Annotated in this window: 107 protein-coding genes and 3 riboswitches (2 of these 110 cut by a window edge); of the genes, 62 read left to right on the forward strand and 45 right to left on the reverse strand. The window is 62.6% G+C overall.

Annotated features, from left to right (window positions below; all coding sequences use genetic code 11):
- From pgi to AC3WLM_RS15815, 3 genes are all read left to right on the forward strand, one after another.
- A protein-coding gene (gene pgi / locus AC3WLM_RS15805; protein ID WP_492477924.1) for a glucose-6-phosphate isomerase crosses the window boundary here: on the forward strand, positions 1-771 show its 3' portion. The gene continues 753 nt to the left of window position 1, outside the view; the window shows 771 of its 1,524 coding nt (coding positions 754-1,524); the start codon falls outside the window, past its left edge; the stop codon is at positions 769-771.
- Positions 772-858: 87 nt separating this feature from the next.
- Positions 859-2,229: a glutathione-disulfide reductase gene (gene gorA, locus AC3WLM_RS15810; protein WP_492477926.1), complete on the forward strand. Its 1,371-nt coding sequence runs from the start codon at positions 859-861 to the stop codon at positions 2,227-2,229.
- A 174-nt stretch (positions 2,230-2,403) separates the two neighbouring features.
- A complete protein-coding gene (locus AC3WLM_RS15815) occupies positions 2,404-3,420 on the forward strand; it encodes an NAD-dependent epimerase/dehydratase family protein (RefSeq protein ID WP_492477927.1) in 1,017 nt (338 codons plus the stop codon).
- Here the strand turns inward: AC3WLM_RS15815 and AC3WLM_RS15820 are convergent.
- The 6 genes from AC3WLM_RS15820 to crtY all read right to left on the reverse strand — a co-directional run bounded on the left by AC3WLM_RS15820 (position 3,417) and on the right by crtY (position 9,352).
- Positions 3,417-4,166 (reverse strand): molybdopterin-binding protein, encoded by a 750-nt coding sequence (locus tag AC3WLM_RS15820; protein WP_492477928.1) that lies wholly within the window; start codon positions 4,164-4,166, stop codon positions 3,417-3,419. The two genes, AC3WLM_RS15815 and AC3WLM_RS15820, sit on opposite strands and share 4 nt — an antisense overlap.
- The gene (locus tag AC3WLM_RS15825) at positions 4,163-5,011 is read right to left on the reverse strand and encodes a cytochrome b/b6 domain-containing protein (RefSeq protein WP_492477930.1); all 849 of its coding nucleotides are present in this window, start codon (positions 5,009-5,011) and stop codon (positions 4,163-4,165) included. The genes AC3WLM_RS15820 and AC3WLM_RS15825 overlap by 4 nt, the downstream gene beginning before the upstream one ends.
- A gap of 104 nt (positions 5,012-5,115) precedes the next feature.
- Entirely contained in the window at positions 5,116-6,081 is a 966-nt protein-coding gene (locus AC3WLM_RS15830) for a phytoene/squalene synthase family protein (RefSeq protein ID WP_492477932.1), read from the reverse strand.
- Between the two features lie 3 nt (positions 6,082-6,084).
- Positions 6,085-6,666 (reverse strand): LOG family protein, encoded by a 582-nt coding sequence (locus tag AC3WLM_RS15835; protein WP_492478140.1) that lies wholly within the window; start codon positions 6,664-6,666, stop codon positions 6,085-6,087.
- A gap of 14 nt (positions 6,667-6,680) precedes the next feature.
- Positions 6,681-8,159 (reverse strand): phytoene desaturase, encoded by a 1,479-nt coding sequence (locus tag AC3WLM_RS15840; protein ID WP_039332053.1) that lies wholly within the window; start codon positions 8,157-8,159, stop codon positions 6,681-6,683.
- Positions 8,156-9,352 (reverse strand): lycopene beta-cyclase CrtY, encoded by a 1,197-nt coding sequence (gene crtY, locus AC3WLM_RS15845; RefSeq protein WP_492477935.1) that lies wholly within the window; start codon positions 9,350-9,352, stop codon positions 8,156-8,158. The genes AC3WLM_RS15840 and crtY overlap by 4 nt, the downstream gene beginning before the upstream one ends.
- A 101-nt stretch (positions 9,353-9,453) precedes the next feature.
- Here crtY and AC3WLM_RS15850 point away from each other — a divergent pair, with 101 nt between their 5' ends.
- Positions 9,454-10,047 carry a DUF2585 domain-containing protein gene (locus AC3WLM_RS15850; protein ID WP_039332055.1) on the forward strand — a complete coding sequence of 198 codons (594 nt, stop codon included), beginning with the start codon at positions 9,454-9,456 and terminating at the stop codon, positions 10,045-10,047.
- A gap of 141 nt (positions 10,048-10,188) precedes the next feature.
- The gene (locus tag AC3WLM_RS15855) at positions 10,189-11,709 is read left to right on the forward strand and encodes a flavin-containing monooxygenase (protein WP_492477936.1); all 1,521 of its coding nucleotides are present in this window, start codon (positions 10,189-10,191) and stop codon (positions 11,707-11,709) included.
- Positions 11,710-11,743: 34 nt separating this feature from the next.
- Here AC3WLM_RS15855 and AC3WLM_RS15860 read toward each other — a convergent pair whose 3' ends face one another.
- The 3 genes from AC3WLM_RS15860 to AC3WLM_RS15870 form a co-directional block, all read right to left on the reverse strand.
- Entirely contained in the window at positions 11,744-13,162 is a 1,419-nt protein-coding gene (locus tag AC3WLM_RS15860) for a flavin-containing monooxygenase (protein ID WP_492477938.1), read from the reverse strand.
- Positions 13,163-13,253: 91 nt separating this feature from the next.
- The gene (locus tag AC3WLM_RS15865; RefSeq protein WP_492477939.1) at positions 13,254-14,537 is read right to left on the reverse strand and encodes a PepSY-associated TM helix domain-containing protein; all 1,284 of its coding nucleotides are present in this window, start codon (positions 14,535-14,537) and stop codon (positions 13,254-13,256) included.
- The gene (locus tag AC3WLM_RS15870; protein WP_492477940.1) at positions 14,537-16,627 is read right to left on the reverse strand and encodes a TonB-dependent siderophore receptor; all 2,091 of its coding nucleotides are present in this window, start codon (positions 16,625-16,627) and stop codon (positions 14,537-14,539) included. Before AC3WLM_RS15870 ends, AC3WLM_RS15865 begins: the two co-directional genes overlap by 1 nt.
- 142 nt (positions 16,628-16,769) lie before the next feature.
- A riboswitch (TPP riboswitch) is annotated at positions 16,770-16,877 on the forward strand.
- A 48-nt stretch (positions 16,878-16,925) separates the two neighbouring features.
- On the opposite strand from AC3WLM_RS15870, the gene thiC reads away from it, so the two are divergent.
- Positions 16,926-18,809 carry a phosphomethylpyrimidine synthase ThiC gene (gene thiC / locus AC3WLM_RS15875; protein WP_039332058.1) on the forward strand — a complete coding sequence of 628 codons (1,884 nt, stop codon included), beginning with the start codon at positions 16,926-16,928 and terminating at the stop codon, positions 18,807-18,809.
- Between the two features lie 71 nt (positions 18,810-18,880).
- Here the strand turns inward: thiC and AC3WLM_RS15880 are convergent, their stop codons facing one another.
- Complete coding sequence (locus tag AC3WLM_RS15880) at positions 18,881-19,645, reverse strand: DUF2726 domain-containing protein (RefSeq protein WP_082013271.1); 765 nt, start codon at positions 19,643-19,645, stop codon at positions 18,881-18,883.
- On the opposite strand from AC3WLM_RS15880, the gene AC3WLM_RS15885 reads away from it, so the two are divergent.
- Positions 19,644-20,120, forward strand: a complete 477-nt coding sequence (locus AC3WLM_RS15885; protein WP_039332062.1) for a surface antigen — start codon at positions 19,644-19,646, stop codon at positions 20,118-20,120. The two genes, AC3WLM_RS15880 and AC3WLM_RS15885, sit on opposite strands and share 2 nt — an antisense overlap.
- Positions 20,121-20,163: 43 nt before the next feature.
- On the opposite strand, the gene AC3WLM_RS15890 is transcribed toward AC3WLM_RS15885, so the two are convergent.
- On the reverse strand, positions 20,164-20,298 hold the full coding sequence (locus tag AC3WLM_RS15890; RefSeq protein ID WP_255355085.1) for a hypothetical protein: 135 nt from the start codon (positions 20,296-20,298) through the stop codon (positions 20,164-20,166).
- A gap of 66 nt (positions 20,299-20,364) precedes the next feature.
- Positions 20,365-20,832 (reverse strand): YaiI/YqxD family protein, encoded by a 468-nt coding sequence (locus AC3WLM_RS15895; protein WP_039332376.1) that lies wholly within the window; start codon positions 20,830-20,832, stop codon positions 20,365-20,367.
- 245 nt (positions 20,833-21,077) lie between these two features.
- On the opposite strand from AC3WLM_RS15895, the gene AC3WLM_RS15900 reads away from it, so the two are divergent.
- Both AC3WLM_RS15900 and AC3WLM_RS15905 read left to right on the forward strand, forming a co-directional pair.
- The gene (locus AC3WLM_RS15900) at positions 21,078-21,284 is read left to right on the forward strand and encodes a cold-shock protein (protein WP_039332064.1); all 207 of its coding nucleotides are present in this window, start codon (positions 21,078-21,080) and stop codon (positions 21,282-21,284) included.
- Positions 21,285-21,354: 70 nt separating this feature from the next.
- Entirely contained in the window at positions 21,355-21,750 is a 396-nt protein-coding gene (locus AC3WLM_RS15905) for a YybH family protein (protein ID WP_039332066.1), read from the forward strand.
- Positions 21,751-21,764: 14 nt separating this feature from the next.
- Here the strand turns inward: AC3WLM_RS15905 and AC3WLM_RS15910 are convergent, their stop codons facing one another.
- From AC3WLM_RS15910 to AC3WLM_RS15920, 3 genes are all read right to left on the reverse strand, one after another.
- On the reverse strand, positions 21,765-22,163 hold the full coding sequence (locus AC3WLM_RS15910; protein ID WP_492477941.1) for a hypothetical protein: 399 nt from the start codon (positions 22,161-22,163) through the stop codon (positions 21,765-21,767).
- Between the two features lie 341 nt (positions 22,164-22,504).
- Entirely contained in the window at positions 22,505-22,795 is a 291-nt protein-coding gene (locus tag AC3WLM_RS15915; protein WP_039332377.1) for a hypothetical protein, read from the reverse strand.
- Between the two features lie 287 nt (positions 22,796-23,082).
- Entirely contained in the window at positions 23,083-23,388 is a 306-nt protein-coding gene (locus AC3WLM_RS15920; protein ID WP_492477942.1) for an alkylphosphonate utilization protein, read from the reverse strand.
- Positions 23,389-23,467: 79 nt separating this feature from the next.
- Between AC3WLM_RS15920 and AC3WLM_RS15925 the strand changes: the two genes are divergently transcribed.
- Positions 23,468-24,070, forward strand: coding sequence for a GNAT family N-acetyltransferase (locus AC3WLM_RS15925; protein WP_492477944.1), 603 nt, complete (start codon positions 23,468-23,470; stop codon positions 24,068-24,070).
- Here the strand turns inward: AC3WLM_RS15925 and AC3WLM_RS15930 are convergent.
- The 7 genes from AC3WLM_RS15930 to AC3WLM_RS15960 all read right to left on the reverse strand — a co-directional run bounded on the left by AC3WLM_RS15930 (position 24,063) and on the right by AC3WLM_RS15960 (position 27,901).
- Positions 24,063-24,815: a sulfite exporter TauE/SafE family protein gene (locus AC3WLM_RS15930; RefSeq protein ID WP_492477945.1), complete on the reverse strand. Its 753-nt coding sequence runs from the start codon at positions 24,813-24,815 to the stop codon at positions 24,063-24,065. The two genes, AC3WLM_RS15925 and AC3WLM_RS15930, sit on opposite strands and share 8 nt — an antisense overlap.
- 4 nt (positions 24,816-24,819) lie before the next feature.
- Positions 24,820-25,224 (reverse strand): DoxX family protein, encoded by a 405-nt coding sequence (locus AC3WLM_RS15935; RefSeq protein WP_193826685.1) that lies wholly within the window; start codon positions 25,222-25,224, stop codon positions 24,820-24,822.
- Complete coding sequence (locus AC3WLM_RS15940; protein WP_492477946.1) at positions 25,221-25,652, reverse strand: cupin domain-containing protein; 432 nt, start codon at positions 25,650-25,652, stop codon at positions 25,221-25,223. Before AC3WLM_RS15940 ends, AC3WLM_RS15935 begins: the two co-directional genes overlap by 4 nt.
- Before the next feature lie 35 nt (positions 25,653-25,687).
- Positions 25,688-26,041, reverse strand: coding sequence for a hypothetical protein (locus AC3WLM_RS15945; RefSeq protein ID WP_492477948.1), 354 nt, complete (start codon positions 26,039-26,041; stop codon positions 25,688-25,690).
- Positions 26,042-26,059: 18 nt separating this feature from the next.
- Entirely contained in the window at positions 26,060-26,218 is a 159-nt protein-coding gene (locus AC3WLM_RS15950) for a hypothetical protein (protein WP_169745699.1), read from the reverse strand.
- Positions 26,219-26,328: 110 nt separating this feature from the next.
- Entirely contained in the window at positions 26,329-27,165 is an 837-nt protein-coding gene (dapD, locus tag AC3WLM_RS15955) for a 2,3,4,5-tetrahydropyridine-2,6-dicarboxylate N-succinyltransferase (RefSeq protein WP_062346734.1), read from the reverse strand.
- Between the two features lie 46 nt (positions 27,166-27,211).
- A complete protein-coding gene (locus tag AC3WLM_RS15960; protein ID WP_492478141.1) occupies positions 27,212-27,901 on the reverse strand; it encodes a pyrimidine 5'-nucleotidase in 690 nt (229 codons plus the stop codon).
- A 95-nt stretch (positions 27,902-27,996) separates the two neighbouring features.
- Between AC3WLM_RS15960 and AC3WLM_RS15965 the strand changes: the two genes are divergently transcribed.
- Together AC3WLM_RS15965 and AC3WLM_RS15970 are read left to right on the forward strand one after the other, a co-directional pair.
- The gene (locus AC3WLM_RS15965) at positions 27,997-30,309 is read left to right on the forward strand and encodes a S8 family peptidase (protein WP_492477949.1); all 2,313 of its coding nucleotides are present in this window, start codon (positions 27,997-27,999) and stop codon (positions 30,307-30,309) included.
- Between the two features lie 86 nt (positions 30,310-30,395).
- Positions 30,396-30,860 (forward strand): HEAT repeat domain-containing protein, encoded by a 465-nt coding sequence (locus AC3WLM_RS15970; protein WP_193826681.1) that lies wholly within the window; start codon positions 30,396-30,398, stop codon positions 30,858-30,860.
- Positions 30,861-30,939: 79 nt separating this feature from the next.
- Here AC3WLM_RS15970 and AC3WLM_RS15975 read toward each other — a convergent pair whose 3' ends face one another.
- Complete coding sequence (locus tag AC3WLM_RS15975; protein WP_492477950.1) at positions 30,940-32,073, reverse strand: PQQ-dependent sugar dehydrogenase; 1,134 nt, start codon at positions 32,071-32,073, stop codon at positions 30,940-30,942.
- Positions 32,074-32,122: 49 nt separating this feature from the next.
- Here AC3WLM_RS15975 and rnhB point away from each other — a divergent pair, with 49 nt between their 5' ends.
- From rnhB to folP, 3 genes are all read left to right on the forward strand, one after another.
- Complete coding sequence (gene rnhB / locus AC3WLM_RS15980) at positions 32,123-32,713, forward strand: ribonuclease HII (RefSeq protein WP_062346739.1); 591 nt, start codon at positions 32,123-32,125, stop codon at positions 32,711-32,713.
- A gap of 207 nt (positions 32,714-32,920) precedes the next feature.
- Positions 32,921-34,063, forward strand: coding sequence for a site-specific DNA-methyltransferase (locus tag AC3WLM_RS15985; RefSeq protein ID WP_492477951.1), 1,143 nt, complete (start codon positions 32,921-32,923; stop codon positions 34,061-34,063).
- On the forward strand, positions 34,063-35,169 hold the full coding sequence (gene folP / locus AC3WLM_RS15990; RefSeq protein ID WP_492477952.1) for a dihydropteroate synthase: 1,107 nt from the start codon (positions 34,063-34,065) through the stop codon (positions 35,167-35,169). The genes AC3WLM_RS15985 and folP overlap by 1 nt, the downstream gene beginning before the upstream one ends.
- Here folP and AC3WLM_RS15995 read toward each other — a convergent pair.
- Positions 35,166-35,933: an SDR family NAD(P)-dependent oxidoreductase gene (locus AC3WLM_RS15995; protein ID WP_492477953.1), complete on the reverse strand. Its 768-nt coding sequence runs from the start codon at positions 35,931-35,933 to the stop codon at positions 35,166-35,168. The two genes, folP and AC3WLM_RS15995, sit on opposite strands and share 4 nt — an antisense overlap.
- A gap of 19 nt (positions 35,934-35,952) precedes the next feature.
- Entirely contained in the window at positions 35,953-37,371 is a 1,419-nt protein-coding gene (locus tag AC3WLM_RS16000; RefSeq protein WP_492477954.1) for a sigma-54-dependent transcriptional regulator, read from the reverse strand.
- A gap of 168 nt (positions 37,372-37,539) precedes the next feature.
- Between AC3WLM_RS16000 and AC3WLM_RS16005 the strand changes: the two genes are divergently transcribed.
- The 12 genes from AC3WLM_RS16005 (at position 37,540) to gcvPB (ending at position 48,220) form a co-directional block, all read left to right on the forward strand.
- On the forward strand, positions 37,540-37,662 hold the full coding sequence (locus tag AC3WLM_RS16005; RefSeq protein ID WP_082013273.1) for an aa3-type cytochrome c oxidase subunit IV: 123 nt from the start codon (positions 37,540-37,542) through the stop codon (positions 37,660-37,662).
- 19 nt (positions 37,663-37,681) lie between these two features.
- A complete protein-coding gene (locus AC3WLM_RS16010; protein WP_492478142.1) occupies positions 37,682-38,797 on the forward strand; it encodes an NAD(P) transhydrogenase subunit alpha in 1,116 nt (371 codons plus the stop codon).
- A gap of 11 nt (positions 38,798-38,808) precedes the next feature.
- Complete coding sequence (locus AC3WLM_RS16015; protein WP_011445494.1) at positions 38,809-39,093, forward strand: NAD(P) transhydrogenase subunit alpha part 2; 285 nt, start codon at positions 38,809-38,811, stop codon at positions 39,091-39,093.
- Positions 39,093-40,505 (forward strand): NAD(P)(+) transhydrogenase (Re/Si-specific) subunit beta, encoded by a 1,413-nt coding sequence (locus AC3WLM_RS16020; RefSeq protein WP_492477956.1) that lies wholly within the window; start codon positions 39,093-39,095, stop codon positions 40,503-40,505. Before AC3WLM_RS16015 ends, AC3WLM_RS16020 begins: the two co-directional genes overlap by 1 nt.
- Positions 40,505-40,825 carry a hypothetical protein gene (locus tag AC3WLM_RS16025; protein ID WP_039332091.1) on the forward strand — a complete coding sequence of 107 codons (321 nt, stop codon included), beginning with the start codon at positions 40,505-40,507 and terminating at the stop codon, positions 40,823-40,825. The genes AC3WLM_RS16020 and AC3WLM_RS16025 overlap by 1 nt, the downstream gene beginning before the upstream one ends.
- Positions 40,826-40,931: 106 nt before the next feature.
- Positions 40,932-41,594, forward strand: coding sequence for an aspartate/glutamate racemase family protein (locus AC3WLM_RS16030; RefSeq protein WP_492477958.1), 663 nt, complete (start codon positions 40,932-40,934; stop codon positions 41,592-41,594).
- Positions 41,575-42,774, forward strand: coding sequence for a deoxyguanosinetriphosphate triphosphohydrolase (locus tag AC3WLM_RS16035; protein ID WP_230487627.1), 1,200 nt, complete (start codon positions 41,575-41,577; stop codon positions 42,772-42,774). Before AC3WLM_RS16030 ends, AC3WLM_RS16035 begins: the two co-directional genes overlap by 20 nt.
- Positions 42,767-43,444 (forward strand): NAD(P)H-binding protein, encoded by a 678-nt coding sequence (locus AC3WLM_RS16040; protein ID WP_039332094.1) that lies wholly within the window; start codon positions 42,767-42,769, stop codon positions 43,442-43,444. The genes AC3WLM_RS16035 and AC3WLM_RS16040 overlap by 8 nt, the downstream gene beginning before the upstream one ends.
- Positions 43,445-43,497: 53 nt before the next feature.
- Positions 43,498-43,598, forward strand: a riboswitch (glycine riboswitch).
- Positions 43,599-43,724, forward strand: a riboswitch (glycine riboswitch).
- A 75-nt stretch (positions 43,725-43,799) separates the two neighbouring features.
- Positions 43,800-44,936, forward strand: coding sequence for a glycine cleavage system aminomethyltransferase GcvT (gcvT, locus tag AC3WLM_RS16045; RefSeq protein ID WP_492478143.1), 1,137 nt, complete (start codon positions 43,800-43,802; stop codon positions 44,934-44,936).
- The gene (gcvH, locus tag AC3WLM_RS16050; RefSeq protein ID WP_039332096.1) at positions 44,936-45,307 is read left to right on the forward strand and encodes a glycine cleavage system protein GcvH; all 372 of its coding nucleotides are present in this window, start codon (positions 44,936-44,938) and stop codon (positions 45,305-45,307) included. Before gcvT ends, gcvH begins: the two co-directional genes overlap by 1 nt.
- Positions 45,308-45,311: 4 nt before the next feature.
- Entirely contained in the window at positions 45,312-46,670 is a 1,359-nt protein-coding gene (gene gcvPA / locus AC3WLM_RS16055) for an aminomethyl-transferring glycine dehydrogenase subunit GcvPA (protein ID WP_492477960.1), read from the forward strand.
- Positions 46,667-48,220 carry an aminomethyl-transferring glycine dehydrogenase subunit GcvPB gene (gcvPB, locus tag AC3WLM_RS16060; protein WP_492477961.1) on the forward strand — a complete coding sequence of 518 codons (1,554 nt, stop codon included), beginning with the start codon at positions 46,667-46,669 and terminating at the stop codon, positions 48,218-48,220. Before gcvPA ends, gcvPB begins: the two co-directional genes overlap by 4 nt.
- A gap of 61 nt (positions 48,221-48,281) precedes the next feature.
- On the opposite strand, the gene AC3WLM_RS16065 is transcribed toward gcvPB, so the two are convergent.
- Complete coding sequence (locus AC3WLM_RS16065) at positions 48,282-48,413, reverse strand: hypothetical protein (RefSeq protein ID WP_255355086.1); 132 nt, start codon at positions 48,411-48,413, stop codon at positions 48,282-48,284.
- A gap of 88 nt (positions 48,414-48,501) precedes the next feature.
- The gene (locus AC3WLM_RS16070) at positions 48,502-49,416 is read right to left on the reverse strand and encodes a DMT family transporter (RefSeq protein WP_492477962.1); all 915 of its coding nucleotides are present in this window, start codon (positions 49,414-49,416) and stop codon (positions 48,502-48,504) included.
- A gap of 60 nt (positions 49,417-49,476) precedes the next feature.
- Here AC3WLM_RS16070 and AC3WLM_RS16075 point away from each other — a divergent pair, with 60 nt between their 5' ends.
- Positions 49,477-49,695 (forward strand): hypothetical protein, encoded by a 219-nt coding sequence (locus AC3WLM_RS16075; RefSeq protein ID WP_052242026.1) that lies wholly within the window; start codon positions 49,477-49,479, stop codon positions 49,693-49,695.
- A 7-nt stretch (positions 49,696-49,702) separates the two neighbouring features.
- On the opposite strand, the gene AC3WLM_RS16080 is transcribed toward AC3WLM_RS16075, so the two are convergent.
- The 6 genes from AC3WLM_RS16080 to AC3WLM_RS16105 all read right to left on the reverse strand — a co-directional run bounded on the left by AC3WLM_RS16080 (position 49,703) and on the right by AC3WLM_RS16105 (position 56,924).
- Complete coding sequence (locus AC3WLM_RS16080; RefSeq protein WP_052242028.1) at positions 49,703-51,247, reverse strand: TadA family conjugal transfer-associated ATPase; 1,545 nt, start codon at positions 51,245-51,247, stop codon at positions 49,703-49,705.
- A gap of 111 nt (positions 51,248-51,358) precedes the next feature.
- Positions 51,359-52,192, reverse strand: coding sequence for a class I SAM-dependent methyltransferase (locus AC3WLM_RS16085; RefSeq protein ID WP_492477965.1), 834 nt, complete (start codon positions 52,190-52,192; stop codon positions 51,359-51,361).
- Entirely contained in the window at positions 52,189-53,118 is a 930-nt protein-coding gene (locus tag AC3WLM_RS16090; RefSeq protein WP_492477966.1) for a glycosyltransferase, read from the reverse strand. The genes AC3WLM_RS16085 and AC3WLM_RS16090 overlap by 4 nt, the downstream gene beginning before the upstream one ends.
- A gap of 203 nt (positions 53,119-53,321) precedes the next feature.
- A complete protein-coding gene (locus AC3WLM_RS16095; protein WP_492477967.1) occupies positions 53,322-54,233 on the reverse strand; it encodes a hypothetical protein in 912 nt (303 codons plus the stop codon).
- A gap of 4 nt (positions 54,234-54,237) precedes the next feature.
- Entirely contained in the window at positions 54,238-55,911 is a 1,674-nt protein-coding gene (locus AC3WLM_RS16100) for an ArnT family glycosyltransferase (RefSeq protein ID WP_492477968.1), read from the reverse strand.
- A complete protein-coding gene (locus AC3WLM_RS16105) occupies positions 55,908-56,924 on the reverse strand; it encodes a glycosyltransferase family 2 protein (protein ID WP_492477970.1) in 1,017 nt (338 codons plus the stop codon). Before AC3WLM_RS16105 ends, AC3WLM_RS16100 begins: the two co-directional genes overlap by 4 nt.
- A gap of 202 nt (positions 56,925-57,126) precedes the next feature.
- On the opposite strand from AC3WLM_RS16105, the gene AC3WLM_RS16110 reads away from it, so the two are divergent.
- Together AC3WLM_RS16110 and AC3WLM_RS16115 are read left to right on the forward strand one after the other, a co-directional pair.
- Positions 57,127-58,005 carry a DMT family transporter gene (locus AC3WLM_RS16110; RefSeq protein WP_492477971.1) on the forward strand — a complete coding sequence of 293 codons (879 nt, stop codon included), beginning with the start codon at positions 57,127-57,129 and terminating at the stop codon, positions 58,003-58,005.
- Entirely contained in the window at positions 58,005-58,286 is a 282-nt protein-coding gene (locus AC3WLM_RS16115; RefSeq protein WP_039332112.1) for an HNH endonuclease family protein, read from the forward strand. The genes AC3WLM_RS16110 and AC3WLM_RS16115 overlap by 1 nt, the downstream gene beginning before the upstream one ends.
- On the opposite strand, the gene AC3WLM_RS16120 is transcribed toward AC3WLM_RS16115, so the two are convergent.
- Genes AC3WLM_RS16120 through AC3WLM_RS16140 form a run of 5 tightly spaced genes read right to left on the reverse strand, consistent with a single transcriptional unit; the run spans position 58,283 to position 63,598 of the window.
- A complete protein-coding gene (locus tag AC3WLM_RS16120) occupies positions 58,283-59,125 on the reverse strand; it encodes an HAD-IIA family hydrolase (protein WP_492477973.1) in 843 nt (280 codons plus the stop codon). The two genes, AC3WLM_RS16115 and AC3WLM_RS16120, sit on opposite strands and share 4 nt — an antisense overlap.
- Positions 59,122-60,594 (reverse strand): hydroxymethylglutaryl-CoA lyase-like TIM-barrel protein, encoded by a 1,473-nt coding sequence (locus AC3WLM_RS16125; RefSeq protein WP_193826665.1) that lies wholly within the window; start codon positions 60,592-60,594, stop codon positions 59,122-59,124. The genes AC3WLM_RS16120 and AC3WLM_RS16125 overlap by 4 nt, the downstream gene beginning before the upstream one ends.
- Positions 60,591-61,925: an acetyl-CoA carboxylase biotin carboxylase subunit gene (locus AC3WLM_RS16130; RefSeq protein ID WP_492477975.1), complete on the reverse strand. Its 1,335-nt coding sequence runs from the start codon at positions 61,923-61,925 to the stop codon at positions 60,591-60,593. Before AC3WLM_RS16130 ends, AC3WLM_RS16125 begins: the two co-directional genes overlap by 4 nt.
- A gap of 1 nt (position 61,926) precedes the next feature.
- The gene (locus tag AC3WLM_RS16135) at positions 61,927-62,376 is read right to left on the reverse strand and encodes an acetyl-CoA carboxylase biotin carboxyl carrier protein (protein ID WP_492477977.1); all 450 of its coding nucleotides are present in this window, start codon (positions 62,374-62,376) and stop codon (positions 61,927-61,929) included.
- A 4-nt stretch (positions 62,377-62,380) separates the two neighbouring features.
- On the reverse strand, positions 62,381-63,598 hold the full coding sequence (locus AC3WLM_RS16140; protein ID WP_492477978.1) for a Tm-1-like ATP-binding domain-containing protein: 1,218 nt from the start codon (positions 63,596-63,598) through the stop codon (positions 62,381-62,383).
- A gap of 139 nt (positions 63,599-63,737) precedes the next feature.
- On the opposite strand from AC3WLM_RS16140, the gene AC3WLM_RS16145 reads away from it, so the two are divergent.
- The 12 genes from AC3WLM_RS16145 (at position 63,738) to AC3WLM_RS16200 (ending at position 75,782) form a co-directional block, all read left to right on the forward strand.
- On the forward strand, positions 63,738-64,514 hold the full coding sequence (locus AC3WLM_RS16145) for an IclR family transcriptional regulator domain-containing protein (protein WP_230487620.1): 777 nt from the start codon (positions 63,738-63,740) through the stop codon (positions 64,512-64,514).
- A 79-nt stretch (positions 64,515-64,593) separates the two neighbouring features.
- Positions 64,594-65,613: a zinc-dependent alcohol dehydrogenase family protein gene (locus AC3WLM_RS16150; protein ID WP_244885323.1), complete on the forward strand. Its 1,020-nt coding sequence runs from the start codon at positions 64,594-64,596 to the stop codon at positions 65,611-65,613.
- 54 nt (positions 65,614-65,667) lie between these two features.
- On the forward strand, positions 65,668-66,213 hold the full coding sequence (locus AC3WLM_RS16155; protein WP_062346772.1) for a VOC family protein: 546 nt from the start codon (positions 65,668-65,670) through the stop codon (positions 66,211-66,213).
- 34 nt (positions 66,214-66,247) lie between these two features.
- Positions 66,248-67,489, forward strand: a complete 1,242-nt coding sequence (locus AC3WLM_RS16160; protein ID WP_492477980.1) for an MFS transporter — start codon at positions 66,248-66,250, stop codon at positions 67,487-67,489.
- Positions 67,490-67,506: 17 nt separating this feature from the next.
- Complete coding sequence (locus tag AC3WLM_RS16165) at positions 67,507-68,448, forward strand: helix-turn-helix domain-containing protein (protein WP_193826661.1); 942 nt, start codon at positions 67,507-67,509, stop codon at positions 68,446-68,448.
- 150 nt (positions 68,449-68,598) lie between these two features.
- Positions 68,599-71,103, forward strand: coding sequence for a TonB-dependent receptor (locus AC3WLM_RS16170; RefSeq protein ID WP_492477982.1), 2,505 nt, complete (start codon positions 68,599-68,601; stop codon positions 71,101-71,103).
- A gap of 74 nt (positions 71,104-71,177) precedes the next feature.
- Positions 71,178-71,711: a 2,4'-dihydroxyacetophenone dioxygenase family protein gene (locus AC3WLM_RS16175; RefSeq protein WP_039332130.1), complete on the forward strand. Its 534-nt coding sequence runs from the start codon at positions 71,178-71,180 to the stop codon at positions 71,709-71,711.
- Between the two features lie 13 nt (positions 71,712-71,724).
- A complete protein-coding gene (locus tag AC3WLM_RS16180; RefSeq protein WP_039332131.1) occupies positions 71,725-72,270 on the forward strand; it encodes a 2,4'-dihydroxyacetophenone dioxygenase family protein in 546 nt (181 codons plus the stop codon).
- Positions 72,271-72,277: 7 nt separating this feature from the next.
- On the forward strand, positions 72,278-72,811 hold the full coding sequence (locus AC3WLM_RS16185) for a 2,4'-dihydroxyacetophenone dioxygenase family protein (RefSeq protein ID WP_039332133.1): 534 nt from the start codon (positions 72,278-72,280) through the stop codon (positions 72,809-72,811).
- A gap of 10 nt (positions 72,812-72,821) precedes the next feature.
- Entirely contained in the window at positions 72,822-73,898 is a 1,077-nt protein-coding gene (locus AC3WLM_RS16190) for a Rieske 2Fe-2S domain-containing protein (protein WP_492477984.1), read from the forward strand.
- Between the two features lie 26 nt (positions 73,899-73,924).
- Positions 73,925-74,764, forward strand: coding sequence for an SDR family NAD(P)-dependent oxidoreductase (locus tag AC3WLM_RS16195; RefSeq protein WP_039332135.1), 840 nt, complete (start codon positions 73,925-73,927; stop codon positions 74,762-74,764).
- A gap of 10 nt (positions 74,765-74,774) precedes the next feature.
- The gene (locus tag AC3WLM_RS16200; RefSeq protein WP_039332137.1) at positions 74,775-75,782 is read left to right on the forward strand and encodes a zinc-binding dehydrogenase; all 1,008 of its coding nucleotides are present in this window, start codon (positions 74,775-74,777) and stop codon (positions 75,780-75,782) included.
- A gap of 70 nt (positions 75,783-75,852) precedes the next feature.
- Here AC3WLM_RS16200 and AC3WLM_RS16205 read toward each other — a convergent pair whose 3' ends face one another.
- Positions 75,853-76,788 carry an intradiol ring-cleavage dioxygenase gene (locus tag AC3WLM_RS16205; RefSeq protein WP_492477987.1) on the reverse strand — a complete coding sequence of 312 codons (936 nt, stop codon included), beginning with the start codon at positions 76,786-76,788 and terminating at the stop codon, positions 75,853-75,855.
- A gap of 320 nt (positions 76,789-77,108) precedes the next feature.
- Between AC3WLM_RS16205 and AC3WLM_RS16210 the strand changes: the two genes are divergently transcribed.
- Genes AC3WLM_RS16210 through AC3WLM_RS16220 form a run of 3 tightly spaced genes read left to right on the forward strand, consistent with a single transcriptional unit; the run spans position 77,109 to position 81,686 of the window.
- On the forward strand, positions 77,109-78,431 hold the full coding sequence (locus tag AC3WLM_RS16210) for an MFS transporter (protein ID WP_492477988.1): 1,323 nt from the start codon (positions 77,109-77,111) through the stop codon (positions 78,429-78,431).
- The gene (locus AC3WLM_RS16215; RefSeq protein ID WP_492478144.1) at positions 78,431-80,530 is read left to right on the forward strand and encodes an alpha-galactosidase; all 2,100 of its coding nucleotides are present in this window, start codon (positions 78,431-78,433) and stop codon (positions 80,528-80,530) included. Before AC3WLM_RS16210 ends, AC3WLM_RS16215 begins: the two co-directional genes overlap by 1 nt.
- Positions 80,531-80,552: 22 nt before the next feature.
- Entirely contained in the window at positions 80,553-81,686 is a 1,134-nt protein-coding gene (locus AC3WLM_RS16220; RefSeq protein ID WP_492478145.1) for a glycoside hydrolase family 68 protein, read from the forward strand.
- 6 nt (positions 81,687-81,692) lie between these two features.
- Here AC3WLM_RS16220 and AC3WLM_RS16225 read toward each other — a convergent pair whose 3' ends face one another.
- On the reverse strand, positions 81,693-82,712 hold the full coding sequence (locus tag AC3WLM_RS16225) for a LacI family DNA-binding transcriptional regulator (protein ID WP_052242042.1): 1,020 nt from the start codon (positions 82,710-82,712) through the stop codon (positions 81,693-81,695).
- A gap of 266 nt (positions 82,713-82,978) precedes the next feature.
- Between AC3WLM_RS16225 and AC3WLM_RS16230 the strand changes: the two genes are divergently transcribed.
- The 4 genes from AC3WLM_RS16230 (at position 82,979) to AC3WLM_RS16245 (ending at position 89,866) form a co-directional block, all read left to right on the forward strand.
- Positions 82,979-85,489 carry a TonB-dependent receptor domain-containing protein gene (locus tag AC3WLM_RS16230; protein ID WP_062346798.1) on the forward strand — a complete coding sequence of 837 codons (2,511 nt, stop codon included), beginning with the start codon at positions 82,979-82,981 and terminating at the stop codon, positions 85,487-85,489.
- Positions 85,490-85,648: 159 nt separating this feature from the next.
- Positions 85,649-87,151 carry a tryptophan halogenase family protein gene (locus tag AC3WLM_RS16235; RefSeq protein WP_492477989.1) on the forward strand — a complete coding sequence of 501 codons (1,503 nt, stop codon included), beginning with the start codon at positions 85,649-85,651 and terminating at the stop codon, positions 87,149-87,151.
- Positions 87,148-88,542 (forward strand): 2OG-Fe(II) oxygenase family protein, encoded by a 1,395-nt coding sequence (locus AC3WLM_RS16240; RefSeq protein WP_492477990.1) that lies wholly within the window; start codon positions 87,148-87,150, stop codon positions 88,540-88,542. The genes AC3WLM_RS16235 and AC3WLM_RS16240 overlap by 4 nt, the downstream gene beginning before the upstream one ends.
- Before the next feature lies 1 nt (position 88,543).
- Positions 88,544-89,866, forward strand: a complete 1,323-nt coding sequence (locus tag AC3WLM_RS16245; RefSeq protein WP_492477991.1) for a glycoside hydrolase family 32 protein — start codon at positions 88,544-88,546, stop codon at positions 89,864-89,866.
- Here AC3WLM_RS16245 and AC3WLM_RS16250 read toward each other — a convergent pair.
- The 3 genes from AC3WLM_RS16250 to AC3WLM_RS16260 form a co-directional block, all read right to left on the reverse strand.
- Positions 89,845-90,744 (reverse strand): ROK family protein, encoded by a 900-nt coding sequence (locus AC3WLM_RS16250; RefSeq protein ID WP_492477992.1) that lies wholly within the window; start codon positions 90,742-90,744, stop codon positions 89,845-89,847. The genes AC3WLM_RS16245 and AC3WLM_RS16250 overlap by 22 nt on opposite strands.
- Entirely contained in the window at positions 90,741-92,246 is a 1,506-nt protein-coding gene (locus tag AC3WLM_RS16255; RefSeq protein WP_492477993.1) for an MFS transporter, read from the reverse strand. The genes AC3WLM_RS16250 and AC3WLM_RS16255 overlap by 4 nt, the downstream gene beginning before the upstream one ends.
- 139 nt (positions 92,247-92,385) lie before the next feature.
- On the reverse strand, positions 92,386-93,420 hold the full coding sequence (locus tag AC3WLM_RS16260) for a LacI family DNA-binding transcriptional regulator (RefSeq protein ID WP_492477994.1): 1,035 nt from the start codon (positions 93,418-93,420) through the stop codon (positions 92,386-92,388).
- A 350-nt stretch (positions 93,421-93,770) separates the two neighbouring features.
- Between AC3WLM_RS16260 and AC3WLM_RS16265 the strand changes: the two genes are divergently transcribed.
- The 11 genes from AC3WLM_RS16265 to AC3WLM_RS16315 all read left to right on the forward strand — a co-directional run bounded on the left by AC3WLM_RS16265 (position 93,771) and on the right by AC3WLM_RS16315 (position 110,143).
- The gene (locus tag AC3WLM_RS16265; protein WP_492477995.1) at positions 93,771-96,491 is read left to right on the forward strand and encodes a TonB-dependent receptor; all 2,721 of its coding nucleotides are present in this window, start codon (positions 93,771-93,773) and stop codon (positions 96,489-96,491) included.
- 114 nt (positions 96,492-96,605) lie between these two features.
- Positions 96,606-98,132, forward strand: coding sequence for a tryptophan halogenase family protein (locus AC3WLM_RS16270; protein WP_492477996.1), 1,527 nt, complete (start codon positions 96,606-96,608; stop codon positions 98,130-98,132).
- A complete protein-coding gene (locus tag AC3WLM_RS16275) occupies positions 98,125-99,948 on the forward strand; it encodes an alpha-amylase family glycosyl hydrolase (protein WP_492477997.1) in 1,824 nt (607 codons plus the stop codon). Before AC3WLM_RS16270 ends, AC3WLM_RS16275 begins: the two co-directional genes overlap by 8 nt.
- Positions 99,945-101,579 carry an alpha-amylase family glycosyl hydrolase gene (locus AC3WLM_RS16280; protein ID WP_492477998.1) on the forward strand — a complete coding sequence of 545 codons (1,635 nt, stop codon included), beginning with the start codon at positions 99,945-99,947 and terminating at the stop codon, positions 101,577-101,579. The genes AC3WLM_RS16275 and AC3WLM_RS16280 overlap by 4 nt, the downstream gene beginning before the upstream one ends.
- Positions 101,579-103,627 (forward strand): glycoside hydrolase family 97 protein, encoded by a 2,049-nt coding sequence (locus AC3WLM_RS16285; protein ID WP_492477999.1) that lies wholly within the window; start codon positions 101,579-101,581, stop codon positions 103,625-103,627. The genes AC3WLM_RS16280 and AC3WLM_RS16285 overlap by 1 nt, the downstream gene beginning before the upstream one ends.
- Positions 103,628-103,818: 191 nt before the next feature.
- A complete protein-coding gene (gene zwf / locus AC3WLM_RS16290) occupies positions 103,819-105,267 on the forward strand; it encodes a glucose-6-phosphate dehydrogenase (protein ID WP_492478000.1) in 1,449 nt (482 codons plus the stop codon).
- Positions 105,260-105,886, forward strand: a complete 627-nt coding sequence (locus AC3WLM_RS16295; protein ID WP_492478001.1) for a 6-phosphogluconolactonase — start codon at positions 105,260-105,262, stop codon at positions 105,884-105,886. Before zwf ends, AC3WLM_RS16295 begins: the two co-directional genes overlap by 8 nt.
- Complete coding sequence (gene edd / locus AC3WLM_RS16300) at positions 105,886-107,706, forward strand: phosphogluconate dehydratase (protein WP_492478002.1); 1,821 nt, start codon at positions 105,886-105,888, stop codon at positions 107,704-107,706. The genes AC3WLM_RS16295 and edd overlap by 1 nt, the downstream gene beginning before the upstream one ends.
- Positions 107,707-107,734: 28 nt before the next feature.
- The gene (locus AC3WLM_RS16305) at positions 107,735-108,703 is read left to right on the forward strand and encodes a glucokinase (RefSeq protein ID WP_492478003.1); all 969 of its coding nucleotides are present in this window, start codon (positions 107,735-107,737) and stop codon (positions 108,701-108,703) included.
- Between the two features lie 166 nt (positions 108,704-108,869).
- Complete coding sequence (locus tag AC3WLM_RS16310) at positions 108,870-109,652, forward strand: enoyl-CoA hydratase-related protein (protein WP_039332424.1); 783 nt, start codon at positions 108,870-108,872, stop codon at positions 109,650-109,652.
- A gap of 38 nt (positions 109,653-109,690) precedes the next feature.
- Complete coding sequence (locus AC3WLM_RS16315; protein ID WP_492478004.1) at positions 109,691-110,143, forward strand: DUF488 domain-containing protein; 453 nt, start codon at positions 109,691-109,693, stop codon at positions 110,141-110,143.
- Here AC3WLM_RS16315 and aroB read toward each other — a convergent pair.
- Together aroB and AC3WLM_RS16325 are read right to left on the reverse strand one after the other, a co-directional pair.
- A complete protein-coding gene (aroB, locus tag AC3WLM_RS16320; protein WP_492478005.1) occupies positions 110,140-111,246 on the reverse strand; it encodes a 3-dehydroquinate synthase in 1,107 nt (368 codons plus the stop codon). The genes AC3WLM_RS16315 and aroB overlap by 4 nt on opposite strands.
- Positions 111,237-111,818, reverse strand: coding sequence for a shikimate kinase (locus tag AC3WLM_RS16325; protein ID WP_039332172.1), 582 nt, complete (start codon positions 111,816-111,818; stop codon positions 111,237-111,239). Before AC3WLM_RS16325 ends, aroB begins: the two co-directional genes overlap by 10 nt.
- A gap of 97 nt (positions 111,819-111,915) precedes the next feature.
- On the opposite strand from AC3WLM_RS16325, the gene AC3WLM_RS16330 reads away from it, so the two are divergent.
- Together AC3WLM_RS16330 and AC3WLM_RS16335 are read left to right on the forward strand one after the other, a co-directional pair.
- Entirely contained in the window at positions 111,916-112,059 is a 144-nt protein-coding gene (locus AC3WLM_RS16330; protein WP_156135713.1) for a hypothetical protein, read from the forward strand.
- Positions 112,060-112,286: 227 nt separating this feature from the next.
- Positions 112,287-112,322 carry the 5' end (the start) of a hypothetical protein gene (locus AC3WLM_RS16335; protein ID WP_492478006.1) on the forward strand. The gene runs 1,644 nt beyond the window's last position, so 36 of the gene's 1,680 nt are visible here — the first part of the coding sequence; it begins with the start codon at positions 112,287-112,289; its stop codon lies off the right edge, out of view.

A 112,322-nucleotide genomic window follows, 5' to 3' on the forward strand; every position in this document is an offset into this window, starting at 1 on the left:
CGCTATTCGCTGTGGTCATCGATCGGTTTCCCGGTGGCCATGGCACTGGGCTGGGAAGGCTTTGCCGAGTTCCTCGATGGCGCTGCAGCGATCGACCGGCACTTCATCGACGCCGACCTTGCCGAGAACATCGTGGTGCGCGCGGCCTTCGCCGACCTTTATTACACGCAGGTTCGAGGCTGCCAGACGCGCGCGGTATTCGCCTATGACGAGCGGCTGAAGCTGCTGCCCGACTATCTCCAGCAACTCGAAATGGAATCGAACGGCAAGAGCGTGCTCGCCGATGGCTCCCCTCTGACCCGCGCCAGCGCGCCGGTAACGTGGGGCGGCGTCGGCACCGATGCGCAGCATGCGGTGTTTCAGCTGCTCCATCAGGGCACGCACTTGATCCCGGTGGACTTCCTTGCCGTGAAAACGCCTGGTCACGATCTTGACCCGGCCCACCATGAGATTCTCCTGTCGAACTGCTTTGCGCAAGGGGCGGCGCTGATGGCGGGCAAGGCGTCTGACGACGGTGCCCGTGCCTATCCCGGCGACCGGCCTTCGGCGACGATCCTGTGCGATGACCTGAACCCTGCCACGCTGGGCGCGCTGATCGCGTTCCACGAGCACCGCACGTTCGTTTCGGCCGCAATGCTGGGAATCAACCCGTTCGACCAGTTCGGCGTCGAGCTGGGCAAGGCGATTGCGAAGCAGATCGAGGCTGGCGGCGGTGCTGGCTTCGATCCGTCGACGGAAGCACTTCTCTCCGCTGCAGGAATTGGCGGCTGATAGTTTGCAAGGCTAACAATATCGCCTAAATGCCTCTGGTCTTGGCCAAGACCAGAGGCCATATGCGCTTCACCAACAGGAGTGCATATGGCTGAGCAGGTTTCCGGGCAGGACTTCGACTACGATCTCTTCGTGATTGGTGCAGGATCGGGCGGTGTGCGCGCCAGCCGCATTGCCGCGAGCCATGGCGCGCGGGTGGCGGTGGCTGAGGAATACCGCGTCGGCGGCACCTGCGTGATCCGCGGCTGCGTGCCCAAGAAGCTGCTGGTCTATGGATCGCATTTCGCCGAGGAACTGCAGGACGCGGCCAACTACGGCTGGACAGTCGAGAAGATGACGTTCGACTGGCCGACGTTACGTGACGCTGTGCTCCGGGATGTCGACCGGCTCAACACGGCCTACACCAACACGCTGGAGACCAACAAGGTCGAACGTTTCCTTGAGCGCGCAGAGGTGGCGGGGCCGCACAGCGTGCGGCTGGCGTCGGGCAAGGAGATCACCGCGAAGTATATCCTGATCGCAACCGGCGCCTGGCCGGTGATGCCCGAATTTCCGGGTAGCGAGCACTGCATCACCTCGAACGAGGTGTTCCATCTCGAGCAGTTACCCAAGCGCGTCGTAATCTCTGGCGCTGGCTATATCGCGATGGAATTTGCCGGGATTTTCAATGCGCTGGGCTGTCACGTAACGGTGGTCAATCGCAGCGAGACGATCCTGCGCGGGTACGATGAATCCCTCCGGGACCGCCTGCTCCAGATAACCATGGCCCGCGGGATCGAATACAAGTTCAATTGTCCGTTCGATCGTGTGGAGAAGCGGGACGATGGATCGTTCGACGTCTATGTCGGCAAGCAACCCGATCCGATCCACGCCGACGTGGTGCTGGTGGCGACCGGCCGTCGGCCCAAGACCGATGGCCTTGGCCTGGAAAACGCCGGAATTACATTGGGTTCGACGGGCGAGATTCCGGTCGACGATCATGGCAGGACTGCGTGCGACAGCATCTATGCCGTGGGTGACGTAACGAACCGCGTGCAGCTTACGCCTATCGCGATCCGCGAGGGCCAGGCCTTTGCCGACCACGTGTTCGGCGGGAAGGACACTGCGGTGAGCTATGATGCCATCCCCAGCGCGGTGTTTTCGCAGCCGCCGCTGGCGGGCGTGGGCCTGACAGAAAGCCAGGCGCGTCAAGCATTTGGCAGCAATATCAAGGTCTACTCGTCCGACTTCCGCCCGATGAAGAACATCTTCGGGCATCGGCCTGAGCGCGGGCTTTACAAGATGATCGTCGATGCCTCGACCGAGAAGGTGCTGGGCATTCACATGATCGGGCCGGACAGCCCGGAGATCCTTCAGGCGGCGGCGATTGCGGTGAAGGCGGGGCTGACCAAGGCTGACTTTGATGCGACGGTGGCTTTGCACCCGTCAATGGCGGAAGAGCTTGTTCTGATGCGATAATCCGGAGAATTGCCCGTTTTCCAACTCTCGCAGGCAAACGGGCAACTCCCCCCTGACTCTCCCGCAACGCTGCCGAACGCAGGGCCTTCTGCCGCAGGCTGAACCGTAGCGATTTGCAACCGGACGCCCCCGCGCTATCCTCTCCTCAAATCGATCGATGGGGAGAGCGGAAAAATGGCGGGCACGGTCCTCGTATCGGGTGGCAGCGGCTACATCGCCGGGTTCCTCATCCGCCAGCTTCTGGCCGAGGGGTGGACAGTCCACGCCACGGTCCGTTCCCTGTCACGCGATGCGCAATTGCGGCCGCTCCTTGGCGGGACCGCCGAGACGTTGCGGTTCTTCGCCGCGGACCTCTCGGCCGATGCCGGGTGGGCCGAGGCGATGGCCGGGTGCAGCCACGTGGCGCATGTCGCCTCACCGTTCCGGGCCGATGCGCCACGACATGAGGACGAGCTGATCATCCCGGCGCGCGAGGGGGTGTTGCGTGCGTTACGTTACGCACGGGACGCCGGGGTGACGCGGTTCGTGCAGACCTCGTCCGTAGCCGCGATTGCCTATGGCCATGGCAAGGGGGTGTTCGAGTTCACCGAGCGGGACTGGACCAACCTGGATGGGGCGGATGTCTACGCGTACGTGAAGTCCAAGACCATTGCTGAACGCGCGGCGCGGGACTGGGTGGCCTTGGAAGGCGGGGGAATGGAGTTCGTCTCGGTCAATCCGGCGGCCGTGCTGGGGCCGGTGTGGTCCGGCGACTTCTCGCCATCGATCGAGGTCGTGCGGCGACTGCTTTCGGGCGCCCTGCCGGGGTGCCCGGACTTGGGGTTCGGGATTGTCGACGTGCGAGACGTTGCGGACTTGCATGTGCGAGCGTTGACCGCGCCCGGCATTGCGGGTGAGCGTTTCATTGCCTCGGGTCCGTTCCTGAAGATTGTCGACGTGGCCACGGTGCTCAAGGCGAACCTGGGGCCACAGGCGCGCAAGGTGCCGACGCGCAAGCTGCCCGACTGGCTGGTGCGGACGGTTGCGCTGTTCAACCCGGTGATCCGTCAAGTAACGGGCGAGCTTGGCAATGTGCGTGGCGCAAGTTCGAACCATGCCCGGTCGCGGCTGGGCTGGACCATGCGGCCGGTGGAAGAATCCATTCTCGATTGCGCCCGCAGCTTGATCGAGCGGGGTGTGGTGAAGGTCTAGATCCCGGCGAACCACTGGTAGCCGGAATGGTCCTCCCAGTAGCCGCCTCCGCCACCGTGGATGCCGGCAAGAGTTTCGACCGCTTCGATCCGCATGACGTACTTGGCGTGCTTGTAGCCGAGCGCACGTTCGACGCGCAGGCGGATCGGGGCGCCGTGGCCGACCGGAAGGGGCTGGCGGTTCATCGTGTGGGCGAGGATCGTCTGCGGGTGCATGGCGTCGATCAGGTCGATGCTCTCATAGTAGGGAATTCCTGAGAAATCATCTGCACAATGGAAGACAATGTATTGAGCAGTTGAGGAAATCTGCGCGTGACGCAGCAGCAGGCCGAGCGGCACGCCAGTCCATTCGCCGATCGCGCTCCATCCCTCGACGCAATCGTGCCGGGTGATCTGGGTACGCTGCGGTGCGGCTTTCAATTGGGCGAGAGTGAGGCTGAACGGGCGGGCGACCTTGCCGCCGATTTCCAGCTTCCAGTCGGCGAAGTTGCTGGCCATGTGGGCCTGATATTCCGCTGAAGCGGGCAAGCGATTGCCGTTCATGCGGAACCTGGGCGAGAGATCGGCGCGGGTGAATTGCGGCGCGAGGGCATTGCGATCCGTCACCAGACGCTGGCCGGACAGCGTGGCTTTCTCACCTAATGTCAGGACCTTGCGGACAGTCGGGGACGCGGTGATCTTCTCGCATCCGGCCAGAAGCAGACCGCTGGCACCGACGATGGCGTTGCGCCGCGTGACGAGGGTCATGGACGTTCCTTTCGCGGTGCGGGGAGCCGATACCATCCGGTGACGATCGAGCGAAGTTCGTTGAATGGACCGGCCAGCAAAACCATGAGAAGATGGATGAGGATGAACGCCAAAAAGCCTGTCGCACAAAGGAAATGTATCGATCGCGCCGACTGCCTGCCGCCGAAGATATCGAGCAACCACGGGAAGGCAGCATTCAGCGTGGGCGACATGGTCATTCCAGTGAGCACGAGCAGTGGGATCAGCACGAAGATGACGCCAAGGTAAGCGATCTTCTGCAAGGGGTTGTAGGCTTTGGCCGCTTCGCCTGTGGGAAAGCGCAGGCGGGCATGCTCCTTGATGTCGTGCCACAGATGCGCGAGCTTGCGCTCTTCAGGTTTCAGGGCAAGATCGCGCGACAAGTGTTTTGAAAACAATGCATAAATAACGAAGAGGGTAAGAGATATTACCAGCACCCATGCGAAGAAGAAGTGCCATTGGCGACCTTCGGCCAAGCTGTAGTAATTGGGGATCGTGACGAGAGGCGGAAAAGCCCGGGTCGAGTGTTCCGTCCATCCCAGGAAGCCGGTCGTATCGAACTGGAGGCTGCCGAGGCGCAGGAAGCCTTGCTGGCCTTGTCGCCCGATCTCCAGCCATGGCGTTTCGAAGGTGGCGCCGTACTTGCCCCAGTAGAGGCGGGGGTGGGCGTTGAAGATCGTCGCCCCGCTCATCAGCATGGCGAAGATCGTGACCGCGTTGGTCCAGTGCCAGATCCTGACCGGCAACCGCGTGCGATAAACCAGAGGCTGCGACTGCGCCGCGGGGCTTGGGTCCTGTGACGTAACGATTGCTGGCGCGGCATCCACGGCGGGGTTCCTGCTCCTGTCCTGTGGTCAGAGTGCCACATTCAGCAGCGCGGAAAAAGCCTCTGGAACGACGCGCGTGGAAACGCAGCGGCAAGGGCCTGGCCCTAGGCCGGATGGCGCGCCGCCAGCGCGATCAGATCAGCGCGGCTGAAGCGGCGCTGGCTGGCGCGGGCAATGCAGGAACGCGGGACGGGGCGCAGCGCGGACCATGCGGCCTTGCCGATGAAACCGAGCTTGCGAGCGTTAGTAACGACAGTGCGATGGTCCCAGGCATGGTCGCCGCGTTTGGCGACTTCGCGTGCGATCTCGCCATAGATGCCGGCGGCGGCGAGGATGGCCCAGCGCTGGCGGCCCTTGAGGCGGGCGGCGCCAATACGCGCCGAGCATTCGTGAATTTCCGCCGTCTCGCACATCCGCGCGACGAGCCGGGTGAGCGCGGGGCGGTAGTGCGGCTTCATCTGTTCGCCGGGCGGGATATCGAGCTCGGAAAGCCAGTCTAGCGGGATGTAGCAGCGGTCGGCGGCGTCATCCTCCTCGATGTCGCGCGCGATGTTGGCTAGCTGGAAGGCAAGGCCGAGATCGCAGGCGCGGTCGAGCGTGTCTTCGTCATCCGGCGAGACGCCCATGACCACGGCCATCATCACGCCGACGGCTCCCGCTACGTGCCAGCAGTAGCGCATCAGGTCAGCCTCTGTATGGGGCTGCCATTCCGCAGCATCGAGTGCGAAGCCATCGATCACGGCGCGGGCCATCTCGATCGTCAGGCCGGTTTCCCGGGCGACCAGGCCGAGGGCGTCGAAAGCAGGATCGCCGGTTTCGCGGCCGGCGAAGGCGAGCGCGGTCTTCTCGCGAACCAGCGCAAGACGCTCGGCTGCGCCTTCCTGAAGACCGAGTGCGCCGCCATGGTCCTGCGCATCGACGATATCGTCGCAGCGACGACACCAGGCGTAGAGCAGCCAGACGCGCTCGCGCGTCTCGCGATCGAACAGGTGACTGGCGGCAGCGAAGCTTTTCGAGCCCTTCAGGATCGACTTGCGGGCGTTACTAACGAGAGACTTGCGATCCTGCATCACTCAGAGGTCTTCGGCCTTCATCGCGAAGATCGGCCTGTGCGGAACGTGGGCTTCCATGCGGGCCAGCAGGAGATCGAGGTCAGGCTCTGCGATGATGATTCCGGCGTGGGCTTCGCGGATGAAGCCGACTTCGATCATGTGGCGGTTGAAGGCGAGCAGGTGGTCGTAGAAGCCATAGGCGTTGAGCAGGCCGACCGGCTTTGCGTGGTAGCCCAGCTGCGCCCAGCTGACCGCTTCCCACAGCTCATCCATCGTGCCGACGCCGCCGGGAATGGTGAGAAAGCCGTCCGACAGGTCGGTGAAGGCCTTCTTGCGTTCATGCATGCCGGGGACGACGTGCAGTTCTGTACAGTCGTGATTGGCGACTTCGCCCCCGACGAGAGCTTCCGGAATCACGCCGATCACTTCGCCGCCGGCGTCAAGCGCGCCGTAAGCCACTGCGCCCATCAGGCCGAGCTTGCCGCCGCCATAGACGACGCCGATGCCGCGCCGGGCGAGTTCGGCGCCGATCTGGCGGGCGAGTGTTACGTAACGAGTGTCGGCAGGTGAGGCAGAGCCGCAATAGACGGCGAGACGTTTGATCGAAGTGCGGCCGGTCAAGCAAGATCCTCCAGCATCAGTTTCGCGGTGGCCTTGGCCGAGCCCACCACTCCGGGAATCCCAGCGCCCGGATGGGTTCCCGCGCCAACCAGATACATGTTGGAAATGGCATCGTCACGGTTGTGGGCGCGGAACCAGGCGCTCTGGGTGAGCAGCGGTTCGAGACTGAACGCGCTACCGAGATGGGCCGACAGGTCGGTCTTGAAGTCCGACGGCGCGTAGTGGAACTTCGTTACGATACGCGAATGGATGTCCGGGATGAGGCGGCGGCCGACTTCATCGAGGATTCGCTTTTCGAGGATCGGGCCGATCTCGTCCCAATCGACCGGAAGCTTGCCCATGTTGGCCACGGGAACGAGCGCGTAGAAGGTACTCATCCCTTCAGGTGCGACCGAGGGGTCGGTCACGGTCGGGTGGTGGAGGTAGATCGAGAAATCCTCAGGCAGGACGCCGTGCTTGTAGATGTCGTCAAGCAGGCCCTTGTAGCGCGGGCCGAACAGGATCATGTGGTGCGGAATGCCGGGCCAGGTCCCTTCGACACCGAAGTGAACTACGAACAAGCTTGGCGAGAATTTCTTTTTGGTCAAAGCCTTTGCGCGACGTTGTGCATGTGGATTGTCAGGCATCAAATCGCGGTAGGAATGGACGATGTCGCCGTTGGAGGCGACGGCATCGAACTTTGCCGACCAGCCGCTCTTTGTGGTGACGCCAGTGACTCGCGTGCCCAGCGTCTCGATGTGGGTGACCGGATCGCTCATGCGCACTTCGCCGCCAAGGCGCTGGAAGTGGGTGAGCATGCCCTGGATCAGCTTGTTGGTGCCGCCCTTGGCCCACCACACGCCGCCGTCCTTCTCCAGCTTGTGGATCAGGGCATAGATCGAACTGGTGTTCATCGGGTTGCCGCCGACGAGCAGGGTGTGGAAGCTGAACGCCTCGCGCAGGCGTTCGTCCTTCACGTAGGACGACACCATCGAATAGACCGAGCGCCAGGCCTGATAGCGGGCAAGCGCGGGCGCGGCCTTGAGCATGGACGCAAAATCAAGGAACGGGACCGAGCCCAGTTTCACGTAGCCTTCCTCGAACACGCCTGCGGAGTATTGCAGGAACTCGTCGTATCCGGCGACGTCGGCCGGATTGAGCTTGGCGATCTCGGCGCGGAGGTGGGTCTCGTCGTTCGAGTAATCGAAGTTGGTGCCGTCGGGCCAGTTGAGGCGATAGAACGGCATCACCGGCATGAGCTCGACGTCATCGGCCATGCGGTGGCCCTTCAGGGCCCAGAGTTCTTGCAGGCAGGCAGGATCGGTGACGACAGTGGGGCCGGCGTCGAAGGTGAAGCCGTCCTTCTCCCAGTGGTAGGCGCGGCCGCCGGGCTTGTCGCGCGCTTCGATCACGGTCGTCTGGATGCCGCCGGACTGGAGGCGAATGGCGAGGGCAAGGCCCCCGAAGCCGGAGCCGATTACGCAAGCGCGCTTCATCGTGGGGTTCCTGCAAGGGTAAGAGGCTTGGGCCGCGCGCCGAGGCCGGTGAGCACGCCCAGGGCGCGGGTTATCGGCAGCGGCGGCTTGCCCGCGAGGATGCGGGCCTTGTCGAAGACGGTGGTCTTGCCGGCGTAGAAGCGCTCGATCAGCCCGTGGCGCAGGCTGTAGAAGCGTTCGAGTACGCGGTAGCGCTTGTCAGGCTCGGCGCCTGCAAAGAGCAGCGCGGAGAGCTGGCGCAGGTAGGCGGACTGGGCCCAGTGTTCGCGCGCCCAATATTCGCTGAACTGGGCGAGAGCTTCGCCGGACAGGTCCTGCTGGCGGGCGAGGGCCAAGGCGTACTTCACGGCATCGGGAAGCGAATAGCTGGTGACGGCCTGGAACAGCCCGGCGCGGACTCCGGCGCGGGCGACAGGGCCGCCGCTGGCGCGCCAGAAGGCGTCGAAATTGCCACCGGCGACAACAGGCAGCACGCCCTGCTCCTCTTCCAGCACTTCGGCGACATGCCAGCCCTTGGCGGCAACGTAAGCGTCGATGCGGGCGCGAATGGCGTCGGCATCGAGGGCGGGGCCGTCGGAGTAGTAGGTGTCCTCGACGAAGATTTCGTCTGCGGTGAAGGGGAGCGAATAGACGAAGCGGTAGCCGTCGATTTGCTCGACCGTGGCGTCCTTGACGATCGGCGCTTCGAGGCCGTGGGGGGTCGAGAGGCGAAAGCGACGGCCGACGAACTTCTGCCAGCCGCCGGTGAGGTCTGTTACGTTACGCAGGCCACGCGCGTCGATCACGCCCTTTGCCTCGAGCCGGGTGCCATCGGACAGGGTTGCGTTGGTGGAGCTGCAGGCGAGGGCGCGGACGCCGGTCATGATCGATGCCTCGCCAAGGCGCTGGCGGACGACCTTGTCGAAGCGGTGGGAGCTGATCGAGTAGTAGCTGGTCTTCAACCGGCGTTCGTAGCGCGGGAAGCGGACGGTGTATTCGGGCCAGGCCGCAACGACCATGCCATCGAGCAGTACGCGCCCGGCCTTGTTCACGTCAGTGCCGAAAAACGACCAGACGTGGTTGCCGCCGATCGTTTCGCCCTGTTCGACAAGGACGAGGTCGAGTTCGGGGCGGGCCTGGCGCAAGGCCAGGGCGACGAGGCCGCCAGCCAGCCCTCCGCCGAGGATCGCGATGTCGCAGTGTCGCACGCTCATGACCATAGCGCTTAGGGGGATGCGGTTGCCGGTGCAACCATGGGCTTGTCGCTGTCAGCTTCACCCGTCAGAAAGGGCATGGAACGGGGGAGTAGCGGCAAATGGCAAGCAGGGTTTCATTGCGGCCCGGCAGGGCGGGGTGGATTGCGGCCGCAGGTGTCGCGCTGGGGATCGTGATTATCCTGCTTGGCATGGCGCGACCGCCGATCTGCCCGTGCGGAACGATCCGGCTGTGGCAGGGCGTGGTGGAATCGGCCGAGAACAGCCAGCAGATCTCCGACTGGTACAGTTTCAGCCACGTCATCCATGGCTTCCTGTTCTACGGCGCGGCGCATCTGCTGTGGCGGAGGGCCGGTTTCAAGGCGATTTCGCCGCAGTGGGCGTTGGCGCTGGCGGTGTTGGTGGAGGGTTCGTGGGAAATCCTCGAGAATTCCCCGATAATCATCGATCGCTATCGTGCCGTAACGATTTCGTGGGGCTATTCGGGCGACAGCGTGCTCAACTCCTTCTGCGACATGGCGTTCATGGCGCTGGGCTTCGTCTTTGCCAGTCGCGCGCCGGCGACCGTGACGATACTGGTGGGCGTGGCATTCGAGCTGTTCACGCTGGCCATGATCCGCGACAACCTGACGCTCAACGTGCTGATGCTCGTTTGGCCGGTCGAAGTGGTGCGGCAGTGGCAGGCAGGCGGCTGACGGAAAGTCCTCGAGCGTTTCATTTTCTTGACCGAACGCTTCATCCTCATGCGCAGCCGGTTGCATGTTGACGACGATCAATGTCACTTTCTGCAGTGAGCCGAAAACGGCCGCAATGGCGTCAGACCATGGAGAGGCATGATGAGCGAGCACGCAGCATCGGGCGGCGACTTCGACGTATTGATCGTCGGCGCGGGCATTTCCGGCATAGGCTCTGCCTGGCATCTGCAGGACCAGTGCCCGGGCAGGACTTATGCGATTATCGAAGCCAAGGACACGTTCGGCGGCACGTGGGAGACGCACAAGTATCCCGGCGTGCGATCGGATTCCGACCTGTACACCTTCGGCTATCGCTTCAAGCCCTGGGTCGGCGCGCCAATTGCCAGCGCGCAGGCAATTCTCGACTACATGGGCGAGGTGATCGAGGAAGGCGGGATCGACCGGCACATCCGCTATGGCCACACGATTACCAGTGCAAAGTGGGATAGTGCCAGCAACCGGTGGACGCTGGAAGCACGGACCAAGGACGGAAACACGGCCACGTTCACGGCCAATTTCTTGTGGATGTGCCAGGGCTACTATGACCACCAGGTGCCCTACATCCCGAAGGAGTGGCAGGGCGTTTCCGACTTCAAGGGTCTGTTCGTCCACGCCCAGCTGTGGAACCCGGCGACTGACGTTTCGGGCAAGCGGGTTCTCGTGATCGGATCGGGCGCCACGGCGGCCACGGTGGTCCCGGCGCTGTGCGATCTGGGAGCCACGGTCACGATGCTCCAGCGCTCGCCAACCTGGTTCTATGCTGCGCCAAACGTGAGCGAACTGGCCGAGCGGTTGCGCACGATCGGGATCGATGAACCGACGATCCATCGCGTTGTGCGGCAGGACTACATCTACAACTTCCATGAAATGGACCGTCGCAGTCGCGAAGAGCCCGAAGCCATGGCCGAGGACCTGCGTGCCCTGATCCGCGGGTACGTGGGTGAGGATTTCCAGTTCGAGCCGCACTTCGCCCCGCGCTATCGCGTTTGGCAGCAGCGGCTGGCCCAGTTGCCTGACGGCGATCTGTTCCAGCAGGTCGTGGCGGGCAATGCGACGGTAGTGACCGACACGATCGACCGGTTCACCGAGACAGGGGTCCTGACCAGCAGTGGCGAATTGCTGGAAGCAGACATCATCATGGCCTGCACCGGCTTCCGGCTGAAAGTGCTGGGCGATATTCCTTTCGAGGTGGATGGCCAGGCCGTGGACTGGGGCAAGACGGTGACCTACCGTGGCATGATGTTCACCGGCGTGCCCAACATGGCGTGGGTCTTCGGCTATTTCCGCGCGAGCTGGACCTTGCGCGTCGACATGATGGCCGACTTTGTCTGTCACCTGCTGAACCATATGACAGAGCGCGGTGCGAAGAAGGTGGAAGTCGCCTTTCGCGACGAGGATGCGGGCATGGAGATCTTGCCGTGGATCGAGGAAGACAATTTCAATCCCGGCTATCTGATGCGCGACATGGACAAGCTGCCAAGGCGCGGGTCAAACGATGTCTGGCGGCACAACCAGAACTACTGGCTGGAGCGTGAGGCCTTTCCGTCCATCGACCTGGATGGGCAGGAGTTCATCTACGACGGGGTACGGCGGGATGCGCCCCTTGCGGAGGCGGCCGAGTAGCCGCGCACGGTTGGACAAGACGATCGCGCTTTGATCAGACAGGTGGCGAGGATCGGGCCGGGACCGGCCGACGGTTGCCCTCGGCCCGGGCTCGCCTTGCGCCCGCGGCGAGTTCCTTGTTCAAGGCGCGAACATAGGCGTCGAAGTCCAACTGGATCGTATGGCGCCGTGCGGCATAGTACTGGCCGGTATGGTAGGCTTCGTCCGCCGCGATGATGCGATGCATTTCGGCTGGTGATGGCGGGGCATAGTCACCTGCAAGGTAGGCGGCGACGAGCTTCGACTGCTGTTCGGCGAAATTGACCAGGGTCGGCAGGGGCTGGGCGAGGCCGACATAGAACAGATCTGGTACTTCGGGCTTCATGATGCGCTTGAACAAGGGGGGCGGGCGATTGTCTGCATCGGCGGTGAATGCGGGATCGTCGAAGAACGGAAAGCGAATGTCATAGCCGGTGGCCCAGATGATCACGTCCACCTGCTCGCGGGTTCCGTCGCTGAAGGCGACGCCATCGCCGTCGAGCCGCTCGATGCCAGGCTTCATGATGATGTCGCCCGAGCCGGCGCGGAGCAGGAATTCGCCCGAGACTGTGCCGTGGCTCTCGAACGGACCGATATCGGGTTCGGGCAGGCCGTACTGGCTCATCCGGCCGACCAGCTTTTTTATCATGCGCGTGGCCAGCCAGTTGCGCAGCCGCTTGGGCATCCATGATGGGGCGGGATTCTTGTCGAGCGGCTGGCCGCGGTAGTATTTTGGCAGGACCCAGACCCCGCGCCGGGTGGAAACGAACAGCCGCGAGGCGATCGGGCGCTGCGACAGCTCCGAAGCAATATCCATGGCGCTGTTGCCCATTCCGACAACGAGTACGCGCCTGCCGACGCAATCGACCGGATCGAACGGACTGCGATAGGCATGGCTGTGGATCTGGGGACCGGAGAAGTGGCCCGGATAATCGGGGATGCGCGCAGCCCAGTGATGGCCGTTGGCCACGACAAGTGCATCGAAGCGCTCGGTCTCACCCGTGGAAAGGGAGATATTCCAACCGCCTTCGCCTCGCCGCGTCGCACTCTCTACCCGCGTATTGAACTGGATGTGCGGGCGCAGGCCGAAGTGATCAACGTAATCGTGGAAATACTGCAGAAGCTGGGCATGATGGGGGTAGTCCGGCCATTCTGTGGGGACGGGATAATCTTCGAACGCCAGCCGCCATTTCGACGTGTCGATGTGCAGGCTCTGGTAGCAGGCCGACATGCCGTTGGGATTGTTGAAGTACCAGTTCCCGCCAATGTCGTCGGACGCTTCGTAAACGACGAAGGGGATGCCACGATCCTGCAGGCGTTTGGCGGTAGTGAAACCCGAGCAGCCTGCGCCGATGATACATACGCGCGGGAGCGGACCAGGCGCTTGGGACGCGGCGACAGGCGCGATTTGCGGTGATGACACCAATTCGGTCATGGCAATGATCCTGCTCCATCGTCCGGGCTTGCGGGCCCGGAGCAGGAGTATCCTTAATCGCGTGATTAAGTCCAGCCGGCCGGGTGATCGGTCAAGTATTGCGGACGCGAAGTGAACTACCCGCACGCGCCGAGCGCTTTTTCAGCCAGATGACCACTCCGGTGACGGACAGCATGGTGACGAGCAGACCCAGCATGCTGACGAAGATCCGGTAGGGCAGGCCAAAGACCTGCGCCATGTGCAGCGCCGTGAGCCAGTTGCTGAACGTATTGGTGCCGTTGACGCCGCTGGGCCAGTAGACAGCCTTCATCTTGCCGGTGTTGCTGTCGAAAGCGATACCTGTGCCGCCGCCGTGATGGCCGATATCTGCCGCGGTGGTAAAGCCGTAGACGTACATGCCGCTGGTTGGCACGTGCCATAGCCAGCTTTCGCCCTCTTCGAGCGGCACAAGTCCTTGCTTCATGGACTCCTGTTCAGCGAGTTGCCTGGCGCGCTCGGTTGCGGCGCGGAAATCGAGGAGGGGGTTGTTCCGAGGAACAGCCAGGGCGCTTTCCTCCAAGATCAGCCGCGGATCTTGCGCGCCCAGAGCCTGCATCACGGGCACATGGACCTGCGGCAGGTTGAAGGACACGCTCGACCAAGCAAAAACCAGCAGAAGCGGCCATAGCCACAGGCCGCCGGCACGGTGGAGGTCGAAGTTGAGCTTGTAGGGTGTGGACTTCCAGCGGATGCGCCAGCTCGGGCGCCAGCGATCGAGGAAGGATGTGCGCGCAGGCTTCGGAGCCTTGGGCGGCAGCGTGAGGTAGAAGCCGACGAAACAGTCTACCGTCCAGACAAGCGCGGCAATCCCGAAGATCAGGGTCCCGAATGTATCGAGGGCAAGGCTGTAGTGCAGGCGATAGAGGAAGGGCATCAGGTTCTTCTGCCCTTGGGCAATGTTGCCCCATTCGCGGCGGCCTTGCTCCTCGCCGGTGACGGGATTGAGGAACAGGTCGTCCCATTCGGGCACGCCCGGCCCGTGTTCACGCTCAAGCCCGGTCTTCGGATCGAGCCAGTGGAGGTGGAGGCGCAGCGCCTTGCCCGGTTCCACCGAGAGCGGCAGGAAATCGAGCGCGGCACCGGGGTAGCGCGCCAGCACCTCTTCGCGCACGCGCAGGGGATCGGGCGTGCCGGTCCAGCTTGAATTGTGCAGTTCGGGCGCGGTGGCGGCTTCGAGTTCCTCGATCCATGGCAAGAGAGAACCGGTAAGGCCCGCCACGGCAAGGAACAGTGCAAGGGTGAGGCCTGCCCAGCGATGGACCATGACCCAGAATGCGCGCCCCGGCAGCGCGAGGCGCCGGGGCGATGGGACAGACTGTTGGGCGGTGGTGGCCATCAGAAGGTCATCCTGACAGAACCGGTGACGCTGCGCGGCGGCGAAAGGAAGGATTGATCCCAATAGAGGCTGGCGAGATGCTTGTGATTGGTGACATTGGCGACGTTGAGGTTGAAGCTCACGTTGTCATTGAGCTTGTAGCCGGCCTGGAGCTGCAGGGTGGCGTAATCGTCCTGGCGGATCGTGCCTACGCTGTTCGTGATGAACACCGAATCCTGCCAGCGCATCGCCGCGCCAAGTTGGACCTTCTCGACCGGCTCCCAGCGAAGCAGCAGGTTGGCAGTGGTGCGCGGAACATAGGTGCGGACGGGATCGCCGTTGCGCCCTTCGAGCGACAGGTGGGTGACGCCGCCCTGCACGGTCAGGCCGGGAGCAATGCGGCCGCCGACTTCCGCCTCGACGCCCTGGCTCCGCACGAAGATGCCGTTGTAGAGCGTCTGGCCGAGAGTGACGTCATATCCTGCGGCTTCGGCAAGGTTCGACTGTTCGGAGCGGAACAGGGCGAGCGAGCCGAACAGGGCCTTGTCGGCGGTCTCGCCCTTGAGGCCGGCTTCCCAGCTCTTGCCCTTGGCCGAGCCTACGGGCTTGAGGTTTGTGCCGAGTTCCTTCTGCGGATTGAAGATGTCGCTGTAGCTGCCGTAGATGTTGATGCCCGGCAGGATCCTGAAAGTGGCGCCGACGAACGGGCTGACCGCGCTCTCGCTGCGGGCGGCGCTGACGCCGAAAGTGAAGCCGGTGGTCTGCACGTCGATGTAGTTGGCGCCAAGGATCAGGCTCAGGCGGTCGGTCAGCTCGAGATCGGTGGCGGCACGGACCCGCCATTGCTTGTCCGAGATGCGCGCGCTTTCTACGGCATCGCCAAAGGCCGGGAATGGGACTTCCGTACCGTTCCAGCCTGATTGCAGGGCGGGGAGGGCACCCCAGGCCGGGTCGGTGCCGGGGACGGGGTAGGTGAGGTAGCCGAACTTCGCTGCGGTGCGCTGGACACCGAGGGTCAGCTTGTGGTCGCGGCCGAAGAGCTTGAAGGTGCCATCGAGGCGATTGTCCCAGATCCAGCCGCGTGCGGTGGAAAGGTAGCCGCCGGGGTAGCCGAACAGGCCGAGGCCCGTTTCGGCATCGGGCGTGCCATAGACGTAGAACAGCCGCGAGGGTTCGTCGTTGATGCGGCGCGAGAGATGGGTTTTGACGCTCCAGCCAGGAGCGAAAGCCCATGTGGCTTCTCCGAACGCGGTCTGGTCCTTGCTTTTCCAGTAGGTCCAGTCCTGCGTGGTCGACGTGGAGAAGTCCCAGTCGAGCTGGTTGCCCTCGCTGTCAAGCAACGGCAGCGCGCCCCACAGCACACCGCGCGAGGTGCCCTGCTGGCGGGCGTAGCCGAAGGACAGCGCCAGGTTATCGGCAATGCGGCCATCGACCACCGCCTGCAATGCCGTGCGGTTCGAGCGGTAGTCCCGCAAGTAGGAGTCCGCATTCTGCGCTGCACCGACAAGGCGGACGCCCCAGTTGCCATCCGACGTCAGCGGCATTTCGATATCGACTTCGCCGCGTACCCGGTTCCACGAGGCGGCAGTCAGTTCGCCGGTGACGCGGCGCTGGCCGGTGTAATGGCGGCGGCGGTAATTGATCGTGCCAGAAGGATTGCCGACGCCCGACAGCAGGCCATTGGCGCCTCGCACGACCTCGATTGAATCCCACATCACGGTATCGAGCGACCCAATCGCAGGCCCCCAGATGTTCGGCAACTGGATCCCGTCCACCATGGCTTCGGTGATGTCGAAGCCGCGGGCGTTGTAGTAGGTGCGGTCCGTCTCAGCCTCCTCGACGTTCACGCCGGTGACGTAGCGCAGGACGTCGTTGACCTCATCGAAGGCAAAGTCATCGAGCAGGGTGCGATCGACGACGGTTGCCGATTGCGGCGTGTCGATGATGGCCAGAGGGAGGCCGGTTGCGCCGCTGGCAACGCCCTCAGCCTGGTCTCCGATCACGGTGATGCGGTTTTCGGTGTCCTCAGCTTCATCGGCATATGCCGGATGTCCGCCAAGGACGAGGGCGGCAAGGGACGTAGCTGAAAGGAAATGCAAGCGATGCGACACGTTAGGCTCCCGTCTGTGATGGGCGGGCCTTAGTGCGATTCATTCGCAAGAGTCAATGCAAGTAAGAATCATTCGCATTAAAGATGTGTGAACCCTCATGGATTGGCTGGTTGCCAGTGTCGGCAGACCGCATTAGAAGTGCGGCCATACCCCGGGGAGCCAGTGTGGCTGAGAGGGGCTGGTCACGCAGCCCGACCCGTCGAACCTGAACCCGTTAGCACGGGCGGAGGGAAGGGCAGTGCCAGAGGTCAGAGCCATGGCACCCGCGCTCCCGATGCCTGACGAGAGGAGCGCTTGCATGGCCGACATCAACTCCAAGCTGGAAATCGGCGTTACCACTGGGCCGATCCGCGGCAGCCGCAAGATCCATGTGGAAAGCGCGCGCTTTCCGGGGCTGACCGTGGCGATGCGCGAGATTTCGCTGGAGCCTTCGAGCGGCGAACCGCCGGTGCGCGTCTACGACACGTCCGGCCCTTATACTGACACCAACGTCATGATCGACATTGCGGCGGGCCTGCCCAAGCTGCGGCGCGACTGGATCGTCGGCCGCGGCGACGTCGAAGAGTACGATGGCCGGGCAGTGAAGCCTGAGGACAACGGCCTGAAGGGGCCGGACCGGTCGGCGGGCGTGCCGCCTTTCCCGAATGTGGTGAAGCGACCGCTGCGTGCCAAGGCGGGGCAGAACGTCAGCCAGATGCACTATGCGCGCCAGGGCATCATCACCCCGGAAATGGAATATGTGGCGATCCGCGAGAACCTTGGTCGCAAGCAGGCCAAGGAAGCGCTGATCCGTGATGGGCAGGACTGGGGCGCTTCGATCCCTGACTACGTGACACCGGAGTTCGTGCGTGATGAAGTGGCGCGCGGGCGGGCCATCATTCCTTCCAACATCAACCACCCCGAGAGCGAGCCGATGGCGATCGGGCGCAACTTCCTCGTCAAGATCAATGCGAACATCGGCAATTCGGCGGTGGCATCGGACGTTGCGAGCGAAGTCGACAAGATGGTCTGGTCGATCCGCTGGGGCGCCGACACCGTGATGGACCTTTCGACGGGGCGCAACATCCACGACACGCGCGAATGGATCCTGCGCAACTCGCCGGTGCCGATCGGCACGGTGCCGATCTACCAGGCGCTGGAGAAGGTCGGCGGCGTGGCCGAGGACCTGACGTGGGAGATCTTCCGCGATACGCTGATCGAGCAGGCCGAGCAGGGCGTCGACTATTTCACGATCCACGCCGGCGTCCGCCTGCCCTACATCCCGCTGGCCGCCAAGCGCATGACCGGGATCGTCAGCCGTGGTGGTTCGATCATGGCCAAGTGGTGCCTGGCGCATCACAAGGAATCGTTCCTCTACGAGCGTTTCGACGAAATCACCGAGATCATGAAGGCCTATGACGTGGCCTATTCGCTTGGCGATGGCCTGCGCCCCGGATCGATCTACGACGCCAACGACGAGGCGCAGTTCGCCGAGCTTTACACCTTGGGCGAGCTGACCAAGCGCGCCTGGGCGCAGGACGTGCAGGTGATGATCGAGGGCCCTGGCCACGTGCCGATGCACAAGATCAAGGAGAACATGACCAAGCAGCTCGAAGCGTGCGGCGAAGCGCCGTTCTACACGCTCGGGCCGCTCGTCACCGACATCGCGCCGGGTTACGACCACATCACCAGCGGCATCGGCGCGGCGCAGATCGGCTGGTACGGCACGGCGATGCTTTGCTACGTGACGCCCAAGGAACACCTCGGCCTGCCGGATCGCGATGACGTCAAGGTCGGCGTGGTCACCTACAAGCTGGCGGCCCACGCGGCCGACCTTGCCAAGGGCCACCCGGCAGCGCAGGTGCGCGACGATGCACTGAGCAAGGCGCGCTTCGAATTCCGCTGGCGCGACCAGTTCAACCTGTCGCTCGATCCCGATACTGCCGAGCAGTATCATGACCAGACGCTGCCAGCCGAAGGCGCCAAGTCGGCGCACTTCTGCTCGATGTGCGGGCCGAAGTTCTGCTCGATGAAGATCAGCCAGGAAGTTCGCGATTTTGCCGCCAAGCAGAACCAGCCGATCGAGACGTTTGTCGCGGCTGACGAAGCCGAGGCGGAAGCCGGCATGAAGGCGATGAGCGCCAAGTACGACGAAATGGGGCGCGAACTTTATATCGGCGCGGGTGGTCGCGAACACGATTGATCGTCAAATGCCGATCCGGCTTGCTGCGTCACCAATGCGGCAAGCCGGATCGGCGCGAGATGCGTGAACGCTCAGGCGGGCTGGCGCAGCAGACCTTGCAGCAGCAGTCTGACCTGTGCTGGCGTCTGGTTGCTCATGACCTCGACATAGCCAATGCCTGCCCGCCGCAGAGCTTCCTTCTTCACGGCGTCTCTTGCTGCGGTTTCTGCCCCGAGGTGATGACCGCTGCCTTGAAATTCCACTGCATGGACAGGACGGCAGCTGTCGTCGACGATGAGCAGATCGACGCGCTTGGAATTGATGGCCCAATAGGCATCCTTGTCATCGCTCAACAGGATTTCGCCAAGCGATACCTGACCCATTGCGCGCCAGGTGGGCTTTTCTTCGCTCAAGGTCTTGTCGAGCACGGCGAGTAAGCGCCTTTCCGACTGGTTCAACAGCGGCCTGCTCTTGAAATCGGCCTCCATGACTCGGCGGAGTTGCTCTGCTGCAACTTCTGTCTGGCTCTTGTGGGAGAGCGTGGGGGCCTGGTGTGGACGGTATTTTCGTTCAGCCGATTTTCGACCCCGCCAGAAGGCCCGGCGTTCGGCGCGCTTCAAACCCTCGGCAAAGCGTTCGACCGCGATGCCGATAGCAGCGCCAATGGCGAGGAGGAGGGCAAGTAGGTGCGGCTTGTCTATCAGACTGACGATTTCGGATGGCATGGCAGAGGGATAGGGCAGGGGCAGTAATCGGAATCTTAATGCTGGCCGGGGAACTGCCGTCTTCACCATCCATTGGCTGAGCAACTGGGCGACGATTACGTTCGCTCTTCGGGAAGCATTGGAGAAGGCCATGACGAAAGCTCGCAAGGCGGCAATTGTGCTGGCAGCGGCTGCTGCGACGACTTTGACTGCAGCATGCACGAACAATGGGTATTATGACCGCCCCGGCTATGCGGATGGCTATGGCGATTGGGGTTATTACGATCGAGGGTATTACCAGCAGTATGGCCGGTATGATTACAATAATCCCGATCCGCGCTATGGCGGCTATTATGCCGACCGTTATTATCGCGATAATGCCCGCTATCGCGAGCGCCAGCTTTCCTACGATGACCGGGTCTATCGCGGGCGTGACGGGCGCTATTACTGCCGCAGGTCCGACGGTTCGACTGGACTGATCGTCGGCGGCCTTGGGGGCGCGGCGGCAGGAGCGATCATCGCCGAAGGTGACAGCAAGCCGCTCGGCGCGATCATCGGCGCGATCGGTGGCGCGGCGATCGGTGCGGCAATCGACAGCCGCAATCGCAGCAACGTGCGCTGCAGGTAAGCGATGGATGAACGGTGGGCTCCATGGGGAGCCCACCAGTTCGTCAGGTATTCTTGATATTATCCAGCCCTGCGATCACACCGGGTTTCATCGACGGGTTCGATGCGTTGGGCTTCTTGGGCTTTTCGGCTTTGGGCTTGCGAACCTCGCGGTTCGACTTTTTCTGGCTCTTCGCCATTATCGTTCTCCATGCGGGCGCGTGCCCGAAGGCCTCGCTAGACGCATCGGCCTGTAATAGCGACCTTTAACGCGTCAGTCTTGCCAAGGTCTCGTCCAGCGCAGACAGAAAGCGCGAGCGATCCGCCTTGGAGAATGGCGCCGGGCCTCCGATCACGTCGCCACCGGCGCGCAGATCGGCCATGATCGCGCGCGTGGCGATCTGACTGCCGATGGAGCTTGTGGTAAAGGGTTTGCCAGCCGGAGAAATCACTGCCGCGCCCGCTTTCAGGCACCGGTCTGCCAGGAGTATATCGGCGGTGACGACCACGGCTTTGGAACCTGCCGCTTCGGCAATCCAGTCGTCGGCGGCGTCGAAACCATCGCTGACCACCACGCGGCGGACAAGAGGATGTACTGGCACGCGGAAGGGTGAGTTGCTGACGACGGTTACTGGCACGTTCCGGCGGAAGGCGACCTTGTAGATCTCTTCCTTGACCGGGCATGCATCGCCATCGACCAGGATGCGCACGGCGTCGGTGGGCGTTTCAGGCATGATCGTCCAGTAGCTTTGCCGGAGCGGGATGGCCACTGTCCGATTAAGTTCGCCAAAGCGCGGGCGGGGTGCTACAAGAGCATCGCTGACGTCGAATTTTGCGACGGACTTCGGCATTGACTACCACGCTGGCGCTTCGGTTCTCGCGGGGCCTTCGACGACGATTTCCTTTCAATTGACGAACCACGCACGGCCCGGCGGCACTTTCGCTTCCGGGCAACACTCGTTCTTGGAAGGAACATCCCATGCCAGTAGGCACCGTAAAATTCTTCAACACCGAAAAGGGCTACGGCTTCATTCAGCCCGACAACGGCGGCGCTGACAGCTTCGTGCACATCTCGGCCGTCCAGGCTGCCGGCATGGCCAGCCTCGATAAGGACCAGCGCGTAAGCTACGAAGTCGAGACCGGCCGCAACGGCAAGGCTTCGGCCGTGAACCTCGTTTCGGCCTGATCGGAACCAACCTCGGCATCGACAGGCAACGGGGCTTTGCAAATTGGCTGAGCCCTGTCATCGCAACGCGATGAGCAACCCTGCCGATGCCGAACTGCAAGTCCGCCTCCGCCGCGCCGCGTTCAACCGCGCGCTGGCGGAGGGGGATCTTGCCGCGATTGCGCCGCTTCTCTCGCCCGATGTGGTTCTGATCACCGGCAGCGACAGTGCAGTCATTTCTGGGCGTAAGGCGCAACTGGCGGCTTGGAAGCGAGATTTCGCGCAAGCTCCTCGAGCCGTCTACGTGCGCAGCACCGATAGCGTGATCGCTTCAGCCGTAGAACCGATCGCCATGGAGCACGGGCGCTGGAGCGCAACTGTTCAGGAATCCGGCGAAGTGACGGCCGCCGGGACCTATGCCGCCAAGTGGCGCAAGATCGGTAACGGCTGGGTTTTGATCGCGGAAATTTTCTTGACGCTCGGCTGAGCCCGCCAATGCCTTCACGAGGCGGTTGGCAAGATATTCATAACGATAGCTTCCTGTCGCATTTCCCGGTCCGCCTGAGCCGGCAGATCCGCCTCTTCGTCTTCGATGACCTGGGGGTCAGGCGCAATCTCGTAATCCTCATATTCCGGAATCGCCTCTGCCGGAGGCAGGTCCTCTGGCTCGTCCCAAGGCTGCTCCCAATAAGCAATACGCATGGGGCGATGGAAAATAGGTGCCGGAGCCACCGGATAACTCTCGTAGGTGACGGCAGTGATTTCGGGATAGGCGTCCGGTCGCGCAACAGGGTATGGTCGCTCCGGTGAGGGCATGCGCGTCGGTATCGTGCTGGTCGCGGCAAGGCCCAAGCCGGCGCCGATGGCGATCATGACGGTGGCAAAGCGATCGAACAACACGAACCTGGCTCCTGCAACCCTCCCTTGGGGAAGGAATGCCGGAGCGTTGCGGCGGTTCCGGGGCGACCGGTTCGCCCGTCAATTGACCGTGGATCACCCCGGCTGGGCCGAGTCCAGCAACCGATCGTCGCGGTCCTGACGTTGGCAACACAGCGCTGGTGCTGACGGCGCGTGCTTGGGACGGTCACCAGATTCAAAACAGAAAGGGCGCCTCCTGCGGGAAGCGCCCTTTGCCGGGATCAGCGGTACAGCACGAAGCTGGCCTTGCTCACGGGTGAGGCGCTGCTTGCAAGCTGGCGACTTTGCGCCGAGTCTCTGGGCAGTCCCGTGTTGCGGGGCAGTCAATCGTTGCTGGCAGCAGCCTTGCTGGAGATCTTCTTGACGTCCTTGACGTCGAAGGTGACCGGGCGACCGTTGAAGCGGCCGGTGACGGTGCGCTTGGTGACCTTCAGTTCGAAGGGAACCTTGCCGGCATAGGCCGAGCCCTTGAGAACCTTGACGTCGCCCTGCTGTTCGGCGGTGTAATCGTACTTCACGCCCTGGTACGTGAACGAGCCGGTTTCCGGTTCTGCAGCAAACACGGGGGTGGCGACGAGGACGGCAGCAGCGGCAGCGAGGATAGTCTTGATCATGGCAATATCTCCTGGAAGATAAGGAAAGATTGCCTTCAGCACCCTTATCTTGTTGCGTTGCAGCATACTAATCGTGTGCAGTGCGGCAATTGTATTTGCCGTGCTGTCAGTTGCATGATTTGCAACTCGGTGCTTTTCGCCGCGAAAACAGGCGTTTGCCAGAGGTTGCGCCAACCCCGCCATGCCCCTTCATACGTAAGCATGCATAACGATTTGTCGCAGGGGTGCCGTCGAATCGAAAGCTACGCTGGCGGGGTGGCAACTTGCCGACCCCACGCCTCGGCCGGTCAGCGTTTGCGAACGAATTCGGCCCGCAGGACCAATCCCTTGATGCCGGGATACTTGCAGTCGATCTCCTGCGGGTCGCCCGTCAGACGGATCGACTTGATCAGCGTGCCCTGCTTCAAGGTTTGCCCGGCGCCCCTGACGTCGAGATCCTTGATCAGGGTAACCTGGTCACCATCAGCCAGGAGGTTGCCGACGGCGTCGCGAACCTCAACGGCGCTGGCGGCTTGGCGCTTTGCCGCGAGTTCGGATGCTGGCAGCCATTCGCCGCTGTCCTCGTCGTAGACATAGTCTTCATCTTCGCTCATCGTTCCCTCCATTCGCGCATCCCCGTGGCACGCGGGGGCGCTGCTTGCCAGCAAAAGCGGCATTCGAGGGAGGATATGCTTGGATCGGACAATCGTTCGCCTGGGACTTGGCGATGCTGACGCAGCGACCGAGACGTTGACTGCTGCCTTCCGTCAAGATCCGGCGATGAACTGGATGTTTGCCAATGATGAGGCCCGCGAGCGTCGAATGCCGCAGTTGATCCGCTGGATGTTCCACGATCACCTGCGGCACGGTATGGTATTGGGAACGGCCGGATGTGAAGTCGTCACGCTGTGGCGGCCACCGGGGAGCGTTCATGAGCATGCAAGTCTGACGCCGCCGGCGCTGGTGCGCTTTATCGCGATGCTCGGCACGGCCGTGCTGCGGGCGGAGCGCGCTGACCGGATGATCGGCAAGCATTTGCCGAAGGGTGAGCGTCAGTTCTATCTGCGCATGGCCGGTGTTCGACCTGACAGGCAGGGGCAGGGCCTTGGCGGCCTTGCCATCCGGGCTGGCCTTGCCGAAGCCGACGCTGCGGGGCTACCGGCCGTTCTGGAAACTGCGACGGAGAGCAATGTCGGGCTTTACCGCTCGATGGGTTTCGAACTGATCGACACGTGGCCGGTCGCCAGAAAGGGCCCGACATTCTGGACCATGAACAGGCCGGTGCCGTTCAGGTGAAGGCATCGACGATCAGCTTGCCGCCAAGCATGACCATCAGCAGGTAGATGATGGTGTAGAACCGATCAGGCTTGAGCGCGCGGACGACACGGACAGAGATCAGTGTGGTAATGACCGCCAACGGGACGAGCAGAGCGGCGGCCACCACCACTTCGTGGGTGAAGGCCCCAAGCATGATATAACTTGGCACCTTGAGCCAATTGATCGCGGCGAAAAGGATCGCGTTGGTTCCGGCATACATCAGGTGCGGAAGCTTGCGCGGGGTGACCCACATCTGGAAGGGCGGACCGCCCGCATGGGCGACCTGGCTGGTAAAGCCGGTGGCCATTCCGAACAGCGCGCCGACCCAGCCCGGAGATGCAGACGCGGCGGCCACGCGATTGCCACGCTCAATCCACAGGCGGTAAAGGCCGAACATGAGCGTGATGCCACCGAGAACGCCCATGAGTGCCTTCTCGTCGATACTGGCAGCAATGGCCCAGCCGATGCCGATGCCGACCATGGCTCCCGGCAGCATCCAGCCGACGATCCATTTGTCCCAGGCATGCCGGAAGGACCAGACGCTGACGACGTCCTGAACGATGAGGATGGGCAAGAGGATGGCGGCGGCGGTCGATGGCGGAAGAGCCAAGGCGGCAACGGGTGTGCCAAGTGCTCCGAGACCGGAAAATCCGCCCTTGGCCATGCCAACGAGAATGACAGCCACTGCGCAGGCGGCGAGGGTTGCAGGATCGGAAAGGAGCATCTGTCTATCGGGTCCGTGGCTTCCATGGCCATTCGATGACCCCGCCGGCCCACAGCGCAAGCCAGACGAGCACCGGTTGCGCAAACATGCGAGGGACATGATAGGCGAGGCCCGCGCCGTGATCCGACTTTGCCAGATCAATCGCAAAGTGGTTGATGTTGGCCGGGAAGACACACACCGCATAGAGTGCGAGACCTATGGACGCAGCCCGGCGGATCGGCAGGGAAGCGCCTTGCGCCAGGCCAACAGCACCGAGCAGTTCGGCAATGCCGGTCCACAGCACGACAGCTTCGGGGGCAGGGACCCATTGCGGCATGATGATCAGGAACGGGCGGGGCGATACGATGTGGATCACGCCCGCCGCGAAGTAGAACAGTGCCAGCGCCAGACGGGCAGCGGCGCGGATCATGCGCCGGGTTTCCAGCCGGGCGGGGCGAGGGTGAACCCGGCAAAGTCAAATCCCGGCGCCACAATGCATGAGACAAGCACGTAGCCATGTTCACCGGCGACAGGTTCGGCGGCCTGCCAGTGCCCGGCAGGAACGATCCCCTGCAGATCTTGCGTGGCGAGATCGTTTCCGAGGATCAGCGTCGAGGGTGCAGTTGTGGATTCCGCTGCAGTGTGCAGTGCAAGAGCATCACCCGCATGCCAGATCCAGATCTCGTCAGCATCGACGCGGTGCCAGTGTGATCTTTCGCCAGCTGTCAGCAGGAACAGGATCGCCGTGCTCGAGGCGCGTCCGCCGCCGACTGAAGGCGCACGCCAAGTTTCCCGGAACCACCCTCCCTCAGGATGGGGCGCGAGGTTCAGGCTGGAAATGATTTCATGCGCGGGCATCACGAAACGGTTGCCCGACATACGCGCTGAGTCAATCACCACAGTGCTGGGGTAAGTTGAAGGGGAACAGGAGAAACTTCGGTCCAGCCAAGCGCCGCGATGGCCGAGTTGCTTTCCTTGGCAGTCCTGTGTTCAGCGAGCGACCAGGTTATGTGCCAAGTGCCGCCGTCTGGTCTGCCAGTCGTCCCATCAATTGAAACGATATATGCCTCAACCCCTTCAGCATCGTCGACATATCCGACAATTTCAGCACGATGCACCGCTTCTGGCGGTATTGTTCCTGCGACTGACAGAGTCACGTGGTCAGCAATGGCTCGCTCGTAACGAGGCGGGAGGGCGGCGAGGAGGTTTTCGCGCTGGGTTCTGTCCAGCTTCCAACCCAGTGTCATGCCGCCCCCTCGTTCATTTTACTGGGGCGTGGTGAGCGCCCCGGTTACCCAGATGACTGTCAATGCACCGATGGCCAGGACCAGGCTGATCAGCAGGACCCAGCGTACCACGTTGAGGCCTTCGCCCCCGCGAGCCTCTTCGGTGGTGATGTGCGTTTCTTCGCCGCGTCGTTCCATGGCGCTTCTCCTTCGGTAGAACCGTGCTTGGCGACTCTACGCGCAGGCAAGCGCCCTGTTCCGGCAATGCCCCCATGGACATGACCGGAACGGTGATTAATTCAGATCAATCAATCGCGCAGGAGTTCGTTGATCCCGGTCTTGCTACGGGTCTGCGCGTCAACCGTCTTGACGATGACGGCGCAGTAGAGCGACGGGCCGGGGGTGCCGTCGGGCAGGGGCTTGCCCGGCATGGCACCGGGAACGACGACCGCATAGGGCGGCACGCGGCCAACGTGGACTTCACCCGTGGCGCGGTCGACGATCTTGGTGGAAGCGCCGAGGTAGACGCCCATCGACAGCACTGCGCCTTCGCCGACGATGACGCCTTCGGCCACTTCGGAGCGGGCGCCGATGAATGCGCCGTCTTCGATGATGACGGGGCCTGCCTGCAGCGGTTCGAGCACACCGCCGATGCCGGCGCCGCCCGAGATGTGGACGTTCTTGCCGATCTGCGCGCAGGAGCCGACCGTTGCCCAGGTATCAACCATGGTGCCTTCATCGACGAAGGCGCCGATGTTGACGAAGCTTGGCATCAGCACCACGCCCTTGGCAATGTGTGCGCCCTTGCGCGCGACGGCACCGGGGACGACGCGGAAACCGGCTTCGCGGAAGCGGTTCTCGCCCCAGCCTGCAAACTTCGAGGGCACCTTGTCAAATGCAGGAGCGCCGCCCGAGCCGGCCTCGATCACTGCGTTGTCGTTCAGGCGGAACGAGAGCAGCACGGCCTTCTTGAGCCACTGGTTGACGCGCCATTCGCCGTCCACCTTTTCGGCAGCGCGGGCCTTGCCGCTGTCGAGCAGTTCGAGCGCGGCCTCAACCACTTCTCGCACGGCATCGCTGGCCGGGGTGACATTGGCGCGGTCTTCCCAGGCGGCTTCGATGGCAGCTTGCAGCTGGTCTGTCATGGCGTTTCTCCGTGCGGGATCGGTATGGAACAAAATTGCGTGGCGACTAGCCGAGCGTTGCCTGATCGGCAAGCGCCGCAATCGTATGATCCAGCCATGCGACGACATCGTCTGTGACCACGTCGATTGCGGCATCATCCTTGGCGCGATCGCCCCAGTCCGTGGCGAGATCGAGCCAGACCGTCTGCATGCCGAGGGCCTTGGCCGGGGCGAGGTTGCGCGCCATGTCTTCGACGAAGACCGAAGTCTCGGGATTGACGCCCAACGCTTCGATCATGCTGGTGTATGCCGTGGGCTCGGGCTTGGGTTTGTAGGCCATGGCGTGGATGTCCCACAGCCCGTCGAAACTGTCGGAAAGATCGAGTCCGGCAAGCACCCTGGCGGCATAGGCATCATCGCCATTGGTGAAGAGGATCTTGCGGCCCGGGAGTTTCGCCAGCCTGTCTGCCAGACGCGGTGCGGCAGCCAGCGGGCTCATGTCGATGTCGTGCACGAAGCCGAGAAAATGGTGCGGATCGGTGGCGTGGTAATGCATCAGGCCTGAAAGGGTGGTGCCGTGATCGTGGAAGTAGAGCTTCTGCACGCGCCGAGCCTCCAGCTCGTCGCAGCCGAGCAGTTCCTTGATGAACAGGCCCATGCGCTCATCGATCTGATCGAACAGCCGGGTCGATGGGGGATAGAGCGTGTTGTCGAGATCGAAGATCCAGCAGTCAACAATCGTGGGATCGAAGGGCATTTGCGCATTCCAGTCCGGAACTGTGTCATTCGGCATTTACGGCCAACGGGTTATCAGCAAGACTTGGGCAAAGCTACCGGAGCCGGGGTGCGGTGATGTCGGAAATTCGCTGGTTTGGTTACGTCGCAGTGGCCGCGCTGGCTGCTGGATTGGCGGCATGCGGAGGGGGAGGCAGCGTCTCCAGCACGCCCGCGCCTGCGCCGGCCCCGACGCCCACCCCAGTCCCAACGCCAACTCCCACGCCAACCCCCACTCCCACTCCGGTCAATTTCGATACCGCAGAGTATCGCCGGTCGGATGGGCCTTCGCTTCATGGCGCGATCACGGCCTGGCAATCGGGCGCGAGTGGGGCAGGGACCACGATTGCCATCGTCGATTCCGGTATAAATACGTCCAATACCGAGTTTGCCGGAAGGATTGCCTCATCATCGACCGACGTGGTGCAATCGCGCGGATTGGACAACGCCGACGATGATCACGGGACGCAGGTTGCCCTGACGGCAGCAGCGGCCCGCAACAATTCAGGGATCGTCGGCATCGCCTGGGGCGCAACGATCCAGATGCTGCGGGCCGATACGCCGGGTTCGTGCGCGGCGTCGGATGGCTGCACTTTTGCCGACAGTGCGATAGCGGCGGGCATCAATGCTGCGGTCGCCTCGGGCGCAAAGGTCATCAATCTTTCGCTCGGTGGCGATCTTGCGAACTCGACCCTGCGGTCGGCTGTTGCCCGGGCGGCCGCAGCGGGCGCGGTGATCATCGTTTCAGCGGGCAACGACGGCGACAGCACCGATGCTGGGATTGATCCCAACAACCCCGATCCCTTTGCGCAATCGCTGCTCCTGGCGGGCGGCAACAACGTGATCATTGTCGGCTCGGTCAATGCCACCGGCGTGGCTTCGGCCTTCAGCAACAAACCGGGAAGCTCGGCGGCGTCGGTGCTGATGGCGCAGGGCGAGGACGTCTGCTGCGTGTACCAGGGCAGCCAGATAAAGACCGAGACGAATGCGCAGGGAACATTCGTGACAGTGGTCAGCGGGACAAGCTTTGCCGCGCCGCAGGTTTCAGGCGCGGCCGCATTGCTGGCGCAGGCTTTCCCGAACCTGACCGGCACACAGATCGTCGACCTGCTGCTGCGGACCGCGCGCGATGCGGGGGCGACGGGGACGGATACGATCTATGGCCGCGGCATTCTGGACATTGCGCGGGCGTTTTCGCCGCAGGGGCAGACCGGGTTGGCGGGGACGCAGGTGGCAGTGTCGCTTGACAGCCTTGCAGGCACGAGCAGCGGGGCGATGGGGGATGCCTTGGCCGGGGCTTCGCTCGGCACGGTAATGCTGGATGGCTACCAGAGGGCTTACAGGCTGAACCTTGCGGCGGGCTTGCGCTCAGGCCAAGCGAGGTTGCCTTTGCATGAAGCGCTGGCGGGGGGCGGCAGGCCGGTGGCGATGGATGCTTCCGGTTTTGCGCTGGCGTTTACGGTGGACCGGCGCTTCGGGGCGGTGCCCTTGCGACTGGCGCCGGGTGAGGGGCAGCAGGCGCGGGTGCTGGCGTCCTCGGTGGTGACACGGCTGGACCGGTCGCTCGATCTGGCGCTGGGCTGGAAAGTGAGCGCGGAGAGCCTGACCGCGAGGTTGCAGCAGCGGCACGAGCCGCAGTTCCTCGTCGCGGGGATGGCGAGTGGGGTGTTCACGCGGCCCGAGACGGGCATGGGGGCGCGCTATCGGTTGGGGCGTATGGGGCTGACGGTTTCGGCGGAGCGCAGTGTGCTGGTGCGCAGCGATCCGCTGCGAGAACGGCGCGAGGACCGGATGACGCAGTTTGGCTTGGCGCTGGATGGCGGGCAGGGTGGCGCGTTAGATTGGCGGCTCGGCCTTGGCCTGATGCGTGAGGAGCGCACGGTGCTGGGCGCGCGCTTTGCCGATGCGCTGGGCGGCGGCGGGGCGACGACGGCGACGGTATCGCCGGGGCTTGGCTGGCGCTTCGGGGATGGCTGGGCGCTGGGGGCGACGGGCAGCCTGGGCTTCACGCGGATCGACAGCGGGGCGGTGGCGACAAGCGGCTCGCGGCTGGTGTCGTCATCATGGAGCGTCGATCTTTCGCGCGAGGGTGTCTTGGCGGGCGGCGACCGTCTGGCCTTGCGCCTCTCACAACCCTTGCGGGTGGAGCGCGGCGGGCTGGACCTGAACCTGCCGGTGGCGTGGGACTATGCAACGCAGAGCGCCACCTTCGCCCGCGTGCCGCTGTCGCTGGCGCCGAAGGGGCGGGAGCTTGACGCGGAACTGGCCTGGGCGACGGCGCTGTGGGGTGGGGACGCCTCGGCCAGCGTGTTCTTCCGCAAGGAGCCGAGGCATTTTGCCAAAGCGGGGGGGGATGGCGGAGTTGCGGTGCGGTGGTCGCGGGGGTTTTGAGTAGGTTAAGCGACACACGCACGGTAATTGGTGTTTTGCACTATTGGTGGTTAGCTGGCTGTCGTGTCTGATAGCATGAGGGACTGATGGAAGAGCGCTACTTACCCCCGTCTGACTTCCTCCAAGCTGTCATCAACGAGGATGTGCCATTTGGCGAACACGATTTTGGCGAGAAGAACCTTGCCCGCCTGATCGAAATGACGCGGGATGCAGATCCGGCGAACCGCGACTGGGCAACTCTTTTGCTTTCGCAGCTGGGGATGGATCGGCCCGATGTTCGCGCGGCCTTGGTAAAGGCAGCAGAAGATGAAAATTCGGCAGTACGTGCCGAGGCCATCCTTGGCTTGGCGCAAATGCATCGCGGGTTGGCACTGCCGCTTTTAAGAAAGGAACTTAAGGGCTGGCACGTGAACATGCCACTACTTGAAGCGGCGACGATCGTTGCAGATGTGTCGTTGGTGGAGGATCTCGAAGCCTTCGCTGAGCCCTCCGGTAACAAGCTGTTAGACCAGATGGTTGTCGATGCGATCAACGCGTGCCGCCCGGTTTGATTACTAACAAAAACTGGCGAACCAGACGTTTAGACAACTCCGGTATGCTCCGGAAATTTCTAAACTGGCGCCACGATCCTCACCCCTGCGGCACCAAATGCCGCAACTTAGCACCTTCACCATCCTCAAGCACATATAGCGTCCCATCCGGTGCCTGCTCGATCTCGCGGATGCGGTTGCCGAGGTCTATGCGTTCGAGTTCGGTGGCTTTTTCGCCTTCGATCTTCACGCGGACGATTCCGCCTGAGCCCAAGGCGGCGATGAGGGCCTGGCCTTGCCATTGGGGGAAGGCATTCCCGGTGTAAAAGATCATGTTGCCCGGCGCGATGACCGGGTTCCAGCTGATCGCGGGCTGGGCGAGGTCGGGGCGGGTCTTGTTGCGAGGGATCGGCTTGCCGTCGTAATGGTCGCCGTCCGATACCAGCGGCCAGCCGTAGTTCCTGGCCGGTTCGACGTGGTTGATCTCGTCACCGCCGGCGGGGCCGTGCTCGATATCCCACAGCCGGCCATCGGGCGAGAAGGCGAGGCCCAGCGGGTTGCGGTGGCCGTAGGACCAGATCTGTGCCGAAACGCCGCCCTTGCCCGCAAACGGGTTGCCCGGCGCAGGAGTGCCATCGGGCAGGAGGCGGAGGACCTTGCCGAGGTTGGCATTCAAGTCCTGCGCGGGCGTGAACTTCTGCCGATCGCCGGAGGTGATGAACAGGTATTTGCCATCGGGCGAGAAGGCGATGCGATGCGAATAGTGGCCGCGCCCGGTGACCTTGGGAAATTGCCGCCAGATCACGCTGAGGCTCTCAAGGCGGGGGGCATCGCCCATCACCAGTCTGGCGCGAGCGACGACTGCGCCGCGCGTATCGTTCTGACCCGCTTCCGCCCAACTCAGATAGACCATGCCGCTCTGCGCGAAATCGGGCGCGGCGACGACATCGCCAAAGCCGCCTTGTCCGCCGTAATCGACCGTGGGGGTGCCCGAGATCTCGACGGTCTTATCGGTGCCTTCGGTCCAGAGCTTGAGCTTGCCCTTCTTCTCGGTGATCAGCGCCTGGTTGGTGCCGGGAAGGAAGGTCATCGCCCAAGGCTCGTCGAACGTGGCGACATCGGTGATCGCGATGCCCGCTGTGGAAGGGTCAGCGCCCTGGGCAGAAATCGATGAGCCGCAGCTTGCGAGGAGCAGGGCGAGAGGCGATAGCGAGCGCAGGATCGGATTCGTCATGCAGCCCACAATGCCTCTGAACGCCAGTTGTGCCACCTCCTTTTCGTCCATGGTCACCATTGGCGTGGACGAGGCGGGGCGCGGGCCGCTGGCTGGGCCGGTCGTGGCGGCGGCGGTGGTGCTGTGCAAGCCGCGTCCATCGGGGCTGGATGACTCCAAGAAGCTGAGCGCGGCGCGGCGGGCGGAACTGGAAGAGAAGATCAAGCGGCGCTGCCGGTGGGCGGTGGGTGTGGTCGAGCCCGAGGAGATCGACCGGCTGAACATCTTCGGTGCGACGATGCTGGCGATGACGCTTGCGGTGCAGGCGCTGTGCGAGCAGATCGCGCATGACGAAGGCGTGGGCGAGGTGCTTGTGGATGGCAACCTCACGCCGCACGGCCGTCGCCCGGAATGGTGCTGGCCGGCGCGGCCGATCGTCGGCGGTGATGCCCTCGAGCCGTGTATTTCGGCCGCCTCGATCATCGCCAAGGAACATCGCGACCGGATCATGCGCGAGGCGGCGCTGACGCATCCGCACTACGGATGGGAGCGCAATGCGGGCTATGGCACACCCGAGCATCTGGCGGCATTGCGTGAGCATGGGCCGACGCCATTGCACCGGCGCAGCTTTGCCCCGGTGGCGCAGTTGCAGCTGCTCTAACGAAAAAATTTGCCGGTGAGTCCGTCCGGGCACACCACTAGATGTTGAGTCCCACGCCGCCAGCCAGACTCAACATGTCGAAATAGACTCTTTTCGTTCTCATCCCTGATGGCGCGCGACTCGCCGGAATCTGGCGAGTCGAAGCTTGACGGCGAGTCTCCGATGACTCAAACGGTGCCCTTATCCACAAGGGGTCAGGGACAAGATATGGCAGTTGCAGTCAAGGAACGCGCGAAGGCTTTGCGTGCGGCGCCGGCAGAGGTGCTCAAGGCAGATGTTGCGCTTCCGGTAAACCAGATCCTGCGCGGTGACTGCATTTCGGAAATGCGCAAGCTGCCCGATGCCTCGATCGACATGATCTTTGCCGACCCGCCCTATAATCTCCAATTGGGCGGTGATCTGGCGCGGCCCGATGGCAGCCATGTCGATGCGGTGACCAACGACTGGGACAAGTTCTCGAGCTTTGCCGTCTATGACCAGTTCACTCGCGAGTGGCTGACCGAGGCACGCCGCCTGCTCAAGCCCGATGGCTCGATCTGGGTGATCGGCAGCTATCACAACATCTTCCGCGTCGGCACGATCCTGCAGGACCTCGGCTTCTGGATCCTCAACGATATCATCTGGCGCAAGGCCAACCCGATGCCCAACTTCAAGGGCACGCGCTTTACCAATGCGCACGAGACGCTGATCTGGGCGTCAAAGAGCGAGAAGTCGAAGTACACCTTCAACTACCGCGCCATGAAGACGCTCAATGATGAACTGCAGATGCGCTCGGACTGGGTCCTGCCGATCTGCTCCGGCCCCGAACGCCTGCGTCGCAACGGCACCAAGGCTCACCCGACGCAGAAGCCCGAGGCGCTGCTCTATCGCGTGATGCTGGCAACGACCAACAAGGGTGATGTGGTGCTTGACCCGTTCTTCGGCACGGGCACGACAGGCGCGGTGGCCAAGCGCCTGGGTCGCGACTGGATCGGCTGCGAGCGCGAGGACGACTACATCGAAGTGGCGCAGGAGCGCATCGAACTGGCGCTGCCGCTTGACGAATCTGCGCTTGTTACGATGCAGTCGAAGCGCACGGCGCCCAAGGTTGCCTTTGGCGCGCTGGTTGAGAGTGGCTATCTGGCCCCTGGTACCCGGCTGACCGCCAAGAAGGGCAAGTTCGAGGCAGTGGTGCGGGCTGATGGTTCGCTTCAGGCAGGCGCGGAGATCGGTTCGATCCATGGGCTTGGTGCAAAGCTGCAGGGGGCGCCATCGTGCAATGGCTGGACCTTCTGGCATGTCGAGCACGAGGGCGAGGTGAAGCCGATCGACGCGCTGCGCCAGTTGTACCTGCTCGCCGTCGAGGATTGATGCCTCGCGTCTATATCCGTCCGATCGCGTTCGCCGACAGTCCGCAAGCGGAAGATGGCGAGGCGATCAGGCTGGGCGGGGGTCTGATCTACGCCAGCCGCTTTGTCCTGATCGTGCGCGAGGGCGGAAAGGTGGTCTCGCGGCAGAGGTTCGGCGCGGGCGATGTTCAGAAGGCAATTGCCACCTTGCCCGATGCCTTGGCCGCCGATGCAGCGGAGCAATGGGACAACCTGCGCTGCACGCACGCGCCCATCGCCTGCGGGCAGCGGATGGTGCGGCTCGATCAGCCGGTGGTGATGGGTATCCTCAATGTGACGCCCGACAGCTTTTCCGATGGTGGCCAATTCCTCGACAAGCCTGACGCCGCGCTTGAGCACGCCCACGCGATGCTATCAGCCGGGGCGGGGGTGATCGACGTCGGTGGTGAATCCACCCGCCCCGGCGCCGCGGCGGTGTGGGAAGGCGACGAGGCAAAGCGCGTGGTGCCGGTGATCGAGCAGCTTGCGGCAGCAGGCGCAGCGATTTCCATCGACAGTCGGCGCTCCTCGGTAATCGAGGCGGCGCTGGCGGCAGGGGCACACATCGTCAACGATGTTTCGGCTATGCGTCATGACGCCCGGACGACCGAGATCGTGGCTCGTTCCGGGGCTCCGGTGGTGCTGATGCATGCGCCCGGCAACGACGGCGATCTGCATGCCGATGGCGACTACGCCGACGTTGTGCTCGATGTGTTCGATGCCTTGCGCGAACGCCGTGACGCAGCCGTCGCGGCGGGGATTGCGCGGGAGAAGGTCCTGCTGGATCCCGGCATAGGCTTTGGCAAGTCGCTCGCGGAGAACCTTGCGCTGATCAATGCCCTGCCATTGTTCCATGCGCTTGGTCAGCCGATCCTGTTCGGGGCCAGTCGCAAGCGGATGATCGGGGCGCTTTCCAACGAGGCGCCAGCCCATCAGCGCATGGCCGGTTCGGTCATGCTGGCGCTCAAGGCGATGGATGCCGGCTGCCAGATGGTGCGCGTGCACGATGTGGCCGAAACCGTGCAGGCCATGCACGTCTGGCGCGGCCTGCGCGATGCGGCGCTGACGGATTTCAGCCAGCTTGCCTAGAGCGAGACGCCGCCATCGCTGACCAGGCAGGTGCCGGTGATGGTTGCTGCTGCGTCGGACAGCAGGAAGCCGATCTGCGCCGCAACCTCATCCGCGCTGGCGAAGCGCCCAAGTGGCGTGGCCTGCTTTGCCATTGCGGCAAGCGCTTCGGCGCGTCCACCATGCTGTTCGATCAGCGGTGCGAACCATTCGGCGCGGTCCCAAATGCCAGTGTCGACGCCGCCCGGTGCGATGGCGTTCACCCGCACGCCGTACCTTGCGGCTTCGGCAGCCGCGACCTTTGCCAGCTGGATCGTCGCGGCCTTCGATGCGGAATAGGCCGCGGTTCCGGCGGCTGCCTTGATGCCGGAGACCGAGGCCGTCAGCACGACCGCTCCGCGGTTTGCCCTCTTCATGGCGCGCAAGGCGGTACGCAGCGAAAGGAACATGCCGTCGAGGTTGACCGACAGTGTCTTGCGCCAGGCGGTGATGTCGAGGTCAGTGATCTCGCCGTTGCTGGCGATACCGGCATTGAGCACGGCGTAATCGATCCGAGGCACTTCGCGCTCCAGCAGTTTCCAGAGCGAGGGGTCCGAGACGTCGCCGCCAAAAAGATGGACCTTGCAGGACAGGCCCAGCCGGTCGAGCGCTGGCCTGTCAACATCGACCAGAACGAGCTCGCCGATCCCCTGCGCATCGAGCCAGCGCGCGGCGCTGGCTCCTATCCCCGCGGCGGCACCGGTGACAAGCGCGACGCAACCTGCAAATTCCCTATTTCCCGTCATGCCGGGAAGCTAGCGCGGGTCAGGCCGCGTTGTCGATGCCAAGTTCCGAAAGCTTGCGGTAAAGAGTGGAGCGGCCGATACCAAGGCGGCGGGCAACTTCGGTCATGCGACCGCGATAGTGGCCGATTGCCAGCCGGATGACGTCGGCCTCGATGTCTTCGAGAGGTCGCAGGTTGCCATCGGGTGCGAACAGGGTGATGCCGGCGCCATCGGTAACATTCGGTGCGCGGCGGCTGGATTCCCCGATCAGGTTCGAAAGGCTGGGGAAGTCTTGTGCCGTTAGCGCCTCGCCATCGCAGAATACGGCGGCGCGGAACAGGGTGGCCTGCAACTGGCGGACATTTCCAGGCCAATCATATGCCGACAGAAGTGCCAACGCTCCATCAGTAATGCCGAGCGGCCTGAGCCCTGGCTGTTCGCCGATGCGGGTCAGGAAATGCCTTGCAAGGGCCGGAATATCGGCGGAGCGCTCGCGCAAGGCGGGCAGCAGGACCTGTGTCTGGCTCAGCAAGGCATGGAGTTCGGCGCGGAAGTCGCGGGTCTCGACAAGGTCCCGCAGGCCAGCATTGGCGCAGGCGATCACTCGAACATCGACGCGGAATGAATGCCGCGCGCCGATGGGCTGGACGTCACCCCGTTCGAGAAAGCGGATCATTCGCTCCTGCACGTAATCCGGCAGGCGATCGACCTCGTCGATGACAAGGGTGCCGCCATCGGCGTGCTGGAGCAATCCGACGTGACGTTCGAATGCTCCGGCGAAAGCGCCTTTCTCGTGTCCGAACAACGCGGATTCAACCTGATTGGCAGGCATGCCGCCGACGTTGATGGTCTTGAGTGCGGTCCGGCTGCGCGGGCTGGCGGCGTGCATGGCGCGGACCAGCATTTCCTTGCCTGTGCCGCTTTCGCCTTCGATCAACACGCTGCCATGGGTGCGCGCGGCCTTTGCCGCCACGGCCAGCGCCGCGCGGAAGGCCGGGGTTGCACCGATCATCGAATCGAAGTCGAGCGCGGCGCCGAATTTCTCGGTCAGGGGTTGCAGTTCACTGGCGTCGGTCTCGCGCGAAGTCGCGCTGCGCAGGGCCTGGAGCAGGCGTTCCGGCGCGACGGGCTTGATCAGGTAATCGGTGGCGCCTGCGCGCATTGCCTCCACAGCGAGCAGGGGCGAGTTGCTGGTAGTCAGCATCAGGATCGGAAGTGCGGGACGGCGTGCCTTCAATTCGGCGATGAGTGCGCAGGCATCGTCGCCCGGAACCCATTGATCCAGAATGATCGCGCCGAGTTGCATACCCTGGCGGGTGCCCAGCGTGGCGATCGCGCTTTCCGAATCGCGGGCGATGACCGTGCGCCAGCCCTCCCGCGAAGCCAGCGCCGAAATCAGGCGGCACTGGGCGGGTTCATCGTCGATGAGCATGAGAAGGCGCTGTTCGGGCTCCTGCATGACCTAGTCTTTTGACTCCCCCGCAAATACGTCAGGAGCATTGCTCTAGGCCGATAGGGTAAAGAGCCGATTAAGCGCGATGAGACTGCTCCGCACTTGAGCGCAGGGGCGGCCATCGCTAGAGCATGCACGTCGCGCCCCAGTGGCGCATGGTTTTTGGGGAAGAAAATGGCTCCGGCAAACGACATCAAGGCTGCAAAGTCGACGTACGAAGGTTTCGTGAACATGGTGAAGTGGGCCACGCCGGCGATCTGCGCGCTGGTTTTCGTGGTCATCCTGGTGATCCAGTAAGAGCGCCGTGGCGGGGGCAATAAAGATCGCCGTCCTTCGGGAACGTGCGACAGGGGAGAGCAGGGTTTCGGCATCGCCTGAGACCGTGAAGAAGTTCATTGCCCTCGGGGCCACAGTGGCCGTCGAGAGCGGGGCGGGGATTACCGCTTCGATCTCCGACGATGATTACCGCGCCGCCGGGGCCGAGGTTGCGGACAATGCGGTGCAGGGCGCGGACATCGTGCTTGGCGTGCAGGGACCGGAGCCTGAGCTTTTGGCAGGTGCAAACCCTGGCGCGTGGATCGTGGCAGGGCTTGATCCCTTCGGCCAGCGCGCGCGCGTCGATGCCTATGCCGCTGCCGGATACGAAGCCCTCGCCATGGAATTCATGCCGCGCATCACGCGTGCGCAGTCCATGGACATCCTGTCCTCGCAGTCGAACCTTGCGGGCTACAAGGCCGTGCTGGTTGCCGCGAACCTTTATGGCCGCGCGTTCCCCATGATGATGACTGCGGCAGGCACGGTCTCGGCTGCCAGGTGCTTCGTCATGGGCGTCGGCGTCGCCGGTCTTCAGGCCATCGCCACCGCCCGCCGCCTCGGCGCGCAGGTCTCGGCAACTGACGTGCGCTCTGCCACGAAGGAACAGATCCAGTCGCTCGGCGCCAAGCCGATCTTCGTGGAGAACGTCGCCGGCATCGAAGGTGAGGGCGCGGGTGGCTACGCAACGGAAATGAGCGAGGAATACCAGAAGGCCCAGGCCGAACTGGTGAGCGCGCACATCGCCAAGCAGGACATCGTCATCACCACCGCGCTGATACCGGGCCGCGCTGCACCGCGCCTGATCTCTGATGCGCAGATCGCGACGATGAAGCCGGGCTCGGTGATCTTCGACCTTGCCGTGGCGCAGGGCGGGAATGTCGAGGGTTCGGTGGCGGATCAGGTGGTCGAGAAGCACGGCGTCAAGATCGTCGGCTATTCGAACACGCCTGCGCACCTGCCGGCGGATGCTTCGGCGCTGTTCAGCCGCAATCTCTACAACTTCCTCTCGGCCTTCTGGGACAAGGAGCAGGGCAAGCCTGTTCTGGACGAGGAAATCGGCAACGCCATCCGCCTGACGCAGGGCGGGAAGGTTGTGAACGAACGACTGCTCGGCTGAGGGGGAAAGCCATGGACTTCATATCGATCCTGAGCATTTTCGTGCTCGCCTGCTTTGTCGGGTACTACGTCGTCTGGTCGGTCACGCCGGCCCTGCATACGCCGCTGATGGCAGTGACCAATGCGATTTCCTCGGTGATTGTGGTTGGCGCGCTGGTCGCTTCGGCGGCTGCCGGTAGCCCATCGGCCAAGTGGCTGGGGCTGGGCGCTGTGGTGCTGGCTTCGGTCAACATCTTCGGCGGGTTCGCTGTGACGGCGCGCATGCTGGCGATGTACAAGAAGAAGGAGAAGAAGTGATGGAACACGTCGCTGTCTCTCCCTGGGTGGCGCTCGCCTATCTGGTCTCGGGCGTCCTCTTCATCCTCGCGCTGCGCGGGCTTTCCAGCCCCGCGACGAGCCGTGCGGGCAACCGCTATGGCATGATCGGGATGACCATTGCGGTGGTCACCACGCTGCTCACCCACTCGATCGCCAGCCTGCCGGAAATCATTGTGGCGCTGGCCATCGGTGGCGGCATCGGCTTCGTCATCGCTCGCAAGATCGCGATGACCGATATGCCGCAGCTGGTTGCCGCGTTTCACTCGCTGGTCGGTCTGGCGGCAGTGCTGGTGGGCCTTGCCGCCTATCTCAATCCCGATGCTTTCGGGATCATGCTTCCGGACGGTCAGATCAACCCCGTCAGCCGCATCGAACTGGGCCTTGGCATCGCCATCGGTGCGATCACCTTCTCGGGCTCGGTCATCGCCTTCCTCAAGCTTGCCGGCAAGATGAGCGGATCGCCGATCCTGCTGCCGGGACGCCACGTGCTGAACCTCGGTACGCTGGTCGCGATCATCGGCCTTGTAGCCTACTTCACGCAGGACCAGTCGGCCTGGGTGATCGCGACGATCACCGTGCTCTCGTTCATCATCGGCTTCCTGCTGATCATCCCGATCGGCGGCGCGGACATGCCGGTCGTGGTTTCGATGCTCAACTCGTATTCGGGCTGGGCAGCGGCTGCGATGGGCTTTACCCTGCACAACACCGCGATGATCGTGACCGGCGCGCTGGTCGGTTCCTCGGGCGCGATCCTTTCGTACATCATGTGCAAGGCGATGAACCGCGGGTTCCTGGCCGTTATCGCAGGCGGCTTCGGCGCAGAAGCCTCTGCCGCTGGTGGCGCTGCCCGCGAGCAGCGCCCGTGGAAGCGCGGGTCTGCCGAGGATGCGGCCTACATGATGAAGGAAGCCGAGAATGTCATCATCATCCCGGGCTACGGCATGGCCGTATCCCAGGCGCAGCACGCGCTGCGCGAGATGGGCGAAGTGCTCAAGAAGGAAGGCGTCAACGTCAAGTACGCCATCCACCCTGTGGCGGGCCGCATGCCCGGGCACATGAACGTGCTGCTGGCCGAAGCCAACGTGCCGTATGATGAAGTGTTCGAGCTGGAAGACATCAACAGCGAGTTCGCGCAGGCGGACGTGGCCTTCATCATCGGCGCCAACGACGTGGTCAACCCGGCGGCCAAGACCGACAAGTCCTCGCCGATCTACGGCATGCCGGTGTTCGACGTCGACAAGGCCAAGACGATCTTCTTCGTCAAGCGCTCGATGGGCGGCGTCGGCTATGCCGGAGTCGACAACGACGTGTTCTATATGGACCAGACCATGATGCTTCTGGCCGACGCCAAGAAGATGGTCGAGGATATCGTCAAGGCGCTGCAGCACTGATGCGCAAGGCTGCCGCTGTCATCGCCACGGTCTTGACGCTGGCAGCCTGCTCGCCATCAAAGCTGGCTTATGGAAAGGTCCGCTCGGCGCTCGTCGATGCGGGCCTTTCCGATTCCAACGCTTCGTGCATGGCGGAGCGCATGACCGACCGCCTGAGCATCGGCCAGTTGCAGCGGTTGCAGTCGCTTCAGGCACCTAAACGCGGGTTGGCCGATTATGTCGCCACGGTGAAGCGCCTTGGCGATGCCGAACTGCTTGGTGTCACGACAAGCGCCGCAGCGCTCTGTGCAAGCGGTCTGGCGCCAGAGAGGAAGCGTTAGCGGTCTGGACCTCCCGCGCCGCCTTTCGTAAGGCCGGTGCAAACAGGGGCCTGTCATTCAAGCCCGGGGAGTTATCGTTTTGCGCAAAATCGGCCTTATCGGCGGCATGAGCTGGGTTTCGACCCGCACTTATTACGAAGACATCAACCAGCTGGTGCAGGCGCGCACCTCGAAGACGGCCAGCGCGCCGCTGCTGATCGAAAGCCTCGATTTCACCAACCTTATTCGCCTTTCGACGCCGGAGCAGTGGGACCATGCCGCTGAAGTGCTGACCGACAGCGCCCGCAGGCTGGAGCAGGCGGGGGCCACCGCGCTGCTGATCGGCGCCAATTCGATGCACAAGGTCTATGACAAGGTGGTCGACGCAGTGTCGATCCCGGTGATCCATATTGCGGATGCTGTCGGCGCGAAGATGAAGGAAAAGGGCGTAACGAATGCCACGCTGATCGGCACGCGCAACGTCGTGATGGAGAGCTTCTATCGCAAGCGCCTCGTCGCTCATGGCGTGAGCCTGCTGCCACCCGTCGTCGAGGAAGTCGAAGCGATGGACAAGATCATCTATGACGAGTTGATGCTGGGCAAGGCCTCGCGCTCGGCCGAGCGGACGTTCAAGACCATGCTGACCAACATGGGCCAGCGTGGTGCAAAGGGCGCAGTGCTGGCCTGCACCGAACTGGACATGGTTATCGACGTAGACGCGAACGTGCTGCCGATCTTCGATGGTACGCGCATCCACGCGCAGGCCGCAGTTGACTGGATTCTCGGTTGAGCGCAGCGTGATCGAGGGCCGCGCTTCTTATGCCAGCGACCCTGCGCGCACGCGCGGGCGGGAGTTCGGGCTGGACGACAAGGCCTCGCGCGGGCCGCGCAGCGCGTTCCAGCGCGATCGCGACCGCATCATCCATTCGATCGCGTTCCGCCGGCTGCGCCACAAGACGCAGGTCTTCATCGCGCCGGATGGCGATCATTACCGTGTGCGGCTGACGCATAGCCTTGAGGTGGCACAGATCGGCCGGGTGATCGCCCGCGCGCTGGGGCTGGACGAAGACCTGACCGAAGCGCTCTGCCTTGCGCACGACATTGGTCATCCGCCGTTCGGCCATGCCGGAGAGGATGCTCTGGAAGAGGCAATGGCCGGGGCAGGCGGCTTCGACCACAACGCCAACACTCTGCGCGTATTGATGCGGCTGGAGAGCCCTTATTGCGGGCACGAAGGCTTGAACCTTTCCTGGGAAACGCTGGAGGGCCTGGCAAAGCACAACGGGCCGATCCTGAAGCCGACCTGGGCTCTGGAGGAACTGGACAGGGCATTCTCTCTGGAACTGTCTTCCTTCGCCTCGCTCGAGGCGCAGGTCGCGGCGATTTCGGACGATATCGCCTATGACAATCACGACATTGATGATGGCCTCAGGGCGGGGTTCCTGTGTCTCGATCAATTGCTCGAACTGCCATCGCTGGCAGAGCAGTGGCGCGCGATCGAGCGTCGGTTTCCCGGTGCACCGCAGGACCGCCTGTTGCGTGAACTTGTGCGTGGACAGATCGGCCGGATGGTCAATGATGTCATCACCACGGCTCGGGCCAACATCGCGGAAACGGGGGTCGTTAGCGTCGAGGACGTGCGCGCGGCTGGGCTTGCGCTGGCCACGTTCTCGCCTGCGATGGGCGAGGAAGAGCGGGCACTCAAGCAGTTCATGTATGACCGGCTCTACCTGCACGAGGAGCAGTGCCAGACGGCAGATCGCGCACGTGGCGTGATCGCGGCGCTGTTCCGGGCCTATGCCGAGGACCCTGTGCAGATGCCCGAAAGCTGGCGCGCCTCGCTTCCCGATGCGGAACCGGCACGGACGCGGCACATCGCCGACTTCATTTCGGGCATGACCGACCGCTACGCGATCGACAGCTATGCGCGACTGTTCGGTCAGGCGCCGGAGGGCTTGCGCAATGTCTGAGCAGACCCGCGTGGTTCTCGTCGGCGCGACTGGGCTGATCGGTCGTGCGGTCATGGTCGAGGCGGTCGGTCGTCCCGACATCCATCTGGTCGCCGTTGCGCGTCGCGAGGTTCCGCTGCCGCCCGGCGCGCGCATGGAAATGCTGCTGTCTGATACCAGCCATTGGCCTGATGCCATAGCGGCGGGACGCCCGCATACCGTGGTCATTGCGCTGGGCACCACGATCAATGCCGTGGGCGGAAGCCGCCAGGCCTTTCGCGCCGTGGACCATGACCTTGTCCTGGAATGCGCGGCAGCAGCCAAGGCCGCAGGGGCGCGCCAACTTATCGTCGTGTCCTCGGTGGGGGCGCAGTTCTCGTCGAAGAACTTCTACCTTTCTGTAAAGGGCGAGGTCGAAGACAAGCTGGCGAAGCTGCACTTCGATCGGCTCGACGTAATCCGGCCCGGACTTTTGCGCGGCAAGCGCGATGGTTCACCCAGGCCCGCCGAAAGGATCGGTATGATCCTCAGCCCGCTGACAGACCTTCTGATGCTCGGCAGCTTGCGCAAGTATCGTTCCGCCAAGGCCAGCGACGTGGCGAAAGTGATCCTGAAGCTGGCTGGCACGAAGCAGCATGGGCGTGTGGTGCACCAGCACGACGAGATGCAGCGCATCCTGCGCAGGGGATAAGCTGGTCTCACTCCGGTTGACTTCCTGCTGCACTGCAACGATGAGGAAGCGTCGCTGATCGCGCGGGAGAGCTCTCTCGATTCGTTCAGGGTCGAGAGACGCCGAAGGAGCAACCGCCCCGGAATCTCTCAGGCAAATGGACCGCGTTGGTCGATAGCGACACTCTGGAAAGTGCCGCTTCCCGCAAAGGGAAGGGCCGCCGAAGGGGTAACCCCATCCAAACCCGTCTGGAGAGGCGGGCGGGGGAAAGCTCTCAGGTTTCCGTGACAGAGGGGGCGCCGCATGGCGTCTGAACTGCACGGGACTGATATTTGTGAGCGACACATACAATACCTCTGGCAATAACTCTGGCGATATTTCCGATATCGACCCTGACGTACCTGTCGGCCCGCTGACCTTGCCGCTTGATGCGTGGCACCGTGCGCGCGGTGGACGGATGGTCGATTTCGCGGGCTACTGGATGCCGGTCCAGTTCGAAGGGATCATCGCCGAACACCTCTGGACGCGGACGAGCGCCGGGTTCTTCGATGTTTCGCACATGGGGCAGCTTTATGTTTCGGGTGAGGGTGCTGAGGCGGCGCTGGAAGCAGTCCTGCCGATCGACCTTTCAACGCTGCCTGTGGGCGGCGTGCGCTACTCGCTTCTGCTCAACGAGGATGGCGGGATTCTCGATGACCTGATGGTCACGCGCTGGGGCACCGGCTTCTACCTCGTCGTCAACGGCGCGACCAAGTGGGACGACATTGGCCACCTGCGCGAGCACTTGCCCGATGCCGTAACTCTGAACCACCTTGAGGACAGCGCGCTGTTTGCCTTGCAGGGGCCGAAGGCGTTCGAAGCGCTGGAACGGCTGGTTACTGGCGAATACTCGCTCTCGGCGCTCACTTTCATGCGTGGCGGGCAGTTCAAGCTTGGCGGCGTCGACGCATGGATCAGCCGCTCGGGCTATACCGGCGAGGATGGATTCGAGATCGCGGTCCCGGCCGAAAGCGCCGCTGAACTTGCCGATCTGATTTGCGGTCAACCGCAAGTAAAACCGATCGGCCTTGGCGCACGCGACAGTCTGCGGCTTGAGGCCGGGCTGCCGCTCTACGGCCACGACATGACCGAGACGGTGGATCCGGTCAGCGCCGACCTGCTGTTCGGGATCAACAAGCGCCGCCGCATCGAAGGTGGTTTCATCGGTGCGGACAGGGTGCTGCCGCGCATCGCCACTGGTGCTGCCAACCGCCGTGTGGGCCTCGCCATCGACGGCCGCATGGCCGCGCGTGAGGGCGCCAAGGTGCTTTCGGGCGAAACCGAAGTTGGCACCGTCACCTCCGGCGGTTTCTCGCCCAGCCTCGAGCGTCCCATCGCCATGGCTTATGTGCCGGTCGATCTTGCCGCTGCCGGCACTCCGCTTTCCATCGACGTTCGTGGCCGCAAGCTTGCTGCCAGCGTCGTGCCCATGCCTTTCGTTCCCCATCGCTACCATCGCAAAGGAGCCGCCTGATGACCCGCTATTTCACCAAGGACCACGAATGGATCGCGGTTGAAGGCGATGAAGCAACGGTCGGGATCACCGACTATGCCCAGAGCCAGCTGGGCGACATCACCTTCGTGGAACTGCCCGGTGCAGGCAGTGAGGTGGGCAAGGGCGACAGCGCCTCTGTTGTCGACAGCGTCAAGGCAGCGTCGGACGTCTATGCCCCGGTTTCGGGCACCGTCACGGTTGCCAATGCCGCCCTCGAAGAACAGCCGGAGCTGGTCAACTCCGACCCCGAAGGTGAAGGCTGGCTATGGAAGATGACCCTTTCCGAAGCCGCCGAACTCGATGGCCTGATGGACGAGGCCTCCTACCAGGCCTACGTCGCGGAGCTTTGATCCTATGCGCTATCTTCCCCTGACCGACGCCGACCGGAGCGCGATGCTTTCGGTCATCGGTGCCGGCTCGATCGACGAACTATTCGCCGACGTGCCTGCCGAAGCGCGTCTCTCTGCGCCCATTGCGGGCCTGCCGAACCACGCCAGCGAAATGACGGTCGAGCGTCACATGGCGCGACTTTCGGAAGACAATACGACCGCCGGATCTGTGCCATTCTTCCTCGGTGCCGGTGCCTATCGCCACCATGTGCCGGCCACCGTCGATCACATGATCCAGCGCGGCGAGTTCCTGACCGCGTACACGCCCTATCAGCCGGAAATCGCGCAGGGCACGCTGCAAGTCCTGTTCGAATTCCAAACCCAGGTCGCACGGCTCTTCGGCACGGACGTAGCCAACGCCTCGCTGTACGACGGCTCTACCGCGTGCTGGGAAGCGATCGCGATGGCTGGGCGCATCACAAAGCGCGGCAAAGCGATCCTCTCGGGCGGGCTTCATCCCCACTACGTCGAAACCGCGCGCACGATGGCGAAGTTCACGGGTGACGTTCTCGACACCACCGCTCCCGATCTTGCGACGGCTCCGGACGATGATGCACTGATTGCAAAGATCGATGCCGAAACGTCATGCGTCGTTGTGCAGTACCCGGATATTCTGGGCCGCATACCTGATCTGGCAAAGATTGCAGCCGCCGCGCAAGGCGCAGGCGCGCTGCTGATCGCCGTTGTGACCGAACCGGTTGCGCTTGGCGTGCTGCAGAGCCCGGGTAGCCTGGGCGCGGACATTGTCGTGGGCGAGGGTCAGTCACTCGGGGTCGGCCTGCAATTTGGCGGCCCCTACCTTGGCCTGTTCGGATGCCGCGAAAAGTATCTGCGCCAGATCCCAGGCCGTCTCTGTGGCGAGACGGTCGATGCCGATGGCAAGCGCGGGTTCGTGCTTACGCTGTCTACGCGCGAGCAGCACATTCGCCGCGAGAAGGCGACCAGCAACATCTGCACAAACTCCGGTCTGTGTGCGTTGGCTTTCTCGATCCACATGACCCTGCTGGGCGGTTCGGGCCTGTCGGACATGGCGAAGTTGAGCCACCTTGCCGCACGCAAGACCGCCGCTGCGCTGGCCGAAGTCCCGGGCGTGGAGGTGGTGAACAGCCACTACTTCAATGAATTCACCGTGACCCTCCCGCGCGATGCGCGCCAGATCGTGCGCGAACTTGCTGACCGCCAGGTACTTGGCGGCATCTCGCTCGGCCGGCTCTACCCGCAGGAAGAGAGCCTCGCCAACGGCATGGTCGTGGCCGCCACCGAATGCACGACGGACGAAGACATCGCTGCGCTGGTCGCGGCGCTGAAGGAGGTGCTGGCATGAACGCGATCAACCCCACCGGATGGCGTCCCTCGATGGGCGAGAATGCGCCCCACAACGGCATCCAGACCTTCACCGGCAACCGCGCGCTGCAGCTGGAGGAAGCGCTCCTGTTCGAACTCGGCAATGCCGATCGCTCGGGCGTGGACTTTCCAGCAACAGACGGGATTGATCTCTCGGCATTGGGGCCAATGGCCCGTGCCGAACGTCCCGATCTGCCGGGGCTGTCGGAGCCGGAAACGGTGCGTCATTATACGCGCCTCTCGCGCAAGAACTATGCGATCGATCTTGGTCTTTTCCCGCTCGGCTCGTGCACGATGAAGCACAATCCGCGACTGGACGAGAAGGTGGCGCGCATGCCCGGCTTTGCCGACGTGCACCCGCTGCAGCCAGTCCAAACAGTGCAGGGCGCGCTCGGCGTTATCAACGAACTGGCGCATTGGCTGATCGAGCTGACAGGCATGCATGGCGTCGCAATGACGCCCAAGGCCGGGGCTCACGGCGAACTCTGCGGGCTGCTCTGCATCCGTGCCGCGCTGGAAGCCAAGGGCGATCCGCGTGATGTCATCCTTGTGCCGGAAAGCGCGCACGGTACCAATCCCGCAACGGCGGCCTTCGCCGGGTTCAAGGTCGAAAACATCCCGGCCACTCCGGATGGCCGTGTCGATACCGCCGCGCTGACCGCGCGGCTTGGTCCCGATGTGGCGGGCGTGATGATCACCAACCCCAACACCTGCGGGTTGTTCGAGCGTGACCTGAAGATCATTGCCGACGCGGTTCACGCCGCTGGCGGCTACGTCTATTGTGATGGGGCGAACTTCAACGCCATCGTCGGGCGCGTGCGTCCCGGTGATCTTGGCGTCGACGCCATGCACATCAACCTGCACAAGACCTTCTCCACCCCGCACGGCGGTGGCGGTCCGGGTTCGGGGCCGGTGGTTCTGTCCGAAGCGCTTTCGCCATTTGGTCCGCTGCCATTTACCGCGAGGCAGGCCGATGGTTCGATCAAGCTCATCGAGGAAGAGCAGGCGCATCAGGAGCACCCGCAAGCATTCGGCCGGATGTGCGCATTCCATGGCCAGATGGGCATGTACACCCGTGCCCTTGCCTACATTCTCAGCCACGGCGCGGATGGCTTGCGGCAGGTCTCGGGTGATGCGGTGCTGAACGCCAATTACGTTCTGCGCAGCCTTGATGACGTGCTTGATGCGCCCTTCGGTGGCGCCGGACCATGCATGCATGAAGCGCTGTTCTCGGACGATGGCTTTGCTGAAGGCTTCTCGACCAACGATCTCGCCAAGGGTCTGATCGACGAGGGCTATCACCCGATGACGGTCTACTTCCCGCTGGTCGTCCACGGAGCCATGCTCGTGGAGCCGACCGAGACCGAAAGCAAGGCTGGGCTTGACCAGTTCATTGGCGCGATGCGATCCTTGGCACAGCGGGCCAAGGCAGGGGATGAGCTGCTGAAGTCCGCGCCGCATTTGGCTCCGCGGCGTCGTCTCGACGAGACACTTGCAGCGCGAAAGCCCAAGCTGGTCTACAAGGACTGAGGATACGAAAAGGGCCGCCCCGGAAATCCGGAGCGGCCCTTTTTCTCAACCACAAGACCGATCAGTTGATCGCTTCTTCGGTTTCATTGGCTGCCGACTTCAGGTCGTCGCCCGCACCGCGCACGGTGTTGCAGGCAGTGGCGCCGAGCAGAAGACCACCCATCATGGTGGCAAATACGAACTTGCGGATCATGGCTTACACCTTTCGAACTTTGGGGTGAGGCGGGGGAACCTCACGATCTGGACAAGAGGCGAAACGCCGCAATTGCGGCGCGGTTCCATCATGCAGCCAGAGGGGCACGTTCCCGAGCGCGGGCCAAGAGATGTTCGCGCCAGGCAATCAGGAGGCTTGCCCCGATGATGATCGGCGCGCCCAGCCAGGTGGTTGCCGGCGGAAGGTGATTGAAGATCAGCCAACCCCAGAACGTCGCCCATGCCAGTTGGATGTAGTCAACCACGATGACGCTCGACACCGAGCCGAAGCGGAGCGAAGCAGTCATCGCAATCTGTGCGAACAGCCCGGAGATACCGATCCCTGCCAGCATCGCCCAGCCAACGACGTCATGGCCAAGATCCTGTCCGATCAATCCAAGCGCCAGAACGGGGGCACTGAAAGCCGAGAAGTAGAACACGACCGTAATCGGTTCCTCGGTGCGGCCAAGATCGCGGACCTGGATGGTCACCAGCGCGACCATGAAGGCGGCGCCAATGCCAACCGCAACGCCGAACGGCGGCAGGCTGGTAGTGTCGGGCCCAGCAATGACCACGACCCCGAGCAGGCCCATTATGACCGCAGTCCAGCGCCACGGGCCGACCTTTTCCTTGAGGAACAACGCAGAAAGGATCACGGCGAAGATCGGCGTCGTGAAGCCCAGTATGGTCGCTTCGGCCAGGGGCAGCAGCCTGACCACGCCCAGAGTCAGGAACATGCCTGTCCCGCCGATCAACGCGCGCCGGGCATGAATCCAGGGGCGCTGTGTCCTCAACCGCCCGATTTGCCCGCGCGCCGCCAGCCACCCGAAGATCGATAGCGCCGGCAGGGCTTGCCGGAAGAAAAGCGTTTCGGGCAGTGCGATGTTTCGCTCGCCAGTGAGCTTGACCAGCAGCAGCATGACCGAGAACAGAACCGTCGCAACCAGTCGCAGGCCGAGAGCCAGCATGGGGCGATCGTGGGCGCTGGACATCGTTTTTGCCATGAGCGGGCCATAGGCCATTGCCCCTTGCGATCAACCCCCTCGTAGCCCATCTGGCGAGCAATGGAAGACTGGTTCCCGCATATCTGGCAATATCACTTCGCCGCCGGCGCACTTGCGCTCGCTGTCGCGACAACATCGGTCTGGGCTGAACGTCGGCGTTTCCGTCGTGTAAATCTTGACGCGGTGGGCTTCATGCCGTGGACCGTGATCTATATGATCGCGTTTCTGGCAGCGTGCGTATTCCTCGGCCTGGCCGCGAGGGAGTGGTTCGCGGCCTGATCCGATATCAGAGGCAGGCTTCCAGGTAGGCTTGGTCAAAGCCGAACTGACGTGCCTTTTCGAGCGTGTAGGGCCGCAGGCCTGACGGCCGGAATTCGCCGATGATCTTGCCTTCTTCGGTCTCGTCCAGATACTCGAACTTGAACAGTTCCTGGGTCACGATCACGTCGCCTTCCATCCCGATCACTTCGGTGATGTTGGTAGTGCGACGCGAACCGTCCCGCAGGCGCTTGACCTGAACGATGATGTCGACCGATTCCGCGATCTGGCGGCTGATGGCTTCCTTGGGGATCTTGATGTCGCCCATCAGGATCATGTTTTCCATACGTCCCAGACATTCGCGCGGGGAGTTGGCGTGAAGCGTGCACATCGAGCCATCATGGCCCGTGTTCATCGCCGCGAGCAGATCGAAGCACTCTGCGCCACGAATTTCGCCGAGGATGATGCGGTCAGGGCGCATACGCAGGGCGTTCTTCACCAGGTCGCCGATGGTGATTGCACCTTGGCCTTCAAGGTTCGGCGGGCGCGTTTCGAGCGGCAGCCAGTGCGGCTGCTGCAGGCGAAGTTCCGCGGCGTCTTCGATGGTCAGCACGCGCTCGCCGGGGTCGATCATCTTTGACAGGGCGTTGAGCATGGTCGTCTTGCCCGAACCGGTACCGCCCGAGATGACGATGTTCATGCGGCAGGCACCCGCGATCTTCAGCGCAGTGCACATCTTGTCCGACATCGAACCGAAATCGCGCAGCATGTCGAGCGTGATCGGCTTTTCGGAAAACTTACGGATCGAGATGGCCGTGCCACGAAGCGACAGCGGCGGGACGATCACGTTGACGCGGCTACCGTCCTTGAGGCGGGCGTCGGCCAAGGGCGTCGTCTGGTCAACGCGTCGGCCGACCTGGTTGACGATGCGCTGCGCGATCTGGAACAGGTGGCTTTCATCGCGGAAGCGGATCGGGGCGAGCTGGAGCTTGCCCTTCTTTTCGATGTAGGTCTGCTCAGGGCCGTTGACCATGATGTCCGACACGTCGGGGTCGTTGAGCAGCTCTTCCAGCGGCCCGAAGCCGAGCAGCTCGTCGATCAGCACCTTCTCCAGCGCGAACTGTTCACGCCGGTTCAGGGTGACCTTGAGTTCGGCCAGCACTTCCAGGATGATCGGGCGAAATTCTTCGGAAAGCTCGTCCTTGGTCAGCGTGGCCGCCGCTTCGGGATCGACACGCTCGAGCAGGCGCGGCAGCACCTGTTCCTTGATCTTGTGAACCGAAGCCTCGAAGCCCTCGGCCTGATAGTTGCCTTCGTTTACGCCGTTCGCACGGTCGGCAAGGCGGGTGAGGGCATCAGCCTTGAGCGATGCGGCGTTGATCGGGGTATCGACTGGATCGAGCGGTGGCAGGGGCGGGAACTGATCACCGCCCATGGGCATCGGCACTGCCGTCGGTGCTGCGGGCACCGGCGCCGCAGATTCGCCGCTGCGCATCGGCCGGGCAACACCAAACGAGGGGCGAGCCCCGGCGGCGTTGCCTGCAATCCCGTTCTTTCGCCCGAAAGCGCTCATTTTCAGTTCCCGTCAGTGTCCCGACGATCATCCGGCCAATCTGGTCAGCGATCCGTCTTCAGGAATGGTGAATAGACTTGAAACTTTGAAGATTCCCTAATTTGTGTCACTTCAGGACTTTCGGGCGATGACAATGTATCCGTCGCCGAAGTCAGTCCTGCGGAATAGCCGCTGGGTCTGGCAGGCAAGCGCCATTGCGAAGCGCCCGAGCCAGCTCTGTTGCAGGCCAAAATAGGAGAGGTCGACAGACCGATCCGTTCCGCTGGCTGCCGTAGCGGTGTGCGGATCATCTGCTCCGCCAGCCATGTCCTTGTTGCGGAAGCGCTTGTTTGCGAGCCAGTTGGTAAAGGTTGCCAGCGGATAGCCGTAGCACTCTACGCCTTCGAGGCGCAGGTTGGATCGCGCAGTAAGTCGCATGATGTCGGCACGCTCGTACCTGCGTACATGGCCCGCCCATTCGTCGCGCCTGCTCCAGCTGCGCATGTGAGCGGGCATCGAAAGCATGACGAGACCGCCGGGCTTCAACCAGGTCAGCCATTCCCGAAGAGCTTGCTCGTCCTGTTCGATATGTTCGAGGACCTCGAAGGCCAGGAGCGTGTCAAAGCTCTCCTTCCAGTCCGGAGCAGGTTCGCTCACGATCTGGGTGGCGCCGGTGCCATTTGTCATCGTTCTTGCCACCGACGCTGCGGCAGGTGCGGCTTCAAGGCCGATACATTTGTGCCCGAGATCAGCCAGTTCGCGCAGCAACGCGCCCGCACCGCAGCCGACTTCCAGGACACGTCCCGGCGCATGTCCGGCCAGAGCTGCCATGATGCGATCCCGTCGTAGCACATAGCGTGGGGCGGGTACCCAAAGTCCCTCCAGCATCGGGCCGTATTGCCTGTCCTTGCAAAACAGGCCTTCGTGGGTGTCAGACCGGGCGTGGAGCATCGTAGTCGTATTCACTGTGTCTCCAGCGCACTTGCAAGTTGATCCCTGACCACAGTCATCCCGACCGTGGTCATTTCCTTCTGCGCCGCCTTGTGGATTTCGACAGACTTTGCCGGATCACACAGTTCTTGTGCCAGTGTGATCAATGCGTTGGCAAGGTCGAAGGGATCTCCAGGACGAACAAGGCGGATTGACCTGCCAGGAGCGATGATTTCCCGGATCGCAGGACAATCCATGGTTACAAGTGGCCGCCTTGCTGCAAGGATCTGAAAGACCTTGTTTGGGATCACGCGAGCAGCTTTCCCTTTGGCGGCAAATACGCCCAGGCAGATCGAGGCCTCGGCGATTTTCTGCGCGAGGAGCCGGTAGTCAACCCATGGAATGCGCTTCACATTCTTGAGCTGATGCAGCTTTATCATGGCATCGACGGATGGCTGTTCCTGACCGGTGCCGATTATGGTGAATTCCATGGCAGGCGCTTCGGGGCGAGAGGCTATCTCGCAGATGGCTTCCACGATGACCGGCAGGCCGTGGAGGGGGATGAACTGGCCGTAGAAAAGCACTTTGACAGGCATTCCGGCGGGCGGATTGCTGACGGGCGTGAAAACGTCGCCTTCAACTCCGACCCACACAGTTCCTGTCCTGGACAAGGGCAGGCGATAGAGCGCTGCAATGTAGCGGGCGTGTTCGCAGGTATCGAGCAGTATAATTGCGGCAGCGCGAGTGGCCAACCATTCGGTCGAATAGAGAAGCTTGGCGAACAGGCTGCCTTTCCGAATCATCTGACGGTCGATCACGATCGTGTCATAGGCGGAAAGGAACATGTCCCAGCAGATCCGCGCACCGCGCAATCTCGCGAAGGGGTAGAGCACCAGAACATCAAGTATACCGGGATAAGGCACGACAACGCGGTTATGCTGCGGTGTGCGCAGATAGGCCAACAGCAACGCAGGATAGGCTGCGAGCAAGCGCAGGAAGACGATCAGGCGTGCACCTGGGCCCAACATCGACTTGTCTTCGATCTCGTTCCATGGGGAGCGGTGGCAGATGACAAGGTCTGGCTCAAGCGAGCGCAAGGCTTCCAGCATAATTCGCACGCGTGGCTTGCCGCAATCGAACGTACCCCAGACAATCGTCCTGCCATTCATATGTCATCGCCCAGGGATGATCGGTTCGGTGCTTTCGACATCAGATTTGCCACTACGGCAACGGCGCTCGCCGTCAGGCAGGCAAGGCGATCAAGCCCCACGGCAAGGAACGCCGCCGCTGGCGCAACTTTGACGGAATTTGCAACAAGCGCCGCAAGGCTCTCGCTGATGCCAAGGCCTGCTGGAGCAATGGCAGCAGCAGAGCCAGCAATGTTGGCCAGGGCAAACGGGAGCGTATGCATCGGAGGTACGTGCAATCCCAGACAAAGCAGTGCAATATGAAGGCGCAGCGCAATCAGGGCCAATCCGGCAAGGCGGTGGCCGACCGTCAACAAAGTCAGCACTACCCCGACATGCCGCAGCATCCACAAGATCGTTGGTAGCATTCCCATCAGGCCTGCCACGGCCATCACCCAGCTGGCATTGGCCTCATGAAGCCATAGGGCAAAGCTACATCCAAGGCTTGCAAGTGCAATCCAGAGCACCGCCGTCATCAGCACCAATAGCGAACTTTGCGCCGCGCTGGCTCCAGCCGCCATCAGCGCGCCGACCCGGACCATTGCTCCGCCCGGTATGGGAAGGGCTTCGGCCAAGGTGCCGTATGAAGCGATCATCGTGGCCTGTTTAAGGGTGGTGCGTGCCCCCGCGCAGCGTGAAAGCAGGGCAAACCCCAGTCCAGAGTAGAGCAGCGAGAGCGGCATGAGCAGCACAGTGGCCAGAAGCGCCTGGGGATCAAGATCGCGTGGGGCCAGACCAAGCGTCCGAAAGGCGTACCAGCTGCCGCTGGCGAAAAGTCCGGTAGCCGCAAGAAGCAGCGGCATTCTTCGGCGCGCAACAAGGGACTGTATCCTTCCGCGCAGGTCGGTGAGCCAGTCGATCTGGAGGGCAAAGATTGAGGCCGGCTTCATTGTTTCAGAACGACGTGAAGTAAGGTTCGGACGGCGCTGGTTGCGTGGGAATGCGAAGGCCTCGTCCCCAGAGAAGGCGCGCGGCTCCGGCGTTCGTAAACGCCTTGTGCGGCCCCCGTTCCAGTTCGACTACGGTACCGGATTCATGACGCACACCGTCGATGACGATGCTTCTGCCGGAGGCAACGGTGTACAGACCGGGTACCACCACAGTGAAGATTGACGGCGCTGTAGTTTGTGGAAGGTCGAAACCCGCGATCCAGAATGGACCCCAGAAGTGCAAATAGCTTTTGCGCAGCATCGCAAGATCGGAAGGCAGAAGTTGCGGAACGTCTGCCTTCGAGTTGAACGCATTGGCAAACATCTGGTCGTCGTTCACCACCAGCGGGACTACGCGTTCGCGCTGGATCTGCTCAAGGCTCGGCAATTCGCCGCGCAAGTAGCGCTCGGTGCCCCATGGCGTCATGAAGCCGTTGGCTTTGGGAAACTGCCCAAGCATGGCGCAACTGTCGAAGTAGCCTACCGGCGAGCCGAAGATTTCGTTCGCTGCAGCAACCAGCAGGCGCTGCTTTTCCAGCGTGCCGGTCTCCTCGCGGCTCATGGTTATCGCTGCCCCGACCATCAGGAACAGGGCGACCAGCAACGTGCCGTAGCGCCGGGTGGCAAGCCGGATCCCGACGCATGCTGATGTCGTCACCGGTGCCAGCATGAAGACGTGATAGTACGGCGCGGTATTATGGTAGAAACCCAGCGTCGTAAGCGGCAGCCAAAGTCCCGCCAGAGCGATACGCTCTGCGCCGGGACGGTCGCTGCGCAACAGGACAACGGGCACCGCAAGCACCAGAAGCGTCGTGGCAGGCGAAAATATTGCGCCCTTGACGTTGTGCCGCCAGTAAGGATGGGTCGTAAGGCTGAACATCTTTTCTGCCGATGCGCCGACGATGTCTTTCGCTCCGCGCCCGCTTGCTTCGCTGATGTTGCTGGCATGAAACGCATAGGCAACCACAAAGGTCAGCGCCGCTGCAGCGACCATCGTGGCCACGGCCTTGAGGTAGGCGCGATCCTTGCCGGCTTCGGTCCAGCGAAGCCAGAACACGCCTGCGAAAGCAGGTGCGTAAAGAACGGACTTGATCGTGGTGAGGCCCGCCAATCCGCCGAGAACGCCGGCGAACAGCATCCATGGCAGGCTTGCCGGACGGCTCAGCAGAACCCATAGACTTGCCATCAGGAGGGCGGTTGCCTGCGGATCGAAGCGGAAAGACGTGCCGTGCTGCAGGACGTACCCCGCCGACAGATAGGCAAGCGCGGATAGCAGGCCGGTTGTCTTGTCGCTGAACCGCATCGCGATGCTGGCAACGCAGGCCAGAGTCACCAGTTCGCAGCCGAACATGAACAGGCGGATCAAAACCACATGGTCCACCGCATTGCCGGGCAGCGCTGGCACCCACATGAATGCCCGCGTGAAAAACGTCTGCAGTGGCTGGTCCAGCTCGCCCTTCATCGCCAGGACAGTCAGGCTGTAATGCCAGAACTCGTCCCAATTGATTGCGCGATTGAACGTAAGCTGGAGTTGCAGGGCCGATACAATGAGAAGTGAGCATAGTGCGATCAGATACGATCTGTCACCGTAGTTCACGGTCGGTTTGATAGAGGTCGCCGCCTGGAATGCGGCAGTCATGCCGCTTCCTTGTCCGAGCCATTGTTCGAAGACCAACCAGTATGCGGCGAGCTGCCGTCCTTGAGCGTCGCGATGTCCTGTTCAAGTCTGCGAATATGCCCAAGCGCTGCCTCCAGGAGTTTGCGGTTGGCGCCGATGAGTTCGGCCAGGACGCCGAGGAGTCCCGTAAGAGTTCCCATGACGATAAGTGCTCCGCCGAGCACCAGCGACTGGATGTGGCCCGCACCGTCGCCCATGACCCACAGGGCCAGGAAGCGCAGGACCGGGAGCAAGCCGACTAATGCAATGGTACCACCAATCACGGCGAACGTTCGCAGGGGATTGTAGGTGGCGTATGCCCGCCCCATTGTCATCAACTGGCGCATGATGAATTGCGGGATTGACTTGAACAGCCGGCTTGGGCGCTCGGTCGCATTGGTGCGGATCGGGACACTGACTATCTTGAAGCGCTTGCGGCCTGCCTGGATCAGCATGTCGGTCGTGTAGCTGAATTCGGTGGTGATGGTGATGCGCTGCGCTGCTGCGCGGCTGATCGCACGGAAGCCGCTGACCGCATCAGTGACCTCGGTGCCCGAGAGGTTTCGCACGACGGCACTGCCAAGGCGCTGCAGGCAGCGTTTGATCGGTCCGAAATGTTCATTCCGACCCACGCCTCGATCACCGATGACCAGATCGGCCTCGTTTGCCACGATCGGTGCGACGAGCTTGGCGATGTCCTCACCAGCGTATTGCCCATCGGCATCGGTATTGACGATGATATCGGCGCCAGCGGCAAGGGCGGCGTCCAGACCGCTCTGGAATGCGGCGGCCAGGCCGCGGTTGCGGCGGTGACTGACAACATGATGCGCTCCGAAGCGCCGGGCAACTTCGGCCGTGCCGTCGGTACTGCCATCATCGATGATCAGTATCTCGATCTTGTCTATGCCGGGGATTCGCCGGGGCAGGGCGACCAGCGTGTCAGGCAGACTGTCAGCCTCGTTAAGGCAGGGTATCTGGATGATCAGCTTGGTCATGGCCCCGTTTCCGTCCTTGTGGCGGCGCCCCCGGTGCCCCGCAACTCCGTATTCCTAAGCTGCCATGGTTAACTGCCGGTAAAGTGCCGCACTTCGCACTGGAGCTGTCGTGTCCATCCCGCTAGGACTTCGGTTATGATCAATAACCGGTTCAACAAGGGCAACGGGATTTCGCATCTTGCAGGATAGTCACAGGTCCGGATTGCTCTTTGCCCTTGGCGGTTTTGCTCTACTTTCGCTGGGCGATGTGCTGGTTAAGAGCATGGCAGGCGCGTGGCCCGGTACCGCAATCGCAGCCTTGCGCTATGTGTTCGGAGCGCTGGGGCTCGGCATTATCCTGCTCGTTCGCGAGGGGCCCCGGGGTTTTGCCTTCCCGAAACTGCGCTGGCAGGTTCTGCGTGGCTTGAGCGTGGCTATGTCGGCCGTAAGCTTCTTCAGCGCTGTCCACCTGATGCCCATCGGTGAGGCAACGGCCATTTCCTTTACCAGCCCGATGATTACGGCCCTTCTTTCCGCGATCCTGTTGGGCGAGCCGATGCGCAAGGAAACCTGGATCGCCACCGTGGTGGCGTTTTCAGGGGTGCTGGTGATCCTGCGGCCCAATCTTTCATTGCTGGGTCCGGTTGCACTGCTACCGGTAGTCGCGGCAAGCGGCATGGCCCTGCTCATGGTTGCCAACCGCAAGGTTGCCGGTACGGGCAGCCTGCTGTCGATGCAGTTCAATGTGGCGCTGATCGGCGCTGGTTTCCTGTGCCTGGGCACGTGGGCGGGCCACGAAAGCGGCATCCACTTCTTCCAGGTTCCCGCGCTGCCAATGCCTGTCCTCATCAAGTGTGCGGTCATCGCGATCTCGGCGAGCTGCGCTCACGCCCTGATCTACGTTGCGACTACGCGGGCCGGACCGGCCTCGATTGCACCGATGACTTATGTCCAGCTTCTGCTTGCCGGCACCTTCGGGTGGGTCCTCTTCGGTGAGCGGCCGGATCTCGTGGCAGCTTTCGGAGCGTTGGTCATCGTTGGCGCGGGGCTTTACCTGTGGCGCGCTGGCAAGCCGCCTTCAGAACCGGCCATGACCGATTGATGGACGCGCTTGCCAAGCCCTGCTGGCTTTGCGGGCGGCGCTTGGGGAAGCGCGTGGAGTTCCATCATCCCGTACCCAAGAGCCGGGGCGGGCGGCAGACCGAAGCGGTCCACCCGATCTGTCACCGGACGCTTCACGCAACGTTTTCGAACGGGGAACTAGGGCGCTTCGGCGCAGACCGGGAGGCTCTCATAGCCAATCCCGACATTGCCCGGTTTCTGGTGTGGATTGCGGACAAAGACCCGGATTTTCATGCGCCCACTGCGGCGAGAAAGCGCTAGAGGACGTCGAGCAGAGGCTTGAGGTCGCTCAACAGCGCTGACGGGCGGTCCTTCTCGAGAAGCTGGGCATCGGTTCCCATTATGCCCGTCGCAAGCCCGATCGAATGTGCGCCGACGGCATTTGCCATCCGCATTTCCAGTGCCGGATCGTCGCCAATCACGACAACACTTTTCGCTGCGCTTTGCGGCAGGCCCATGATCGTCAGTGCCGTCTCGAACGCGATCTTCGAAGGCTTGCCGAGGATACGGGGGCGTTTGCGCGTCATTGCCGTGAGCATGGCATTGATCGGAAAGCTGGCGCCGATTGCCCGGCCATTTTCCGTGGCGAAGAAGGGCACATTGCTGGCCGTGAACAGCCGTGCACCGTTCCACAATGAATGGCAGGCAGCCTCAAGAGCGGCAAAGTCAAACTCTCGGAACCAGCCGGTGTAAACTGCCTCGACACCTTCGGCCTCTTCGGACGGACCGACCACATGGAGGCCTGCATCCGAAAGCGGTGCGGCACAACCGGCATTGCCGAGAACCCGCACTTTGCTCACCCCGTTCTTCGAAAGCCATACGGCCGCCGACGATGATGGTGTCAACATCTGGTCATCGTCCACCGGAAAGCCTGCGTTTCGCAGCGAGTTTGCGTAGGCGGCCGGCGGCTTGGCTGTGCCGTTGGTAAAGACGACGAACGGCTTCCCGCTATCCTTCAGCGCGCCCAGCACCTCGATTGCGTGCGGCAGCGCGCGGTGCCCTCCGCTCTTGGAGTCCCCCAGCGCAATCGTGCCGTCCATGTCGAAAATGAAGCCGGCTGCATCGCGCAGGCGAGCCTTGAAATCCGAGGTCAATGTCAAAGCGCAGCTCCCGCATGAAGGGCTAAACGGAAAGAGCCGCGCTCGATCACGATGTCGCGTGCATTGGGCTTGGCGGCAAGCTTGCGTAGCAGCGAGAGGATCGGGGCGACCTTTGGCGAATAAGTGGCACGCGATGGTCCCGCGGCAAGCATCGCATCGACCTGCTCGGCTGGCATTACCGCGCGCAAAAGGAATTCCTCGTCTGGCATGTCGTAGCCAAACTGGCGGCGAAGATCCCCCAGAGCAGGGAAGTTTGGCTCCTTCTCCAGCTCGCGCGAGCGTGGCCGGTCCATGATCGTGGCGAGCACCTCGCGGTCGACCGGTGAAGTGGGCTTGCCGAACTTGCCCATGCAGTAGCGAATAACCTGATCCGAAACTTGAGCGTAACGCCGCTCACCAATCACGTTGAACAGGGCTTGCGTCATGACCATCTGCGGAAATGGCGTGACCATGATCGGAAAGCCAAGGTCGGCTCGGACCTGACCGGTTTCCTCGATCACGGCATTCATCCGGTCCGAGAGGCCAAGCTCCTCGAGCTGACGTGCGATGGTGGTCATCACTCCGCCTGCGATCTGGTGACGAAGGAAGCTGGCGTCGAAGTTCTGCGGCGTGCCCGGTGGCAGGCCCTCGGCCAGCGCGACGCTTTGCCAGTAGGCCGTCAGGCGCTTGAGCGCGGCCTTGTCGACACCGACAGAGAAGCCTGCTTCTTCGAGGTTGGCGACCGTACGGTTTGCTTCGGGTAGCGACGAGCCATCACCGCCTGGACCGACGCCAACGTGAATGGCCGAAATGCCGAGCTTGGCGGCTTCGAGACTCGCCAACATGCCTTGGCCCACCGTGGTGTGCGCGTGGATCTCGAGCGGGCGATTGCCGATCACGGCCTTCACTGCCGGGACAAGCGTGCGCGCACGGTCCATAGATAGCAGGCCTGCCGGGTCCTTGATGTAGAACAGGTCGATGTTCGGGCTCTGCCCCACCGCGCGGGCAAAATCGGCGTAGAACTGGTCTGTGTGTATTTCGGAAAGCGTGAAGGTGAGGGCTGCCATGACCTCGGCGTTGCCCTCTTCCTTCACCAGCTTTGCCGCCTCGATCACCGCGGGCACTTCGTGCATCGGGTCAAGCAGGACAAAGCGCCCGACCCCGTTGGCCTGCAAGGCACGGTATACAAGGCGCATGAACTCGGGATCCGCCTGCTGCCAGGCAATGAACCGGAGGCCGGTGGTGATGAACTGAAGCGGCGTTGTCGGCATGGCAGCCGACATGCGGCGGAGACGCTCCCAGGGATTGTTCTGGAAGTAGCGCACCGCCACGGCCATGTGGCTCGATGAGGTGAAGTCAATCGCCCTGAACCCGCACGCTTCAGTCAGCGCAGCAGCTTGCAGCATGTGTGCGGTGTTGAGGCCGGTCGCGCCCCACAGGCTCTGGTTGCCGTCGCGCATGGTGACGTCGACGAGACGGATCTCGGTCATTGGGCAAGTCCCGCGAGGAAGCCGGTATCGACGCCGCCAGCGATAAAGCGCGGATCGGCGACGATACGGCGGTGGAGTGAAGCGGTGGTTGGCAGTCCTTCGATGTGAAGCGAGCGCAGCGCGTCGGAGAGCCGTGTCACGGCCAGTTCGCGCGTATCGCCGTGCACAATCAGCTTGCCCATCAGCGAATCGTAGAACGGTGGCACCTCGCCCCCGATGCCGATGTGAGTGTCGACACGAATACCCTCGCCGGCCGGCCACGCGGCGCGGACTGCACGTCCGGGCGACGGGCGGAAATCGGCGTCCGGGTCCTCGGCATTGATGCGTACTTCGATAGCATGGCCGTGCGGACGCACCATCGCCTGCGTGAGGGACAGCGGCTTGCCCATGGCGACCAGCAATTGCTGCTCGACAAGATCGACGCCGGTAATTGCCTCGGTCACCGGGTGTTCGACCTGGATGCGTGCGTTCAGTTCAAGGAAGTAGAACGAGAAGTCCTCGGCATCGACAAGGAACTCGGCCGTTCCCGCGCCGCGATAGCCGATGTGTCGGGCGAGCCGTACGGCCGCCTGTTCGATACCTTCACGGGCCTCCGGAGGCATGGCCGGGGCAGGTGCTTCCTCTACCAGCTTCTGGAAGCGGCGCTGGATCGAGCAATCGCGCGTACCAAGGTGGATGGCCTGCGTGCCATCGCCAAGAAGCTGCACTTCGACGTGGCGCCCCCGCGCGACGAACCGCTCGACATAGATTGCTGCATTGCCGAAAGCGGCCTGCGCCTCGGCTTGAGCCATGTCGAGAGCGCTGTCGAGATCTTCGGCGCGATCCACGCGGCGCATGCCCTTGCCGCCGCCGCCTGCCACGGCCTTGAGCAGCAGCGGATAGCCCGTCTGCGCTGCGCGAGCGTGCACGTCGGCGCGCGTTGCCGCCTCGCCGCCCGGAAGTACCGGGAGCCCAGCTTCAACGGCAAGCGCACGGGCAGCAAGTTTGTCGCCCATGCCTTCGAGTGTCTTGATGTCCGGTCCGACAAAGCGGACGCCTGCGGCCTGCACTGCGCGCGCAAACGCGGCGTTCTCGGACAGAAAACCGTAGCCCGGATGCACCGCGTCGCAGCCTGACTTCACCATCGCGTCAACCACGCCATCGATGGCCAGGTAGCTTTGCGATGATGGCCCGGGGCCAACGATCTGGACATGGTCTGCAAGCTGCGCCGGAAGCGATGCAGCGTCGGCTTCGGAAGCTCCGAGGACGGTTTCGATCCCCATTGCGCGCGCGGTGCGGATCACGCGGAGTGCAATCTCCCCGCGGTTGGCGATGAACAGCTTGTGGATCATCTCAGGTCAGCCGGACCAGAGCTTCGCCCTTGGCGACCAAGGTTCCGTTCGCGACGACGATCGCGGCAATCGTGCCGCTGCGGCCGGCGTGCACCGGGTTCATCAGTTTCATCGTTTCGACGATGCCGATCACTGTTTCGGGGCCGACTTCGTCGCCCGGCTGCACGAACGGCGGCGCTCCGGGCTGTGGGGCATGGTAGAAGGTGCCGGGCAGGGGCGAGCAGATTGCGTTCGGATCGACGACTGCCGCGCTTGCTTCGGTCGAGACTTCGGGTCCCGATCCGGCCCATTGCCATTCCTGGGTCACGCCGCCCTGTGCATCGACGCCTTTGGCCACGCGCAGCCGGAAGCGCCGCGTCGAAAGGTCGAGTTCGCGGTAGCCTGACTTCTCCAGGATCTCGGCGATCTCGGCGATGTCTTCGTGGGTCAGGGGAATGTTGTCGGTCATCATCGGATCAGTTCTTTGCGGCCAGCAATTCACGGGCAGCGGCGATCACCGCACTCGAGAATGCTTCGTCGTTGAAGTGGGAATCGATCGCGGTGACAGGCACATGATCGGGCATCACCTGCGCGAGGTACTCGGCGAACGGGCCTGGCACGCTGAGGTCCTGCAGATGTCCGGCTGCGCTATCGTGGCTGGAAAAGCCCCTGAGCGGGGTGAAAACCCGAACCGGCCCCTTGGCTTCGCGCACGTTTGCGGCAAGGTGGTCGGCCAGCTTCTTGAGATCATCCACCTTGGTTCGCACCGCTGTCAGCTGCGGGTTGTGCTGATGGTAGCGGCGGCCGGGGAACTGCACTTCTGCTGCATCGATCGGTCCGCCGATGATGAAGTCGGCATTACCAGGTGCCAGGATCGTCGGTATGCCCTTGCGCAGCGCTGCGCGACCGCGATCGGGGCCGGAGTCTGCCAGCCCGCCGAAGAGATGGTCGAGGATCTCGGTCTGCGAAAGATCCAGCACCAGCGCCACGTCCTTGTCGGTGGCCAGACCATCAAGGGTGGGCCCGCCCGCGCCGGAGGAGTGGAATACCATTACCTCGCAGCCATCGCCTTCCAGAGCCTGGCGGATGCGCTTCACGCTGACTTCGGTGGTGCCGAGAGTGGTAATCAAGACCAGCGGCTTTTCCGGGCCCTTGTCGCGATCATAGCCTTTGGCCATCCCTGCAACGGCGTTGGCGGCGTTGCGGAAGACGTCGCGGCTGATGGTGTTGATGCCCGATATGTCGGTCACCGCGTTCATCATCGCGATGTCCTTCACGCCCATGTATGGCTTTGTAAATCCCGAGGCCATGGTCGAGACGATCAGCTTGGGCAGGCCATAGGGAAAGCTCTGCATCAGTGCCCCGGCAAGCGCCGAGCCCATCGAGCCGCCGACGGCAAGAATGCCCGAGACGGGCGACTTGGCGTCCCATGCGTGGGCTGCTGCGATTGCACCGCCAATCATCGCATCCTGGCACTTGCCTTCGTGGCCAAGTGCCCGGACCTCCTCGATCGTCATGCCGGCGGTCTCCGCAACCATCTCGGGCGAGATTTCCGCACCGCCGACAGTGCGGCGGACGCTGGGATCGAGGTGGACCACGTCAACGCCTGCCGCCTCCAGGGCTGCTCGGGTGAATCGGGCTTCCTCTTCCTTGGTATCCTGCGTGCAGATGAACAGGACGCTTGGCTTCGTCATCGTCAGGTTTTCCTCTCCGTCCCCTATTGCTGCGACAGCGCGGTTGACTTTGCACGGGGGTTTCGTGATTTTGCGTTGCATAAGGTGAAACGCAGAATTTGCCGGAGCAGGATGGATGCTGGAACGCAGGGTCAAGACCGTGCGCGCGCTCGAGCGTGGACTGGACGTGTTGATTGAGGTGCAGACGCGCAAGGCGGCAAGCCTGCACGAACTCCACCAGGCGACGGGGTTGCCCAAAGCGACCTTGCTGCGAATGCTTGTCACCCTCGGGCAAAAAGGGCTGGTTTGGCAGCGTCTGGCAGATGGTGCCTACCTTCCGCATGTCGATCGGATCGAACGCGCGTCTTTCACCTCAGCTGCGCATATTGCCGAAGTCGCTTCTCCACACCTGAAGGCGCTTTCGACAAGGGTGGCCTGGCCGTCCGTGCTGGCCGCCCCGCGGCTTGATCACATGGAGATCCTCGAGACCAACAGCCCGCTTTTCCGGCTGGATTCTGCTATTCTCGGTCCAGTGGGCGTCAAGCTATCCTACATCCATACCGCGACTGGGAGAGCATACTTGGCGGCATGCGGAGATGCCGAGCGCGACTCGATCATCGATCGCCTTCGCCCCGCCAATCCACCTGACGGCAGCGAGGCTGAGCTTCGGCAGATGCTGCAGCAGGTAAAGCAGCGGGGGTATGCAACCCGCGATCCGCTGCTGCCCTGGCCAGATCGGTCGAAGCAACTCGTCTTGCGAGACGGGCGACGGTCGATGGCTGTACCGATCATGGTGGGTGGATCGCCAATAGCAACCATCAACGTGACCTGGCCGGGCAGGCGGGGAGCGGACGAAGCAGTCGTCCAGAGACATCTGGAAGCTTTGAAGGCAACTGCGCGAGCAATCGCGGCGGCGCTCGAAGCCAACCCAAACTAGGTTTCACTCCGTGAAATCGGTTTGTCCAACTGATTAATTTGTGACGCTGGATCGGTGATGATCGTCTCACAGGGAGAAAATGCCGATGCGCCAGTGGGTGATAGCCGCAGGCTCTACGTCGCTGAATGATCTGCGGCTGGACGAGACCGACATTCCGCAGCCCGGTCCGGGCGAAGTGCTGGTGCGCGTTCGTGCGTGCTCGCTGAACTACCGCGACCAGATCATTCCGCTCGGCTTCTACATGGGCGGTGTCGTACAGCAGGATACCGTACCGCTTTCCGACGGCGCCGGCGAGATTGCCGCGGTGGGCGAGGGCGTTGCCTCGCTCAAGGTGGGTGACCGCGTGGCCGGTATATTCTTCCAGGACTGGATGGACGGCCCGCCCAACCCCGGCATGGGCGCAGCCCTTGGCGCACCGCCTGCGCCGGGCATGCTGCAGGATTATGTTGTCCTGCCCGAGCATGGCGTTGTCCCGCTGGCTGAAACCTTGGACTTCACGCAGGCGGCCTGTCTGCCCTGCGCCGGTGTCACAGCGTGGAACGCCCTCATGGAGGGACCGCGCCCGGTAAAGGCGGGGGACACCGTCCTGGTTCTTGGCACCGGGGGCGTCTCTCTCCTGGCGCTGCAGATTGCCAAGGCGGCAGGTGCCACCGTCATCGCCACTTCGTCCTCGGACGAGAAGCTCGAGCGGGTGAAAGCGCTGGGTGTCGATCATGTGATCAATTACCGCACCACGCCCGAGTGGGGTGCCGAAGCAGCACGGCTCGCTGGTGGCGGCGTTGACAAGGTCGTCGAGGTGGGAGGCGCAGGTACGCTCAAGCAATCCATCGCCGCGGTCGGCTTCGCGGGCGAAATCGCCCTGATCGGCGTGCTGACGCGCGAGGGCGACACCAACCCGCACGGCCTGATGTTCAAGGGGGCCTCGATCCGCGGCATTTTCGTCGGTTCCAAAGGCATGGCCGAGCGCCTGAATGCCTTCATTGACCAGCATGGGATCGAGCCCGTGGTCGACAAGGTATTCCCTATCGAGAAGGCCCGCGACGCTTACGCTTACCAGTCATCGGCAGGCTTGTTCGGCAAGGTCGCAATCACGCTTTAGCAGCATTTGGAACGCTTCCGTCCGCCAGAGGCGGGGCGTGCGGAGAGGACAGAAATGGCAAGGATGCTCGGCTTCGGCCAGCCGTTCGGCGGCGTCATGCAGACCGCGTTCGTGGTCGAGGATGTCCGCGCGTCGATCGCGCACTTCCAGAAGGATTGCGCCGCCGGGCCGTTCTTCCTGCTCGACCATTTTCTCGGTCCCGACCAGTTTTATCGGGGCGCGCCATCGAACGCAGATGTCACGATCGCGATGGGCTTCATCGGTCACATGCAGGTCGAACTGATACAGCCTCTCGACGGCAACCCGTCCGTTTACCGCGAAACCATCGAGAAGAGCGGCTACGGCTTCCACCACTTCGGTATCGCCTGCGAGGACGTAGAGGCTGAACTGCCCGGCTATCTCGCACGGGGCTACAAGCTTGCGTTCAAGGCTGCTGTGCCGACAGGCGGCAGCGTCGCCTATCTGGAAGGCGGGAATGCTGCGGCACCTGGCTTTCTTGAACTGATCCCGGCCACGCCCGGGATGGACGCGCATTTCACGGCAATGTGGCAGGCTTCGCAAGGGTGGGATGGCGCCGACCCGGTCCGTCCATTCATCTGAACCATAACAATGATAGCAGGGACGGGAGACCGGGATGAAGGGCACACAGGCAAGAGGCAGCGGCTATCAGGTGTGGGTTACCGCGCTCCTCAGCCTCAATTTCGGCATCCTGTTCTTTGACCGGAACGCGCTCAACTTCCTGATGCCGTTCGTCCAGCCGGACCTGCAATTGAGCAACACGCAAGTCGGCATGTTCAGCTCGGCCCTGTCGCTCACTTGGGCGCTGTCGGGCCTGTTGGTCGGGCGCATCTCGGACAAGCTGGGGTCGCGCAAGCCCGTGGTTGTAGTGGCGACGGTGGCATTCTGCTTGTGCTCCTTCATCTCTGGCGCCGCCTCTTCGTTTCTGATGCTGCTTGGCGCGCGCCTCTTGATGGGGGCTGCCGAGGGTGGTGTCATGCCGGTCAGCCATTCTATCATTGTTGCCGAGGTCGCCCCTGAGCGCCGCGGCCTTGCCATGGGAGTCGCGCAGAACCTGGGTTCCAATCTGCTCGGTTCGGGACTTGCGCCCTTGCTGTTGGTGCCCGTCGCTGTTGCCGTTGGTTGGAGAACCGGCTTCTACCTGGCTGCGCTCCCCGGACTCGTGACGGCGGCCCTGATCTGGTTCACGCTGCGCGAGCCGCCGGTGGAGGCGCATGACGACACCGCACCCAAAGTCACGCTGCGTGAGGCATTTGGCCATCGCAACGTGATCCTTTGTGCCCTGATCTCGATCCTGCTGGTTTCCTATCTGGTTGTGTGTTGGGCCTTCATGCCGCTGTTCCTGACCAAGGTGCGCGGGTTTGATCCGGACACAATGAGCTGGCTGATGGCAACGCTCGGGATTTCCGCGGGTCTGGGCAGCTTCGCTGTACCGGCGATCTCCGACGTCATTGGCCGCCGCCCGGTGATGATCTTTTTCTCTTTCCTTGGTGTGATCCTGCCCTTGGGTGGCCTTTATTACGAAGGGTCTGCGTGGGTCCTCGCAGCGATCTTCTTCTTCGGCTGGGGCCTCAACGGGCTTTTCCCGATGTTCATGGCCACGATCCCGTCGGAATCGGTCGACCCGCGGTTGACCGCAACGCTCACAGGCGTCGTCATGGGGACAGGCGAGGTGCTCGGCGGGGTTCTGTCCCCGTTCCTCGCCGGAACCTTGGCTGACGCTTACGGTCTTGCTGCCCCGCTGTGGCTGATGCTCGGCTGCACCGTGCTGGCGGGCTTCCTGACACTTGGACTTATCGAATCCGCACCGCGCGTCGTTGCGCGGCGCTCCGGCAACGCGATCCCCTCGATCGCCTGACACGACGGAGAAGAACCATGGGTGCGCTTCTCAAATTTCACACTGCTGACGTGGCTCCCCATGATCGGGCGCGATATTGGAACGAGATTGCCGATCGGGCCTTTACGGGCACATTCGTCAACGTGCCGGGAGAAGACTTCGCGGGGAAGATGCTGTCCTGGCGCGTCGGCGAGCTCGACATGATCCGCACGGATTCATCCCACTCGGCAGTAGGGCGCAATCCTTTGCCACAGAATGACGAGCGCCTGATCCTCCACCTTCAATGCCGCGGCAACAGCGAGCATATGCAGGGGCGCAGCGAATGCACACTCCAGCCGGGCGATTTCGTTCTCGCCAGCCCGCACCAGCCTTATGCGATCCGCCTCACAGGCCACGAACTGCTTGTGGTCGAGTTTCCGCGAGCGCCTCTGGCCGAGCGTTTTCCGGGCATCGATGATGCGCTGATGCAACGCATGTGCGGCGCGACGCCTGGCGGGCGCGTGTTCCACGATTTCCTGCTTTCGTTGTGGCAGCAGGGCGAGCGCGCCTCAGAGGATCCGGAATGGGAAATCGGTGTCAACGCCGTATTCTATGATCTCGCCGCAATGGCCGTACGCGGGGCGCAGCGTCCTTCAACCGACGCAGGCGAGGCCGACATGCGCCGCCGCGTCCTGGCCATGGTTGCAGCCAACCTCGAGGACCCGGCCCTGCGCACTACGTCCATAGCCGATGCCTGCAGCATATCGGTTCGTACGGTGCAGAACATCTTCGCGGCGATGGGTACTACGCCCACGGCCTACATCCTTGATCAGCGCCTGCGCCGCGCGGCTGACAGGCTGGTGGCCAGACCCGATTCCAGCATAACCGAGATCGCATTCGAGCTGGGCTTCAATGACAGTGCCTACTTCACGCGCTGCTTCCGGCAGCAGTTCGGCGCTGCCCCGCGCGACTGGCGAATGGGCAGAAAGTCACCAGCATGACGTAAGGGAATGCCGCGCAGCAGGACTTTTGCGCGGCAGTCCTGATCAGCTTGCGCGTGAGTGCAAGCGACAAGTTCCGCCAGTGCCTATCAAGCTGGCGAAATTCCGGGGCAGCGGCCCCTTTCGGACATAAACAGGGAGAGGAAAACCATGAGAATAGCATCGGTTTCCATTGCAGCCATGGCGACGGTCCTTGCGGCGCCAGCGTTTGCACAGGATCAGGCTCAGGCCGAAGACAGCGGCGGCGGCATCGCCCAGATTGTCGTGACTGCACAGAAGCGCGCGGAGAACGTCCAGGACGTGCCGATCGCGATTTCCGCATTCAGCGCAGATGCTCTGCAGGAACGTGCCGTCGGCAGCGTTGCGGGTCTTTCGAACATTTCGCCCAACGTCACGCTGGACGCCGGTACGCCGTTCTCGGGTTCGTCGGCGGTTCTCTCGGCCTATATCCGTGGCATCGGCGCGAACGACTTCGCGTTCAACATCGATCCTGGCGTGGGTGTCTATCTCGACGGCGTCTATCTCGCCCGTTCGGTCGGTGCGAACCAAGACCTCCCCGACGTGGAGCGCATCGAAGTGCTCAAGGGCCCGCAGGGCACGCTGTTCGGTCGTAACACCATCGGCGGCGCAATCTCTATCGTCACGCACGATCCGGGCGACGAGTTCCGTTTCAAGGGCGATGTGACGACTGGTCGCTTCGGCCTCGTACAGACCCGTGGCACAGCGGACCTGCCGCTGACTGACGGTCTTGCAGCGTCGGTCAGCTTTGCAACCAAGAACCGCGACGGTTACGTCAAGCGCGTTGCGTTCCCCGGCGCGAACAACTTCGCCTCTACGCCGATCACCAACTACAAGGCCGCTGGCTACAACAATATCGGCTACGGCAGCGAAGGCGGCGACAACAGCTGGAACCTGCGCGGCAAGCTGCGCTACGACAACAAGTCGAACCTGCGGATCACCGTGTCGGGTGACTACAGCAACATCGACCAGTCCCAGCTCGCCAATACGCTGATCAAGACAACCCCAGCCGTGTTCGCAGGCACCTACAACTGCGCCATTCAGGGCGTTGTCGTTGGCGATTGCGGTGGTGGTCCGCCCTCGTTTGCGTACATTGGTGGCATCGGCGGCCTGAACAGCATTTTTGACAATCCGACCGTCTTCGGCGTCAACGCCGATGCCAATCCGGCCAACAATCGCCTGCCTTACGACGACCGTTTCGTGTCCAAGGACATCGACGTGTCGTATGCGAACGGCAACAACTACTCGAAGCTGAAGACCTACGGCGGTTCGGGCACCATCGAGTTCGATCTTTCGGACACGATGATGGTCAAGTCGATCACGGCCTATCGCGAACTGCACTGGAACGCCGGCATGGACCTCGACGGTTCGCCGCTGAACTTCCTGCACACCAGCTTCACCATGAACCAGTGGCAGTTCAGCCAGGAACTGCAGCTCAATGGTTCGGCGATGGACAAGAAGCTGAACTACGTTCTGGGCGCATACTTCTTCAAGGAAGCGGGCGACCTTCACGACTACGTGACGTTCGCCGAAGGTCTGCTGCAGGTTGACGGTCCGAACGATCTTTCGACCAAGAATTATGCCTTCTTCGGCCAGATCGACTACCGTCCCACCGAACAGTTCGGCATCACCATCGGCGGTCGCTACACCAAGGAAAACAAGACCTTCGAGGGCTTCCAATCGGATGCCAACGGCCTGACCTACAAGATCCTGAATCAGATCGGCGTGCCGCAGTGCGCCTCGATCAATCCGATCTCCGATGCATGCCGTATCGCTGCGGGTTTCCCCAATCAGGGTCAGCCACTGCGCTACTACGTCGCCGGAACGCAGCGTAAGTCGTTCAGCGATTTCTCGCCCAAGATCGGCCTTCAGTATCACCCGACCGAAGACGCCATGCTCTACGCCAGCTGGTCGAAGGGCTACAAGACCGGTGGCTGGACGACACGCCTCTCCAACCCGCTGCCAACCGCGCCTGATTTCAACGAGGAGAAGGCAACGACCTGGGAAGTGGGCGTGAAGTCGATGCTTCTGGATCGTCGCCTGCAGATCAACGCAGCTGCGTTCCTCACCGACTACAAGGGCATCCAGCTGAACTTCCAGCAGGGCGTTTCGCCGACCATTCAGAACGCCGGCGATGCGCGCATCAAGGGCTTTGAAGTCGAGGTCGTCGCAGCTCCGACGGATGGCTTCCTGATCAATGCCTCGGTCGGTTACACGGACTCGTACTATACTGCGGTTCTTGCAGGAGCGCAGGTTGCTGCAAATCCGTTCCAGGCTGGCGTGTTCCCGGGTGCCGATCTGCCCAAGACGCCGAAGTGGAAGTTCAACGTCAGCCCGCGCTACGAACTTTCGATGGGCGGGGATTCCAAGCTTGTCGTGCTGGCTGACTGGACACACACCACGTCGCTTTGGAATGATACCGAGCGCGCCTACCTGCTCCAGCGTGGGCCGACTGACATCATCAACGGCAACATCACCTACAAGTCGGGCAACCACTGGGACCTGACTGTGGGCATGACCAACATCACCGACGAGCGTTATCTGGTCACCGGCCAGGCCCAGATTGCCGGTGGTCAGTTCTACGGCACCTACAGCCGCCCGCGTGAGTGGTTCGCGCGTCTCGGCGTGGAGTTCTGATAAACTGAACAAGTGCGCGGGCGGGGTCGTATCCCCTTCGGCTTCGCCCGCGTCCATCAATACGGAGAGAGACAATGCCTGAAGCGGCGCACACAGAGTTCTGGAAGGACATCAAGCCGGTCGACAAGGTCTTCCGTGAAGGCGGTCTGCCCGAAGTCTACATGCCCAAGATCGCCGAGGGCGACGAGCGCTACTGGGTGCCAATCTCCGAAACGGTATTTTCGAAGCCCGTCTGGATCAGCCCGGCAAAGAACATGTGGGCGGACGTCCTGATGAGCAAGCAGGCGGGTCTGGTGAACCGCCACTATCATCCGCATCCGATCTGGGCCTACACGATCAGCGGCAAGTGGGCCTACCTCGAGCACAGCTGGACCGCCACTGCCGGTGACTTCGTTTACGAAACCCCGGGCGAGAGCCATACGCTGGTCTGCTACGAGCATGAGGACCCGATGAAGGTCTTCTTCGTCGTCTCCGGCCCGCTCATGTGGCTCGATGAAGAGGGCAACACTGTCGGCCACTACGACGTGTTCGACTACATGAAGGCAGCGCGCGAACACTATGACGCCGTCGGCATCGGCGCCGACTATGTCGACACGCTGATCCGTTGAGAGGACCTGCACAATGAGCACCGCCACCGTGATGACCGCGCCGCCCTCGGACAAGGCCGAGATCGTCGATGTTCCTTTCGCGCACAAGGACCTGGTCAAACGCCTCAGCCCCGGCGGTCGCTACATCGACGCGCAGACCGACGTCGACAGCCCGTGGGTGCCGTTCGGTGAAAACGCCGCGATCAAGCACCTCGCGTTTGATGTGCGCCAGAACCTGTTCTCGAACATCCTGTGGGTGAAGGGGCCGGGCGTCATCGGCACGCACTTCCATCGCGGCACCATCACCATGGTCTGCCTCGAAGGCAGCGTCCGCTATCTCGAGTACGATTGGGTTGCCACACCGGGCGGTCTGATCCTTGAGACGCCCGGCGAGAGCCATACGCTCGTCACCGACCACCCGGAAGGTTGCAAGCTGTTCGGCTGGATGCAGGGCCCCATCGAATTCTACGACGAGAATGCCGTTCTGGTCGACACCACCGACGTCTGGTGGTTCATCAACCACTACGAAACGTACTGCCGCGAGAACGGCATCGCCATCAACCCCAAGCTCTATCTCTGAGGCTGCCATGGGTACCATGACCGCACCCCCATCGGGTGCCTACAAGATCGTCAATGTTCCGGAACTCTACGGTGACCTGATTCGCGCCAAGGGTGTTGAAGGCACCTACGTCGGCTCGTCGGAAGTCGAGAGCCCGTGGGTTCCCTTCGGTGACAACGCGGCCATCCGTCACCTTGCATTCGACGTCCGCGAGAACGTCTACGTCAACGTGCTGTGGATCAAGGGACCCGGCGTCATCGGCACGCACAAGCACCGCGGCAAGGTCTGGGCGATCGGCCTCGAAGGCTCGTTCCGCTATCTCGAATATGACTGGGTTTGCCGCCCCGGCGACTTCATTACCGAGACGCCGGGCACCGCGCACACCCTCGTCACTGACGACCCGAACGGCATGAAGGCGCTGTTCCACATGCAGGGTGCGAACGAGTTCTTCGACGAGCACGGCAATCACGTCGAAACGCTCGATGTCTGGTGGTTCATGAACCACTACGAAAGCTACTGCCGCGAGCACAACATCGCGATCAACCCCGCCCTCTATCTCTGACGCTGCGATCGTGAGCGAGGAGAGGGCACCGGTTCCACGGCTCGGGCAGGAGCCACGGGGGACATACCTGCGCAACACCTGGTACGTGGCAGGCTGGGCGAGCGATCTAGGTACACAGCCGCAGCAGCGCACGTTGCTTGAAGAGCCGGTAGCCCTGTTCCGCGACGCAGCAGGCGTGGCGCAGGCCATCACCGGCCGCTGCCCCCATCGCTTCGCGCCGCTCGGTCATGGTACGGTGGTGGATGGCGCGCTGATGTGCCCGTATCACGGCCTGCGCTTCAGCGGTGCCGGTGTGTGCGTCCACAACCCGCACCCGGGCGGCCAGCTGCCCGATGCGAACCTGCAGGTCTACCCCCTTGTCGAACGCCATGCCCTGCTGTGGATCTGGATGGGCGACGCGGCCAAGGCCGACGCCTCAACGATCCCGGACTTCTCCTGGCTCTCGGACCCGAAGTGGGAAGCCGTCCGCGGCGTAACCGTCGCCGAAGGGCATTACGAGCTCTACAGCGACAACATCCTCGATCTCAGCCACGCCAATTTCGTCCATCCCGCGCTGGTAGCCAGTGCTTTCACGGAGGGGGAGCGGAAATTCTGGCAGGATGGCAGCAGCGTCTTCGCTGAATACATCCGCCTGAACGATCACCTCTCGGTTGGCATTTCCGCGGTCATGGGCACCGAGGGGCGCCGACAGGACTTCTACGGCCTCGTGCAATGGCACGCGCCCGCCGTGCTCTACTTCGACTTCCGCGCCGGCGATCCCGGTACCCCTCGTGAGGAGTGCACGCTGCTGCCCTCGCTGCACGCCTTCACGCCAGAAACGCCCGACACCACTCACTATTTCTGGGCAACGGCCCGCGACTACAAGCTGGGCGATGCCGAGTTCACGGCGGCCATGCGCGGCGCGCTCGAATTCGCGTTCGAGCAGGAGGACATGCCGATCATCCGTGACAGCCACCGCCTGATGCGCGGGGCAGACTTCTGGGATCTGCGCCCGGTCATTCTCGGTGGAGACGGCGGCGGCGTGCGGGCCCGCCGGATGCTGCAGCGCCTGATCGACCGCGAGCGCGAGGCCAGCGCCGCTGCCTGAACGAAACCAAGAACAAGAGGATGCAAATGGGAACGCTCGACAAGTTCGACATCAAGGGGCGCTCGGCGCTTGTAACCGGCGGCGCATCGGGGATCGGCCTCGCCTATGCCGAGGCCATGGCGGAGGCGGGCGCTGCAGTGACGCTGACCGACATCGATGCCGATGGCGCTGCCCGGGAAGCGGCACGGTTGCGGAGCGAGGGGTATGAAGTCCGCTCCGATCAACTGGACGTTTCCAACTGGGAGAACGTCGTCGCCGCCTTCGACGCGCACGATAGCGCTTATGGTGGGCTCGACATCTGTTTCGCCAACGCCGGCATCGACACCGGCGCCGGCTTCTGGAACCCGGCAGGCCACCGCAACGATGATGGCCAGGTCGATACTTACGATCACAACCGCTGGGACCGTTCGATCCAGGTCAACCTCAACGGCGTGTTCTATACCGTGAGCAACGCCGTGCGGATCATGAAGAAGGGGGGGCGTGCCAGCGGTCGTAGCGGCGGCTCGATCATCACCACCGCGTCCAACGCCGGGCTCGTCACCGAACCGATTGTCGGCTTGCCCTACATGCCCGCCAAGGCTGGCGTTCTTCACATGGTGCGCGCGCTCGGCCTCGAACTCGCCGAGTTCAAGATCCGCATCAATGCCATTGCTCCGGGCCCGTTCGTCACCAACATCGGCGGCGGTTGGCTCAAGAAAGACCCGGTCGCTCGGGCCGCATGGGACGCCATCGTCCCGCTCGGTTCGGTTGCAGAGACAGACCAACTCAAGCCGCTTGCGCTGCTGCTCGCCTCGGATGCTTCGGACTACATGACCGGCAGCCACGTGGTGATCGACGGTGGCATGATGCTCGGCAAGTACAAGTAAGGACCCCGTTATGCGCGCCGCCGTGATGCAGGGGCTGCACAAGCCCTTGGCCGTCGAGACCATCGCCGACCCGACGCCGGGGGAGGGCGATGTTGTGGTAAAGGTCGGCCGCTGCGGCATCTGCGGTTCGGATCTGCACATGACCGAGGACCCGGCCTATGGGCAGGGTGCCGGTTCGGTGCTCGGCCATGAATTCGCTGGCGAGGTCGTCGCTCTCGGCAAGGGCGTCGAAGGTCTGCGCAACGGCGATCTGGTCTCGGTAATACCGCTGCAAAGCTGCGGCCACTGCCATGCCTGCCAGACTGGCGAAGTCCAGTGGTGCGAGCGCTTCGGCTTGCAGGGCGGGGGGTACGCCGAATACGCCTTGACCCGTCCGAACCAGTGCGTGCGCCTGCCATCCAGCGCCAGCCTCGCCGATGGCGCGATCGTCGAACCGCTGGCCGTTGCACTCCACGGCGTCGTGCTCAGCCGAATGAAGATCGGTGACAAGGTGCTGGTCTTGGGGGCGGGGCCCATTGGTCTTGCTGTGGCCTTCTGGGCGCGGAGGTTCGGGGCGGGGCGCGTAGTCGTGCAGGACCTTGCCGACTGGCAGCGCGATCGTGCGCTGCTGATGGGGGCCCATGATTTCGTGGTAGAGCCCGCCGATCCCGTTGGCAGCGCCGACCGCGCGCTCGGCGGCAAGGCCGATGTCGTGTTCGAATGCGTCGGGGTTCCGGGTCTTATCGCCCAGGCTGTGGATCAGGTGCGCAACGATGGCACGATCACACTGCTAGGCCTCTGCACCCGTCCTGACAGCATCAACAGCTTCGCCATGCTGTCAAAGCAGGTGAAGCTCGTGACCTCTGCCTTCTTCACCCGGCAGGAGTACGAGGCAGCACTTGACGCGCTTGACCGCGGCGCCGTCGAACCACGTCTGCTGGTAACCGACACGATCTCGCTCGCCGCAACGCCAGACGTGTTCGAGAGCCTGCGCAAGCGTACGCATCAGTGCAAGGTGCTGATAGATCCAGGGCAATGATGTGTGAGACTTGCTGAGGCTGAGCCTTTTCAGGGCAAGGTTGAAGGCTAGGCTCGGCACCGCGGGACCGTCAGGTTGCGATGCCGATGGTCGTCGTGCCGGTGTACCCCGTAGTTGTCGAGCCGGTCACCGTGGGTGTCATTACCGCGAGCTGTGCGTCGGTGTTGTCGCCGAAGACGTTGTCGCTGGAAAGCGTGACGTTTGCAAAGTTCGTCTTGCTGCTTGGATACGCCGAAAGTGCATAGACTTCGTTGCAGGCTGCCGCAGGCAGTGCGAGCTGCGAAATCAGTCGGGCGTAATTCGCGTTGGTCGCGTTGGCGAGGCTTGAGAACACCTCGAAGTGGATGTGCGGGTAGCGGCCGGAATAGCACCCCGGGAAGATCGTGGTGAATGTTACCTTCCCGTTGGTATCGGTTACCTGCACGCCCCGCAGGTAGCTTTCATTCGGCAGGGTATAGAGCGAATAATACCCATCTGCCGTGCAGTGCCAGATATATACGGCGTAACCGGCAAGTGGGGTACAGCCGTTGTTCACGTCGACTACGGTCAGCGTAAGCGTCAGTTGAACGCCGACGGCGGTGGCGGTCGAACTGCCTAGGAAGCTGGACCTTATGTCGCTTCGGACGATTCCGCTGGCTGTAAGGGCGTTCGAGGTAATGCCAGAGGCGGTGTTCGTACCGTCTGCCGGGTAGGGACCGTTGGTCTCGGTCGCAGGGACGGTGCAGGTGCCAGCAGTCGCAGTAGCTGTCGCAGTTGCAGTTGCAGTTGCAGTTGCAGTTGCCGAAGCTGTCGCCGTTGCGGTGCTGGTTGATAATGTCGTTGTGCTTGATGCTGCGCCATCGCTGCCGCCGCAGCCAAACAGCAATGCGCTGCCGCCGGCCGAGCCGAAGAGGGCAAGGGCGCGACGCCGTCCCACTCGCAGGCGTTCGATCTGGGCTAGATCGGCAGCAAGACCCTCGGACTGATGGTCGTGCGAGGTGTCTTCGGTGATGTCGCCATGCTGCATTGGATGTCTGTCCCTTTGTCCCGCTGATATCATCGTTTGCCGATGTCTAACGTCCTGCGGATCGAAACCCTTCACCAAGACCTGGCTTGAGTTTGCATATATTTCGCAAAGGTCTGTTTTCTGGTAACTTATTGCATTCCATCAAAGCTTCCGATCACAGCCTCGAGTGTGGGGTCAGGTATTTCTGCAATCGATTGTTGTAAGGCTCGACATGCTGTGGCAAGAAGCGGCGAGAGGGCCGGAATAGGTCCGTGGGAGAGCCGGACGTGGGAACCAGTAACATCGCCAGACCCAAACTGTCCTTGGCGCGCATTCTCGAAATGAATCTTGGATTCCTCGGCCTGCAGTTCAGTTTCGGCCTGCAACAGGGCAACATGGGGCCGATCTACAGTTATCTCGGTGCTGATGAATCCCAGTTGCCCATGCTCCAGCTGGCCGGGCCGATCACCGGCCTGCTTGTGCAGCCAATCATCGGAGCCTTGAGCGATCGGACTGCCAGCCGGTGGGGGCGTCGCACACCCTATTTCCTGATCGGTGCAGTACTGTGCTGCCTCGGCCTGTTCTTCATGCCGCTGTCGAGTTCAATCCTCATGGCGATGTCGCTGCTGTGGATCCTCGATGCCGGCAACAATATCACGATGGAGCCCTACCGCGCCTATGTCTCTGATCGGCTTAATCCCGATCAGCGCCAGGCGGGCTTCCTCTCGCAAAGCGCCTTTACCGGTCTCGCGCAGATGCTTGCGTTCCTCACGCCCTCACTGCTTGTCGGCTTCGGCATGAACCAGGACTGGGTAGACAGCCATGGAATTCCCTACACCGTCCGCATCGTGTTCATGATCGGTGCGGTACTTTCGCTGACCACGATCTTGTGGTCGGTGCTTCGCGTTCCCGAACTCCCGCTTACGGCAGACGAGATCGCCCACATCAAAGCCCAGCCGAGGGGTGTTTGGGCGACCTTTAGCGAGATTGGGGCAGCGATCGCCGACATGCCCGTCGCCATGCGCAAACTGGGCCTTATGAGCCTGTTTCAGTGGGCCGGCATGTCCGGCTACTGGACGTATGCCGTCTATTCGATCAGTCGGACAGTCTATGGGACCGCCGATGTTCACAGCAGTGCCTTCCACACGGCGGTACTGACCAACGGCGAAGTCGCCGCATTCTACAATGCCATTTCCTTTGTGACCGCCTTCGCCATGGTTCCTCTCGTGAAGCGCATCGGACCGGGGCCACTCCATGCACTTTGCCTGTTTGCCGGTGGCGTCGGCATGTTTCTTCTGCCGAACGTGACAGACAAGGCGTTCCTGTTCGTTCCGGCCATCGGCATAGGCCTGGCGTGGGGCAGCATCATGGGTAACCCCTACGCCATTCTGACAAACTCAATCCCGCCGCAGCGCACGGGCGTCTACATGGGCATTTTCAACATGATGATCGTAATCCCTATGCTGCTGTTTGCTGTGGTGATGAGCAGGCTCGATCTTGGCTTCGTCTCGATCGGCTTCGATGCCTACAAGCTCGCGCTGGGTGGCGATCCGCGCAACATGTTGATGTTCTGTGGTGTCTCGCTTGCACTTGCAGGTGTTTCGGTTCTGTGGGTCCGTGAAGGGCGGGTCGGAGCCAAGTCGCAGCAGGCAGTGGTTGCGTGATGTCTCGCACTTTTGCCTTGCATACGGGGACTGCGTCCCTGGCTTGGGAGACGGCAGAAGGCAGGGCGCCGGTCTGGCGACATTTCGGTCCGACGGTCGAGACGCAAGGCCTGCCGCCATCGTCGGACCTGCGCGGTCCCGCTTCGTATTCACTCGACCACGACGTGCCGTTCTGCTCGGTTCCGGTGTCAGGCCTTGGCTGGTTCGGCCCTGCATTCCTGAAGGTCAGCAGCGCCGGGAAATGCCTGGATATCGACTTTTCTGCTGTGGACGTTTCCGACGGTGCTGGATGCGTGATTATCCGCTGTCGCGATGAGGATTCCGGCGTTGAAGTTGAACAGACTTTCGAGGTCTCGGGTAGGGCATGCGTATGCCGCAGCGTCGTCCGCAACGTAGGTGATTTGGCTTTCTCGGTGGATTGGCTCGCCAGCGCCATGCTGCCGCTCCCGTCAACTTCAGGTCAGATCGTGTCATGGCGTGGCCGTCATAACGCTGAGCTGGTGGAATGTTGTGAGGCCATGCCTCAGCAGTCGTGGGTGCGCGAGGTGCGGCGGGGCATTTCCGGGCACGGTGGACCGGGTGGTGTCTTCGTGCTCGATCATGGTGCGACTTTGCACCAAGGCACCGTTCGCGCATTGCAGTTGGCGTGGTCGGCCGACAATCGCGTTGCAATAGAGCGCGACGATGAAGGCTGCTGGATCATGAGCGCAGGCGCTCTTCTGCAGCCGGGCGAGGTCACTTTATCCCCTGGAGATAGCTGGACAGCACCAGACGCGATTTTCACGGTGTCAACCGAGGGGCGGAACGGTGCGGCATCTGCGTTCCACGACGCGGTGCGTGCCCGGCTGCGGTGGCCTGGCCGCACTATGCGCCCCCGTCCCGTGCATCTCAACTCATGGGAGGCCTGCTACTTTGACCATGACGAAGCACGCATCGTTGCCTTGGCCGAGGCAGCGGCATCGGTTGGTGTAGAACGCTTCATTCTGGACGATGGCTGGTTTCGCAATCGGGATGATGACACTTCCGGACTGGGCGACTGGACGGCCGATCCGCGAAAGTACCCGAACGGCTTGAAACCCCTAGCGGACAGGGTGAACGCCTTGGGCATGGAGTTCGGTCTGTGGGTCGAGCCGGAAATGATCAACCCGGATAGCGACCTTTATCGTGCTCATCCCGATTGGGCACTGTCCCTGCCGGGCCGGCCGCAGCCGACAGCTCGCAACCAGCTCGTCCTGGATATGGCTCGAACGGATGTCCGTGACTATCTATTCGACTGTCTCGACGCTCTTCTGACCGAGCTGCCGATCACATACCTCAAGTGGGATCACAACCGCGATCTTGCGCCAGCCGGCGGTGCCTCGCAGTTGCGTGGAGTCTATGCTCTGCTTGCGAGAGTTCGTGCCGCGCATCCTGGAGTTGAGGTAGAGTCCTGTGCCGGTGGCGGTGGCCGTAACGATGCCGGAATGGCTGAATTTTGTCATCGCTACTGGACCAGTGACAATATCGACGCAGTCAGCCGGATCAGTATACAGCGCGGATTTCTCTCGTTTTTGCCGCCAGAAATGATGGGGTCGCACATTGCTGCGAGCCCCGCACATGCGACTGGTCGCAGCCATCCTCTCGCTTTTCGCGCGGCGATGGCGCTGACTGGTCATCTCGGCGTGGAACTGGATCCGCGCACGCTGTCGGAGGGCGAGCGCGCAGAACTTGCGGGCTGGATTTCCTTTTACAAGCAATGGCGTGACTTGCTCCACCAAGGCCGTGTCTGGTTGGGTGAGGGCGCTGACGGGATACTCTGGCAGGCGCAGGGCAAAGAAGACGAACTCCTGCTTTTCGTCATCCGTGCAGAACCTCCGGCAGATCGGCGGCCGCAACCACTTCCGCTACCTTTTGCAGCTGGAGGAGGCTGGTGGGATGTGCAGTTGATGAGGATTGCCGGGGGTGAGGGCGGCCATGCCATGCAAAGCGCCCCATTGTTCGAAGCGATGATCGCCGAGCCGCAAAAGTTCTCTGCAAGCTGGCTTGCGCACTCCGGGCTGCCGTTGCCGCCATCCAAGGCCGAGACAGTTTCCATTTTTCACATGCGCAAATGCGCCTGACCGCACTTCGAGAAAGCTCACGATGTCTCAAATTTCAGCGCTGATCCAGAAGGTAGCACCGTTTGGTGCGAGCCGTTGGGAACCAACATGCTTTGGCGATGCACCCCGCATCCCGATTATCGGCAGGGACGATGTGGTGCGTTTGTTTGACCACATCGATTTATGGGACTGCTGGCCACTTGCTCACGAAGATGGCAGGACAGTGCAACATTTGGGCCGCAGCTGGTGGTTCTTTCTCTCTGCGCCGGTTTTTGCCGACCCGGTTGAACGTCATGGTCATGCCCGGATCAGGCTGCTTTCGATCGGGGATGGGGGGTGGATCGATCACGGGAGTGCTTTTCCCGATGGCATGACGCCCGGCAGCCGCGAATGGGCCGGATCGGCGGTACTGATGGACGACGGCGTAACCGTGCAGCATTTCTTCACCGCAGCCGGCCGGCGCGGCGAACAGGCGATGACTTTCGAACAGCGAATCTTCTCGAGTGTGGGGCGGTTGGGTGACGCTGGCCCGGGGCAATGGCAGGAGCCGCGCGAAATCCTGATCGCAGACGGGGTGCGGTATGTTTATGACAGGCAGGATGCGGGAGCGCCCGGCCTGATCAAGGGGTTTCGTGATCCGGCCTGGTTGCGCGATCCCGCAACCGGGCTGGCCCATCTTTTGTTTACCGGCAGTGCTGCCTGGACCGATCACGCCTTCAATGGAAATGTCGGCATGGCGACCCTGATGGAGGGCGAGTGGAAGCTTGGAGATCCCCTGATCGAAGCGACAGGGGTGAACAATGAACTTGAGCGCCCCCACGTGATCGTGCGCGATGGACATTATTACTTGTTCTGGTCCACGCAGACCCACACCTTTGCCCCCGGTGCGGTAGCTGGTCCGAATGCACTATACGGCATGGTGGCCGACAGCCTGGCAGGGCCGTGGAGACCGATCAACGGGACGAGCCTCGTCGCCGCCAATCCCGACGCCGAGGCCAAGCAGTCATACAGCTGGTGGGTTACTGGAGAAGGCGTCGTGTGGAGCTTCGTAGATTATTGGGGCATGGAAGGGCGAACCACTGCAGAGTGCCCTGCATTGCTGCGCAGCAATTTCGGAGGAACACCTGCACCGCGCTTTTCCCTGAACTTTGACGGCGACAGTGTGACGATTGCCTGATCCAGATCAGGCACTTTCGCGCGCGACCAGTTCCGGCTGCATGACAGTCGATGGAGCATCCTCTCCGGCAATCCTGCGGCGCAACGCATCGACCATTGCCTTGGCACCCTCGGCGATGTCCTGCTTCACGGTGGTCAACTGCGGCACCATCCGGGCGGCTAATGGGAGGTCGTCGAAACCGGTGACGGCAACGTCATCCGGGACGGTGACTCCTCTTTCGTGGAGAATTCGGATGGTTGTCATCGCGATGATGTCGGATGCACACACGATGCCGTCCACTTCGCCGGCAAGGGAGTCGAGATGCGCTGTTATCTGGCTTGCCATCTCATCACTTGCCAGGTGGGTCGGAAAATTGGCAAGACTGACATCGGATAGCCCGGCGATCGCCCGTTCTACACCGCGCAGGCGTTCGGCAATTTCTGGTCCGTTGGTATCACCGAAGAAGGCGAGACGTTTGGCTCCGCGCGCCAGCAGGCGCCGTGTTGCGAGCGCTCCGCCAGCCGCGTTGTCCACGCCCACCGTGCATTGGACCTGACCCTCGCGATAGCTGCCCCAAACGACCAACGGTCGATAGTGTTTTGCGACCCGTTCGATCACGTCGAACTGGTTTGACTGTCCGATGACCAGGGCGCCATCGAGCATGCCGGAGTCCACGATACGGTCGAGCCACTCGTCGTCCCCAGGAATGACGCGAGAGAGCATAAGGTCGTGTCCGCTCTCTGTCAGCTCGTCGGCGAGGTAGCCGAACAACGTCATGAAAAAGGGGTCCGAGATGTGCTGGCGCCGTTCATGGCCAAGTGGAATGACCACGCCGATCACGCCGGTCTGCTGCGTGCGCAACCGACGGGCCATCTGATTGGGGCGGAACCCGTGTTCCCGAGCCAGGGCCTGGATGCGTTCTCGGGTCTCCTTGTTTACCAGGGATTTGTCGGCAAGTGCGCGCGAAACCGTTCCGGCGGAAACGCCAGCAATCTTGGCTAACTCGGCAATATTCCTGATCTTGCCGGGCTTTTTTACGTCGTCCATGGAAAATGCATGTCCTGCACAAGCGCTTCTCTGCGCTATTTTGCGCAATGTCTTCGGGCGATTGATGCGCCGCACGGAGGCGGCGTGTCAATGACTATGGTGCCCGAGTTCTCGTAGGGCTCGGCGCCCGGTGTTGCATGATAAACACGATTTGCGCATCGAATGCAATCGATTGTTATTTGGACTTGCAAACGATTGCAGTAGGGTTTAGCGAACATCTGACTGATTCCTGCAGGTGCTGCAGGAGCATCTTGGTGGGAGGAAATATGAAGCTTACACCCCTTTACGGCTGTGCCTCGCTTGTCGCGCTCTGCAGCGCGATGTCGGCCATGCCCGCTCTCGCGCAGGACGCAGCACAGGCTGACAGCGCCGAAGCCGCTCCTGAGACAACCGGCCTTGACGCTATTGTCGTGACCGCATCGGGCCGTGACAAGACGCAGCTCAACAGCGCAGTCTCGGTCAGCTCGATTTCGTCCGAGACCATTCAGGCGATCCGTCCTACCTCAGAAGCCGAAGTGTTCCGCGCCATCCCGGGCATCCAGGTTGCCGGTACCGCCGGCCCAGGCGGCAACTCGAACATCGCCGTGCGCGGTCTTCCGGTCGCCACCGGTGGTTCGCCGTTCGTGCAAATCCAGGAAGATGGCCTGCCGACCGTGCTGTTCGGCGATATCCAGTTCGGCAACAACGATTACTGGACCCGCTTCGACGGATCGGTGCAGAACATCGAAGGCGTTCGTGGCGGTTCGGCCGGCACTTTTGCCTCGCAGGCACCTGGCGCGGTGATCAACTACATCAGCCACACCGGTAAGCAGGAGGGCGGCTTCGTCTCGATTAACCGCGGCCTCGGCTATGACGAGACCCGCGCCGACTTCCGTTATGGCGGTCCGATCAACGACACGATGTACTTCCACATCGGCGGTTACGTGAAGAACGGTCGTGGCCCGCTGAAGGCGGACTATACGGTGTCGGATTCCTTCCAGGTCAAGGGCAACCTGACCAAGGAGTTCAACGAAGGGCGCGGCTATTTCCGCCTCAACTTCAAGGTGGCCGATACGCAGGAGCCGAACTACACCGGCGCACCCGCACTTGCCACGATCACCGGCAAGAAGGTCTCGAACATTCGCCCCTATCCGGGCTTCGATGGTCGTGATTCCTCGAACTACTCGATCTACAATCAGGACTTCCTCATCTATAACCGTGAGGGCAACCTCGAGCGCGTCAAGATGGACGGCATCACCACCCAGGCGCAGTCCTTCGGTGGCCAGTTCCACTATGATTTCGACGGCGGGATCACTGTCGATAACAACATGCGCTACACCAGCATGAGCGGTGCGTTTGCCTCACCGTTCCTCAACACCGCGCTGACCTCGTCGGTGCTCGGGTCGACCGTCAACGGCCGCACCGTCGCCGCGATCCGCTATGCCAGCGGTCCCAAGGCCGGTCAGCTGTTTACCGATCGCTACCTCGACAACAACGTCAACGTGCGCACCAACATCCGCGACATTGGCAGCTTTGCCAATGACCTGACCCTCGCCGGCAAGTTCGACGTCGCATCGGGCAAGCTGACCACCCGCGCTGGTCTGTTCTACATGAACCAGAAGATCGCGATGGACTGGCACGTCAACAAGTCGCTGCGCGAACTGAACGGCGACAACCCCTCGCAGCTCGATCTGTTCGACAGCGCGGGCAACAAGCTGACCCAGGCCGGCACCTCTGGCTACAACAACAATTGGGGCGAATGCTGCGCTCGCGACTACGACCTGTCGTATGCGAACACGGCGCCGTACCTCTCGCTCGACTTCGACCACGACCAGTTCGGGCTCGACGGCTCGGTCCGCTTCGAGCGCATCAAGTCGACCGGCTATGCCATCGGCGGCGGGGCCGAGTTCCCGATCAACAGCAATGGCGTGACCATCCCTGCGATCACTGCCAACGGCGTGCGCGAGAACCTGAACTATACCCGCAGTTACACCTCGTGGACCGTGGGCGGTCTGTTCAAGGTCACGCCGAACGTGACGATCTTCGCCCGCACCTCACGGGGTGGCCGCTTCAACAGCGACCGTCAGACGCTGGGCGGCAAGATCCGCAACGACGGTGCGCTGTGCCGTGCGAGCGACATCGGCAGCAACGGCTGCTCGGCTGACGGCGTGACGCCTTCGGTCGACTTCGTCACCCAGCACGAACTCGGCATCAAGAGCCGTGGCGATCTGTTCGGCGGCCAGTTCACGATGGAAATGACGCTGCTCAAGGGCAACTTCAAGCAGTCGACCTATGAGCTGTCGGCCACCCGCTGCCCCGGTGGTTCTGGCGGTTGCGTCATCGATGCCAAGTTCAAGTCGACCGGTGCGGAATTCTTCGCAACCTATCGCAACGGCGGCTTCAGCTTCGTCGGCAACGCAACCTACTCGAAGGCCAAGCGGCAGTCGGCAGGTGCCACGTCCTATACTCGTTCGCCCAACCTGCCTGACCTGATCTACACGGCATCGGCCAATTACGACATCGGCGATATCGCCACCGTCGGCGTGGCGATGACCGGGCAGACCAGCGCGATTGACGATGCGGGCTTCGAGTATCCGGGCAAGGCCATCTTCAACCCGTCGCTTCGCGTCTATCCGATGAAGGACCTCGAACTCGGCCTGCAGGTCTACAACGTGTTCGATACCTTCGACCTGCGCGGCAACGGCGGCATTGCCGACACGACTGCCAACCCGGTCGTGATCGGCGGTGCGCCTGCACTGGGCCGCACGGTTTCGGCTTCGGTCCGTTACAACTTCTGATGCTGGCGGGAGAGGCCTGGCGTCTCTCCCGGTCACCTCGGGTCGCATGAGGGAGGGGCGGGGCGCTGATGCGTTCCGCCCTTCCGTTCCAATATCGCCGGAAGAGCGATAGGACAGAAGGGACGCCAACAAGAGGCAGGCCTGAATGAGCTGTATGACATGAGCAATCCCGACCTGATGATCCGTTCTATCGCGGTGATCGGTGGTGGCACTGCAGGCTGGATGACAGCGGCGGCGTTGGCTCAGGCGCTGCGGCACAACTGCAGCATCACGCTGGTCGAATCCGACGAAATCGGCACGGTCGGCGTAGGCGAGGCGACGATCCCGCCGATCCGCACCTTCAACGAGACGCTCCAGATCGACGAGCGCGAGTTCGTGCGCAAGACCAAGGGCTCTTTCAAGCTCGGCATCGAGTTTGTTGACTGGGGCAGCCTCCGCAACAGCTATTTCCATCCGTTCGGTCCGCATGGACGGGCGTTCGATATCGTCAACCTTCACCACTACTGGCTGCGGGCGCGTGAAGCGGGCGAGGCTTCGCCGCTGGACGAGCATTCGATGGCGTGGGCTCTGGCAAGGGAGAACCGGTTCGCTCCGCCGATGCCAGATCAGCGCAATGTGCTTTCGACCTTCGATTATGCCTATCATTTCGATGCAGGCCTCTATGCAAGGTTTCTGCGCGAATACTCAGAAGCCAGGGGCGTGACGCGCATCGAGGGCAAGGTCGCCAGCGTGCAGCAGGACGCCGAGACCGGCTTTGTCACAGGGGTAACGCTGGATGATGGGCGAGCGGTCGAAGCGGAGTTGTTCGTGGATTGCTCGGGCTTTCGCGGCCTGCTGATCGAAGGTGCGCTCAAGGCGGGCTACGAGGACTGGACGCACTGGCTGCCGTGCGATCGGGCAATGGCCGTACCATGCGAGAATGCAGGGCCGCTGACGCCCTACACCCGGTCGACTGCGCGGGAAGCGGGGTGGCAGTGGCGCATTCCGCTGCAACATCGCACTGGCAACGGCTACGTTTTCTGCAGCCAGTTCCTGTCCGAGGATCAGGCTGCGGACAAGCTCCTGTCGCGCCTGGATGGCAAGGCGTTGGCCGATCCCCGGCCGCTGCGTTTTGTCACTGGTCGGCGCAAGACTTTCTGGGAAAAGAATGTCATTGCGGTTGGCCTCTCCAGCGGGTTCATGGAGCCGCTGGAATCAACCTCGATTCATCTGATCCAGGCCGGCATTTCCAAGCTGCTTGCCCTGTTTCCCGACCGCACCTTCGATCCCATCGTGATCGAGGAGTACAACCGCATTGCCATCAACGAGTACGAGCGGATCCGCGATTTCCTGATCCTGCACTACAAGCTCACGACGCGCGATGACTCCGAACTCTGGCGCTATTGCGCGGCAATGGACATTCCCGATACGCTCCAGACCAAGATCGAGCATTTCCGTCGCTACGGCCGCCTGGTTCAGCGCGATGCCGACCTGTTCGGCGCGCCGTCGTGGCTGGCGGTGCACGTCGGGCAGGGAAACATTCCAGAGCGCACCGATCCGCTTGCAGACTACCGCGGGATCGACGGACGCGAGTGGCTTGGCAAATTGCGGGCCGCCATGCACCACGCTGCGCTTCAGCAACCCACGCATGAGCAGTTCATCAAGGCCAACTGCGCGGCATGAGCGAGGCGGAAGCCTTGTTCCGGCGCGCCGTCGCGTTGCGCGAAGTGCAGGACCTTGGCGGTGCTCTGGACGCGATCCTGCTGGCGGCCAAAGCCGCGCCTGGCGATCCCAACGCGGCGCTGGGACTGGCGCAGATCTCGTTTGAGGCGGGGCTGAATGCTGCAGACCTCTACGCCGAGGCGGCAAGGCTGCAGCCACAGCGGATAGACCTCCAGCGCAGCCGTGCGACTGCCTTGGCGGCCGAAGGACGACAGCTGGAAGGTGAAGACCTGCTGGAAGGCGTGCTGGCTGCAAATCCCGGTTGGATCGAAGGTCACCGCTGCCTGTGCGGAATGCGTGCGACTGTCGGCGATCCGGACTTCGCGCGCAGCTTTCCAGCCGCGATCGAGCGCGATCCTGCCAACTTCGGCCTGAGGATGGCGTGGTTCCACGTGCTTGCCACGGCCCGGCAATGGGACGATGCCCGCGCCGTCATAGCAGACGCCGAAGCGGCATTGGGCGAACGCCAACCTTCGCTGCTCGGCAAGCTGTTCATTGCCAGCGAGAGCGGTGAAGCGGCGGACAACGCGGCATTGTTCGACGGCGTGGAACACGTTCAGGACGTGGGGCTCGATCTCGCCCGCGTTCGACACTTCCTGCGCGGTGGGCAGATAGAACGCGGCCGCGACGTTTGCCTGCGCCACGCCGGAACCGCAGCAATGCGCGCTTTCTGGCCCTATCTTTCGCTTGCCTGGCGGCTCCTCGGTGATGCCCGTGTCGATTGGCTCGACGGCGGGATGCGCGATGTCCGGGCGTTCGATCTTGGCTTCAGCGCTGAAGAATTGGCGGAACTGGCACGGACGCTTCGCCGGCTTCACACCATGAACGAACCCTGGCACGAACAGTCAGTTCGCGGCGGCACACAGACCGAGCGGCCGCTGCTGCTGCGGTTCGATCCCGTCATCGCTGCAGCGAGGAGCAGGATCGAAGTGGCAGTCGCACGCTACATCGCCGACTTATCCTCGCCTGACCCCGCGCACCCGCTGCTTGCTGCGCCGCGGGGGCGGTCTCTGTTCGCCGGTAGCTGGTCGGTAAAGCTGCGGCCCGGTGGATATCACGCGATGCACACGCACCCTATGGGCTGGATCAGCTCTGCACTTTACGTTACCGTGCCGGAGGAGCCCCGGCGGGGGGCGGCGCCGGCGGGTTACCTGCAATTCGGAAAACCGCCGCCCGAACTCGCTCTGGCGCTTGAGCCTTACGGCTCGATCGAGCCCAAGCCAGGTCGGCTCGTGCTGTTTCCCTCGACGATGTGGCACGGCACTGTGCCGTTCACTGATGGAGAGCGAATGACCATCGCTTTCGATGTCGTTCCCGCTCCCGCAATCCCCAACCCACCCGCAAAGGCCTGAGATGCGCCCTCGCTATCATTATGCCCCCGCCGTCAACTGGCTGAGCGATCCCAACGGCCTCGTCTGGCAGGATGGCGCGTGGCACATGTTCTACCAGTACAATCCTTTCGGTGAAGAATGGGGGCACATGTCGTGGGGGCACGCTGTTTCGTCGGACCTCGCACATTGGCGGGAGCTGCCGGTGGCACTGGCCGAGGAAAATCAGACCATGATCTTCTCGGGTTCGGCAGTCATCGATCATGCCGACAGTGCTGGCTTCGGACATGGCGCGATGATCGCAATCTACACCGGCGCCAGAACCGATCGCCTGCATCAGTTCCAATGCATTGCCGCAAGCACCGACCAGGGGCGCACCTTTACCAAGTATTCCGCAAACCCGGTGCTGGACCGCAAGATGGAAGACTTCCGCGATCCCAACGTGTTCTGGCATGAGCCGACGCAGCGCTGGATCATGACCGTGGTCCTGTCCGACGAGAATCGCGCCTTGATCTATGGATCGGGCGACCTGAAATCATGGGAAGAGCTGTCTGAGATATCGACAGACGGCGCGCCGGGACACTTGTGGGAATGCCCGTTTCTCGTCGAACTACCCATTGAAGGCTCCGCTGAGACACGCTGGTTGTTCAAGGTCGATGTGCTTTCAGGCGCGCCGGGATCGGGCGCTCTTTATCGGGCCGGCAGCTTTGACGGTATCCGGTTCAAAGCCGAAAGCGCCTGGCAGGTGGCCGACTACGGCGACGAGTTCTACGCGGCTATTGGCTGGACGGAACCACGCGACCGACTAGACAGGCCGACGTGGATTGGCTGGATGGGCAACCATGCCGTTCAGAAGCACTTGCCGCTGCAAGGGTGGCGCGGTGCGATGAGCCTCCCTCGCAGGCTTTCGCTCAGGCGGCGCGAGGACGGCTTCGTGCTCGTCCAGTCGATCGAACCATCATGCCGCGCACTCTTCGGTGGAGCGGAGAAGATCGAGCTGGATCACGGCTGCTTTCCGCTGCCGGGTTGTGCCATGCTGACGGCGGATGCTGGCGAGTGGAGCTTCACGCTTTCCGATGACGCGGGACGCTTTCTCGCATGCTCTCGCAAGGCAAGCAGGATCGAGGTCGTGCGCAAGGATGCACTAACGCCCCAGTTTGATCGGAAGTGCGAAATGGAGCTCACCGGCGATGGACAAGTCGAGATCTGGCTCGACCACGGCAGCATCGAGATCGTCGCAGGGGCTGGGGCAGATTGCCTCACCTTGCAGCACCGCCTTGCCGGTGAGGCATGGGCGTTGCGCGGCAGCGGCACACTTTCTGCCCGTTACCTTACCGCGAGCGCTTGACGGCCGAGTTCGATGGCGCCGGTGATTCCCGCATCATCTCCAAGGCCCGGCGTGACGATGTAGCTTTCCAGCCCGGCGTCGAGCCGTGGATGCTGAACATAGCCATTAAGCTGGCCAACCGTAGCCTTGCGCACCGCTTCGACCAGCCCCGGCGCCTTCATCACGCCACCGCCGAAAATCAGCCGGTCCGGCATGTGCAGCAGCACCAGTGTCGAGGCGAGGTGGGCGATGTAGTCGGCCACAATGCCCACTTCCTCTGCCCCGAGCTTGTCGAGGCTGGTGCCCCACCGCTTCTCTATGGCTGGACCACAAGCCAGGCCTTCGAGGCAGTCGCTGTGATAGGGACAGATGCCGGGGAAGGGATCGCGCGACGGATCGCGCGGCGATTGGATATGGCCGCTCTCGAAGTGCGAAATGCCCATCAGCGACTGGCCATCGCGCACAACGCCCGTGCCAACCCCGGTGCCGATGGTGGTGTAGGCGAGGGTGCGACAGCCTTGACCCGCCCCGGCCATCCATTCGCCGATCGCAGCGCCGTTCACGTCGGTATCCACCTTGATCGGGGCGCCAAATCCGGACAGCACGTCGTGAAACCGTGCGCCTGACCAGCCCGGCTTGGGCGTGGTGGTGAACGTGCCGTAGGCGGACGACGTCGGGTCGATGTCGATAGGGCCAAAACTTGCTACGCCGAACGCCGCGATCGGACCATGCTGCGCGCTTGCCTCTTCGAAGAACGCCTGCATCGCCGGCCATGTCTCGGTCGGCGTGTTCGTCGGCATGCGCGTGCGGGCGAGGATTTCACCCTCATGCGTCGCAAGCGCAAGTACGAACTTGGTGCCGCCAGCTTCGACAGCTCCGATCAGACCCTTATTGCTCATTCGCCCGTCACTTTCGCATTCTCTTTAACCAGTATCATGGCAGCTGCTGCCGCCGTCATCATCAAGGCCGCCACCAGCATCGTCCAGCGCGGTTCTCCGGGGAAGAAGCTGCGCATCACACCACCCATCAGTGTCGCCACGACGAGTTGGGGTATGACGATGAAGAAATTGAAGATGCCGATGTAGATCCCGAACTTTCGCGGCGGCAGCACTCTTGTCAGAATGACATAGGGCATCGAAAGCACCGATGCCCAGGCAATCCCCATGCCGACCATCGGCAGGAGCAGCGCATCCGGGTTGCGGATCAGGAGAATCCCGACGAAACCTGCCGCCCCGCACAGAAGGCCAACTGCATGAGTTGCGGCATTGCCGATGCGCCGCGCCAGAATTGGCAGCACGAACGCTGCAACTGCGGCAACGCCGTTGTAGAATGCGAACATTATCCCGACCCAGTCCGCGCCTTCGTTATAGGCAAGGCTGGTCGTGTCGGTCGCGCCAAACGCCTGTGCGGTGACCACCGGCGTGGTGTAGATCCAGACAATGAAAAAGCCGATCCAAGTAAAGAACTGCGCGAATGCCAGTTGGCGCATCTGGACGGGCATCTGGGCAAGGTCGCTGACGATGTGCGCAAGCGCTCCTCGGGCTGACGTGGCACGAACGCCGATCTGGATGAGGCCGAATGCGCAAAGCCCGGCTCCCAGCACGTAAAGCTGCTTGTCCAGGGCGAGCGCCTGGACAAGCCCAAGCATCACGATTCCGGCAATCGTCCAGAACGGCCCACTGCGCGGATAGATCAGTGGCTCGTGCTCCGCGCCATGATCGTGGTCGGAGCCCGGATCGAACTCTGCCATTTCATCGGGTGAGTATTCGCGCACTCTGAGCACTGTCCAGCCCACGCTGAAGACCATCGCTGCCGCGCCGAGATAGAAGCTGTAGCGGACGGACGGCGGGATCACCCCCTCCGGCGCGACGTTAGGAATACCGAGCCAGTTGAAGAGCGCCGGCGCGAGGCTGCCGAGCACGGCGCCCGCGCCGATAAAGCACGTCTGAAAGGCAAAGGCCTGCGCGCGTTGGTCGTCCGGTGTCATGTCTCCGGCAAAGGCGCGGAAGGGCTCCATTGCGACGTTGAGCGAAGCATCTAGAAGCCACAGGAAGGCGGCGGCGAGCAGGAGCAGTCCGGTGTTGGGCAAGCCGATCAGGGCCAATCCGGCGAGCACCGCACCGGCAAGGAAATAGGGGCGGCGGCGGCCAAGGAAACCCCAGGTCCGGTCCGAATGATAACCGATCAGCGGCTGCACGATGAGGCCCGTTACCGGCCCCGCGATCCACAGGAATGCGAGATCGTCGACGGAGCTGCCAAGTGACTGGAAGATGCGGCTGACGTTTGCGTTTTGCAGTGCGAAAGCGATCTGGATGCCGAAATAGCCAAAGCTGATGTTCCACAGTCCCCAGAAACTCTGCCTGGGTTTTTCCCTAGCGGGTTGGCGGATCGAGGTGGTCATCGGCTCTCCATCGGGGCGCTGTTGGCGCGCCAGGTGGCCGTCTCACGCGGCCATTGCATTGCAATCAGGCGTCGCGAAGTCGCAGAATCCGGGCGTTCCTGCAATCGATGCGCATACGAATACCAAGACCGTTGGCGGTTCACCCGCCGCTGCTTGCCCGAACCACAAGCCGCGCCGGCAGCACGCGTGGGTTGCCTGGGCGACCTTCGACTTGTGCAAGGACGCTTTCCACCAGAGCTTCACCAGCCAGCCGGATATCCTGCATGATCGTGGTCAGCGGAGGCGAAGTGAATGCGGCAGCGGGAATGTCGTCGAAGCCCACGACGGCGACATCGTCGGGAACCGACAGTCCGGCTTCGGACAGTGCGCGCATGGCGCCTACCGCGATAAGATCGCTCGCGGCAAAGATCGCATCGAACGACGCCTCCCGCGATAGAAGCTCACGCGCAGCGTGATAGCCGTTCTCCTCGGATGAAACGGCGTCGACAAGCAGGGATGGGTCCGGCGCGAGGCCTGCAGTCACCACAGCTTTGGCAAGGCCGGCATAGCGCTGCTCGAATTCCGGATAGTGCGAATCCGCCTGGCCGAGGAAAGCGATCCGCTTGCGTCCACTTGCCAGAAGGTGCTCGCCAGCAAGCCGCCCCGCACCGAAATTGTCCGATCCGACCGTGGCCCCGATCGTGCCGTCGTCAACCGAGCCCCAGCGTACAAAATGCGTGCCCGAGCGGATCAACTGGCGCAGTCGCGGCTCGTATGCCGTGTAGTCGCCATAACCAAGCAGGATCAGTCCGTCCGCGCGATGGCTGTCCTGGTAACGCTTGTGCCAATCGTCATCCAGTTTCTGGAACGAGATCAGCAGGTCAAGACCGCGATTGGCGCAATGCCGCGTGATCGATCCCAGCATGGCGAGAAAGAACGGGTTGATGTTGGATTCATCAGGCGTCGGATCCTCGAAGAACAGCAGAGCCAACGTGTTCGACCGCTGCGAACGCAGTGAAGAAGCATTCTTGTCGACCGTGTAATTGAGTTGTCGAGCAATCGCCTCGATCTTCTGCCGTGTCGCGAGACTGACCGATTTGCTGCCTCGCAACGCCCTGCTCACGGTGGGCTGGGATACGCCGGCAAGGTAGGCAATGTCGAAACTGGTTGGTTTGTTGGAAGGCCTGCGCCCCATATCCCGATCACTCCCACCGCCCGGTGTGGTCCCGTGGTCGGTCAACCCGGACTTTATGCGTGATGTCTCAGTCATGCAATGGCTCGGCGGTTGCGCTGCCAGAATCATTGGGAAATGCCGATTTCCCAAGGGTTTTTCTCACGGCGGGAGCGTTGCCAAATAGCATCAACTGAAACCAATCCGGGGGGCGGCGCATGCATAGTATACGTATGCCATATTCGCCATTCTTCATCGCTCCCTTAAACCGAGGTGGAGCGGAAGGCCGGGATCAGCGGCACCGCCGAGTGCAATCACGGTTTCAACAGAAGGTTCAGGGTCGGAGCTTCCGGCTTGGGGGAGTGAATTTCAACATGGCAATTCGCACATTATCCGCTGCTGCCGGCGTATCGCTCGCAGCGATGACAGTCGCCCTCGTTGCGACTCCGGCCATGGCGCAGGACGCCACCCCGGCGCAGGATCAGGCGCAGGCAACTGACGCGGCTCCGGAGGCGCAGGAGCAGGCCATCGTCGTGACCGGTTTCCGCGCCGCGCTCGCCACGGCCGTCAACGTCAAGAAGACCTCGCCGGTGATCGTGGAATCGGTCTCGGCCGAAGACATTGGCCGCCTGCCCGATGCCTCAATCGGTGAATCGATCGCTCGCCTGCCGGGTCTCACCACCCAGCGCCTGTTCGGCCGCGCCAACTCGATCGCTATCCGCGGTTCGAGCGCGGACCTTTCCTCGACCACGCTGAACGGTCGCCCGCAAACCTCGACGGGCGAACAGCGCAACGTCGAGTTCGATCAGTTCCCTTCGGAAATCGTCAGCCGCGTTGACGTCTACAAGACGCCGCAGGCGAACCTTGTCCACCAAGGCCTCGTCGGCACCGTCGACATCAAGACGATCCGTCCGCTGGAATTCGGCAAGGGCCTTCTCTCGTTCGGCGGCCGCGGCACTTACGCTGACCTTGGCAAAGTCAACAAGGACAGCAACGAGTTCGGCTATCGTGCGACGGCGACCTATGTCGGCCAGTTCATGGAAGATCGCCTTGGCGTTGCTCTGTCGGCTGCTTACACCGATGAGCCATATCAGGCTCAGGAATTCGAGGCTTGGGGTTACGCCGACGGCCCGAACAATACCAAGATCATCGGCGGCATGAAGCCTTTTGGCGTATCAACGCAGCTCAAGCGTCTCGGCATCCAGGGCACCGTGCAGTTCAAGCCGGTCGACGAGCTGACCCTGACCGTTGACGGTTTCTACGGCAACTTCAAGGACAAGCAGATCAAGCGTGGCATCGAGTTTCCGCTGGCCTGGAGTGGTGCGCAGCTGTCGCCTACCGGTATCGAGACCAACGGCAACCTGATCACCAAGGGCACGTTCTCGGGCGTCGAGGCCGTCGTCAACAATCATGGCTACGAACGCAACTCGGACATCTTCTCGGGCGGTTTCAACGCTGCTTGGGCCGGTGAGGATGGCTGGTCGGCCTCGTTCGACTTCGGCTACTCGAAGACCGATCGCAACGAACTTACCCTTGAAACCAACGCGGGCACCGGCCCGGGCGCTGGCGTCGGTGCGACCGATACGCTGACCTTCGTCAGCGGTCCGACCGGAACCAGCTTCACCAGCCACGTCCTCGATTATGGCAACTACAACACCATCGTCCTGACCGACCCGCTCGGCTGGGGTGGCGGCGCGCCGAATGGTTCGCAGGAGGGCTACTACAACGACCGCGTCATCGACGACGAGATCAAGAGCTTCCAGGTCGAAGTCGGCAAGGAACTGGAAGACAGCTTCCTCTCGAAGCTGACGGTCGGCACGGCTTACGTCGATCGCACCAAGGCAAAGACGCCGGTCGAGTATTTCCTGAACCTCGCCGGCGGCGCCAAGTCGCTGGTCGTGCCGGAGAAGTACCGCACGGGCGCGACCGACCTTGGCTTCATCGGTGCCGGTCCGGTCATCGGCTACGATCCCTTCGCGCTGCTCGAAGACGGAGTCTACGTAAAGACGCTGAACGCTTCGAAGGACGTTCCGGCAAAGGCTTACTCGGTCACCGAGCGCGTCATGTCGATCTATCTCAAGGGCGACCTCAAGGCGACGCTCGGCGATGTCGAGATGGACGGCAATATCGGCGTTCTTGCACAGAACACCGAGCAGAAGTCGCGTGGCTTCGTGAACCTTGCGGCTGCCTCGCTGGTGCCTGTCACCCGCGGCGCGCGTTACTGGGACATCCTGCCAAGCCTCAACCTGAATTTCCGCATTCCGGGTGACTGGGTGATACGCTTTGCCGCAGCGCGCGAGATCCAGCGTCCGCGCTTCGAGGACATGAAGGTTAGCCTGGACTATAGCTACAACGTCAACAGCGGCGTGATCACCGGTAACGGCGGCAACCCGCAACTGCGTCCGTATCGTGCATGGGCAGCTGACCTGAACATCGAAAAGTACTTCGGCCGCAAGGGCTACGTCGGCCTGCAGATGTTCTACAAGAAGCTCGACAACTACATCTACAAGGACGTTGTCCCGTACGACTACACCGGCCTGCCGATCGTCGCCCCGGTTCCGATCACGAACTTCGTCGGTACGATCAACACGGCGGTCAACGGTTCGGGTGGCAAGCTTTATGGTGTGGAACTCGCTGGCACCCTGCCGTTTGAAGTCATCACCCCGGCGCTCGAGGGCTTCGGCTTCACGGGCGGGCTTGGTTACACCAAGACCTCGATCAAGCCGGGTCCGAACGCCAATTCGATGGACCTTCCGGACTACTCGCGCTGGGTTGCTTCGGGCACGCTGTTCTTTGAGAAGGCCGGCTTCAACGCCCGCGTCTCGGCCCGTCACCGCTCGTCGTTCCAAGGAATCTTTGTCGGCTTCGGCGGCGAGCGTGAACTGCGCCGCGCGCTGAAGGAAACCATCGTCGATTCGCAGATCGGCTATGACTTCCAGGAAAGCAGCCCGCTAAATGGCCTGTCCCTCTTCGTGCAGGGCCAGAACCTGACCGACGAGCCCTTCGTTTCGGTCGACAATGGCGCACCGCTGCAGATCCGCAACTACCAGACCTACGGTCGTCGCTTCATGGCAGGCTTCAACTACAAGTTCTGATCCCTCCGGAGGGAGCGGCCTCATCCCGCTCCCTCCACCCTTTCGGGACAGAGACGTTGCAAGAATGTGCCCGCAGAAGGCACTCTCGAGAGAATTCACTGCGGGAGAACGGACGTGTCGGCTACAGATCAGCGCAGGATCGTCATTGCAGGTGGCGGCACGGCAGGATGGATGACCGCCGCTGCTCTTGCCCGGCTGGCTTCGCCGCACTGGCAGGTGACATTAATTGAGTCCGAGGAAATCGGCACGGTCGGCGTCGGTGAGGCGACCATCCCGATGGTTCGCCTGTTCAACCAGACACTGGGTATCGACGAGGCCCAGTTCCTGCGCGAAACGCATGGCACCTGGAAGCTTGGGATCGCTTTCGAAGGCTGGGGTGGTTTCGATGACCGCTACATCCACGGCTTCGGGCTTACGGGTCGCAGCCTCGGTGTTCTGCCGTTCCACCACTACTGGCTGCGAGGCCGTGCACATGGCCTTGCCGGTCCGCTGGGCGAATACGTGCTCAACGCCGTCGCTTCCGATGCAAACAAGTTCGCGCATATCGACCGTCCGCAAGGTAGCGCCTTGCCGCCGATGCCATACGCCTACCATTTCGACGCCTCGCTTTATGCCGCATTCCTCAGGCGTTACGCTGAAGGCCGTGGCGTTCGCCGGATCGAGGGGCGGATCGTCGGTTTCGACCGCGATGTGCTGAACGGCAATCTGGCGGCACTTCGCCTTGAACGTGGCGACGTGATCGATGGCGATCTTTTTGTGGACTGCTCTGGCTTCCGCAGCCTGCTTCTGGGTCAGGAGATGGGCGTCGGTTATGTCGATTGGAGCCAGTGGCTGAAATGCGATCGCGCAGTGGCGGTGCCCTGCGACAGGGCTGAGCCGCTTGTTCCTTACACCCGTTCAATTGCCCAGCCCGCCGGCTGGTGCTGGCGCATTCCGCTTCAGCATCGTACCGGAAACGGCCACGTCTTCTGCTCCGACCTGATGAGCGAAGACGAAGCCACAGCGCGGCTTATCGGCCGCCTCGATGGCGAGCAACTGGCCGATCCGCGCACCATCCGCTTCAAGGCCGGGCGGCGCGAGAAGTTCTGGGAGCGGAACGTTGTGGCGATCGGGCTCTCCTCCGGCTTCATTGAGCCTTTGGAATCCACCTCGATCCACTTGATCCAGACCGCAATCAGCCGCCTCGTCGATTTCATGCCCAATGGCCCTGTGCAGGATGCTGATCGCGATGCTTACAACCGCCTCGCAACTTTCGAAATAGAGCGCATCCGCGATTTCGTGATCCTGCATTACGTCGCCAATGGCAGGCACGGCGAACCCTTCTGGGACTCTCTGCGGCAGATGGAGGCAGCCGGACAACTGCCCGATGCGTTGGGCGAACGTCTTGCGATGTTCCGGGCGTCGGGACGCATCGTGCGCGAACACGACGAACTGTTCGACGTGCCCGGTTGGGTGCAGGTCATGATCGGGCAGGGTGTCGTGCCCGCACGCTGGCATCCGCTTGCCGACCAGGTTGCGCTCGAAAGCCTCAAAGCCTTCCTCGATACCGTGCGCGGTGCCTACGAAAAGGACGTTGCCCGAATGCCGTCTCACGCTGAATACGTGTCGCATGTTTGCGGACAGGTGCCGGCACATGCGTAAGGTCATGGGTCTTTCTCTTCTGGCGCTGCTCGCCTCGCAACCCGCGCAGGCCGACGTGCCGCTCGCCGAAGTCCGGGCGCGTCCGGCAGCGGGGGAGACGATCTATTTCCTCCTGCCCGATCGGTTCGAGAATGGCGACAAGGCCAATGATCGCGGCGGCCTGAAGGGAGATCGCTACAAGACCGGTTTTGATCCCGCCGCCAAGGGCTTCTACCACGGCGGCGACATCAAGGGGCTGACCCAGCGGTTAGACTACCTGCAGCGGCTTGGCGCCACCGCGATCTGGGTGGCACCGGTCTTCAAGAACAAGCCGGTGCAGGGCGGGCCGGGGCTCGAGAGTGCCGGATACCACGGCTATTGGGTGACCGACTTCACCCGCGTCGATCCGCACTTCGGCACCAATGCCGACTTCAAGGCGCTTGTCGACGCGGCCCACGCCCGTGGGATGAAGGTCTACATGGACATCATCGCCAACCACACCGCTGACGTAATCCAGTACAAGGATGGCCAGTACACCTACCGCGACAAGGCGAACTGGCCCTATTCGCGCAAGGGTGGCGTGAATGGTGAGCCGGTCAATCCTGGGTTCGCCGGAGACGCGGACTCGAGTGCAGCCAACTTCGCCAAGCTGACCAATCCCGGCTTCGCCTACGAGCCATTCGTTCCGCCAGCCGAAGCGCACGTGAAGGTGCCCGATTGGCTTAACGATCCGATCTATTACCACAACCGCGGTGACAGCACGTTCCGCGGCGAGAACAGCCGCTTCGGTGACTTCGCCGGCCTTGACGACCTTTTCACCGAGCATCCCCGGGTACGCGCCGGCATGATCGAGATCTATGCCGATTGGATCAGGCAGTTCGGCATCGACGGCTACCGGATCGACACGGCCAAGCATGTCGATCCGGGTTTTTGGCAGGCGTTTATCCCTGCGATGCTGGAGACGGCGAAGCAGGCCGGCATACCCAACTTCTCGATTTTCGGCGAAGTGGCGCACGAAGGGTCGGACCCCGGCACCATAGCCCGTTACACCCGGCGTGACGGCTATCCGGCAGTGCTGGACTTCGCCTTGCAGGGCGCGGTGCGCGCCGTGCTGGGGCAGGGCAAGGGCACCGAGGTCCTTGCCGATACTTTCGATGGCGATGTGCTCTATGAGGGCGGCGAAGAAGCCGCGCTGGCGATGCCGACGTTCCTTGGCAATCACGACATGGGCCGGTTCTCCACGCTGCTCGCCAAGGACATGCCGGGGATTTCAGACGCCGAACTTACCAGGCGCGTCGAGCTTGCCCATGTGATGTTGCTAACCCTGCGTGGTTCGCCAGTGATCTACTCTGGCGACGAGCAGGGCTTTGTGGGCGATGGCAACGATCAGGACGCCCGCGAGGACATGTTCGCCAGCAAGGTCGCGAGCTACAACGACAATCGTCTGCTTGGCACTTCGGCAACCACCGCAACGGCCAACTTCGATCCGGCCCACCCTTTTTACAGGTTGATCGCGACCCTGGCCCAGCTGCGCAAGGCCCACCCGGCGCTGGCGCGAGGTCGGCAGGTTACGCGAACGTATTCGGAAGCGCCCGGCTTGTTTTCGGTCTCCCGCTTTGATCCGGTTAGCGGTACCGAATACTTCATAGCCTTCAATACCTCGGACAAGCCGATCGCCATGCAAAGCGTGATCGGGGTGTCCGCAGCAAGCCTTGAGACGCTCTATGGGCGATGCCCGGCGCAGGTTTCCGCGCCCGGCAGCGTTACGGTCGAGCTACCCGCCTTCGGCAGCATGGTTTGCCGTGTCGCTCCCTCCCCGGAAACTACCGTTCGATGAAGACTTCCGAAGCCGTACTTCCCAGCACCAAGCCACAGCCTGACGTGCCGTGGTGGCGTGGCGCTGCGATCTATCAGATTTATCCGCGCAGCTTCTGTGATTCCAATGGTGACGGCATCGGCGACCTGCCGGGCATCACGCAACGTCTGGAGCACGTGGCGCGCCTCGGCGTGGATGCAATCTGGGTCTCTCCGTTCTTCAAATCGCCGATGCGCGATTTCGGCTATGACGTGGCCGACTATTGTGACGTCGATCCAATTTTCGGCACGCTCGCCGATTTCGACGCAATGGTGAGACGCGCCCACGAACTGGGGCTGAAGGTCACGATTGATCAGGTCTACGCCCATACTTCGGACCTCCATCCATGGTTCGAGGAAAGCCGACAGGATCAGCTGAACGACAAGGCGGACTGGTACGTCTGGGCCGATCCCAGAGCCGACGGTTCGCCACCCTCAAACTGGCAATCGGTGTTTGGCGGTCCGGCATGGACGTGGGATGCGCGGCGCAAGCAGTATTACCTGCACAACTTCCTTTCCAGCCAGCCGCAGATGAATGCGCACAATCCTGATGTGCAAGATGCGCTGCTTGGCGTCATGCGCTTCTGGCTGGATCGTGGCGTGGACGGGTTCCGTCTCGATGCGCTCAACTTCCTCATGCATGACCCGACGCTGCGCGATAATCCGCCAGCGCCCGATGACGGGCGTCGCAAGACGCGCCCCTTTGACTATCAGCTCAAGATCTACAATCAGTCGCACCCGGATATCCTGAGGTTCATCCAGCGCGTGCGGGAACTGTGCGATCAGTATGGCGCGGTGTTCACTGTGGCCGAAGTGGGTGGCGATCTGGCCGAGACCGAGATGAAAGCCTTCACCGCGGGCGAGGATCATCTCAACAGCGCCTATGGCTTCGACTTCCTCTATGCCGACAAGCTGACTCCGAAGTTCGTCGAGCAGGCCGTTGCCAAGTGGCCGGACACGCCGGGTATCGGATGGCCGAGCTGGGCTTTCGAGAACCACGACGCTCCCCGCGCACTGTCGCGCTGGTGCGGCCTCGATGATCGCGAGGCGTTTGCACGGCTGAAGGCCATGCTTTTCACGTCGCTGCGGGGCAACATCATCGTCTATCAGGGCGAGGAACTGGGGTTGACCCAGGTCGAGATCCCCTTCGAGCAGTTGCAGGACCCGGAAGCGATTGCCAACTGGCCGCTGACGCTTTCACGCGATGGGGCCCGCACGCCGATGCCGTGGGTGGTGCAGTCAGGCGAGGGGGGCTTCACATGCGGAGCGCCGTGGCTGCCGTTGGGCGAAGAGAATCTGGCGCGCGCGGTAGACCGGCAGGAAGCCGATCCGTCGTCGCTGCTCAATCTGACCACGCGCCTGCTGCGTCTGCGCCGTGAAAACGATGCGCTACGCCTAGGCTCATTCCAGGTTGTCCATGCAGACGAATGCCTGCTTGCTATCCGTCGCGTCTCGGGAGAGCAATCGATTGCAGGACTTTTCAACCTGTCCTCCGTCCCGGTGGTCTGGCCGCAAGGACTGGTTCGGGATGGCAAGGAACTCGCGTCGGTAAACGGCGCCACTGTTGGGCAGTTGCCGCCGTTTGGCGCACTGCTGATCGAAGAGAGGATCTGATGCGTAACTTTCTGAACGTTGCAGCGCCGCTGGCGCTGACCCTTTCGTGCGCCCTCGTTTCGCCGGCTCTTGCTGAAACCGTGACCGCATCATCCCCGGACGGATCGTTGGTCCTTTCCGTCACAACCGACAATGACGGGCACCCGCTTTACAGCCTGACCCGCAAGGGCAAGCTGCTGCTGGCGTCGTCGATGCTGGGCTTCATCACCAGCGACGGGCCGACGATGCAGCGCGGCCAGAAGATCGTCGGCAGCGAGACCGCATCGGGGAAGGAAACCTGGGAACAGCCGTGGGGCGAGCGTCGCTATGTCAGCGACAACCACAATGAATTGCTGGTCAGGTTCGAACAGACGCCGGACTGGGGTGCCCGACGCATGAATGTGCGCTTCCGCCTGTTCAATGACGGCTTCGGCTTCCGTTATGAGATCCCGGAACAGCCCGCGATGAAGGTGATGAAGATCGCCGATGAACTGACCGAGTTCAACGTCGCGCAGAACGGCACCGCATGGTGGATCCCCGGCGGCGAATGGAACCGTTACGAGCAGGTCTACCAGAAGACCCCAATCGACGCCGTCTCCACCGCGCACACGCCGATCACGATGAAGCTCGATGACGGCACCCACCTGTCGTTCCATGAAGCCGCACTGGTCGATTATTCGGGAATGTGGCTCAAGCGTCAGACCGGCACTTCGTTCCGTGCGACACTGGCCCCTTCGTCCAGAGGCCCGAAGGTTGTACGCGCAGTGCCATTCAACACTCCATGGCGCACGCTGCGCATCGCCGACAGTGCCAAGGGCCTGGTCGAGAACGACCTCGAATTGAACCTCAACGAGCCCAACAAGATCGGCGATGTCTCCTACTTCAAGCCGATGAAGTACATTGGCATCTGGTGGGGCATGATCCGCGGTGATTGGTCGTGGGCCGAAGGGCCCAAACATGGCGCGACGACCGCGCGGACCAAGCAGTACATGGACTTTGCCGCCAAGCACGGTTTCGGCGGGGTGCTGGTGGAAGGCTGGGACAAAGGCTGGAACGGCACATGGTTCGGCAACGGCAAGGACTTCAGCTACACCCAGGCAACGCCCGACTTCGATATCGAAGCCGTCACCAGATACGGCGCGAAGAAGGGCGTCATGTTGATCGGCCACCACGAAACCGGCGGCAATATCGCGAACTACGAGGCCCAACTCGAAGACGCCATGAAGCTTTACGACCGGTTGGGCGTTCGGGCGGTGAAGACCGGCTATGTCGCAGATGCCGGTGGCATCCTTGCCCCCGGTGACACGCCGGACACGTACAAGATGGAATACCATGACGGCCAGCGGCAGGTTCAGCATCACCTCAAGGTCGTGGAGATGGCGGCGAAGTATCGCATCGTCGTCAACGCCCACGAACCGGTGAAGGACACTGGCCTGCGCCGCACCTATCCCAACTGGATCGATCGCGAAGGCGCGCGGGGCATGGAATACAATGCCTGGGGCCAGTTTGCCAACGGACCGGACCACGAGCCTACGCTGGTCTACACCCGCATGCTGTCCGGGCCGATGGACTACACGCCGGGCGTGCTGAGCCTTGAAGGCGCAAACAAGGTGCCGTTGGCCTCCACGCTTGCCAAGCAGCTCGGCCTTTACCTTGCCCTCTATTCCCCGATCCAGATGGCAGCGGACTTCATCGAGAGCCTGGAGGCGCATCCCAGGGAACTGGCCTTCATCAAGCAGGTGCCCGCCGACTGGTCCGAGAGCCACCTGATCGCCGGTGAGGTGGGTGACTTCGCGATCTTTGCACGCAAGGACCGCAACAGCGAGGACTGGTATGTCGGGGGCGTGAACGATGCGACGGCGCGCGACGTTTCGCTGAGCCTCGACTTCCTCGACCCGGGCAAGACCTATACCGCCACAGTGTGGAAGGACGGCGAGGGCGCTACTTACGAGACCGAGGCCCGGCACCGTATCGCCTATGCCACGCTGAAGGTGAAGAAGGGCGATGTCCTGCCGGCCTGGCTGGCGCCGGGCGGTGGCCTTGCGGTGCGTTTGCATCCCGGGAAGTAGTCATCCGGCAGGATTGCGGATTGCGGTCGGCCATGGTGCAGTGCACACCGTGGTCGGCCGCTTTTCCGCGCATAGCTATCCTGCATACATATGCGTGCTGAACCGGACCGACTAAGGGTCTAGGGCCGTGTGTGAGGCACGGGCCGAACGCCGATTTCGGCGGCTCGAAATGCCAAGGGAGATTTGCGTCGATGATCGAAACCAGTTGCTCGGCCCTGCTGCTGTTCGGCGCGACCGGGGACCTTTCGCGGCGCATGCTGCTGCCCTCGCTTTATGCGCTGCACGAGGACGGGCTGATCCGCCCCGACCTTCGCATAGTTGGCACCGCGCGTTCCGAGCATGACGACGCCGAGTTCCGCGAGTTCGCGCGCGCCGCACTCGCCGAGTTCCTGCCGGAGGATCGGCGCGACGACGAGAAGCTGGCAAGCTTTCTCGAACGGCTCGAATACCAGACGCTTGATGCCTCGAATGTCGATGGCTTCGGCGCGCTCGCTGAAAAACTGGGTGATACCTCGTGCGGCCTGTCGATTTTCCTTTCGACCGCACCCTTCCTGTTCGAACCGACCATCGAAGGCCTGAAGCGGGCGGGGCTGGCGCATGCCAATGTCCGGATCGGCCTTGAAAAACCGCTGGGCAATGATCTCGCCTCGTCCACCCGGATCAACGATGCTGTCGCTGCCGCCTTTGCAGAGGAACAGATCTTCCGGATCGACCATTATCTTGGCAAGGAAACGGTCCAGAACCTGATGGCGCTGCGCTTTGCCAACATGATGTTCGAGCCGTTGTGGAACGCGGGCGGCATCGATCACGTGCAGATCACGGTCAGCGAGACGGTCGGCCTCGAAGGCCGAAAGGGTTTCTACGACGATACCGGTGCGCTGCGCGACATGGTGCAGAACCATATGCTGCAGCTTCTGGCGCTGACGGCGATGGAGCCGCCAGCCAGCCTCGATGCCACTTCGATCCGCGACGAGAAGGTCAAGGTGCTGCGCGCACTGCGCCCGGTAAAAGCCGAGGAGATGGTGCGCGGCCAATATCGCACCGGCGCAGTCAAGGGCGCTTCGGTGGCGGGCTATCAGGAAGATCTTGGCGAGGCATCGGATACCGAGACCTTCGTCGCCATCAAGGCGCACGTCGACAACTGGCGCTGGACCGGGGTGCCGTTTTACCTGCGGACCGGCAAACGCCTGGCCGAGCGGCGCAGCGAGATCGTCGTCGAATTCAAGCAGGTGCCGCACAACGTCTTCGCCGAGCGTGGTGGCCGCCTCCGCGCCAATCGCCTCGTCATCCGCCTTCAGCCCGAGGAATACGTTCGCCTGCAGGTCATGGCGAAGGAGCCGGGGCTGGATCGCGGGGGTATCGTGCTCCGCGAAGTGAACCTCGACCTGTCGCTGACCACGGCGTTTGCCAAGGCGCGCCGTCGCATTGCCTACGAGCGTCTCTTGCTCGACCTGATCGAGGGCGAGCAGACGCTGTTCGTGCGCCGTGACGAAGTGGAAGCGCAGTGGAAATGGGTCGACGCTATCCGCAAGGTCTGGGCTGACACCGAAATGGAAGCTCGGCCTTATGCCGCCGGGTCGTGGGGGCCGAACGCCGGCATTGCCCTGACCGAGCGGGACGGGAGAAGCTGGAATGACTGACCTCGTGCCGGCAAGCGTGCGGTGGGCGCAGCCCGGCGATGCTGCGGCCGTGGCGGATCACATCGTGCGGGTGGTTTCGGCATCGGGCCATAAGCGGATTGCGTTCACCGGGGGCTCCACGCCGATCAAGGTGCTGGCCCTGCTCAAGGATCGCCCGCTCGACTGGTCCAGCGTCACCATTGCCCTGACTGACGATCGCAGGGTGGCGGACGACCATCCGGCAAGCAACTTCGGCAAGATCCATGCAACGCTCGGGGATTCCGGTGCGCAATTCGAACGCCTCGCAGAAGGCGCGCAAGTCGCGCCATTTGACCTCGTGTGGCTCGGCATGGGTGAGGACGGGCACGTCGCCTCGCTGTTCCCGGAAATGACAGCGCATGTCCGACCCGGGCCGGCTGTAATTGCCACGACGCCGATCCCGCTTCCGCCGGAAGCGCCGTTCGATCGGCTCACCTTGAATGAAAAAGCACTCAAGGCGACGAGGGAGATCATCCTTGTCGTGACCGGAGCGTCCAAAAAGGAGCTTCTGGAAAGCGCCTTGGCGGGTGACAACCGCTATCCCGTTACCCAATTCCTGCGCGGCTATGGGCCGCCCGTTACCATCTATTGGAGCGAATGATGCCCTTGCATCCCACCGTCGAGCGCGTCACCCAACGCATCATCGAACGCTCGCGCCCCACGCGCACCGCCTACCTCGACCTGATCGAGCGGTCGCGCGAACAGGGCCTCAATCGCCCGCAGCTTTCATGCGGCAACCTTGCCCACGGCTTTGCGGCCTCGGGCGAGGACAAGACGCTGATCAAGAGCGGCAAGGCGATGAACATCGGCATCGTCACCGCTTATAACGACATGCTCTCGGCGCATCAGCCCTATGGCCGCTACCCTGAGCAGATCAAGATATTTGCCCGTGAGGTCGGTGCGACGGCGCAGGTGGCGGGCGGCGTTCCCGCGATGTGCGATGGCGTGACGCAGGGACAGGACTCGATGGAGCTGTCGCTGTTCAGCCGCGACAATATTGCGATGGCTGCGGTCGTCGGGCTTAGCCATGCCATGTTTGAAGGCGCACTGCTGCTGGGCATTTGCGACAAGATCGTGCCGGGTCTGCTGATCGGCTCCTTGCGCTTTGGACACCTGCCAACGATCCTCGTCCCCGCCGGCCCGATGCCGAGCGGCCTGCCCAACAAGGAAAAGGTCCGCATCCGCCAGCTCTATGCCGAGGGCAAGGTAGGGCGCGACGAACTGCTCGAAAGCGAGAGCGCAAGCTACCATTCGCCCGGCACCTGCACCTTCTATGGCACCGCCAACTCCAACCAGATGATGATGGAAATGATGGGCCTGCACATGCCGGGCTCCAGCTTCGTCCAGCCCGGCCTCAAGCTGCGCCAGGAACTTACCCGCGCTGCGGTGCACCGGATCACCCGGATCGGATGGGACGGTGACGACTACCGCCCCCTCGGACTGTGTGTGGATGAAAAGGCGATCGTCAACGCAATTGCCGGTCTGCTGGCGACCGGAGGTTCGACCAACCACGTGATCCACCTGCCAGCCATCGCGCGGGCCGCGGGCATCCAGATCGACTGGGACGACATGGATGAGCTGAGCCGCGCCGTCCCGCTGATCGCCAGCGTCTATCCGAACGGGGCCGGCGACGTGAACGCTTTTGCTGCGGCCGGTGGCATGCCCTACGTGATCCGCGAATTGATCGGCGCAGGCCTCGCCCATGCGGATATCATGACCGTATACGGCAAGTCGCTCGAAGAGGGCGCGCAGGAGCCGGTCATGGATGGCGACACGCTCAGATGGAGAGCCGCGCCAGAGGTGTCGGGCGACGACAAGATGTTGCGCCCGGTAGCTGCACCATTCCAGCCCGAAGGCGGCTTCCGCCTGCTCAAGGGCAATCTCGGCCGCGGCACGATCAAGGTCAGCGCTGTGGACCCCTCGCGCTGGACGATCGAAGCGCCTTGCCGGGTATTCAGCGACCAGAACGACGTTCTGGCAGCCTTCAAGGCCGGCGAATTGGAGAAGGATGTTGTGGTCGTGGTGCGGTTCCAGGGACCCGCGTCGAACGGCATGCCCGAGTTGCACAAGCTGACACCGCCGCTCGGAGTGCTGCAGGACCGCGGCTTCAAGGTTGCTCTGGTCACTGACGGCCGCATGTCTGGCGCTTCCGGCAAGGTTCCTGCTGCGATCCACGTGTCGCCGGAAGCGAAGACCGGTGGCCCACTGGCCAAACTGCGCGACGGCGACATCGTGCGCGTCTGCGCAGACACAGGCGAACTGGCTGCGTTGGTCGATGCTGCTGAATGGTCCGCACGCGAGAATGCGCCTGCTCCCGAAGCAGCCATGGGCGTTGGGCGTGAACTGTTCGCCTTGATGCGCCTGCATTCGGACGAGGCCGAACGCGGTGGTTCGGCGATGCTGGCTGCAGCCGGGCTCTGACGGCAACGAAAGAGAATAGGGGGACAGGATGCAGGTAGTTGCCGTCGATATTGGCGGGACCCACGCCCGCTTCGCGATTGCGGAAGTGACGGGGGGAAGGGTCGTTTCCTTGGGTGAAGCGGTCACGCTGAAGACCGCCGAACACGGGTCTTTCCAGCTCGCCTGGGAGGACTACGGGCGGATCGTCGGCAGGCCGTTGCCGTCGGCAGCAGCGATCGCAGTTGCGGGTCCGGTTGGCGGCGAGATCATCAAGTTCACCAACAATCCGTGGATCATCCGACCGGCTCTGATTCCCGAAAAGCTCGGTGCGGAACGCTACGTGGTGGTGAACGATTTTGCCGCCGTGGCTCATGCAGTGGCGCAGGCGGACGATAGTCATTTCCTGCATCTCTCCGGCCCGGAAACGGATTTGCCATCCACTGGCGTGATCAGCGTCGTCGGCCCCGGCACCGGCCTCGGTGTCGCGCAACTCTGGCGGAACGAAAGCGCATATCGCGTTCAACCGACCGAGGGCGGGCATATCGATTACGCGCCGCTCGATGCGATCGAGGATGCGATCCTCGCAGGCCTGCGCAAGCGTCATCGCCGGGTATCGGTCGAACGTGTCGTGGCAGGGCCGGGCATAGTCGACATCTACGAGGCTCTCGCGCTGTTGGAAGGGCGCCCATACACCCCCCGCACGGACCGCGAGCTTTGGGAACTCGGCACTTCAGGTGGCGATAGCCTGGCGGCGGCGGCGGTTGACAGATTCTGCCTTTCGTTGGGCAGCGTTGCCGGCGACCTCGCGCTTGCGCACGGTTCGACTGGCGTGGTGATGGCGGGCGGACTTGGCCTGCGCATCAAGGACACGCTAGTGCGATCGGGATTTGCTGACCGGTTCCGCGCCAAGGGTCGCTTCGAAGGGCTGATGGCGGCGATCCCGGTGAAGCTGATTACCCACCCGCAGCCGGGCCTGTTCGGTGCAGCAGCAGCCTACGCCCAAGCCTATCCAGACTGATCAATGTGTGGATAGGCGTGCGGTGCCGCGTCCGCCTATGGATGGGACCAGATAGACCGGCATTCTCGCTTTAATCGGGCAATTAATTCTGGTGGATTCGTTCTGCCGAAGCGGTATTGCTTGGGTCGGAAGCATGAATGCGGATGCCGAAGGAGAAGGTGCCCAGATGGAATACGAGACCATTCGCGTCGAGCGTGCAGGCGATGTCCTCAAGATCGTGCTGAACCGGCCGGAGCGGCTGAACGCCTGTCCGCCGAACATGGCGCTTGAACTGGCCAATGCCGTCAACGATCTCGGTGGAGCACGTGCCGTCGTGATCACCGGAGAGGGCCGCGCGTTTTGCTCCGGCGCTGATCTTGCCGCGCGGGGTGATCGCTCGATTGCAGGCGGGCGAGGTGCCTACACTGCGCTGACGCAGGCCTATAATCCCTTGATGCTTGCATTATCGCGCCTGCCGGTTCCGGTGGTCACGGCGGTCAATGGACCTGCGGCAGGCGTCGGATGCTCGATAGCGCTGGCAGCCGATTTCGTGATCGCCGCCCGCAGCGCCTACTTCCTCCAGGCTTTTGTCAACATTGGGCTCGTGCCCGATGGGGGCGCCTCATGGATGCTTACGCGTCTTGTCGGCAAGGCGCGCGCCACCGAGATGATGATGCTGGGCGAGAAGATCGGAGCGGAGAAGGCAGAAAGCTGGGGCCTGATCTACAAGGCTGTGGACGATGCCGCTCTCCAGGACGAGGCGATGGCTCTGGCTACCCGACTGGCAGCAGGGCCAACGGTTGCCCTCGGCGTGATGCGGCAGAACATCGCCAAGGCGCTTGAAGCGGACTACGCCAGCGCCTTGCTCGTCGAAGCCGAAGGACAATGGAAAGCCGGCGACAGCGCCGATGCGGCCGAAGGTGGAAAGGCGTTTCTCGAAAAGCGCAAGGCGGCGTTCACCGGCAAGTAAACCCTTGATATGCGGATGGTCTACCCCACTTCAGGGGTATGACCACCCGCAGGATCTGGACTATCGGCTATGAGCAGGCAACCGTGCCTGCGGTGATGAAAGCGCTGCGTGAGGCGGGCGTTGAGGTGCTTGCCGATGTCCGGGCCCTTCCTCTGTCTCGCAGGCCGGGCTTCTCTAAGTCGGCGTTGGCGGCAAATGCGCGCGACGCCGGGATCGAGTATGTGCATTTCAAGGCGCTCGGAACCCCGGCCGAAGGACGCGCGGCGGCACGGCGCAACGATCACGCAACTCTCGAGCGGATTTACGAAGGCCAGCTCGAACTTCCCGAAGCGATTGCGGCCGGTGCCAGGTTGGCCGACATGGCAAGCGAGCGCAAGGTTGCTCTGCTCTGCTATGAGCGCGAGGCACACGGCTGCCATCGCACCTTGCTGCGGCAGGCCATCTTGCCGGACTTCGAGGTGATCGACCTGATCCCCGTGGACGCTGCCTAGGCGCGCAATTCCTCATCGAGGAACGCTGCCACGTCGGCGAGGTCGACGTCCTTTGCAAGGAATGTCTGCCCGATCCCCCGCATCAGCAGGAAGGGCAAGGTGCCTGCGTCCATTTTCTTGTCGTGCAGCATGTGGTCCACAAGGCGGCGGCCATCGCAGGCAAGGCCAAGCGATTGCAACGATGATGGCAGGCCGACCGCTTCCATGTGGGCCGCTATCCGACGCGCATCCTGTCCGTTCATGAGCCCTCGACGTGCCGAGAAGCGCGCGGCGAGTACCATGCCCAGGGCAACGCCTTCCCCATGGAGCAGGCGGTCCGAAAAGCCGGTCTCCGCTTCCAGCGCGTGGCCAAAGGTGTGGCCAAGGTTCAGCAACGCGCGGATTCCGGCAGTCTCCTTCTCGTCTGCGGCGACGATCCGGGCCTTTGCTGCAACGCTCCTGGCAATTGCAGTTTCCCGCGCGCCGCTGTCACCTGCGAGCAACCTTGTCCCATTGGCCTCGCACCATTCGAAGAAGGGCGCGTCGTCAATCAGGCCGTACTTGATGACCTCGGCGTAGCCTGCACGGGTGTCGCGCAAGGGCAGCGTGTCGAGGGCCAGCGGATCGGCGAGTACCAGCGAGGGCTGGTGGAATGCGCCAACCAGGTTCTTGCCGGCGGGCGTGTTGATTGCGGTCTTGCCCCCGACACTGGAATCGACCTGGGCAAGGAGCGTGGTGGGAATCTGGACGAACCCGCAGCCCCGCTTGACCATCGAGGCGGCAAATCCCGTCAAGTCTCCGATCACGCCTCCGCCGAGGGCAACGATGTTGTCCTTGCGCTCGACTTCCAGTGCCAGCAGCCAGTCGACAACTTCGGCGAGGCACTGCCAGCTCTTGGTGCTTTCGCCGGCGGTCAGAACGAGCCATTCGCTGCGGATGCCTGCAGCCGTGAATGAGGCCGCAACCACTTCGCGCCAATTTGCGGCGACGTTCGCATCGGTGATAACGGCAACACGGTCCTTGCGCAGGAATGGCCGGCAATGCTGGCCCGCATTGGACAGCAGCCCTGCCTCGATGCGCACTTCGTAAGGGGCGCCAGCGATGGCGACGGGGATCACAGCCATTTGTCGATTGCCTTGAGTATCTTGTCGGCAGTCACATGATGCGGCTGCGCACTGCTGGTGACGTGAATCGGGGCCTGGGAGTAGAACGGTTCCCGTTCTGCCTTGAGGCGAGCCAGGATCTCGCGCGGGTCTCCCGACCGAAGGAGGGGGCGGTTGTCCTTCCGGCCTACCCGCTCGACAAGGGTTTCGACGTCACTGTCGAGCCAGACTGCAATGCCTTTTTCAAGGATCAGTGCGCGGGTTTCGGCATTGCAGAACGCTCCGCCGCCGGTGGACAGCACCTTGCGATCCGTGTGCTGCCCTGTGCCCATCAGGCGAACGATGACGCGACGCTCACCATCGCGAAAATATTGTTCGCCATAGGTGGCAAAAATCTCGGGGATTGGCATGTGTGCGGCGCGTTCGATCTCTTCGTCCGCGTCAAGGAAAGGCAGGTGCAGCATTGTCGCCAGCTTTCTGCCGACGGTCGTCTTTCCCACGCCCATCATGCCGACGAGTACCAACGGTCGTGCAATCCGCCGCGCGATGCGGGCGATTTCGGACGAGCTGAGCGGATGCGCGTCATGTTCCATTGCCGCGCCGCCTATACTTGCGCTAGTGCCCGTTGCAAGCACCGCCTCGACTGCACGGCGGTGCAAAAGGGTTTGTCGTCTGGTACCGGGTGGTTGAATGAAGAGGATTGCCGTGGTCGCTCTGGCAGCAGTTGTAGTGGTGGCCTTGTTGACGGTGATCTGGATCAGGGGTGGAACACAGCCGATGCAGTGGGTTGAACAGCCGGTCGGCGAACCTCCGGTCGGGGGCAATGCGCAGTGAGCAGGCCTGTGTCCGGAAGGATGACGTTCTGGCTGGGCGGGGTTGCTGCCCTGGCTTCCCTGTCCGGGGCCTTGCTTGCGCAGGAATCCCTGCTCCCGCCGGGCTTTGATAACCCTCCTGCGCCCACGCGCCCTGCGCCACAGCGTTCCAGCGCCCCGGCACCGGCACCGGCACGTAACGCGGCTCCCGCGGCAGTGCGTCCAGCTGCATCGGGATCGGCGGCTCCCATGCCGACAGCTTCGCCTGTCGTGCAACCGTTGCCC

The sequence above is a fragment of the Novosphingobium sp. FW305-C-30-35 genome, assembly GCF_058783135.1.

What these genes read in the sequence shown, in the direction of transcription:
- AC3WLM_RS15920 (WP_492477942.1), bottom strand. Translation starts at nt 23,388, where the DNA reads ATGAGCGAAGATGAAGACTATGTCTACGACGAGGACAGCGGCGAATGG.
- folP (WP_492477952.1), top strand. Translation starts at nt 34,063, where the DNA reads ATGCCTCGCGTCTATATCCGTCCGATCGCGTTCGCCGACAGTCCGCAA.
- AC3WLM_RS16240 (WP_492477990.1), top strand. Translation starts at nt 87,148, where the DNA reads ATGAGCGAGGCGGAAGCCTTGTTCCGGCGCGCCGTCGCGTTGCGCGAA.
- AC3WLM_RS16150 (WP_244885323.1), top strand. Translation starts at nt 64,594, where the DNA reads ATGCCGATGCGCCAGTGGGTGATAGCCGCAGGCTCTACGTCGCTGAAT.
- AC3WLM_RS16025 (WP_039332091.1), top strand. Translation starts at nt 40,505, where the DNA reads ATGCGCAAGGCTGCCGCTGTCATCGCCACGGTCTTGACGCTGGCAGCC.
- AC3WLM_RS15995 (WP_492477953.1), bottom strand. Translation starts at nt 35,933, where the DNA reads ATGACGGGAAATAGGGAATTTGCAGGTTGCGTCGCGCTTGTCACCGGT.
- AC3WLM_RS16285 (WP_492477999.1), top strand. Translation starts at nt 101,579, where the DNA reads ATGCGTAACTTTCTGAACGTTGCAGCGCCGCTGGCGCTGACCCTTTCG.
- AC3WLM_RS16215 (WP_492478144.1), top strand. Translation starts at nt 78,431, where the DNA reads ATGTCTCGCACTTTTGCCTTGCATACGGGGACTGCGTCCCTGGCTTGG.
- AC3WLM_RS16070 (WP_492477962.1), bottom strand. Translation starts at nt 49,416, where the DNA reads ATGGCAAAAACGATGTCCAGCGCCCACGATCGCCCCATGCTGGCTCTC.
- aroB (WP_492478005.1), bottom strand. Translation starts at nt 111,246, where the DNA reads ATGGCTGTGATCCCCGTCGCCATCGCTGGCGCCCCTTACGAAGTGCGC.
- AC3WLM_RS15930 (WP_492477945.1), bottom strand. Translation starts at nt 24,815, where the DNA reads ATGCTCCTTTCCGATCCTGCAACCCTCGCCGCCTGCGCAGTGGCTGTC.
- AC3WLM_RS15915 (WP_039332377.1), bottom strand. Translation starts at nt 22,795, where the DNA reads ATGATCAAGACTATCCTCGCTGCCGCTGCTGCCGTCCTCGTCGCCACC.
- AC3WLM_RS16040 (WP_039332094.1), top strand. Translation starts at nt 42,767, where the DNA reads ATGTCTGAGCAGACCCGCGTGGTTCTCGTCGGCGCGACTGGGCTGATC.
- AC3WLM_RS16295 (WP_492478001.1), top strand. Translation starts at nt 105,260, where the DNA reads ATGACTGACCTCGTGCCGGCAAGCGTGCGGTGGGCGCAGCCCGGCGAT.
- thiC (WP_039332058.1), top strand. Translation starts at nt 16,926, where the DNA reads ATGGCCGACATCAACTCCAAGCTGGAAATCGGCGTTACCACTGGGCCG.
- AC3WLM_RS16305 (WP_492478003.1), top strand. Translation starts at nt 107,735, where the DNA reads ATGCAGGTAGTTGCCGTCGATATTGGCGGGACCCACGCCCGCTTCGCG.
- AC3WLM_RS15935 (WP_193826685.1), bottom strand. Translation starts at nt 25,224, where the DNA reads ATGATCCGCGCCGCTGCCCGTCTGGCGCTGGCACTGTTCTACTTCGCG.
- AC3WLM_RS16080 (WP_052242028.1), bottom strand. Translation starts at nt 51,247, where the DNA reads ATGAGCGCTTTCGGGCGAAAGAACGGGATTGCAGGCAACGCCGCCGGG.
- AC3WLM_RS16205 (WP_492477987.1), bottom strand. Translation starts at nt 76,788, where the DNA reads ATGCAGCATGGCGACATCACCGAAGACACCTCGCACGACCATCAGTCC.
- AC3WLM_RS16140 (WP_492477978.1), bottom strand. Translation starts at nt 63,598, where the DNA reads ATGACGAAGCCAAGCGTCCTGTTCATCTGCACGCAGGATACCAAGGAA.
- AC3WLM_RS16180 (WP_039332131.1), top strand. Translation starts at nt 71,725, where the DNA reads ATGAGCACCGCCACCGTGATGACCGCGCCGCCCTCGGACAAGGCCGAG.
- AC3WLM_RS16165 (WP_193826661.1), top strand. Translation starts at nt 67,507, where the DNA reads ATGGGTGCGCTTCTCAAATTTCACACTGCTGACGTGGCTCCCCATGAT.
- crtY (WP_492477935.1), bottom strand. Translation starts at nt 9,352, where the DNA reads ATGAGCGTGCGACACTGCGACATCGCGATCCTCGGCGGAGGGCTGGCT.
- AC3WLM_RS15820 (WP_492477928.1), bottom strand. Translation starts at nt 4,166, where the DNA reads ATGACCCTCGTCACGCGGCGCAACGCCATCGTCGGTGCCAGCGGTCTG.
- AC3WLM_RS16185 (WP_039332133.1), top strand. Translation starts at nt 72,278, where the DNA reads ATGGGTACCATGACCGCACCCCCATCGGGTGCCTACAAGATCGTCAAT.
- AC3WLM_RS16155 (WP_062346772.1), top strand. Translation starts at nt 65,668, where the DNA reads ATGGCAAGGATGCTCGGCTTCGGCCAGCCGTTCGGCGGCGTCATGCAG.
- AC3WLM_RS15895 (WP_039332376.1), bottom strand. Translation starts at nt 20,832, where the DNA reads ATGCCTGAAACGCCCACCGACGCCGTGCGCATCCTGGTCGATGGCGAT.
- AC3WLM_RS15815 (WP_492477927.1), top strand. Translation starts at nt 2,404, where the DNA reads ATGGCGGGCACGGTCCTCGTATCGGGTGGCAGCGGCTACATCGCCGGG.
- AC3WLM_RS16195 (WP_039332135.1), top strand. Translation starts at nt 73,925, where the DNA reads ATGGGAACGCTCGACAAGTTCGACATCAAGGGGCGCTCGGCGCTTGTA.
- zwf (WP_492478000.1), top strand. Translation starts at nt 103,819, where the DNA reads ATGATCGAAACCAGTTGCTCGGCCCTGCTGCTGTTCGGCGCGACCGGG.
- AC3WLM_RS16175 (WP_039332130.1), top strand. Translation starts at nt 71,178, where the DNA reads ATGCCTGAAGCGGCGCACACAGAGTTCTGGAAGGACATCAAGCCGGTC.
- gorA (WP_492477926.1), top strand. Translation starts at nt 859, where the DNA reads ATGGCTGAGCAGGTTTCCGGGCAGGACTTCGACTACGATCTCTTCGTG.
- AC3WLM_RS15945 (WP_492477948.1), bottom strand. Translation starts at nt 26,041, where the DNA reads ATGACACTGGGTTGGAAGCTGGACAGAACCCAGCGCGAAAACCTCCTC.
- AC3WLM_RS16235 (WP_492477989.1), top strand. Translation starts at nt 85,649, where the DNA reads ATGAGCAATCCCGACCTGATGATCCGTTCTATCGCGGTGATCGGTGGT.
- rnhB (WP_062346739.1), top strand. Translation starts at nt 32,123, where the DNA reads ATGGTCACCATTGGCGTGGACGAGGCGGGGCGCGGGCCGCTGGCTGGG.
- AC3WLM_RS15975 (WP_492477950.1), bottom strand. Translation starts at nt 32,073, where the DNA reads ATGACGAATCCGATCCTGCGCTCGCTATCGCCTCTCGCCCTGCTCCTC.
- AC3WLM_RS16325 (WP_039332172.1), bottom strand. Translation starts at nt 111,818, where the DNA reads ATGGAACATGACGCGCATCCGCTCAGCTCGTCCGAAATCGCCCGCATC.
- AC3WLM_RS16020 (WP_492477956.1), top strand. Translation starts at nt 39,093, where the DNA reads ATGGAACACGTCGCTGTCTCTCCCTGGGTGGCGCTCGCCTATCTGGTC.
- AC3WLM_RS16200 (WP_039332137.1), top strand. Translation starts at nt 74,775, where the DNA reads ATGCGCGCCGCCGTGATGCAGGGGCTGCACAAGCCCTTGGCCGTCGAG.
- AC3WLM_RS16160 (WP_492477980.1), top strand. Translation starts at nt 66,248, where the DNA reads ATGAAGGGCACACAGGCAAGAGGCAGCGGCTATCAGGTGTGGGTTACC.
- AC3WLM_RS16105 (WP_492477970.1), bottom strand. Translation starts at nt 56,924, where the DNA reads ATGACCAAGCTGATCATCCAGATACCCTGCCTTAACGAGGCTGACAGT.
- AC3WLM_RS16130 (WP_492477975.1), bottom strand. Translation starts at nt 61,925, where the DNA reads ATGATCCACAAGCTGTTCATCGCCAACCGCGGGGAGATTGCACTCCGC.
- AC3WLM_RS16225 (WP_052242042.1), bottom strand. Translation starts at nt 82,712, where the DNA reads ATGGACGACGTAAAAAAGCCCGGCAAGATCAGGAATATTGCCGAGTTA.
- AC3WLM_RS16100 (WP_492477968.1), bottom strand. Translation starts at nt 55,911, where the DNA reads ATGACTGCCGCATTCCAGGCGGCGACCTCTATCAAACCGACCGTGAAC.
- AC3WLM_RS16000 (WP_492477954.1), bottom strand. Translation starts at nt 37,371, where the DNA reads ATGCAGGAGCCCGAACAGCGCCTTCTCATGCTCATCGACGATGAACCC.
- AC3WLM_RS16330 (WP_156135713.1), top strand. Translation starts at nt 111,916, where the DNA reads ATGAAGAGGATTGCCGTGGTCGCTCTGGCAGCAGTTGTAGTGGTGGCC.
- AC3WLM_RS15890 (WP_255355085.1), bottom strand. Translation starts at nt 20,298, where the DNA reads ATGGCGAAGAGCCAGAAAAAGTCGAACCGCGAGGTTCGCAAGCCCAAA.
- AC3WLM_RS15950 (WP_169745699.1), bottom strand. Translation starts at nt 26,218, where the DNA reads ATGGAACGACGCGGCGAAGAAACGCACATCACCACCGAAGAGGCTCGC.
- AC3WLM_RS16265 (WP_492477995.1), top strand. Translation starts at nt 93,771, where the DNA reads ATGGCAATTCGCACATTATCCGCTGCTGCCGGCGTATCGCTCGCAGCG.
- AC3WLM_RS16280 (WP_492477998.1), top strand. Translation starts at nt 99,945, where the DNA reads ATGAAGACTTCCGAAGCCGTACTTCCCAGCACCAAGCCACAGCCTGAC.
- AC3WLM_RS15905 (WP_039332066.1), top strand. Translation starts at nt 21,355, where the DNA reads ATGAGCAACCCTGCCGATGCCGAACTGCAAGTCCGCCTCCGCCGCGCC.
- AC3WLM_RS15885 (WP_039332062.1), top strand. Translation starts at nt 19,644, where the DNA reads ATGACGAAAGCTCGCAAGGCGGCAATTGTGCTGGCAGCGGCTGCTGCG.
- dapD (WP_062346734.1), bottom strand. Translation starts at nt 27,165, where the DNA reads ATGACAGACCAGCTGCAAGCTGCCATCGAAGCCGCCTGGGAAGACCGC.
- AC3WLM_RS16125 (WP_193826665.1), bottom strand. Translation starts at nt 60,594, where the DNA reads ATGACCGAGATCCGTCTCGTCGACGTCACCATGCGCGACGGCAACCAG.
- AC3WLM_RS16230 (WP_062346798.1), top strand. Translation starts at nt 82,979, where the DNA reads ATGAAGCTTACACCCCTTTACGGCTGTGCCTCGCTTGTCGCGCTCTGC.
- AC3WLM_RS16275 (WP_492477997.1), top strand. Translation starts at nt 98,125, where the DNA reads ATGCGTAAGGTCATGGGTCTTTCTCTTCTGGCGCTGCTCGCCTCGCAA.
- AC3WLM_RS16255 (WP_492477993.1), bottom strand. Translation starts at nt 92,246, where the DNA reads ATGACCACCTCGATCCGCCAACCCGCTAGGGAAAAACCCAGGCAGAGT.
- AC3WLM_RS16315 (WP_492478004.1), top strand. Translation starts at nt 109,691, where the DNA reads ATGACCACCCGCAGGATCTGGACTATCGGCTATGAGCAGGCAACCGTG.
- AC3WLM_RS16260 (WP_492477994.1), bottom strand. Translation starts at nt 93,420, where the DNA reads ATGGGGCGCAGGCCTTCCAACAAACCAACCAGTTTCGACATTGCCTAC.
- AC3WLM_RS15940 (WP_492477946.1), bottom strand. Translation starts at nt 25,652, where the DNA reads ATGCCCGCGCATGAAATCATTTCCAGCCTGAACCTCGCGCCCCATCCT.
- AC3WLM_RS15970 (WP_193826681.1), top strand. Translation starts at nt 30,396, where the DNA reads ATGGAAGAGCGCTACTTACCCCCGTCTGACTTCCTCCAAGCTGTCATC.
- AC3WLM_RS16005 (WP_082013273.1), top strand. Translation starts at nt 37,540, where the DNA reads ATGGCTCCGGCAAACGACATCAAGGCTGCAAAGTCGACGTACGAAGGT.
- AC3WLM_RS16220 (WP_492478145.1), top strand. Translation starts at nt 80,553, where the DNA reads ATGTCTCAAATTTCAGCGCTGATCCAGAAGGTAGCACCGTTTGGTGCG.
- AC3WLM_RS16015 (WP_011445494.1), top strand. Translation starts at nt 38,809, where the DNA reads ATGGACTTCATATCGATCCTGAGCATTTTCGTGCTCGCCTGCTTTGTC.
- AC3WLM_RS16065 (WP_255355086.1), bottom strand. Translation starts at nt 48,413, where the DNA reads ATGATCCGCAAGTTCGTATTTGCCACCATGATGGGTGGTCTTCTGCTC.
- AC3WLM_RS15965 (WP_492477949.1), top strand. Translation starts at nt 27,997, where the DNA reads ATGTCGGAAATTCGCTGGTTTGGTTACGTCGCAGTGGCCGCGCTGGCT.
- AC3WLM_RS16170 (WP_492477982.1), top strand. Translation starts at nt 68,599, where the DNA reads ATGAGAATAGCATCGGTTTCCATTGCAGCCATGGCGACGGTCCTTGCG.
- AC3WLM_RS15865 (WP_492477939.1), bottom strand. Translation starts at nt 14,537, where the DNA reads ATGGCCACCACCGCCCAACAGTCTGTCCCATCGCCCCGGCGCCTCGCG.
- AC3WLM_RS15850 (WP_039332055.1), top strand. Translation starts at nt 9,454, where the DNA reads ATGGCAAGCAGGGTTTCATTGCGGCCCGGCAGGGCGGGGTGGATTGCG.
- AC3WLM_RS15860 (WP_492477938.1), bottom strand. Translation starts at nt 13,162, where the DNA reads ATGACCGAATTGGTGTCATCACCGCAAATCGCGCCTGTCGCCGCGTCC.
- gcvPB (WP_492477961.1), top strand. Translation starts at nt 46,667, where the DNA reads ATGAACGCGATCAACCCCACCGGATGGCGTCCCTCGATGGGCGAGAAT.
- AC3WLM_RS16115 (WP_039332112.1), top strand. Translation starts at nt 58,005, where the DNA reads ATGGACGCGCTTGCCAAGCCCTGCTGGCTTTGCGGGCGGCGCTTGGGG.
- AC3WLM_RS16210 (WP_492477988.1), top strand. Translation starts at nt 77,109, where the DNA reads ATGAATCTTGGATTCCTCGGCCTGCAGTTCAGTTTCGGCCTGCAACAG.
- AC3WLM_RS15880 (WP_082013271.1), bottom strand. Translation starts at nt 19,645, where the DNA reads ATGGCCTTCTCCAATGCTTCCCGAAGAGCGAACGTAATCGTCGCCCAG.
- AC3WLM_RS16250 (WP_492477992.1), bottom strand. Translation starts at nt 90,744, where the DNA reads ATGAGCAATAAGGGTCTGATCGGAGCTGTCGAAGCTGGCGGCACCAAG.
- gcvH (WP_039332096.1), top strand. Translation starts at nt 44,936, where the DNA reads ATGACCCGCTATTTCACCAAGGACCACGAATGGATCGCGGTTGAAGGC.
- AC3WLM_RS15840 (WP_039332053.1), bottom strand. Translation starts at nt 8,159, where the DNA reads ATGAAGCGCGCTTGCGTAATCGGCTCCGGCTTCGGGGGCCTTGCCCTC.
- edd (WP_492478002.1), top strand. Translation starts at nt 105,886, where the DNA reads ATGCCCTTGCATCCCACCGTCGAGCGCGTCACCCAACGCATCATCGAA.
- AC3WLM_RS16245 (WP_492477991.1), top strand. Translation starts at nt 88,544, where the DNA reads ATGCGCCCTCGCTATCATTATGCCCCCGCCGTCAACTGGCTGAGCGAT.
- gcvPA (WP_492477960.1), top strand. Translation starts at nt 45,312, where the DNA reads ATGCGCTATCTTCCCCTGACCGACGCCGACCGGAGCGCGATGCTTTCG.
- AC3WLM_RS16135 (WP_492477977.1), bottom strand. Translation starts at nt 62,376, where the DNA reads ATGATGACCGACAACATTCCCCTGACCCACGAAGACATCGCCGAGATC.
- AC3WLM_RS15830 (WP_492477932.1), bottom strand. Translation starts at nt 6,081, where the DNA reads ATGCAGGATCGCAAGTCTCTCGTTAGTAACGCCCGCAAGTCGATCCTG.
- AC3WLM_RS15855 (WP_492477936.1), top strand. Translation starts at nt 10,189, where the DNA reads ATGAGCGAGCACGCAGCATCGGGCGGCGACTTCGACGTATTGATCGTC.
- AC3WLM_RS16030 (WP_492477958.1), top strand. Translation starts at nt 40,932, where the DNA reads ATGAGCTGGGTTTCGACCCGCACTTATTACGAAGACATCAACCAGCTG.
- AC3WLM_RS16095 (WP_492477967.1), bottom strand. Translation starts at nt 54,233, where the DNA reads ATGAAGCCGGCCTCAATCTTTGCCCTCCAGATCGACTGGCTCACCGAC.
- AC3WLM_RS15900 (WP_039332064.1), top strand. Translation starts at nt 21,078, where the DNA reads ATGCCAGTAGGCACCGTAAAATTCTTCAACACCGAAAAGGGCTACGGC.
- AC3WLM_RS15960 (WP_492478141.1), bottom strand. Translation starts at nt 27,901, where the DNA reads ATGCCCTTCGATCCCACGATTGTTGACTGCTGGATCTTCGATCTCGAC.
- AC3WLM_RS16075 (WP_052242026.1), top strand. Translation starts at nt 49,477, where the DNA reads ATGGAAGACTGGTTCCCGCATATCTGGCAATATCACTTCGCCGCCGGC.
- AC3WLM_RS15985 (WP_492477951.1), top strand. Translation starts at nt 32,921, where the DNA reads ATGGCAGTTGCAGTCAAGGAACGCGCGAAGGCTTTGCGTGCGGCGCCG.
- AC3WLM_RS16310 (WP_039332424.1), top strand. Translation starts at nt 108,870, where the DNA reads ATGGAATACGAGACCATTCGCGTCGAGCGTGCAGGCGATGTCCTCAAG.